The organism is Neobacillus sp. SRL179 (genome assembly GCF_984799095.1).
The window spans coordinates 2,137,520-2,252,862 of the sequence record NZ_OZ481792.1 but is presented as its reverse complement, the minus strand read 5'-3'; the positions used below and the strand labels follow the sequence as shown (position 1 = coordinate 2,252,862).

Genomic DNA, 115,343 nt, shown 5'->3' with positions numbered 1-115,343 from the left:
ACTATTGAATTTTACTTTATTTATCAACAAAATTAACTAAATATTGGGGGATCAAAATGACAACAGAAACAAAAACTGCCGGTATTCAATCCTTACAATTGGGGTTAAACATATTAGAAATCTTAGCAATGGAGAAAGTACCTCTAAAGTTTACGGACATCCAAAACAGAACCTCTATGACAAAAGGGAATTTATATAAGTATTTGTTAACACTAAACCAATCTGGATTAATCCACCGTAACCCACATACAAACATGTATACGCTTGGATATAAATTAGTACAGCTAGGAAATGTTGCTTTAGGCCACTCTTCATTAATTGAAGTGGTTATTCCCTATTTCAAAAAGATTATAGAGAACACGAACCTAACCGTGCTCCTAGCTGTTCCTTCTATAAAAGGGCCGCTCATTACCTATATTTTAAGTGCAGATTATGGAATCAACATCGGTGCACAAATGGGGACACACTTACCGCTCTCCTCCTCTACTGGCATCGTTTTTTCATCTTTTGATAAAGATCCCCATAGGAGAGAATGGGAAAAAGAGGAATTATCCAAGTTCACGGAAAACGAAGTACGTCATTTTCTAATTGAAAAAGAAAATACGAGAAAGATTCTATTTGCGTCAAAAACAGAACCACTTATACAGCATGTCTCTTCTTTTAGTGTTCCTATCTTAAATTTCACCCACGAACTGCTCGGTGCCATTACCATTGTTGGGATTACCGAGACCGTACCAAAATCAGTCGACAATCCGATTGGACAATATGTTCTCAATGTCGCAAAAGAAATTTCAGAATACTACGGGTTTAACAATTAAATCCCTTTCCATATCTTTTCTGAAAACAAATAATATTGACAATCTTTTTAAAACCTATTAAAATTTTTATAAATAGTGAACTAAATTCATAATTAGTGACAATAAGGAGGCCAATCATGAAACTTATTAATTTTACCGTCGCTGGCGATACACGTGCAGGGGCAATCGTTGAAAACCAAGTGATCGACTTAAACTATGCCTGCCAAGCACAGTTAAAGGCAGAAGGAAAATACCGATACGAAGCAATCGCAAAGGCATATGTACCAGAAAATACAGATGAGTTATACCAAGGTGGAAAAGAATCACTGACCCTTGCACAAAATGCAATCGATTTCATCTTAGCGAATCCTGAAAGCTTTCATAAAAAAGTGATTTACAATCTTGCGGAAGTAAAGGTTGAAGCACCTGTTAGACGGCCAGGCAAAATTATTTGTGTGGGTCACAACTACCGCGAACATATTTTAGAAATGGGTCGTGAACTCCCATCGAATCCCGTTATTTTTGCAAAGTTTGCAAATACCATTTTAGGGCCAGAGGACGATATTCCACACTATCCCATTTCTGACCAGCTTGATTATGAAGCAGAATTTACTTTTGTTGTTGGCAAACAAGCTCGCAATGTTTCCGAAGAAAATGCATTGGATTATGTAGCTGGTTATACGATTACTAATGACGTAACCTATCGTGATATTCAACGACGCACACTTCAATGGCTGCAAGGAAAAACAGTAGATGGCAGTGCACCTATGGGACCATACTTAGTCACTTCCGATGAATTACAAAATCCATCTGGTTTAGAAGTTGTTCTTAAAGTAAATGGTGAGGTACGTCAAAAAACAAATACTGCCAATCTAGTATTCTCCGTACAAAAATTAGTATCGTTCTTATCCAATTTAATGACACTCGAGCCAGGTGATGTTGTTTTAACAGGAACCCCTGGGGGCGTAGGAGTTGCGATGAATCCTCCGCAATTCTTAAAAGATGGGGATGTCGTTCGTATTGAAATCGACCAAATTGGGGCACTAGAAAATAAAGTAAAAGCAACAGAAGTGTTAGCGACTGTTTAATGAGGATTTGCAAGGGGTTTAGCAGCATTTGCTGCTCCCCTTTTCTCTATAAAATGGAATCATAAAGGAGAATGTGAGATGGCTGAAGTAAATCCAGAAGTTCAAGAGTTTATGAAAAGCTCCATTGTAACCGATTACACACGAGATATTCAACAATACAACTTGGGACCTCTTTGGGAAGCAATTCCTGCAATTATGCACAAAACGCCAAGTCCTCAAGCACAAGCCTATCTTTGGAGCGATGAATTAATCAAAAAGAAAATGAATGAAGCAGCTCAAATCTTTACACCGGAACGCGGTGGTGAGCGTCGTGCCATCTATTTCCAAAATCCCGGCTTAACGTATCGGGAACCATGGGGATGGGGATCAACTACTCAAACGATTTATGCCGCTATACAAATGTTATTGCCTGGTGAAGCAGCACCCTCCCACCGCCATTCTCAAAGTGCCTTGCGCTTTATTTCTGAAGGTTCAGGTGCTTATACGATCGTGCAGGGTGAGCGTATTTTCATGGAAGAAGGCGACTTTCTAATTACGCCAAAGGGCTTATGGCATGGGCATGCCCATTTAGGTACAGAGCCTATGTATTGGATGGATGCTTTAGATATTCCTACTATTTACGCAATTGGCGGTACCTTCTTTGAACCTTATGAAGATGGATTACAGCAGCCAGATATTCCAGATAACTTTTCAGAGAAACGTTATCGCGGCGGCATGATTCGTCCTGTTGGTGATGATAAATTTACAGTAGCGCCACTTGCTAATTATAAATGGGATCGCACAGTAGAAGGAATTAAAGGCTTGATGGAATTCGATCCAAATCCACATCACGGATATGCAATCGAATACATTAATCCATCTACCGGTAAATCGGCTAATCCGACGCTTGGCACGAGAATGCAGCATTTGCCGCATGGTTTCAAAACAAAGGCATTACGCCATACGCACTCAACGGTTTACCAAGTACACAAAGGCTCAGGACACACCATCATTAATGGCACTCGCTTCGATTGGAAAAAGGGCGATTACTTCGTTGTGCCAAACTGGGCTTGGTATGAACACTCTGCATCAGAGGATACATACCTCTTCTCCGTAAACGATTTACCAATTATGAACCGTTTCGACTTAGAACAAGAACAATTCTTGGAAGAAAATCACGGTCATCAAAAAGTGACGGGTGAATTTAAAGCAGACTTCCGTTAATAGATTGAGAAAACGCTTGGAGTGCAATTCCAAGCGTATTTTTTTGCCTTCATTCATTAAAGATTGAGTGTAAAAAGATAAAAATTCTTAAGAAGTTCGCTTTCATTGATCGATATCCTATTTGCTAAATCTTCCGTTCTCAATACAAATTCTTTAACCCCAATAAATTCTGATTCACTAATCAAATAAAACAGTGTTCCCTTTTTGTATCCTTTAAAATGCCTTTTTAGTTTATATACCTTCATTTAATAACCTCAAATGATAATTTAATATAATTTATATAATCATACTAATAAAATTGTAAATTCTCCATCGCTTAAGAGACGAAATAATATTTTCCTGATTCATCCTCCAATAATTGGATTGTGTTTGAAACTGCGTCAGACACATATATTTAATGTTATTAACAGGATTCTACTATAAAATGCCGAATTACATTAATAACATTAATGGTGTATGAGCACTATCATCTATTTTTGACCATAAAGGGGAATCGTGTATGCAAATTGAACAATTAGAGTTTATTGTTTCAGTTGCTAAAACTCTATCCTTTTCTAAAACGGCTGAAAGACTTTTTGTCTCGCAGTCAGCAATTAGCCAATCCATCAAAAAATTGGAAGAGGAGCTGAATTTCGAAATTTTTAACCGTACCCGGTATGGTGTCATCCCTACAGAAAAAGGGAAGGAAATGATAACTCATGCAGAAGGAGTATTGAAACAATGGGAAGAACTAAAAAAGAAAGTCGTTGACTTAAGTGAATCTGGTGGAAATGAATTAAGGATCGGTTTAATTTCAGGTTTACATTTACCATTCCTTCCTTCCTTAATATCAAAGCTTAAAAAAGAATACCCCCATCAAACCATTAAAATAATTGAAAAAGGTTCTATCGAAATTACTCAATCCATTATCAATAAAGAATTAGATATTGGAGTAATTGCCATCTATGAGAATACAATGAAGAAAAAAGATAAAGTGCATTTTGAACATTTAACAGACATCAAAATGTTTGCTTATGTTAACAAAGATTCAGCCCTATCCTCCCATGATTTTATAACTTACCCCCATTTATTAAATCAAACTTTTATTATGTTTAATGGTGAATTTTTGAATTGGTATTTTAAAAAATTTGTAAATCGAGATGGTATGGTTGAATTGCTGTTTTCATCAAACAATACTGAAACCATACGAGAAGCAGTTCGTGAAGGATTAGCGATTACCATTGATACTCAAATTGATTTAATCAATAATCCATATATTACTAATGGAGAAATATTACCTATTCCATTGGATGACACTATATCGATCGATTGTTATTTAGGTTTTGCAAAGTTAAAAGGGAAAAACTACTCTCCTGTTGTTCGGACATTTATGAAACTATTTAAACACCATTTAAATGAGCTATTAAAACAGGAGCTGACCGAACTTAATCTACAAAGCAAAAGTCGGTTCTTATAACGGAACCGACTTTTAAACTACTTATTCATTACTTATATGATCAAATAATAACTTTTCCCTCTCTTCCCTGGTGATCTTACTATGATGTACATTTTTGAAATAGAACAGTAGAATAGTCATAAAGACAACCCCTAACACTCCTAATTCTGGTATTGTTAAACCACCTAAAGGATTTAATGGGGTATACAAAAACAGGAAAAAAATGAGTGAGACAATAGCAAGCACACCTACAAGCTTGCCATATGCTACATGATAAGGACGAGCTAAATTTGGTTCTCTACTTCTCAAAATCATAAAGGATAGAACCACTAATAACCAGGAACAGATCATCATAAATCCAGATAAATTTACAATTTTAGTAAATATCATTTGACTTGTTCCCAATAAGGCTCCTAGACTGCTAATCATAAACAAAAACAAAATTGCCTTCATAGGTGTTTTATTCTTTGAATGGAGTTCTGAAAAACCCTTAGGAATATATTTGGCTCTTCCAAGTGCAAACAGGACACGACTTCCTGCAAGATAGGCAGCATTCCATGAAGTTAACATCCCAATCAATGATGCAATCGCAACAAAAATTTTAGCTGCCTGAGAACCGTTAAATAAGTGGTCAAGAGACTCCAAAACGACAATGGAGGCTGATTCTCTAATCCCTACATTGGCAGAAAAGGCTGTACCAATAATAATGAGGATATAAAATAAGGCACTTGTCCAGACTGTTATCACAACCAGCTTGCCAATCAGTTTTGGGTTAATATTGGTCTCTTCTGCAGCCTGGGCCACCACGTTAAAACCTGACATAAAGCCAGGAACTAACAATAAAGTTAAGGAAAGACCAGAAATGGAAGTGAAGAATGGCTTGGCATTTGACACTTCACCAAAACTAACTCCAACAATTACGTAAAAAACTGCTGCAAATAATAATACCGCAACTGTTATAGTTTGAAAAACCTTGGAGAATTCAATGCCTTTCATATTTAGGAAAGCGAAGAAAAAGTTAATTAGAACGGAAATGGCAATATAGGAAAGGTACACTGTTTCTCCACCAATGCTATAGATTGCACCTATCTTCGGCACATTGAATCCCAATGCTCCAAGAATGACCGGAAGCATGATGGTTTCAATAATAATTAACGTGAGAAAGCTATACCCGACACACGCACCAGCAATAAAAGCCCAGCGGTCCCCCAATCCTTTAAAGGTATAAACAATATCTCCGCCAGCTCTTGGCATGGAAGAGGCAAGCTCTGCATAAGCGAGTCCGACAAATGAACAAAGTATCCCACCGATCAGGAAGGCAAGCACTCCTCCCAAACTACCGGCAGTGGTTGACCATACTCCTGCATAAATTACCCAGGACCAACCAATAACTGCTCCAACACCAATCGTTAATAAATCCCACTTTGTTAGTGCTTTCTTTAATTGAGTAGTTTGCTTTGATACAACGGTTACATTAGCATCATTTGTTTCTATTTTCATCCCCACAGCTCCTCGATAATAGAATAAATGGTTACTCTTTCACTAGATTTCTTTCATTCATCCGTTATTTTGATGCGATTGGAGATTCTTCACTGATTCCTAATTTAAATAGTTGATTTGCATTCCTCCAGTAAAACTTTTCTCTTACACTCTTTTTTAATGGCCAATTCTCGACCTCCTTAAGATAGTCTTTTATTGGTAAACCAATTGTCAGCCAATCAGCAGCAAATATTATTTGATCCTGAATTAGGCTATTAGCATAATGCATAAACATATCCCAGCCTGTGTTTGGTTCAGCAATATATTTCGGTCTGAAAGCAGAAGTGTCCACATATAAATTTTTATATTTTAAAAGCATGGCCAGCATATCCGGTATCCACGGCCAGCCTCCATGACCGGCAATAATTTTTAAATTTTTAAAATCCATTAAAGGTGCCTCTAAATTTGTGGGATGGTCTATAAATACAGATGTTTCTTTGTAATAGTTGATGGATGAATGAATCCATATTGGGATATCCAGTTCATCACAAAGCGCGTATAGCGGATAATATTTTCGGTCGTCAGCCTTGACTCCATGTTCGTATGGCGGTAAAACCACAGCCTTATAGCCCTGCTCTGTAATCGCTCTGCGCACAACCTTTAAACTTTCGGTCCCTTTATGTGGATTATAGCCGGCAAAACCAATAAACCGATTTGGATACTTTTTCAGAATTTCAGCAACGTAATCATGATCCACAGGCGGCACTGAACCATCCCTGCCGTAATCCATATTGTGAATAGCATGATACCTAACGTTAGATTCATTTAACAATTCTAAAAAGTTTTCCATAGAGTATTGTTCTTTTAATTGTGCATATAACTCACCGAAGACCTCCTCTTGTTGCTGCTTTTCAAGTTTTTCGTAAAAGTCTTGCTTTGACCATCCGACAAGCTGTGCCCAACGCGGACTGAATAATTTCAAGTAGTTTTCGTTTTTTGAGTTAGATTCTGAGTCTTCCATAAAAGCGAACTCTGGTAACGTGTTAGAACAATCAATGATCATTTGCTAGCTCCTCCTTTTTCTGAGACCACTTCTTTCAACTTAGTAATTCTTCTCAAATAGCGGCGTTTTGGTCATCGCTTTTTCTAATGTGCCTGGCTCACACCAAATAATCTCAGGTGTCACTCTTGCCTCAGTATGGAGGGTATTTTTCATTCTTTGTTCAAGATCTTGCAAATATCGGAGGTCAAAGTTATACCCGTATTCAACCTTAACCTTTAATGGTGGGACTACTCTTGGTGGAGCGGTGTCCAGAACAATTCGGATTTCCCCCGTTACCTCCGGAGTAAATTTAGCAATTACCTTTTTAATGGTTGCTGGGTAAACATTTGCTCCTTTGATAATCAACATGTCGTCAGAACGACCAATCACTCTAATTCTTTTTCCTTTAAACCCACATCCCGGACACTCCTTGGTGAAAACTTGAATCACATCACCACTTGCATATCGGATTCTCGGTAACGCTTTTAAACTGATTTCCGTATCAATCACCTCTCCAATTACTCCATCCTTTACTTCGATTGGTTTTTTGGTTTCCGGATCAACTAAGTCAATCGGGAAAAGACCGAAGTCTGGTGCGACACAATGAATGCCATAATATTCATCGGAATCACAGGAAAAGCCTAATTCACCTAAATAATCATAGACCCGACAACCGTAAGCGTTTTCAATTTTCTCCTTTATTTCGGGAATGCCTATACCAAGCTCCCCAACTGTAAATAGTGCTGATAAGCCAAGATCTCCGACACTCTTCCCCATTAATTCAGGGGCTTTATCTATTAAGTACTCAGCTAGCGATGGTGTCATCATAGCTGCAGTTGGTTTTGTCATTTCCGCGTACTTTAGAATCATATTACTTCCAGCTCGAACATCCACATCGATTGGCAATACACCATGGGATCTTATCCCCCACAAAATAGATGAGGTTGCATAAATTCCTAAAGAATGACTAAAAAGCAAGCGATCCCCAGAGTATACTCCTCCATACTCCAGCATATGGGCAATATACCTATTTAAAAATTGTAAATCTTCGTTTGTAAAGGTATAAGTAAATGTTGGATTCCCTGATGTCCCGCTCGTTGTACCGGTGAATTCAATTTCATCTGGAGAACAGCACAGATGGGTTCCAAAAGGATGTCCATAACGATCTCTTGATACTTTTTGATTTTCCCTTTCTATGGCTTTATTCATAAATACTGGCAGTTGGCGAAAATCCTCTATTGTTTTAATTTCCTCTGGAAGTATTCCTATTTCATTAAACTTGTTTCGATAGAATTCAGAATTGCGATAGACATACCTCAATTGCTTTTGTAACAATTTTTCTTGATAACTGTATATCTCCTCTTCCGTCATAGTGTTAAACAGCTGATTTGTATAAGTAACACCTTTTGTCATTTTCTTTGTAATCGTCATTAGGCATCCCCCTCCTGCATATGTGTAATAAATTTTTGAAAATAACTATGTTTTTCAAACTATTCATAATATAAAGTCTATATAAAAAAGGGCTTAATGTGAAATTAACAATAGTAATATGGATATAAGTATTACTTATATTTAAAGGCACTCCCATTGGATGTTTTAAGCAAGCCTAATTTTTGGGCTTCATTTTCAAATAGAAAAGGTTCTGACACTTTTTACTATCTATTAGCTTTTTGTAATCGTTTGTCCTTCCTCGTGCATAAAGATGTACAAAGGGGGGATTTTCATTTTTTATTCAAATAAATTTATTAGACTTATCATTGCCTATGTATTTATTACCGCTGCACTTATGAAATTAATGAATACCGAACTCTCGAATCATTTTCTGGGATTAGGTCTTCCCTATCCTCACATGATGTTAAAGCTTGTCATTTTAATAGAAATAGTTTGCGGAATCTTACTATTAGTTAATAAAGCTGTTAAACATGCAGTCGTACCTTTAATTGGGATTATGCTCGTTGCCCTTCTTATAACAAAAATCCCCTTGTTACACACTGGATTCCTCCGCTTTGCTTTTGCTGCTCGTTTAGACATTGTTATATTAGTCTTGCTTATATATCTGTACAAACGGCATCCCAGCTGAATCTTTACATGTACAAAAAAGTGCCAGGCACTCTCCAGTAATTGGATCGTGCCTGACACTTTTTTCATAATATAAGGCTTAGCTTTGACATGTTCCTCTAATAGATTGCTCTATTTACCACGCAGGAGTAATTGGTGTTTTAATGGTATTATATGTTTCCAAAATTTCAGCTGCATCAAATAATGTATCTTCACGGAATCTTCTTCCCAGTAATTGGACCCCGACTGGTAATCCATTTTCAACCGATGTTGGTACAGAAACTGCAGGGAATCCGAGCATCGGAATGGCCATCATCGACCACTGTGCGGCCATGCATTTCCTCATGCTTTCAACACTTGCGATATCAGCATCCTGTTCAAATGCTTGCTCAGCTGACACAGGCATTAAAAGAATCGGGTACTTAACTAAAATTTTTTGCAGTTCTGCGATAAGTGTTCCTCTCCGTGCGTAGCCATTCATATATTCTGTTAAACCCGGGGTTGGTCCCCACCATTCTTCCGCTACCGCATAGTAATGTTTTGCCGCTGTTTTCATTCCAATATCCCCTACTTCGTCCACTAACGGCATAATTTGACGAAATTCTTCCATACATAACAAATACCAAAGTTTGTATGCTTCCTCAAATAAAGCAATATCTAGTTCTTCTACAATATAACCTGCATCTGCTAATCTTGCAGCGGCCTGATTAAGTGCTTGATCGACTGCATCAACTGGCTTAGCTATATTTATACCTTTTACAAGACCAACCCTGATGGGTCTTTGAAGCGGTTCTCCTATTAATGGCACAGAGGCATGAAGGGCGTCACGAGGATCAAAGGGCACGAAAGCTTGTAGCGCTAACCTTAAATCCTCCACACTCCTCGCCAAATTACCTTGAGTAAGCATGGTCTGTACTGACAATAACTGGTCCTGGTCCACCGGTCCATACCAGCTTGGAATGCGGCCAACTGTTGGACGAAGGCCAAAAATTCCAGTTGCATACGCTGGATAACGGACGGAACCACCGATATCATTACCATGTGCAATAGGCATCATGCCAGATGCGACAGCAGATGCTGCACCTCCACTTGATCCTCCGGGAGTTTTGGTTGGGTCCCAAGGATTTAATGTAAGTCCATGCAAATCATTATTAGTAAACCAACGATATGAAAATGCAGGTGAATTATTCCTGCCAACAAAAATCGCCCCGGCCTTACGTAAGTTGGCTACATGTGGTGCATCTTCGGCTGCAATATTGTCTTTAAATGCGACAACCCCGCTAGTTGTCGCTTTTCCTTTTTCATCACTGTTAATTTTAATTGACATCGGAACACCATGGAGAGGACCAAGTTCTTCCCCAGCTTTAACCGTTTGGTCTGCGCGGTCAGCCGCTAATAAGGCCTCTTCTGCATAAACTTCCACGAGTGCATTTAATTTAGGATTAACTTCTTCAATTCGGTCTAATGAACTTTGGACAATTTCTCGTGATGAAACCTTTCTAGCTTTGATTGCCCTTACCATCTCAGCGGCTGTCCACTGCCATAGTTCACTTTTTTTCTCTTTTTCTAACTCGACATTCGGAAAAACAGTCTTTTCATTCATTATCGTTCCTCCTATAGGTAAAAATCACTATAAATTAGTTGTTCGCTTTAATTATCCAAATATTTTAATTATTGCGAATTAATGTTATTCTATATAATAACTAACTACAAATCTATTACAGGAATTAAGTATTTTTTTATGAAAAGGTACTAAAAATAGTACCTAAAACTATGTAGAGGTGGAATGGAATGTCAGCCTTGCAATTGAATTTATCGAAACTTGATTATGAACGTATTACTAGATTCATTTATCATTTATCAATTAGTTTTAAAAAGGGTTCTGATGAATTGCAGCATTTACTAGCGGAGTATTTTGACTACCATTCATCCATTCTGTGGAAAGTTGACCAAAAAGGGAACTTATCTGATCCACTCAACCACCGTATTAGTGATTATTTAGTAGAGGATTATTTAAACTATTTTCACAGTCATGATTATTTACACCCGAAAAATCATTTACATTTATATCCGAAAGAAATGGCCCTAAGATTAGAGGATGTTATCAAACTAGATCATTACGAAGCATCCGATTATTATAAAGAATTTATGAAGAGACACCAATACTATCATGAAATGGTGGTTGTTTTTAATTCTCGTCATAAATTTAATGGAGTCCTTGGTATTGCAAGGGCTAAGTCACAAGGTGAATTTTCCGAGAAAGATCGACTTATCTTTCAAACGCTTGCGCCAATTATTTCAAACTTATTATATTTAGAAGGAGAGTTGGAAGAACAACGAAAAGAGAAAGACATGTTAGAAGCCTTTGCTGATAAAAATAATACAGGGTTTATTTTACTTGATCGAAATTATCATGTTATCTACATGAACCCGGCTGCCATGCGAATTTATAAAGAAGCCTCTCAGTATAATAATATAGATAACTTTATCCAAGACATTGCCTTTGGACATAGTCATCGTTTTAATAGTTCTCCCCAGTTGCAATTGCAAGGCTATAATATAAAGGTTATTACTCATCAAGAGCTTTTTTTATCTAGAGAAAGCCGTTTTGCTGTGATTATTGAAGAAAATCAGGCTAAAACACCGTTGGTTGAAGATAAATATTTTACTAAATTAACTAAGCGGGAAAATGAGGTTTGTTATTATGTAAAAAAGGGGTGTTCGTATAAGGAGATCTCCGAAAAATTATTTATAAGTGTACATACAGTCAACAAGCATTTAAAAAACATTTATGAAAAAATGGGAGTTAATAGCCGGGCTTCCTTACAAGCAAAATTACTAGATGTCAATGTTGAGCGTACTGAATGATCCCTAGTGCTTCGTTAACTAATAAATGAAATGTAAGCGTCATACAGCAAAAAAGTGTCAGGCACCTTCCACTTGGATAGCCTGACACTTTTCTTGAAAAGATTTGTAATCTTATTTCTTTTTCTGCCGAAATAAATCAACCGATTTATATCCTTGTGATAAGAGATCGACCATTTCTGCTTTTCGTTTTTCTTGTGTGCTCTGTTGTTTAGCTGAAAAGATGTAGCGGGCCCAACCTTTTTGATAACCCGGGGTTAATTCTTTGAAAAATTTTAGTTCTCCTGGATAATCCGTTAAAACCGCTTCGATATCTTTTACATGTTCCTCATAATCGGCTACACACTGACTTGCTGCGGATGACTTTTGAGTCTTCTTTTTCTCCCGCTTTAAACCAACAACTGTAAATACATCATCCATACCGACCATCCGTGAAAATTTTAAATCGCTATTTTCTACATATCCATCTTCGTCCACTTTCAAAGCTGGAAAGATTTCATCTCTATGTACAAAGGTCTCATATCGCTTATTCCCTTTTTTCGGATAAGCAAAAAATAGATAGCCTTTTTCAGGTAATGTTTGATCCTTGATGATGCTGTGAGTATATTTCACCATGTCGTCAATGGTTTCGACAAAGATAAAAATAGCATCATGGCCCCCAGATAATGCCGTCGGATATCCATTAAATATATCATAATCACTTGGCTGATTCAGAACAGCCATATTTTTATACTTGGTAAGATTTAATTTATCGATAATCGTCATCATAAACTCCCTTTAACTGATTGTAATAGTTCCAATGGTATTATTGGTGTCAGGCACCAGCCTTATTAATTTATTATAATATACCATGTTCTTTATACTTACATTAAAAGAAATTTCATGATAATAGAAATCATATAATAAAATACCAGGCACCCTCCAGTAATTGGATTGTGCCTGGCATTTTTTTATATTACAAGTCTGAAATCATACCGCCATCAACCACGAATTGTGCGCCAGTTGAATAACTAGAATCGTCAGAAGCAAGGTAAATAACTAAATTAGATACTTCATAAACCTCTGCTCTTCTTCTTAGTGGAATGTCTTGTTCCAGTTGTTTCAAATATTCAGCCACATCTCCTTGTTCCGCCATTGGAGTTTTAATAATTCCTGGGTGGACGGAGTTTACACGAATATTATATTGGCCAAGTTCAGTAGCGGCCCCTTTTGTCATACCGGTAACAGCATGTTTTGAAGCACTATATGCAATCGCTGTTGGTGCACTGACTAATCCATCAACGGAAGAAATATTTACAATCGATCCAACTCCAGCCTTTTTCATATAAGGAACGACTGTTTTCATGCCTAAAAATACGCCTAATTCATCTACTTCAAATGTTAATCTGAAGTCTTTTTCTGTTAGTTCTTCTAGAGGTTTGAAAATCCCAACACCTGCGTTATTGACTAATACAGTAACTGGTCCAAATTTCTCTTCTGTTTTCTCTACTACTTCTTTCCAATTATCAGCATTTGAAACATCCAGTTTTAATGCGATTGCATTCTCACCAATTTCATTAGCTAATGCCTGAGCTGCTTCAAGGTTGATATCCGTAATGACTACTTTTGCCCCTTCTTCAACAAATTTACGAGCATGCATAGCTCCCATTCCTTGTGCTGCCCCAGTAATGATTGCTACTTTATTTTCTAATTTTCCCATGTTTACCATTCTCCCATCATTATTGATCTGAAGTAGTTTATGTAATTGCCAATATTTCATACTACAAAATACTTCGAATTCGAGAATTTTTAATTACAAGTAAATTTTAATCCTATTTTTACCTTGTGTCAAAAAATCTGTTTTTATGTAAAGGGTCCGTTCTTCCGTTTTCAAAGGACTTATACATAATTACGGTAATTATTATTTCAGAACTTTTTTACTTTCAAATTCTCGGGTATAGTCTTCCAGTACATGGGGTCCTCTAAACCGAGACGCCAAATCCCGATTCCTCGTAATTTATATTTTTCAATAAGTTTTAGCTTAACCCGCAAACTTTTACTATTTTCAAACCAAGCCTCATGGCTATGCTGTTTTTCATCTACATAACTGAAATGAGGTGTTTGGGAGTGAGAGTCCCAGATCACTTTTGCTTTATTTTTTTTCTTCTGGTCCATTAATACTGAATAGGAACTATACGAGGCTATCCCTGCTGTTATATCCCAATCCCAACCATAACCAGCGATACCTAGTAAAACTTTTGATGGTGGTACTCCATGTTTCAAAGCATAATGAATCGTTGCTTCTGTCCAATCGACTGAGGCAGTTGACCCGGGTTTTGTTCTGGGGTTGTGTTCATCATAGGTCATAATCATTAACCCATCTGAAAATCGGCCAAGCTTTTCGTAATCAAACCAGGGTGACCATGGATTAGCACGGGAATCACCTGTGTTTGCCGGAACGGAAACTGTGACTACTTTTCCATCACGATGCAGGGTATCAGACAATTTTTCTATCATCCGACTAAAGGAATCCCGGTCTTTCAAATACAAATTTTCCATATCAATATTAATACCGTCATAGTTAAACTGATTTATTTCATCGCGTAAGTTCTGAATGAAAACATTGCGGTTGTTCTCGTTATCGAGTACATGACTCGCTGTCTGCTTGCCCTTCTCCACGGTTTCGTAAAAGAGATTATGTACTACCATATATACCTTTAGGTGTTTTTTATGAGCACTCTGAATCACCATTCTTTTGTGATCTGCGGTAACGGAATCTATAAGACTGCCTGGATGCTCATCATCAAGCTTATACCAAAACGGTGCAATACTGCTTAAACTGGTGAAATGCTCGTTCACTGTAGGTTGCGATCCTGGAGTTGTTCCTTCCTGCTCTGTGTAGAATCCTAAAACCTCACGAGATGTTTTAGTCTTTTTCGTCGCCTCTTTTCGTTGTACTTGACTACAGGATGATAGTAAGAATAATGCTATGCATAATGAAATGATGGTGGATGACCGATAATGATTTTTCGCCATACTACCCCTTCTTCCAATTTGTATATTTCTTAAGTTGATAAGAAAGGTTGTATTTTATTCATTAATGTACATTTTGCTTTATCTTTGCATCCACTAAAAACAAATCTAAAGAAATTCGCCGAGAAAATGATATAGCCTCCACTTTGTAAAGTGGAGGCTGATTTTATTAATTAGTCATAGAAAAATAACATAACGGTATTAATAGAAACTGCAATCCCCTCAAAATGTTGGTGCACCTAAACTCCCGAGTGTTACCCTTTATAATACAATAAAGCTATTAGAAAAATAATTAATCCTATTAAGAAAATTGGACCAAGACTGGTGCTGTAAACAAAGTAAATTCTAATATGAAGAATGGCATGAACAATAAGAATGATTAGTAAACAAACAAGTAAAAAAATGGTTAACTGTACATTTTTATTCCGATTCAAAGGATTTGCTCCCTTCTAGAAGCTTCACAGGGACATTAATGGACCAGCATACTTTTGTTTTTTATATAAATATTTTATAAGAGCTCGAAATATTCCTTCCTCCTCGACCACCTACGAGAGCCCTACATTACAAAAAAATCCAACCAAGGCAATTTTGGTTGAATTTTCGTTTATGGTAAATGATAGAGTTGGTCAGAATTAATCCGTACTAGTAGAATCCGTTATTGTCTTAGGAGTTTTTCAATTTCTGTTTCAACACGAAAAATCCGCTTGTTTAAGGCAGAGGTTTTATCATCTGTGTACTGAATCATTTTTTCTGTGTAATCACCTAAACTTTGTATCAAATTCTTTTGAAGTTTATCTTGTCCATTTTTTACTTCAATGACGTCTAAATGCAATTTCCGTTGACCTTCTTCTAACTGCTTTTGACCCATTTCTAACTGCTTGTGACTTGTTTCTAACCTTTTTTGACCCACTTCTAAATTTTCAAGACGAGTATTGATTTTTTGTAATTCATTGAGGATTAGTTTAAAGTTCTCTTCCATTTGAACTCCCCCATGTTTATTTCTTCTTAGCTATTTATCATTTACCTTAATACCGAACGTATTTTCTTATTTCAATTATACCAAATGAAGCAATACCTGTCACGTACTATTAAGCTTAAAGATCTGTCCCCCGGTGCGTTAAAGCTATATCATACTGGGGGTCTGACCCCAAAGTCGCAAAGACTCCATTTCATTGCTCCTCTTTCATATGATCAATAAGTCTGCTTAGTAAATCGTTTAACACCAATATTTCTTGATCATTATAAATATGATACGTCTGAGCATTAAAATCATTTCGTAACGATTTCAATTCCTCATAAACACGGATTCCTTCCTCTGTTATTTTCACTCGAGTTCTTCTTTTATCTTCAGAGTCTTGATATAGAGTAACTAGGTTTGATTGCTGCAAGCGATTGATCATACCAGTCATATTTTGCTTCGTTACCAGCATTTCTTCTTTCAATTCGCCAATTGAAATTTCTCCTCTTTCTATAATTGTTCTTAAAATGACCCATTGCTGTATACTATTCAGCCCAACTTCTGCAACTATTTTTCCTCCATATTTGCTTAAAAGATTGGATATCCTAAGGAAATCTAGCGTAATATTTGTTTTTATATCTCCCATACAAACCTCCGCATCCATTAATTAGTGATTATCTTAATGTAATCGATGAAATTAGTCAAGTTGTTGACTAATTTGATAAGATATCATAAACTATTTTAGTCAATAACTTGACTAAAATAGTACACTCTATTATGCATAGAATGAAGGAGAAGAGAAATATGTCTAAAACAACGACCAATCGTAAAATGGTAACTGTTGCAATGCTGGTTGCTATTCTATTAGTGGCCATTGATGTAACGGTTGTCAGTACCGCCATGCCACAGATCGTCAGCGACCTTAGCGGGTTAAAATTAATCAGCTGGGTCTTTGCCATCTATACGCTGACTACTTCTGTCACGACACCCATTTACGGTAAGCTAGCTGACTTATTCGGCCGAAAAAAAGTGTTTATGACCGGGGTTATTTTGTTTGTGGCTGGATCGATGTTGTCAGGTGCTGCTCATACCATGACTCAATTAATTTGGTTCCGTGCTTTTCAAGGTATTGGTGCCGGCGCGGTCATGCCGTTAACCTTTACGATTATTGGTGACCTCTACCCAGGTGAACAACGAGCTAAAATGCAGGGAGTTTTTAGTTCAGTTTGGGGAATTGCCGGTCTCCTTGGCCCATTGGTAGGAGGCTTTTTTGTTGACCAAGTCAGCTGGCGCTGGATCTTCTATATTAATTTGCCGGTCGGTTTAGTGTCGCTTGTGTTAATTACTGTCTTCTTCCACGAAACTGTTGAGCTGAAAAAGGATCGTAAAATTGATTATCTTGGAGCAATTACCTTTACCATTGGAATTTCAACTCTATTATACGCTCTACTAAATGCTGGTCCAGGGCAAAAATATGCGTGGAGTTCTTCAGCCATTTATTTACTGTTTGCTGTTGCGGTCATTTTTATAGTCCTCTTCGGCTATATTGAAACCAAAGTGAAGGAACCGATGCTTCCTCCATCATTATTCAAGATTCCAGTGATCCTTGTATCTAATGTCATTGGTTTTCTAGCAAGTTCTGTCCTAATAGGAGTGAATGTTTATTTGCCTATGTGGATTCAAACCATTCTTGGCCATAGTGCGACAAGCTCAGGTCTTACTCTCATGCCAATGTCCATTGCCTGGCCGTTAGGTGCCACTTTTGCAGGGCGTTATATGTATAAAATCGGCTCTAAATTAACTGCCATTCTTGGTGCTGTGTTGATTGCCCTGGGTGGAACCTGGTTACTCGCTGTGGAGCTTGACTCACCTTATTGGTACTTTGTAGGGATAATGATTGTCATTGGTCTAGGCATGGGTTATGCAACTACGCCAACCACCGTACTTGTTCAATCAGCGGTTGGCTGGCAGATGCGTGGAGCGGCAACCGCATCAAATACCTTTACCAGATCCATTGGTCAAACCGTTGGAGTGGCGATTTTTGGAACGATTTTTAACAACTCACTTATTACGTTTGGAAAAGAACATGCAGCAGGAGAATGGAGTGGAGGAGGCAATATAAGCGATGCCCTAAACTCAGAAACGATTAATAAGCTGCCTGCAAGTATGCTTACGTTCATTCATGAGGGACTTGCTCATGGGATGCACCTGGTTTTTATACTCGTGTTTTTCATCGGACTTGCCAACCTCATCGTTACGTTCTTCCTTCCTTCACACAAGAAAGTGATGGAACATCAAAAGCAGGTTCAACATTAATCTAATGCCGCCATTCTAGGCGGCCTTTTAATTATTGTTTGAAGTATCGAATGAGAAAGTGGAAGTGGTTTGCAAATTTCGTAATACCCAATCCGAATTTTACAGAGGTCCGCTGCTACTTAATCAAAAAGGTCTCCCCTTTTTCATCAAATGCCTGCTTAAAATCAAATGCAAAAGACGTGGGACCATGCTGTATATAGTAGTTGTATCTTTTGAATGCCTCCTCCCATGAGACATCCGTCACCTTTTCTGTCCACCAAACTACATAAGATAGGTGTTTCTCTGGATATGGCTCCATCCATCTGCTTCTATCTCGTAATGCTTGCATATGATGTCCTGAATAGGTAAAACGATGTAAGCTTTGAAGGTTTCTCCATACTGTGAGTGTAAGAATAGGAGAACCCTTTCCCTTAACGGTTTCTTCAGGAAATGGGACTCCTTCAGATGAGAACGCCTCTATTAGTCCTGATCTTGTTGCCTGCCGATATACTTCAGATCCTACTTGAAAAAATTCACGAGAGGCAGGGTGGTCATAGGTGTGGTTTAGTCTTCCAACGGTATAGATTGAAACGAATGCCATAAACATCCCTCCGCACTAGTCTTTTCCTAGATATATTCCAGTGAAAATGGGAAAATTACTATTTTTGCCTGCATGCTCCTTTTGCTCAACAAAAAACAGTACCACCGGCAAGCGGACCCTATGACCAATTTTCGCACTCCATTAGGGCATAAATTCCGGCCAAATCTAATCAACACCGAGAGATGAATTCGGGTGTTATCACTAATACAAAAGGCTAATCGGTAAAATACCAATTAGCCTTTTGACAACGTTAAATCTTTTATATACTTCGAGCAGTATCGATAAATTACGCTCCTGGGTTAATTTCTAATTCAACTTTGATTTTGATGTCTTTCCCTACAAGGACGCCGCCTGTTTCAAGAGCTGCGTTCCAAGTAAGACCAAATTCTTCACGGTTAATTTTTGCTTCTGCTTCAAATCCGTAAACTTCTACTCCCCATGGGTTTGTACCTTTACCATTAAATTCAACATCAAATGTTACTGGTTTTGTTACGTCCTTAATCGTTAGATCACCTGTTACTTTGTATTCATCGCCATCTTTTGTAATACTTGTTGATTTAAATTCAATAGTTGGGTTATTTTCAACATCAAAGAAATCTGCTGATCTTAAGTGGTTATCACGATCTTCACTGCGTGTGTTGATACTTGCCACATCAAATTTGAAAGCAATTGAAGCTGTAGTAAGATCTGCTAAATCCGCTGCTTCTACATCAGCTGTATATGATTCAAATTGCCCTTTTACTTTTGATACCATCATGTGTTTTACTTCAAAACCTACGCTTGAGTGTGATTGGTCAACTGTCCATTTTGTCATTTTAATATTCCCCCATTTTTTGTGATTTTACCTTAAATCGTTCAATTAATTAATTTCGAATTCATTTATCTCAACTTCGAGATAAATTTATCATATTTTCGATTTAGTTGTCAATACTTTTTTTGAATTATAGTTTGATAAAAAATTAGAATGCTTAATAAAAGAAGCAACACTCCCCTTTGAAGTGTTGCTTCCCTTATTTGATAGCCATTTATGGTAAGTTGTTTATTTTTTAGAATATCTGGATAACTTTATAAATACTCCCAAGCCTGCAAAGAAAAAACCTAAACAAAATAAACTAGCTGGACTTCCCCAAACTATTTCACTCATTTATTACCCCTCCGTTATTTGTATATATAGGGATATTTTACCACACGCACCATTTATTTAGAACTTATTGTTGTTGCTATTAAAAAAAGCTAATAATAAATACAATAACTAGAAACAAAACTGAACCTATTTTAATAAAATTTAGACTTAACGAACCAAATGTTCTTTTAAAAGTGTGATTACTTTTTAATCCTTCATAACTAGTAGCTATTTCTGATTCGCTTAAATTTGTAATGATAAACAGCTCAAAAGTGACACGATATTATTCGTATTTAAAGCTAATTCGTGCCTTAAGTTTTCGGCTTAATTAATTATTCTTTATCTTTTTCATTTGAACCCCATGCTACTGCTCCAAATAATGAGGCAAAGATTAAGACAATCCATTTTATTGTTTTTTTCATCTTTTGCACCCCTTTTTGTCATACTTTTTATATGGATTTTTCCATAAAAAGGTTTCACTATTATCTGCTATTCAAACTCATCATTTGCCCTTATTTATAAAAATAGTATCTTACTCCAAACAAACAAGCCGGGGCAAACCCTTCTATTGAATCAATCGATATAGTTTGGTAGCATCATAATTAATGACCTATTAAAACTAAAGGAGTCTTTCATCATGTATACTGTCGTTTTTGATCTAGATGATACCTTATATGACAGGAATCAGCCGCTAGAAAAGGCATTTTTAAAGTTTAATCCTGCAAATGGTCTCTCCTTTGACTCATTCCTTAAGATTTTCACCAAAAATAGTGACCTTGCCTTTGATCAAGTAAAGGATGGAATTTGGACATTAAAAGAGTCCCATATTTTTAGAATACGAGAAACCCTCCGTGAAATGGAGATCAAAATCAGCGATGACCAAGCACAAGTCTTCCAGGCAGCTTATGAAGATTATCAACAAACCATTAAACCATATCCTGAAATGGTAGAGATTTTGGACTACTTGCAGGAAAAAGAGATACAAACATTGATTATCACAAATGGTCCCTCCAAGCACCAGAGAACGAAAATAAAAAATCTAGGTTTAGACCTCTATTTCAAGCCAAATGAAATTATCGTTTCCGAGGAAGAAGGAATGACCAAACCGGACAAAGGATTTTTGAACTTGCTGAAAAGAGATTTCACTTTAACAAAAACAATGCCTGGTTTATTGGCGACAGTTTCGATAATGATATGGTTGGGGCGTTCAATGCTGGCTGGCATTCGATCTGGTTCAACAAAAATAACAAACTTATAAGCCATCACACCCACCCCACCAAAACAGTCATCTCACCACTCAAATTGAAAGAATACTTACTGGATCACGGGGACGGTTTGCTTTGTTAAACATGGGGGTATCCCCCCGCGCAGCGAAATTACAATATTTCAATATACCCTTCCGTTCCATTCACACGAATTCGTTGCCCATCTTTTATCAGTTTGGTAGCATTTTCCACCCCGACAACGGCGGGTAAGCCATATTCACGTGCGATCACTGCTCCATGGGTCATCAAGCCGCCTACTTCAGTGACTAAGCCTTTTATGGATACAAACAATGGTGTCCAGCTTGGATCCGTAAAGGTAGTGACTAGGATATCCCCGTCTTCCAGATTTGCCTCTTCTATTTTTAAAATGACGCGTGCTCTGCCTTCTATCACTCCGGAAGAGACAGGCAGTCCTACAATCGCTTCGACCGGGAGATTTTCTCGCTGGTACTTACCTGTACTAATTTCACCATCCGATGTAATTACTCGCGGAGGAGTCAATTTTTCATATAATTTATAATCGTTTTTTCGCTTATAGATGAACTGGTAATCCAGCTTATTTGTGCGGACGGCCTCGTGGAGTTCTTCAAATGTGAGATAGTATATATCTTCTTTTTCATGAATAACGCCCGCTTGCACAAGTTGCTCGGCTTCTTTCAGTAAAGCCTGCTTATAAACGAAGTAGCGATGAATCATGCCGTATTTTGGATATTCACGATAGCCGATGAAATTCCGGATTAGGTCAATCATTCTCTTTGTTTCTTTGGCCTTTTGTTCACCATCCGGTAATTGCTTCAATCGACTTAATAACTCTTGTTCTTTTTTCAAAGCTTCTTGTTGCCCTTGCTCAAATTTCCGTTTGCTGGCATTCGGCTCAAAGTTTTTGATGTTACCAAGAATCATGGGGACAAGGGTAATAGGTTTTTCACTCCATCTAGTTCTAGTAATATCAATTTCTCCTGCACATCGCATTCCAAATTTATTGAGGAACGCATTGAATGCGTCTCTGGCCTCCTGTCCACCATCAAACTTAACCAGTTCATCCAAAAAGTGATCCTCTTTCACATGTTGTAAATAATCAATTATTTCTGGATAGGGACGAATCACATCTGCAACATCCATTAGTGCAAGCCCCATTTCCGAAGTAATATTGTTTGGTACAGATTGAGAAAGCGTGTCTGCTGCGTTTTTTTCACCTAACCACTCGTTCATTTTTTCATTAACCCAGGTCGAAGCATTCATAGCAGCCATAAATACAGCTGTACTTTGTGGATCAAATAAAATTTTCTTTAATTCCTGAATATCTTCTAGAATAAAATCAAGTAAATTTATTCCTGACTTCGTTTGGATGTTTTCTTTTAACTCTACTATGGAGGTTTGACTACGGTTAATCAATTCAGAAACGATTGATGGATTGTTTTCGTTTTGTGTCAGCATATCTGTATTGCCTCTGTTGCGGCTCGGTGCTTTAGAATCATTAGATACCGGTTTTATAAAATCACCACGTTCAATGATGTTCATAAGTGCTTCTTTCATGAGTGGATCGTGTTGCCCCATAGCATTTAATAACATGTTCCTACTGACTGTTGAAGCCAGTTGAAGTGAGACATCAACAAACAGCCTTCCACCAGCTTTACGCATGGGTGCAGGCGTGGTTAACAGAAAAAAAGACAATCCTAATGGTTTCATTGCGTCCGTCATCATTTGTTGATGACCAACCGATATATAGACATGATTTTCTTGATCATTCGCTTCAGGGATAGGGAAAAGAGTGGTGATTGGGCGACTCTGGACGACATAAAATCTATCATCCACTAAACACCATTCGATATCTTGAGGACATCCAAAATAAGCTTCGATCTGTCTACCGATACGTGCTAGTTGTAAAATTTGTTGGTCAGTAAGTGTTTGTGTCTTTTGCTGATCAGAAGCGATTTCGTGTGTCTCTGTCCCGCCCTCCTTTCGTCCATAGATAGCTAATTTCTTGGTTGATATCATCTTATCGACAATTTTATCATCTTTCACTTTATAACTATCGGCAGAGACTAAGCCTGAGACCAGTGCTTCGCCCAGTCCAAAACTGGCATCGATTGATAACAGCCTTCGGTTAGAAGTAATCGGATCAGCGGTAAATAAAATCCCTGAAGCCTGTGGGAAAACCATCCGTTGTATGATAACGGACAAGTACACTTGGCTATGGTCAAATCCGTTTTTCATACGGTAAATCACGGCACGATCCGTAAATAGGGAAGCCCAACACTTGCTAATATGCTGCAAGATTGCTTCTTTTCCGATGATATTTAAATAGGTATCTTGTTGACCCGCAAAAGAGGCTTGAGGTAAATCCTCAGCCGTCGCACTAGAACGAACTGCATAGGCATGTTCTTCTCCAAACTGGGAGAGATAGTAAACAACTGCTTTCACAACTTCGGAAGGAATTTCTGTTTCCATAATAATTTGTCTAATCTTCCTGCTAATTTTACTTATTTGATCTCGATCCTCTACCTTTAAGGTTGTTAGTTGATTCAATAACGAGTGGAGAGTTTCGTTTTGCTCGAGTGCTTTTTGATAAGCTTCTGTCGTAACACAAAATCCTTCTGGTACTTGTATTCCTTCAATTTTTGTTAATTCCCCTAAATTTAACCCTTTTCCGCCATCGAGCAAAAGCTGTGTTCCTTCCATTTCCTGAAAGCCGATAACCAAAGAACTCATACCACATCACTCCTAACCATTAATGTCTATTGATTTTAGCAGTTGTAACGGAGAATAAACAGTCTATATTAACCATACTCCTCGTGCTATAATTAAAATAGGAAGATATGGGTTTGATAAAGTAAAGTAGAGTCAAACTTTTAAAGCCTATCAAGATAAAAGGTCAGACCCCGAGTGCGGTGAAGCGTTAGCACTTAGTGCTTTGACCTTTTGGGTTTTATTTGGACAACTTTTTCTTATTGCTTCATTATTTCCATAACCGTTCAGAAGTTACTTTATTATTTTCTTTTTTTAAAAGATAAACATCAGGATTACTAAGATTTTTCCAATCATCGAAACCAAAATCTTTGTTAAATTGTTTTAAAAGTAGCGACATTAAATTTCCGTGTGTAACAATAACAGTATTTTCATTATGACTGTTAAAAACAGTTTCAACAACTTCAACTATTCGTTTCATTGCATCTATACTGGACTCTCCGCCTTCAAATTTAAGTTCAAGATCGTCAAATGTAGTTCTTAGTTTTTCATACCAATCAGCAAAATTTTTGGAGCTCAGTACACGTTCTGTTAATCTACTATCCAGCTCTACCTCCATATTTATTCTCTTTGCAAGTGGTTGAGTAGTTTCAATGGCTCGTTTATATGGACTTGAAATAATTCTGTCTATTTTTATATTGGAAAAAAACTCACATAAATCTAACGCTTGTTTAAGACCCCTACCCGTAAGTTGTGCTTCAGCTGACTGGCCTACTGCCTCACAATGCCTAATAACATAAATTTTCTTCATTAAAATCCACCCCACTATTATGTATCTACCGTTTTCATTTCGATAATTAAGGCAGTAATTCCTCTAATAACCGATAAGGAGGAATCATTTTGTTATTATCAAAAGCCCGGGAACTTTATTAATCGGAATAAAATCGTCGAAATTTTAAACGTGAAATTGAACCCATATCCTAATAAAAAGTCTTTAAGAAATAAAAGAAAAAGCCACCTATAAATGGCAGCTGGATTGCTATGTTGCGATATGGTGTCAGGCACCTTATCGAAGTCTATTAAACATACATATGCTTTTATTTCATTTTAATAGGAGTTACAACAGCAAATAGATTCTCAGATGGGTCTTTTACATTGATTTCTATGATTTTATAGCCAGTTCCGCCATCATTATAGTCGTTTTTGGTTGTTGAAATAATATATTTTTGATTTTCCATGTTTCTATCTCCCTTTCCATCAAATAACTCACAGAAGTTACTATATGCAAAAGGATAAGAAATGTGCACTTTTTATAAAAATTTTTTCCTCGTTACTTTTATCGGAATGCTTTTACTTATTGGAATGAAATATATGGTATTTTTAAATCATGATGGGGAAAATAAATTATTCAATCGTTGATGTTTTTTCACAAGGAAAATATACGGGTAATCAACTGGCGGTTTTTAAAAATGCTGGAAGCCTTTCAGATAATGAAATGCAGCTAATAGCCAAGGAAATTAATTTTTCTGAAATATGTAGGAGGAAAAGTAGAAAAAGTGGCCCAAGGTGAATGGTATCTATAAAAACCCTTCTTTAATAACAACAATAGCCCCTATCCACAAAAGGATTGAGGTATTGTTTAGGAATAACCATTGTATTTGAATCATGGACCTACAGTCTTTTTCTAACAGAAAATGATTTCTTCTTGTTGGCCGGCTCTATTATGTTTTGAAATCCGTATAGAATCAAAGCCCTTACAAAATTAATGGCTAAATATTTTATTTTTGATAAGTTTTCTAAGGAAAATATATTAAAGTTATGAACAAACTTCATTCCACCAAAGATAAAAAACATATGAAGAATTGTATTTGAAAAAATGTATAACGGGAATTTGCCAAAAGTCATCTTTAATATCCATAGGCTTGTGACAAAGTATGGACCGAAATTCATAAAATTCATGCTGTTGAAGGGTCCGACACCATTATAAAACTTCCACCAGCCTTTCTTTTCACCATAAAAATCCAAAGCTTTAGTGAATGTACACATAAATATCGCAGTTGGAAGAAATCTTCTAAATGCTTTTTTACCTAGGAATGGTAACGTTAACCAAGGCATTACCAATAAGGCACTCAAAAATAATTTTTGATTTTTCATTAACATCACCTTAAGGATAGTTTGTTTTATTTAACTTATTATTTTCAAGTATGTCCTCTTTATACAAACCCCTTATTTTTGCCAATACCTTATACTTTATTCCATTTTCTTCTATTTTTCGACAGACCTTTATAAAATAAGGTTCCTGTAGGTTCTTATTAACTTTCATTCGCTCTTGGCGGTGCTTCTACCCACCCTTTATCAATTAAGATATTCATGCCGTCATCCACAAATAAGCCAATGTTCATTAGAGTTCTGCCATACACTAAATTTATATCTCTTCTTGCCGTTACCGCCATTGAGTTTCCAAATGACCTTATCTTCATAGAGAACATGTCCACTTTATGGAAAAGCATAATTTTTTCAGAAAAAGGAGGATATGTAGCTGGTTTAACCAAATGGTCAAGGTACGACGGTGAAGGAATATGTTCCAGATGCAGTTTTTCTTTATACTGCTTTACCGCTTTATCCGTCATGTCTAAACCTCGTTTAAACAATGCCTTGATCTTTTGATCTTGAACATTCTGATAAAACCCCAACAATAGTGCCATACTTGTTACGTTATTCTCAATGTTATCCCAAAGATGGATGATTTCCATTGCCTGTAAGGGCCGGACATCTCCAAAAAAACCATTTAAGTAACTTTGTTTATCAATTTTTTCAATTCCAACTGGTGTTGGAATTGCAGGTGGTTCTGCGATGAATTTTTTTTCCATTAAAATATTATTAATTTGTCCTAAATAGACGGTGGTACATTCATTACAATAAATAAAGAACTCCCTTACATCCTCCCGCAATACCAAGGGAACTGCTACTGCGTAAAGACTCATACCTGCTTTAGCAGCATATTTTAAATAGTGAACGTAAAATTCATCTTCATATAAACGGGGAGCACCCAGATTTACATCTTCTTTTGTAAATCCAATTGGGATAGGAAAATGTTCCTTTTTAAAAAATCCTTCTATCCTCTGTATGAAATCCTTTGATAAAGCTAAACCATTTTCCACGAGCGCCTTAATCGTTTCATCCTCGCAATGTTGATGAAAATAACCTAAAATTTGAATGGACATACTGTTTCCCATATAGGTAGCCCAAAGTTTCCCCATTTCAAAAGCACTAAGAGGACGGGACTCATCTAAGATTTTTGGTTTGATATTTAGCTGTTTCAACACATTCAATGGATTTAAATCCTTTTCAGTGGTCATAACTAATCTCCTTTTCCCGCATTTTCGCTTATCTTATGATAACCATTAGGAAAATTTTAATTCAAATCTGACTTTTACATTTAAATGGTATTAGATTGAAGGCTTCTTAGCACCAACAATGTCCTGCTGAACGGTAGTTTTCCAAGTTTAACTTTGAAAAAGCGATGCTACTTTAAGCATCGCCTCAAATTACGTTATTCCCCACAATTTAAAGGAATATCGTACTTGTTTATTCCGTTCATTTACTATTTATCAAATCTTCCCAATCCTCAAATGACAACTTTTCCGCAATATGTTTTAATTCTTTTGGAACCTCAACATAGCACATCATTTCTAAACTATTACCATCTGGGTCATTAAAATATATAGAAGCATTTCCTTGATTTGGTCTAATAAATGGTTCTACTGATGTTCTTCTTCCAAACGGTACTGACTTAACTTTGATCGATTCAAGCCAATTTAAGGACTCTTTTAAATCCTGATATGTGACTCGAAAAGCTATATGCCGTAGAGAAGGATGGTATGGAGTTTGATATTCCTTTCCTTCCCACAATCCCAACCAGCTTTTTCCTTCTTCTATCCAAAAGAATGCAGTCTCTTCATCCCGCCAAGCTAGTTTCAATCCTAATTTGCGGTAAAATTCAATTGAAACTTCTAAATTTTTCACAGGTAAATGTGCCTCATAAAGCCCCCTAATCATTTCTCCCATCTCCTATTTGCAGAAATTAAGTACTTTATAATTTTACTTTAATAGTATTTCTTCTCAAACCAATAAGGTGTGATTATCCTTAGATGTTATTTATGCATTGTAATTAAGGTGTCAAAGTCAACACTAATAATAATTAAATCTAACGCCTTATTTGCATCCTTAATACTGGGTTTCATCCCTACAGGATTAGTGTAAACACTTCTTGGGTACAAAGGCTAAGGGTCAAAAGAAGGATTCCCTTTCCGAAAACTTCCCTTAAAATATTTGGAAGGAGGCTAAGTCTAATGATTAAGCGAATTATCATCCTTGCAGCACTTGTTTCAATTTTAGTCGTATTACTAAGAGTTCAACCACCATCTACTAGTAAGCCAACTAGTTCCAATAGCAAGGATTCGACTACATACAGTACGGTAGAATATGAAATTACTGACATCAAGGGGGATGAATATTACGGTAAAAGTGAAAACGGACATGAGATTATCTTTTCTGCGAAAACCATTCGCTCAGGTGATGAGATTCAGGTACATGATGTCGTGATCTGTTATTTTGAAAAGAATAACCTTGGTAAGGGATTAGTAAAAGTGGAAAAGAAATAAAGCCATGCAAATGGACTAGAATTGCTCTATAAAAATGAAAGGGCCCATCAGATGAAGGAATTTACAGTATGCTATACATGTGATAACGATATTATAACCGAAAAGATTGTTACAACAGATGATGTAAAAAAAGCAGCGGTGGAAAAAGATGTTTATGAAAAAATGAATTGCAATTCTTTTTTTACGGTAGAAACAGACCAGGGACCTCAAACTATTGATACCCTTTTGGTCCGATACATAAAGATTATCGAAGAAAAGGTTCTGATTAGATAATTTTCATTGCATTATGTTACCTATTTCACTTTATATGCAGAATTACCATTCACTAAAGATGCCAGGCATAAATTTGCGCCTGGCATCTTTCATATTATTTCTGTCCAAGTTTACTTGTCAAATACTCTTTAAGTAATACCACACCATATTGGTGAAGGTTTGTACTTGAGGTTCGATTGGTGTGCTGTGAAATAGTTGTAGAAATGGTTTTAGTAAGGGCTTAAGGACAATCTTTCGTACACGCTCGCGTTGTAATTCAGTCCTGATAGCATCGTATAGATCTTGTTGTTCTTCGGTAAATTTATATTGTAACTGAAGTTGATCAGCAAATTCTGTTAATTCCATGCTCGTGACCATTTTTTTATCTACATTGGATCGTAATAAATCAATCGCAGAATAACTTAATAAATTGGTTTGATTCGTCATCATTTGCTGCAGAATTAGTTCCGTATAGGACAAGATAACCTGTACTAACTGATTTAAAGAATACGTACTGTTAGAGGTTCGAATCGTAAATAACATATACTGCAGCATGCCAAAAAACAAAACCGTCCCCTCATACGCATAGTCTCGAACATCCTCTCCAAAGACTTCAATGAATCGATTGGTAATCCAATCCATTTCAATCATTCGATGCTGCATCACTAATTTCTTCAGTTCCATCTCATTTGAGGTTAAAATCGCCTCAAATAATACATGGAGACTTCGTTCTTCATTCAAGCGAATTAGTATGGTTATTTGTTCGATTAGAACATCCGGATCTTTTGTATCTTTGCCAAATTGTATGGCCATCCGCTGCTGGGCGGCATCATATCGAAGTATTTCTAAAATATCGGCAATACAATCATTTTTAGAGGAAAAATAATTGTAAAAAGTCCCTTTAGAAATATTGGCTTTATCAATAATTTCCTGTATCGAAGTTTGTTGTAAACCCTTCTCAACAAATAGCTTTAAGGCAACATCTGCTACTTTCCTTTTTCGACTATTCATGCCTTCCTCCTAACGTTCCTATAATAGTAGTATAATTTTTTCTCTCGATAAAAACAATTTTTTTGAACTTTAGGTTTAAAAGTCTTGTGTTTTTTAAACTAAGGGTATAAAATCAGTGAAGTAAATTAAACAGAACAAAGGGGAATATAGTATGGACACAACACTAAAGCAGAAACCACCATATTTAATGATTGCCATTTTATTTGTTGGTGCTTTTGTTTCATTTTTAAATAACTCGTTATTAAACGTTGCACTACCTTCGATCATGGTTGATTTAGATATCAAGGATTATTCCACAGTGCAATGGCTGGCCACCGGTTATATGCTTGTCAGTGGCGTTTTAATTCCAACGTCCGCCTTTTTATTAACGCGCTTTACGAATCGGACTTTATTCATTTCATCGTTGGTGCTTTTTACAATCGGAACGGCTTTAGCCGCGTTCGCACCAAACTTTGGTGTGTTACTAACTGGCCGGATGGTTCAGGCAGCAGGGTCATCAGCAATGGGACCTTTATTAATGAATGTAATGTTAATTAGTTTCCCTCGTGAAAAACGCGGTGCGGCTATGGGCATTTTTGGATTAGTTATGATTATGGCACCAGCGATTGGACCTACTTTATCTGGGTATATTGTGGAATACCACAACTGGCGCGTCCTTTTTGAAATGATTTTACCGTTAGCAATTATTAGTTTAGTATTGGCAGTTTGGAAGTTTGATAATGTCATGGAACAAAACAAAAATGCAACCTTGGATTATTTATCGGTTGTATTATCTTGTATTGGTTTTGGGGGAATCTTGTATGGCTGCAGTTCCGCGAGCTCAGATGGCTGGACGGATGGTATTGTCTTAACCACCCTAATCGTTGGTGGATTTGCACTCATTTCGTTTATTGTTCGTCAATTAAAATTAGAGCAGCCATTATTAGATTTACATGTTTACAAATACCCAATGTTTGCCCTTAGCTCGGTTATTTCGATTGTAAACGCAGTGGCAATGTTTTCGGGGATGATTTTAACACCAGCGTATGTTCAAAACGTCCGCGGTATTTCTCCGCTGGACTCTGGATTAATGATGCTGCCTGGTGCCATAGTGATGGGGATCATGTCACCGATTACCGGTAAATTATTTGATAAAATTGGTCCGAGGATTCTAGGAATCATTGGACTTCTCGTTACGGCTGGTTCAACACTTATGCTTGCACACCTGCAAGTTGATTCAACTTATGCCTATATTATTACGTCTTACTCTTTACGTATGTTTGGGATGTCTATGGTCATGATGCCGATTATGACCAATGGGTTAAACCAGTTACCAACACGGTTAAATCCGCATGGTACCGCTGTTAACAATACCGCCCAACAGGTAGCCGGTTCCATTGGTACGGCTATACTGGTTACGATTATGAACACTGTTACGAAATCAGAGGCAACAGATTTAATGAGTGGAGTGAATCCAGCTACCTTAACCCAGGCTTCAACCGCTGTGTTAACGCAGAAAGCCTTACTTGCAGGAATTCAATATTCCTTCTACGTCACTTTAGTCATTAATGTGGTCGTTTTACTTTTAGCGTTATTTGTTAAACGAGTGGATACAAGTGCAGAAGCTGTTAATCAATTAGAAAAACAACCGAATACTGCTTCAAAGCCTGTATCGATTTAATAAACTAAAAAGTGCCAGACACCTCCCTTCTTGGGTTGGTGTCTGGCACTTTCTTGTTTCACTCTAGATTGACCTTTCCGGAGTGAACGTGATTTATTAATAAGTCGGACGGCGAACTTGCGTATAAATACAATCGATGCATAGGTCTGGTCATGGCCACGTACAACAATTTAATGTCTAACTCTTCTTCACTGTACGACTCTTCTAAGGTCACAATCAAGACCGCATCAAACTCTAACCCTTTTGAAAGGTAAGAAGGCAAGATGACTACGCTGCCCTTTTTCATGTCTTGTTTTTCCTCTAAAAGTTGAATTGGCAGATTACTATTTTCTAATATTTTTTGAATTCTAATGCACTCTCGATCCGTTCTTCCAATAATTGCAATCGAGTTAAGTTCTTCCTCTTTAAGTAGATTAATGTCATATTCAAGGAGCTCTCTTACCTTTTCTTGCTTGGCAGGCTCGATTTTTGTAAAACGTGGTTTGTCTCCATGCCGGATCACGGGTTGGACCTTTGGCAACTCTTTGTCCATAATCGAGAGAATGTCATTGGCTGCTTCCATAATCTCAATTGTCGTACGATAACTTTTTTGTAGTGTTTGAACATTGGCATTTGGGAAAATTTCGCTTACCAATGGTTTCCAGCTGTTTAGTCCTCTGTAGGAATGAATCCCCTGAGCTAAATCGCCGACAATGGTAAATAAATCGGTTTCAAATCCTTCCTTCATAGCCGCAAATTGAAAATAACTATAATCCTGTGCCTCATCAATGAAAATACTTTTCATTTTATAGGGTTCTTCGATCCCTTCCAGCTTGGCCTTCAGATAAAATAACGGAGCTAAATCTTCCAGTTCGAACGCATTTTTGGCAAAAATCTTTTGGCAATAGTGACTTAACCGCTTGCATTCATTTTCTGAACAGGAATCAGAATATTTCTGTAAAAGTTCTGGCGAGGTCATCAGTTCATGGTATAGGGTAAAAATATCTCTTTTTATAAAAGGCTCCATATACCTTTTCACCGCCACCTTGGCCTCTTGTTCCACCGCGCTCAGTCTTTGTTTTTTTGTATCCATGAGGGAAATAACCTTTTCCCGTCTTATTTCTGCATCCAAACGACTGCTATACAGGACCTTATCCAATGCGTCATCATATTTGGTCGTGATTTTAGTTAGTATCATTGATTTCTTTACTCTTACATCATTCGTTAAGAGGTTTTTAATTTTATCTAATCGTTTATAAATCGGTAAGTACGTAAATTCTTTGAGAAATAATTTCTTGATTTTAGCTCCCCGCATAAGCCGTGATTTTTCAATAATAAAATCCTCTGAAGGGGCTAGACTTAATTCGATGTCGCGAATATACCGATCCATAAGTGCCTTAAATTCCAGTGATCCTTTATAGGCAGTCACCCATTTTAGCCATTTTGTCTTTTCCTGCCCCTTGATGAGGGTCATTAATTTTGTATTGGGAGAGACGAGTTTTATTTTCTTGCCTAAACAACCTTTCATAAAATCCATAAAGGTTGTTTGTTTAATCTTATTTACACCTAAATCGGGCAGGACCGCGGATATATAATCGATAAACAAGCGATTGGGTGCAAGAATCATTAATTTTTCTGGAGGAAAACGGTATCCGGATGAGTAAAGAAAGTAAGAAATGCGATGAAGGGCAATGGTTGTTTTTCCACTTCCTGCCGCACCTTGAACGATAATGGGCTGCTTTAGAGGGGCACGGATCACTTCATTTTGTTCATTTTGAATGGTTGCGACTATTTCACTTAAGCGATTGTCCGCTTTTCCTGCTAACGTTTTCTGCAATAGTTCATCATGTGTGGTTAAATCGATATCCCGGATGTCTTTCAGCATTCCATCCTCAATTTCATACTGTCTCTTCAGGGATAAATAACCGCTTTGCTTTTCCCCATATGCATCGTACGTCACATCCCCAAGCCGGCCATCATAGTAGACATTGGCAATTGGGGAGCGCCAATCAACAATAATCGGAATCTGGTTGACCCGGTCAAACAAGGAGACTTTCCCAATATATAAGACTTCTTCTTCGGTTTCCCCGCTGCTCTTAAAATTGATTCTGGAAAAATACGGCTTCTCGATCACACTTGCTAACCGCTCTAATTCTGTTTCGGCCAATTCTAAATACTGCGCATTTGTCAGCAGGGTCATATAACTCAAACTACTCTCAGAGGTATCTAAATCCGCAAAGGCTTCCTTCAAATTCTCAACAAATTGTTCTTTATTCCCCTTCGAAATATCCAACACGCTATGAATATATTCTTTCGTAAATTCTAGATGTTCCACTTCTGATTGGTAATCTCTATGATCACGAACGGAAGTTTCTTTTTTCGGGCTCAACTCGCTCACCTCTCAATCGGACTTCCTGACAAGTAGACAGGCCTCAACAAAAAGAAACACCTACAATATTTTGCAGATGCTGTCTTTCACAATGAAGCTATATTTTACCATTTGTTTATCATAAACACAATCCATTTACTGTACTACTGCAACGAGTGTATGCTTCAGAAACTAGCCAGTATTATTTTTCGAAATAGTTATTTCCTTTTAAAAGGTCATGAAATTAAAGCTTTTTCACCCTAATTGGACTTACCATTAACACAGCTAATAGTAAGGTAATCCACGCATTGCTATATAAAAAGAATCCCATTCCAGCTAAGGGAAGCCCAGCAGCAGGAATAGGTAACCCTCTAAAATAGCCAATGGTGGGTTTTACGCTAAACCTTGCTAATCTTAATGCCCCCATTATCGGGAAAAGGATAAATGCTAAAGAAGTTAAAATAGACGGTTCAGCGATTGAATGAAACAAAAGGGCAGGAGCAACACCAAAACTAACAATATCAGCTAAGGAATCCAATTCTACGCCCAATTCACTGTTCACTTTTAATTTTCTTGCAATCCTCCCATCAAGAAGATCTAAAATTGCTGAGAAAAAAATAAAAACAGAGGCTATTTCCACAAAGCCACTCATATTAAGGGTAATTGAAAGAACACCACACAATAAATTTCCAATCGTAAATAAATTAGGTATTGTTTTCACAATCTTATTAATCAAAGTACCCACCCCATAGTTAAGGAATCCTCCCTTTTATGTAGCATACCCACCCTTCCACAACTTAGCATGATTAATAACTTGATTTTGCATTTTAATGATTTCTTAATCCTTTGTTAACTGAACATACAGTTTCAATTTGTATACTTTAAATTGCCCAAGTTGTTTGCAGTACCATTTTGAATTTCATAACAGAAAACCATATTTGGGTTATTTTTATAAAAAAATGGGGAGATAACGCAATGAAAAAATTAGTAGAAGCAACCATGCAAAGAGCCATACTTATGATTGTGTGTGTTGTCATCATTTTGGCTTGGGGCGGTATTTCCGCCTACCAGATGCAGCGCGATTATTTGCCAGGAATCAACAATACCACTCTTTCAGTAAGTATGCGAATACCCGGCTATCAAGCAGAGCAGGTAAAACAGCAAGTGACCGATAATCTAGCGAGTGCTGTGAAAGTAGTAGATGGACTAGCTAATGTAGAGAGCACTTCTTATGATGGCGGATTGTTTATGAGTTTGTATTTTCCGATGGATACAGACATGAAACAAGCGGAAGATCAAGTAAACAAAGCATTAGCAAATGCAGATCTTCCTTCAACCATAACTAGCACTCCTTCGGTAACAAGATTAACAACTAGTTCATTCCCAATTTTGACATACAGTCTATCAAGTTCAAAATTAGACGAACAAACTCTGCGTTCCACTGCAACACAGGAAATTGTTAAACAACTAAAATCTGTTCCTGGTGTAGCTGATGTATCCGCAATTGGGGGAGCAAAGGATGGATATGTTTTAACTATCCGCATGAAAGACCTCGTGAAAAACGGACTAACCTTGGATGATGTCAATAAATCGTTTGCTTTAGCCGTCCCATCCATGCCTCAAGGGAATATTGTAAACAACCAATTATCCATACCCGTTTCTTTTGATGGTTTACCATTAACGGAGCAGCAAATGGAAAACGCAACGATTAAGAATAAGGAAGGAAAAGTCATTCCTGTTTCAGCATTTGGTACCATAACGCATTCTTTAAATGATGTAAAAACTGTTTCAAGAACAAATGGAGCACCAAGTGTTACGTTAAATGTAATTAAAACACCGTCAGCAAATATCACTGGTGTCGCTGAACAAGTAAAGGACCGTGTTTCACACCTGCACTTGGATACGGTAAATCCAAAAGACGTTTCGTTCAAAGTATTACTTGACCGAGAAAAAGAATTAAACAGCTCTCTTTTCGGATTAGTTCGAGAAGGTTTACTTGGATGCTTATTCTCGATGATCTGTGTGTTCTTCTTTTTCCGAAATGTAAGGTCTACGCTACTAATTGCTATATCACTACCCATTTCATTGTTAGCGACAACTGCTTTCTTAAAATCAATGGGAATCACGTTAAATATTTTAACGGTTTCAGGTTTGATTGTGGCGATGGGACGTATTGTCGATGATTCTATTGTTATCTTGGACAATATGTATCGAAAACGGGAAGAATCAAAAGATCAACCTTTGCTTTCCATCCTTGCATCCTCTGTAACAGAAATGATTCCTGCGATATTAGGTTCTACATTAACAACGATTGCCGTTTATATTCCCATTGCCTTTGTAGGCGGCGTCATCAGTGCATCATATAGTGGATTTGCTTGGTCAGTTGTCATTGCTTTGATCATATCATTCTTTGTTGCGATGCTTGTCATCCCTGCACTTGCTTTTATGGGATGGAAAGGCGGAAACTTAGGGAAACAAACTGTCAAGCTAGATTCAAAAATGAAACCTTTATTGCAATCTGCTTTTAAACATAAGAAGGCAATGATTATTGTTTCGATCTTAGTCTTCATAGCTGCTGGAGTTTATTCTGCATTTCTCCCAGTAAGTTTATTACCGAGTGGCAAAATCGGACAAATCGCGATTAAAGCAGAATTGCCTAAGGGAAGCACTTTAATTCAAGTAGATTCTGAAGTACAAAAAATCGAAAAAACATTAAAAGAAAATCCAAAAGTCGTTGCCTATTCGGCCAATTTCGGTTCGACCATGACACCACAAAGTGATGACGTATTTGACCAAGGCGGTGGATTTATCACCTATCCGAACGTCGCTAACTTATCTGTTGTGTTGAAAAACGAAAAAAATGCTGATTCTGTTATTAAACAATTACAGAAACAGCTGCCGACAATCTCTAAAAACGTAATTTTTACTGTTACAAGCCAGAACATTTCCGGTGATGATTCACAAATGCGCATCTTGTTTACTGGCTCAGACCAAGCAACATTGGATCAAGCAGCTCAAAAAGCTAGAACGAACTTGTCAAAAATAGCGAACCTAAGTGTAGATGGAAAAGTGGATCTAACCAACGGTTCACCTAAGTACAAAGTTACTTTTGACCAAAAAGCCATTCAAGATAAAGGGGTAAAAGTTGCGGACATTCTAACCGTCATTAATCGGTATATGTCTTCATCTAAGGATGCTACCATTATGGTGGATCATAAAGCTCTTCCTGTGGACCAATTTTTAGATCAAATTGCATCGGGCTCAGACTCTAGTATTACTATAAATGCCACTGCTGATGATGTCTTAGCCTCTCTATCTGCGGAAACATTTAGTGGAAATAATGGTGAAATGGTCCGTTTCGACCAACTAGCAAAAATTAAAAAAGATCAGTCAGCTTCATCGATTAGCGAGCGAGATGGTCAGCCCTTCTCTCTTGTGACTGCACAGATTACATCAAATGATATTAGTAAAGTGTCAAGCCAAGCAGACAAAGCGCTAAGCCGCATGAAGTTTCCTAAAGATGTAACCTACTCATTGGGAGGAATCACTGAACAAGTAAAACAAATGATTTTCGATATGTCTGTTGCCGTTGCCTTTTCTATCCTTTTAGTATTACTGATTACTTCTACTATTTTCAAAGGCTGGAGAGCACCATTATCTGTCCTTTTAAGCATTCCACTTGCTTTAAGTGGTGTGGTAATCGCATTAATCTTATTCCATGGAGAATGGAACCTTGCAGCATTAATCGGTATCTTAATGCTTACAGGTATTGTAGTAACCAATGGGATTGTGTTAATTGACAAGATTGAAAGAAATCGATTAGAAGGAATGCCTGTGAAAGAGGCTGTATTAAATGGTAGTCTTTCAAGAATTCGACCAATTTTGATGACAGCAGCTGCAACAGTGCTTACTTTATTGCCACTGGCATTATCACATAATGCGGATACCGTCATTTCTCAAACTCTCGGTATTGTGGTTATTGGTGGTATGATCACATCAACATTCAATAGCTTTTTTATCATTCCGATCATTTATGAATGGCTGCACAAAAAGTCTGCAACAAAAAACATGAATACAGCTAATGGAATCAGTATTCTTTAATGTAAGCCAAAGAAAACAAGGCACCCTATTTAATAAGGTGCCTTGTTTTTCTTTATATTAAATCGTTTCTTCTCGCCATAGGGCAGCTGTTAACATAGTATTTAATCTACTTCGACGCTGTTGCTAAAGTTGCTTCAGGTGTTGTTACCTTATCATAAAAATTTACGAATTGATCCCGTTCATTGGTATTCCGATAAGCCATTGCGACACGTGGATGTTCATTAAGCACACCAGAGATCATATAAGGAATGATATAGCCCCACTCCCATTTATTTCTCATTTCTACCATGTGCTTTTCTATTATGCCAAGTACTGGCCTTAGCTCATAACTTGTTTTTTGTATATAGCTCACGAGAAGTTCTGTGTTACAGTTACCGGCCGCACGTCCCATGCCATAAACAGATGAATCAAGGAAGGTTACTCCATTCTGATATGCTGTCAATGTATTCGCGAATGCTAACTGCATATTATTATGTGTATGGATTCCAAGTTGTTTGTTAGGCAGCAGCGATTGGAATTTTTTTACTTGATGGGCAATACCCGCTGGATCCAAGCTTCCAAAGGAGTCAACGATATACACAACATCCACAGGGCTTTCTTTCACCATTTCCATTGCTTGAATCAGCTGATGTTCAGGCACACTGGATAAAGCCATGATGTTTAGTGTCGTCTCGTACCCCAAATCATGAAACATTTGGACAAGTTCTAATCCCTTATCCACTTCACGGATATAGCATGCCACGCGAATCATATCCAATACACTTTGTTCACGAGGCAAAATGTCATCTGGATCCACTCGGCCAATATCTACTAAAGCAGATAGCTTCGTGAATTTTTTCTCAGGAATGACTTCTTTTAAGAAGTGATCATCAAGAAATCTCCATGGATTAGGCTCAGTTGCATTAAGAAGCTTAGCGGAATTTTTGTAGCCAATTTCCATATACTCCACTCCGGCTTCACTTAGTCCATTATATAAATCCTGAACAAATTCAACACTGAAATTCCAATTGTTTACTAATCCTCCATCACGGATCGTACAGTCTAAAATTTTGCTGTTATGTACCATTATTGCAACTCCCCTGTTTTTAGTTTGTCATATTATTTGTTATTATGAATGACTATATCAAGAAGTGTCAAACTTTTTTTAAAAAGCTGAACATTCCAAACCCTTTTAGAAATTTTACATTTTACCCAATTTTCATTTTTGTATCAAAAGGTAAAGTCCACGACCATTCCTTTGGCATAAGATAAGGTGTTAGTATGGTGAAGTTTGAATTATCAATATAGGAGAACTCAAATGGAGATTTCATTAATTAGACATGGCAGGTCAAGATTTAACGACAATAAGCCCATCTCCTGTAAACAATTTAAACATTGGGTTGAACAATATGATGCTCATGGCGTTTATGAAGCTACATCCTATCCTGTTGAAACTCTTCAAAAAAATAAGCATGCCTCTGTTGTACTCACCAGTGATTTAAAACGATCTATAGAATCTGCCCTTATTTTAAATCCACAACAGAAAGCAAAAATAAACCCTTTATTTCGTGAAATAGAGTTACCTGCTCCCTCTACAGATTATCCAGGATTAAAATTACATCCCGCCTTCTGGGCTGTCCTATTAAGGAGGTTATGGCTGGGTGGCTATTCGAAGAACTGTGAGTCCTTACAAGAAGCAGAAGCAAGAGCAAGAAGAGCGGCTAAAGAATTAAGGAAGAATGCACGAATACATGGTCCTGTAGTCTTAGTGGGACATGGTTTTTTTAATAGGTTAATAGCAAAGGAACTGATAAAAGCAGGATGGAAAGGAAAGAATACGACCAGTTTAAAACACTGGGATTGTACCACCTATTCTTTTCCTTGATTAATTAATAACAATAAAGGTTGATACCTTCTCTTTTAGGAATCAACCTTTATTGCCTTACTTTTAATCTACAAACACACCCCAACCATCTGAAAACCCACCATGTGGTTTACTTAGGTTATTTAATTCTTTTTGAACTTTTACTAATTCATTATAATTTAATAACATTCTTCTAGAGCAACAACATGCCCACTCATCAGTTTCGTCGTCTTGCTCTAAAAAGCAATTAAAACCTGCTTCTTTAAGTACTTGCGTTAATTTTTGACCTTTGACTTGATCAGGCACGGCCACAAAAAATTCGACTGATTGCTGTTTCTTAAAATCCACACCATCTTTATAGAGACTTCGTAACGCCTCTCCGTCCGCATCATTTGGAAACTTCATTAACTGGACCTCCCTATACTAGTTCATACATAATTGTCTTTAAAGAAGAGTTTTACTGTGTTTTTTCCAGCAAAAGCTTAGACTTTAAATACTCGTATACCCCGTCCTCGTCACAGGTGAATTCTGTCACGTCATCTGTTATTTCTTTAATGCGATCCTGGGCATTTTTCATGGCCACAGAAAATCCTACTAGCTGCAGCATTTGCAAATCATTGTCACTGTCCCCTATTGCCATTGTTTCAGTCTCTGACAAATTAAAGTGTTTTAACATCTGTTGAATGCCTGTTGCTTTGTTAACGTTTGCCACCATCAATTCGACGTTATGTTCAGACGAAATGGAAGTGGTGAAGTTAATTTCTTGTTTTAATTGATCCAGTTCTTCTTTCCAGCGATTGATATGTTCTTTTGACCGAGCAAAGAAATAAAATTTGGAGAATTCATCTCCTGTAATGTGATCTGCCCACGCAATTTCTTCCTTAATGGCCTGCTTACGGGAAAGCCACTCATTGATACCGACACTTTCCGGCTTTGGGTCTCTAATTTCATTCTCTACATATTCACGATCCTCGTTTATGGTGATACGTGGTGCTTCATACGGAAAGAGTTCATAATAAACCTTATTTTCTCTTGCCATTTTAACTACCGTTTTCACCAGTTCAACTGAGAGGGAATGTTTAAATATTACTTGATTCCCTACATAGCCTGCCATTCCATTAGAAGTCACAACCCCATCTACCTTGAAACCTTCTGGAACAACCCTCTCTATTTCTTCCAACGCTCTGCCTGTTGCGATGAAAACGTATATTCCTCGTTCTCTTAATTCGTCAATAATTTCTTTCGTATGTATACTTACTTTGTTTTGATGATTTAGTATGGTGCCGTCCATGTCTAAAAAAATGGCCTTTGGTGTTAACTCCACTAATGTTCACTCCTCATATTAAAAAGATTACATTTAGTTAGTATACACTTTATCCAGGAATTTTTCTCTGTCATACCTTGTGGGCTATTTTTTCAAGTAAGAAACTTGGCCTTGATTTCTGGAATTCCCACGTATTCCTACATCTAGCATCAATAGGGTTCGTACTTTTCTGTTGAGAACTGGCAAATCACTCAAGCAAATTAATAGACGGAGAAATTTCGCTTAATTAGTAAATTAATATTAATAAAAGCTTACATAGAAGGAGAAATTCCGCCTATGGGCTCAAATAATTCGAAAAGGGGAGATTTTCCTTTGCATAATCGGAAAACTTCCCCTTATCTCCCCTAAAACGGGCTCCATACTGCATTTAACCGAAAAATCTCCGCTTATTTTACTTTTGCTGGTAACTCGAGAACGATGCCATTACGACTGTCATTTCGGCACGTATTTTAAGCAAAGCATCTAAAAAAGGGACCCTCTAATTCGCACTTGTAGCGGCCTTTTGGTCACGATTTTCGTGAGTCACCGATTTTTCCAAATTTTATATTTCTCAGGAAGGCAGGCTGCACAAGGTCTGAATCCCGTTTCAATGGCGGTTTGCTCATCTGCGAAGAATACTCTTTCTTTCACATACCCACCTTTAGCAATCGCTCGAAGGGCAGCAGGGCAATCCATTCGTCCATATACCTTTGTCTTTCTGTGACCTCCAAAAATACCAGGGGTTTCACTCACATACATTTTCCTATCAGCGCCCATTAGGTTATATTTTGGGGTGGATTTTATTTCTGCTCTTCCTATCTCCATTCTTAAGCCCCCCTTTATTCTTGTATTAAGTATAGCGATATACTAAGTTGCCAAGTTAACGTAAGCCCGTATACTTTTCATGCTCCTCTTTTACAAGATGAATGAAATTGTCTCTTTCTTCATCCATACTAAGTACCATTTTAAGATTTTTTTCGTTTCTTATAAACTGCTTTACTTTTGTGTTGTTTTGAAGGATATATCCGTACCGCCAATCCTTCTCTAATACGATAAACCAAGCTTCCTCTCTCAATCTTTTCATGTTTTTTTCATACTTTTTGTCGGAGAAATCCGGTATTAACAATTCTAACAGTTCACCAGCGAGATCAAATAGTAAGTCGACGATTAAAATGATCTTTCACTCCTATAAAGAAAAAATTGGGCTTGTTGATAATTCTACTTCTTTCCATTATAGCTTTTTTAATTCAGTCCCTACAGTTAATTTATATCAAATTGATGCTCAGGTCGTGATTCAATTTCTTACTTATCCAATTTCTATTCTTATAAAATCTGAACTTGAAAAAAATTGTGTGAATTATATATTTATTAAATCCCTTATTAGGTGTATGATATTATTTTAGAAAAAGAAAGAGGTTATCAAATGAATTCAACACTTCCATCGACAAATAGGACTAATACAAAAGCGATCGTCATCAATGCCCTATTCATTGCCTTAACCCTTGTAGCAACTGCGTTTATTAACTTAAAGCTTCCCATAATGGGTAACGGAGGTCTCATCCATCTGGGTAACGTGCCTCTTTTTATAGCTGCTATCGTTTACGGCAAAAAAACAGGAGCCATTACCGGTGCTTTTGGTATGGGACTGTTTGATCTTATCTCTGGTTGGGCCTTATGGGCACCGTTTACCTTTATCATCGTAGGTGCTATGGGTTTTGTCGTCGGACTCATAACTGAAAAGGTACCTGGCAAAAGAGCCTTCGTTAACTCACTGGCCATTGTCATTGCCCTTTTAATAAAAGTCGTCGGTTACTATTTTGCTGAAGTTATCCTATATGGAAACTGGATACAGCCATTCGGTTCCATTCCCGGCAACATCATGCAGGTTGTTATAGCAGGTATAATTGTAGTACCAATTGTAGGACGGATAAAGAAAAGAGCTAAATAGATCGCTTGGACGTTACGGCTTATATAGCTTGAGCGGTATATTCATTTTTGATATACCGCTTTTTTATGTATTCAAAGCTTGATTATAGAGTTTAGTAACATTGGCTGCTCAATATATTTTTATAAAGCTTGCTTCAGGTTTCTTTTTCATTTATTAAAATTTCATTAAATCACTCATAAATTTAAATTAATCTTTTCATTGAAACTAGATTTCATGGTAGTATTAGATTTGTGTAATTTGTTTGGTGTACTTGAACATCATTACACAAATGATACGATACTTTCTTTTACCGAGATCCAATCAATCTGTAAGTAATAGTATCTTTTAATAGACAACTAAGAAAAGGAAGAAGGATATTATGAGCGAACATATCATTGCCTTTATTTTAGGCATCGTTGAAGGATTAACAGAATTCTTGCCTGTATCATCAACAGGTCACTTAATTTTAGTAGGGAGCTTGTTAGGATTTACTGGGGAAAAGGCAAATACCTTTGAGGTCATCATCCAACTTGGTTCGATGCTTGCCATTTTAGTATTATATTGGAAAAGGTACCTTTCTCTTTTAAATTTCAGCACGATTGGAAAACCAGTTAAAAGGTTAGACGCCATCCATATCATTTTAGGTGTAATACCTGCTGCAATAGTAGGACTCGTGTTACATGACTTTATAAAAACACAGCTTTTTTCTCCAAAGGTAGTCGTTTTCAGTCTTGTTGCAGGAGCTATTCTCATGATTTTTGCCGAAAAAAAACATGGAACATTTACTACTAACACGGTTGATGAATTAAGTTACAAACAAGCATTCATGATTGGCCTATTTCAATGCTTAGCAGTAATCCCTGGTTTTTCTCGTGCGGGATCAACCATATCTGGTGGTTTACTCGTCAAAGCCAATCATAAAACCGCTGCCGAATTTTCTTTTTTAGTGGCTCTGCCTATTATGGTGGGGGCAACAGGCTTGGATTTTATTAAGAACTTAGATATCCTACATGCCGGTGACATCCCCTTGTTCTCGATCGGGTTCGTCACAGCCTTTGTGGTAGCGATGTTGGTAGCCGTCGGGTTCCTAAAAATTATAGAAAAAATCGGGTTATCCGTTTTTGCCTATTACCGAATCGTTTTAGCAGTTCTATTCTTTCTCTTTATCATTCGTTAAGAAGAAAAGCCAGTCCCCTTTTGCTAGGGGGCTGGCTTTCTTGTTTCCATTTTTCCAACAGCATAGGCTAATTTCTGACAGAACGTTTTACATTTTAAAGATAACTCTACGACTAATTCACTTGCCTCAACTTTTGTTTCATCGAATTCTGCCCTGATTTTGCTTGAGCTATTCTCTATAATGGAAATTGGCTCTTTGTTTATTCGCTATAAGTTTAGCGGGACGCTTTTGGCGGTTGGCACACGTCACATTTACGTTGGTTTTTGTTTTTAAATTTCGTAAACGTATTTTCAAAATTGTTACCACATGCACATTTAAATAGCAACCTTTGAGAAAAACCGTGATATTCCGTTGTCAGCAATTTACTTTCCGAATTGCTCTCAACAAATTCTTTTATTTTACCAATTGTCCAACGTTTATTCATTCTCTAACACCTCCATATTTTATAGCTAGGCGGAGGCTTTTCTTGGCATCCGTTTAATTATGAGAAAAGTGGTAATTATCCTAAGTTCCTCATTATAACATGAGCTGTCACACACTTAAACAATGAAATATGAATTTGCAAAAAACTTGTGTGTTCTCCCAAAAATCAATTGCTTCATCCATATCCCCCCTGCATTCAGTTGAAAAGTAAATTTGATAACCTGTCCATATAAGTCTTATGACTCCAGTTGATTATCTTGGGCATAATACAGTTTATATAGATAAGAGGTGGGATATGATGAGGCTAAGAAATGGGGATTTTTATACAAATGTTTTAACCAATAAGTTATATAGGCTAAATGAAGATAGCGATAGCAATTGGTCCTTGAGTTTGCGTGATGAAGAAGGTTATCATGAAACAGAAAAGATCTCAGGGCGTGATATGATTAGATTGGTAGAATCTGGGTATAAAAAAAGTTAATAATAAAACTACCCATTTCCGTTAGGGTATAAGTAATCAAATCAGCTGTTTGTAGTAGAACATCGGTAAAACTTTAAACAATATAAGATATTTCAAGGAAAAAGTCCACTTTATGTCGAATATAACATTTAAAGGGGATGACCCAATGAATAAAGTTGAGTTATTAAAAAGATTATTAAATAGTAGTCGAGGTAATATGTTTTCCTTAGAAATTCCTACTACAAAAGAAGATGAAAAAAAGATTCAAGAATTGGTTAGAGTTTTAGAAACAGAACAAAAAATCAAATTAAGAGAATATGTTCAGAGAGAATACTCAGTATATGTACATGGAATAATTAAGTATGCATCAGAATAACAGATGCTTATATTTTTTTGGGGATAAGCAACATATCTGTATTCAAAGATAATTAGGAGAATATTTGATTATGTGATACACTTTGTTTACCATTTGATTTACTTGTTAACATGTACCCTACTCATTCGTGAGTGGGGCTCCTTTTGTTTAAGTAGAGAAAATAAAAAACAGACTCTATGAAGAGCCTGCTTTATTTTGTACTTCCTATTAAGCTTTACGAACGTTAGCTGCTTGAGCTCCACGTTGACCTTGCTCAACGTCAAAAGTAACTGTTTGACCTTCGTCTAAAGATTTGAAACCTTCGCCTTGGATTGCTGAGAAATGAACGAATACGTCTTCTCCGCCTTCACGCTCGATGAATCCGAATCCTTTTTCTGCGTTAAACCATTTTACTTTACCTTGTTCCATTTTGTTTCCTCCTGCTGTGTGTTTTGCACACAATGTGTTACTATCCTTGCACTCAGTGATCATCAAGACGAAAAGTTAATCTTATACTATCCTTTACACCGAACAAAAATAATTCTTCTAAAGTTTAACATTTTTCCAAAGTATTTGCAAGAAAACAACAACACAATTAATCTTCCTTTATATTTTTAATTGTTTTAAAATTATTGATATATAAAAAATAACCATTTTGCCCTTCTTATAAGATTAATGATTTACGAGGTGTGAAAAATGATATTAAATAATGAACTGACTGAACTTTTAAAAATTGAGTATCCGATTATACAAGCTCCAATGGCTGGTGGAGTCACCACTTCATTATTAGTAGCTGAAGTATCGAATTCGGGCGGCCTGGGAATGCTTGGAGCAGGCTATCTGTCACCAATTCAAACGCGCGAACAAATTAAAGAAATCAAACAATTAACATCGAACCCCTTTGGAATCAATCTCTTTGTACCCAATGAATTTAATGTTTTGGAGGATGAAGTTAAATCCGTTAACCAACTATTAAACCCTATACGTGAGCAATTGAATATACAAATAAAGGACAGCGCCACAATTCCTACAACTCCTACTGTTATTGAAACATTTATGGAACAAATTAAGGTGGTAATGGAAGAAAGGATCCCTATTTGTTCCTTTACATTTGGCATTCCCGCTGAGAAAGTAATAGCTGAATTAAAACGAGAAAACATTATTTTGGCAGGAACGGCTACAACTGTTAGAGAAGCAGTTGAAAATGAAAAAGCAGGTATGGATCTGGTTGTTGTTCAAGGTAGTGAGGCTGGTGGACATCGTGGAAACTTTATCAATGGCTATCAGGAGAGTTTAGTTGGTTTAATGTCTCTTATCCCGCAGGTTTCGGATCATGTTAGCATTCCTGTTGTTGCTGCTGGAGGAATTATGGATGGCCGAGGATTAGTAGCTTCTATTTGTTTAGGAGCGAAGGGTGTACAAATGGGAACAGCTTTCTTGACATGCATTGAAAGTGGCGCACATAAGGTACATAAAGAAGCAATTCTACATGCAAACGAAGATCAAACGGTTGTAACTCGATCATTTTCTGGTAAATGGGCAAGAGGAATTAAAAATAAATTTATTGTAGAAATGCAAAATCATGAAACACAATTACCTCAATATCCCGTACAAAATACATTAACCCAAGATATTAGAAAAACCTCTGCTGCCCAAAATAATCCAGACTTCATGTCTCTTTGGTCTGGTCAAAGCCCGAGATTGGCTAAAAATCAAACGGCAAAAGAATTAATTAAAACGATTGTGGAAGAAGCTCAAAGTATAAAGTTATAAAGCGTTGATAAAATCGCCTTTATTTCCACTCTATTCATAAATAAATGGCTAAAGTTATTAGGAAGGTCAATCAGATATTTCTGGTTGACCATTTTTTATGATTTTACTTGAACTATACTATTGTATGGTTCTATCAATTTATATTTTTAAACGATCTATCTCTTAATTGAAAAAGTATTCTTCTGTTGGACAAACTGCTCGACATCAGAAAAATTTATGAGATTTGCATCACCTTCAATGGTATGTTTAAGAGCGAAACAAGCAGTTGCAAAATCAATAGCTGCTTGCGGTTCATATTGATTCAGGAGTGAGTAAATCATTCCTGTCGAAAAGGCATCTCCTGTGCCAACTCTGTCCACAATTTCTACATCGATTTCAGTTGATTGATAGAAATCCCTGCCATCGGATAGAAGCGTTATTAATCGATGATGATTGACTGATAACTGATTTCTAAATGTCATCGCGATATATTTCAGATCAAACCGTTCATGCATCATTTTCATAATCCCTTTATAGTCGTCAGGACCAGACTGACCAGGCAGAAGGTGATCTTTCATGTCTTTTCCTTCCTTATCCAATAACTGAAGTGGTTCCACCCCAATACATACATCCACATTCTTCATTAGCTCAGTCATTTTCCGTCTTGCCTCTTCAAATGACCATAACGAACTTCTGTAATTAAGATCGCAGCTTGTTGTTAATCCATGCTGCTTAGCCGCTGCAAGTGCAATTCTCGTTAATTGAAACATCTCTTCATTTAATGCTGGGGTTATGCCGCTAATATGAAACCAATCTGCATCCTCAAAGATCTGGGCAAAATCATATTCAGCTGTTTTGGAACCAGCAAAGGCAGACCCGCTCCGATCATAAATAACTTTCGAAGGTCTGACGGAGTAACCTTTTTCCAAAAAGTAAATTCCAATCCGATCGCCGCCAAAAAGCATGTGTTCGGTTTCAACTCCGTAGCGATTTAAAAACTCCTTCGCACTAATCCCCAGGTCATTATCTGGTAATTTACTAACAAAGGAACTGTTTAATCCTAATTGGGATAATCCAATGGCTACATTCGCTTCCCCGCCGCCATAATGAATATCAAGGGATTGAGCTTGTTTCACCCTTTGATGTCCAGGCGTTGATAAACGAAGCATAATTTCCCCCATTGTTACAACTTTTTTCATAATCGTCGCCATCCTTATGAAAGTTTCTATTTTATTTTTTAAAAGACTAACAAAAGGATGCAGATATGTGGAGCAACATATCTGCATCTCTTCGAAATATTTTAATGGTACTAGATTATTTTTTATAGCCAAGGTTTGGAATGTTATTCCAACGATCACTTAAATAACGAACAACCATTTTGGGTTCTCTTGATCTTGTAAAAATACCTTTTTTATTCCCTTGAACACGCATAATTCCAAATTTTGTTTGAAAATCGGCGAAATTCCATAATTGTTCGCCAACAAAGTTAGGAATTTCATCAAATACTTTGCTGTTCATACGGTAGTAATCTTCCTGATATTCTTCAGAGAATGGCTCACCATATGCACTATGGAAACCAGCTACCGTATCCGCACCATATTCTGTATACATGATTGGTTTATCTGGGTATTTTTCTTGCCATTCCAGAAGTTCTTGTCGTGTCTTTTCCTCCGCTGTTTTTAAATCACCATGTTGTACATACCAGCCATAATAACGATTTAGGGCAATGACATCCACCAAGTCACTACATTTGTCAGTCTTTGGTGTAGCCATCATGATTCCAATATAGGTACATGGACGTTTTTGCGGATCCAATTCGCGTGCCAGATTAAATAACGGCTCAAAATACTCATAAGAACCTGTTGAATAATTCGCCGCTTCGTTGGCAATTGACCACATAACGACACAGGCATGGTTCTTATCGCGATCAATTAATTCACGAATCACTTGCTGATGTGCCTCAGACGTCTGTAATTTTTGCCAAGTATCGTCTTCAAACTCTCCGCCTTTTTCTAAAATCGATACGTCAAAAGTGAATGATAACATTAATCCAACCGCTGGGGTTTCATCAATCACGACAATTCCTTCACGGTCGCATAAGCGCATCATTTCTTCTGAATATGGATAGTGAGAGGTACGGAAGGAGTTCGCACCCATTTTTTTCATTAAATTGATATCGAGTACATTATATGCTTCGTTCAAGCCACGGCCATTTACATACGTGTCTTCATGTTTACCGAAGCCTTTGAAATAGAATGGTTCACCGTTGATTAAGAACTTGCCATTCTTTACTTCAACCTTGCGGACACCAAACGACTCTTCATACACATCAACTCTTTCTCCGCCTTTAAGGCCTTCCACTTTTGCTTTATAAAGATAAGCATTCAATGGCTGCCATAACTGAACATTTTCGAGTGAAATGGTTACATCTGTACCTGACGATTGAGCCACTTGTTTGCCTTCTTCATCTATAATCGTTACTTGAACTTCATCGAAGGTACCTGCTGTTTTTACAGAAATTTGCACATCAGCCTTTTTAGCAGCTAAATCAACATTAGGTACTATAGTAATATCTTCGATGTAATTTTTGGGTGTGGTATAAATTTTGACTGGACGATGCAAGCCTGCAAAGTTAAAGAAGTCAAAGTTTTCATCCACTTTACGAATCATGCGGCCATTCTCATCCTTCTTTTCACTATAGTTACCAACTGGAAGAGTCGTATAATCTAACAGATTACTCAAACGAACTGTTAATCGGTTTGAACCCTCTACTAAAAAGTCATTTATTTCTACTTCAAATGGAGTAAATCCGCCTTTATGATGAGTGATTTCTTTACCATTTAAGAACACCCATGCTTCATGAGTAGCAGAGCCAAAACGTAACACTAATCTTTCATTACGTAATGCCTTCGCCACACTAAATTCTCTTTCGTACCATATATATCCACTGTGCTCGCGAATTTCTTTTGTAACAGACTGGTCATTAAATGAAGCAGGAACAGCCATTACCATATCCGTCGGCAGAGCATGTGACACGTCGATTTGTTCTACTTCTTGATCAATCATAAATTTCCATATTCCACTTAAATCCATAACAACACGGCTATCTGTAGCAATTGGATATAACATTTACTCTTTCCTCCATTCAAGCTGTATGAGTTACCTTTCCATTATTGAACTTTTATCACTAAATGTAAGGGCTTTAAATTGATTATAGCCCTTACATTTAGTAAATAATCGTATTATTTTTTCTTAATTAGTAATTATATTGCTTTTTTATCCATTCTTATATAAATTAAAAAATAGAGAAAGAAAGGAGAATTCTTATGGAAGAAAAAGTACACGTTAATAACTTCATCAAAATAAGTCAGATCATACATTCTATTACAAAGATGGATGTCACATTAAATGACAGGGATGGAAATACCATATTTCAGTCAATCAGCCATTCGATTCCAGTCGTGTTAGAACATCCTAATAATGAAACTGCCCATATAAATGAAATGTTAAATACATACCAGTCAAATTATTACTACCATTATATTAATCCATATGGTCTTGAATATCTGGCTGTAGGTATTTGGAGAGACCTCTCCTTTTATGGCAACATGACATTAGGTCCATTTATTTCAAGTCTATCGGTTCTTGATCTGATCAAAGAAATAATTGTTAAAAATAGTCTCCCAATCAGTGAACGGAAGCAATTGGAACAATTCTATCAATCCCTGCCTGTTTTAAGTGAGTTGGAATCTAACTATATAGGAGAATTGATGGTAAATTTCTGTGGACATGATTATATAAAGTCACATGCAATTTCCTCTGATACCGTAAAACCAGTCATAAACCATGATCAACTAAAAATAACGATTGAGGAAAATAAGCATATTATCGAAGATAGGTACCAATACCAAAATAAACTAATGAATGCCATTACCAAAGGGGACCAAGTAGAGGTCCATAATTTACAAGATTCCATGACAGATGCATTTATTGATTTCTCCGATCGAGTACCTGGAAGTCCGATCAGATCCTCCAAAAATATGGCATTTGTATCAAATACTTTGTACAGAGTTGCTGCAGAAAGAAGTGGGGTCCATCCTGTTTACCTTCACAATATTTCTGAAAGATTTGCGATACTAATTGAAAGGTCAACTACTATTCCAAGTTTGAAAAAGTTAATGGTATTAATGGCAAATGAATATTGTGATCTTGTGAGAACATTTTCTACCGGTCATTATAGCCCGATTGTGAAAAAGGCGGTAGAATTTATTCTAATGAATTTAGGACATCCAATTACGCTTCATTCAATTGCGAAACAAATACACGTTAACCCTTCTCACCTTTCACGGAAATTTAAAGAAGATACTAGGATGAACATAACAGAGTTTATTAATCAAAAAAGAGTTGAAGAAGCAAAGTTATATTTGCAAAGAGGGGATATATCCATTACAGATATTGCCTTTATGGTAGGATTTAATGATTTAAATTACTTCAGCAAAGTATTTAAAAAATGTACCTCTGTAACCCCTTCCCAATACGCTAAAAAGAGAAATTTGTAAGATAACTGTTCTTCAAATCTAGCTTAAAATTAGTTAAATGATTCAAACTCTCTTTGAAGTGTTTCAGTAATAACAGTTGAACCATTGCTCAACACTTCTTAATATTTGAATAGTTAGAATATTCTTTACTAATCGTTCTAAAAATGTTACAATTTTTACCGGGAGGTGAAATAAATATGGCTCGCTCTAAAGAATTTGATGAAGCCAAGGTCTTGCAAAAAGCGATGGTGCTCTTTTGGCGAAATGGATATGAAAAAACGTCGATACAGGATCTAGTCGACCATTTGAACATACACCGCCGAAGTATTTATGATACTTATGGTGATAAACAGACGTTGTTTCTACGAGCATTACAACTCTTCGAAGAAACCACTCAAAAAAGAATGAAACAACAAATTAAACCTCTACCTTCAGTCAAGTTGGCGCTCAGAAGATTATTTGAAATGGCGGTTCTTTCAAATGAAGAAAAACCCCCAGGATGTTTCATTGTAAATACAGCAGTAGAATTATCCCTGCATGACCAAGAAATTGCAGACAGAATTAATAAAAGCTTTTGTAAGACAGAATCATTTATATTCGAACTTCTAGTCCAGGGACAAATGATTGGGGAATTATCCTCCCAACTTGCCCCAGAAAAGTTAGCTCCTTCTATTCATAATTCACTCATTGGGTTACGAGTATTATCGAAAACAACCCATGATCAAGAGAAACTTCAATCCATCATTGATTCAACTTTAGCTGTACTAGACTAATTTTTTAGAATGAATGTTCTAAAATTTTAAATCAAACTTTAAGAAAGTTATTTATTTTTAGAAGGAGGATGAAAAGGATGAAACATTTAGAGGTTTTGAAGAAAATGGCGAAGGGTGAGATCCCAGGCCCCCCTGTTGCACGTTCGTTAGGTTTTCACGTAACAGATGTGGAGGAAGGCAGGGTTGTGATTGAGATGGATGCTACAGAGAGATTACACAATCCGATGGGTACGCTGCATGGAGGAATTTTATGCGACATAGCCGATGCCGCAATGGGCTTTGCATTTGCTTCTACATTAGCTGATGATGAACTTTTTACTACGATGGAAATTAAACTGAACTTCCTTAAACCCATTTTTAAATCCAAACTTCGAGCTGAGGGAAGATTAATTAAAAAAGGCAAATCCGTTGGATTGCTGGAATGTCATGTATACGATGAAAAAGAAAGTCTCGTCGCACATTCTACCAGTTCATGTATGATTTTGAAGGGAAACTCCACTGGAAAAAGAGCAAAAATCGAATAATAGAGCAACGTGAATGCAAGCTTCGTTATTATAAGTAAAGGTGGGATCAAATGCCCTCTATTCAAACGGCTTCTTCCAAAAAGGAAAGCACCGTGCTCTTACAAGAAAAAAAACTCATACTACTATGGAGTTTCACCACTTTGGTTGTGGTAATGAATACAACCATGTTTAATGTTGCACTACCCTTTATTCTTACAGAATTTTCCTTAAGTTCATCGATGGCCTCGTGGCTGGTATCAGGCTATTCCATTATGTTTGCCATTTCAACATTAACATTTGGCCGGCTATCCGATTTTGTTCCCCTCTCAAGACTTTTATTCCTTGGTATTTGTTTATTAGGAATAGCATCGGTCATCGGTTTCTTTTCCACCCATTTTTATCTCTTATTGGGAGCTCGAATTCTTCAAGCCGCTGGAGCAGGAGCCGTTATGGGGTTAAGTATGATTATGGCTGGGCGGTATATCCCTGTATCAAGGCGTGGAAAAGCAATGGCCATTATTGCTTCTGCTGCCTCTTTGGCTTTTGGGTTAGGCCCTGTATTAGGGGGATTGATCACTCAATACTTAGGATGGAATTATCTTTTCGTTATCACTATTCTTTCTGTCCTGTCTATTCCGTTTTTTCTAAATTTATTGCCTCATGAGGTAATTAAAAAAGGCCGTTTCGATATATACGGTGCTATTCTTACAGGATTTAGTGTAACAGGTCTGTTACTTTTTCTATCAACATTTTCGTATGGGATTTTATTAGGAACATTCGCCCTTTTGGCGGTATGGTGGAAGTATCTAAATAAGACGGAAGAACCGTTTATTCCGCCCATCCTCCTCAGAAATAAGCAATACACGAAGCTCCTTTTTATTAATTGTTCCGCATTTTTCATCAACTTTTCAAATCTGTTTTTAATGCCCATTATTCTCACCACATTATTTGAAAAGGAACCAGCCGAGTTAGGATTGATTATATTTCCAGGAGCTTTTATCGCCGTGGTTGCAGGTCAATTTATAGGAAGATTTATAGACCGTTTTGGGAATGCACCCTTAATCATGTTCGGGCAATTAATGCTATTATGTGCCTCCATCCTATTTGCATGGTTCTCTACTGTCCATCCCTATTTCATTCTTTTTATCTATATGTTCGCAAGTGTGGGCTTTACAGCCATTTCATCGAGTATTTCGAACGAGATCACAAGGATATTGCCGATCACACAACTTGGTTCAGGGATAGGAATCGCCCAATTATTGCAATTTTTCGCTGCCGGGTTTGGCGTGACCATTTCTGGATTATTCCTAACCATTCAAGAAGGGTTAACCTTGGAAATGGTGTATCGAAATATATTTATTTGCTTCTCATTTGTTATCATGGTAGCTGGCATCATATACGGCTCATATCTTCATAGAGCTAGGTTAACCCAGCAGATTAATCCCTAATTTGTGGTTATTAAGCACTCTTTTCGAGTGCTATTTTATTTTCAAACAAACTAATTGAATATTAACTACCCCTTTAAAAAGTAATTATTCTCAGGATATACCAAATGTCTTTTTGTAAATAATAAGATTGTTAAAACCTACATTCAAGGAGGACTTTTATGCAACAGGACCATCAAGCTAAAAAGAATTTAGATTCAATAATAAAACCAGAATATGCAGGAACTGATGCCCAAAATGTAAAACAACAAATTCAAAAAGATGTAAGCGAAGGACAAGGTGCCATGACTTCCCGAGAGGCAGGAGCCATGCGGGATTAAAAACCACTCAAAGTGGTTTTTTATTTTTCAATTAAGTAACTTTTTTTGACATGTTAAAACACCACATGTGTCAGGGATTGTTGGGTTTTCTTGCAAAAAAAAACTTGGAAATTATCCAAGTTCGATTACTACTTATTTTTGCTGAAAATCCCCAGAGAATTGCTTTGTAACGGCTTTTACTTCCTCAATCTTATCTGGTTTTAAAAAGTTCATCATTTTAGGAATAAACTGTTCAATATCTTCTTTTGTAAAGGCATCTGCGTCTTGCTTCCGAAAGTTTTCTTCAAGTAATTCTCTTGCTTCCTCAACTTTATCCTCTTTCACTCTTTGTAAAATAAAACTTAAAAACATCTCTTGTCCTTTTTTATCCATTTGCATTTTTAGTACCTCCTAAAAAATATCTGCCCTATCTATGTAGTATACTAAAAAGATGACTTTAAAATCCAGCCATTGGAATACCTGCCAAACTATTTACTCCTTATCCTACTAACAATAACTGAAAGATACCTATGCCTTTACAATTCATCAAGAATGTATTACTATAATAAAGCATTTTAAATCATACTAATCATATAGGATATAGAGGTGAAAGAAATTGTCTCAATCAGTTGTTAGCACGAAACCGTTGAATCATAAATCACATTCAACCACTTTAGTAACAAATCTTAGCCCCATGCAAAAGGGATTGGTAGCTGTCGGAATAGTTATCTCTCTTATTCTATTATTTGCTATTGTGCATTCATCCAATTGGATTCAAGGCAGCCTATTCATTATAGGCTTATTATTAGGGGCAACATTGCTTTACGCACGCTTCGGATTTACGTCTGCTTTTCGGAGACTGGTTTCAGTAGGAAATGTCCAGGGACTCCAGGCACATATGCTGATGTTTGCTGTCTCAACCACATTATTTGCTATTATCCTAAGTACTGGCTTTAGCTTTACCGGTATGGAACCAAAAGGATATGTTTCCCCTGTTGGCATTAGCGTTATACTTGGGGCTTTCCTTTTTGGAATAGGCATGCAGCTTGGAAATGGCTGTGCATCTGGAACCTTATATAATTTGGGCGGCGGCTCATCTTCCATGATCCTCACGCTGATCGCCTTTATTGCGGGTTCAACTCTTGGAGCCTACAACTTGCCATTTTGGAATAGTACGCCTGCCCTCCCGCCTATTTCTTTAGCAGAAACGACTGGTCTGGGTTATTTGGGAGCTTGGCTTATTCAAATGGTTGCCTTTATCGCTATCTATTTGATTACCATTCAAATTGCGAAAAAGAAAAACCCGCCCATGATGAAACCACTACCGACCACGACTGGTTGGAAAAAGGTTTTACGTGGATCATGGCCATTATTTACGGCTGCCATTGTTTTAGCAGTACTAAATGCAGTAGTCCTTACTGTTCGCGGAACTCCATGGGGTATCACTTCTGCCTTTGCTCTATGGGGTGGAAAATTCCTTGATACAGTTGGGGTCAATGTTTCCAGCTGGGGTTATTTTGCCGGACCAAATGGACAGGCACTTAAAAGCACAGTCCTAGCGGATTCAACAAGTGTGTTAAACTTCGGAATCGTATTGGGAGCCTTTATTGCAGCTTCTTTCCAAGGTACTTTTAAGCCGAAAAAAATAAAAGCAGGGGTAGCCGGTGCGGCTATTCTTGGAGGCTTATTAATGGGATATGGTTCTCGTCTTGCATTCGGCTGTAACATTGGAGCCTATTTCGGCGGTATCTCTTCCTTTAGCCTTCACGGATGGGTTTGGGCCATCATGGCTATGCTTGGAACATTCGTTGCCTTGTATATCCGTCCATTATTTGGGTTAAAGGTTCCATCATCAAAAGACACATTCTGTTAAATATAAAAAAGCTTGCAGAGTAGTTTCTGCAAGCCTTTTTTATATTTATTCTGCCAATTTTTAATCCTTATCTTAAAAACCCTTTACTTAATCGAAAAAGGCCTTTCTTATTGTCATACCACTCTAATGCAACCAAAAATAACCTTCTTTCCCATAATTCTGTTTCAAATGATTTTAAATTACTTTCAAATTTCTCCAGTAAGGCAGTAACATATAGCTCAACTAAATTTTCATCACTTAAATTTTTTACATCAATATAACTTTCTTGTTCACAAGCGAGAGTAGCTTCCATTGTACACCCCTAAAATATGTTCTATTTTAGGCAACTCAGCCGTCATAGTTGATCACCTTAGACCTGGAGCTTTGCGTCCCAATCTTTCGAATGGTTTGCCTTTTTCTAATGAATAAATTATTTTATTATTAAAATAATATTACATTTTTTTAAATTAATTGACAACAGGAAACGCTCAAATTTTTACAATAAAATAAATAAATGTTACTTTTTCCTGCCAATGTAAAGCAAGGGACTTGAGATCCCCAAAATATAGGGGTCTGTAGCTTTTCTACTTCAAATCTTCAATTGTATTGATATCCATATACTTTGGAACAACCAGTCCATTTCTCGTTCCATGAAGATTGGGTCCAAGATCAACAATATCGTTTTTATATTGTTGGTAAAATTCTTTATGTGTACTTGGAAGCCAACCAGCCACCATGCCGTCGACACTGCCGTTAGCTACACCGGCAAACATTGGCCCCACCTCAACTTGGCTCAATTTTACCTTATAGCCATTCTGCTCTAGGACCTTTCCAATCACATTCGTACTAGCAATTTCGGTGTCCCAAGCAACATAGACAAGATTCACGCTTTCTCCATTTCCTGCCTGCGCACCTTTTGTCCATAATCCCACTTTATCTCCGTTCGCCTTGATCCACTTTACCGCTGCATCATCTGGATCCGTTCCCTCTTTAATGTCCAGCATTACTTTTTCTATATCCTCAGGTTTCCAAGAAAATTGATCGAGGATGGTGTAGGCCCCCGGTACATCCTGTTCGAGACCTTTTCTTACGATAGTATGAATATCTTCTTCCGTTCCATATGACTTCTTCGGGTCTTTTAAGAATTTCAAATCGTATGTGGAAAACATCCAATGTGGTGCCCACCCGGTAACTATGTTTGGTTTTTTATTCTTATAGGCCTTGTCCAATTCTGCCGCCATGGCAGCGGATGATCCTTCCTGCAGCTTCCACGCCTCCAGCTGATAATCTTTAAAGGCTTTTTTCGTTTGTGACATGATTCCTGCACCTGGCTCAATCCCAATAATTTGATAATCAACTTGGGCTCCCATGCCATTTTTATTCTGATTCTTTGGTGTTTCTTTTGTCATTCCAGTCACAACAGCCGTTACTATAATAAGAAGTCCTACAATGGAAAAGACGATTTTTTTACTCACTATATTTTCATAAGCTGGTTTTCGTAAATTTTGCGATATTCGGTCAAGGATCACTGCGATGAACACAATCGATAATCCTGCTTCAAAACCACGGCCTACATCTATTTGACTAACGGCTCTGTAAACATCCGCCCCTAATCCTGGCGCTCCCACTAGTGAAGCTGTGACCACCATGGATAATGCAAGCATAATACTTTGGTTTACCCCTGCCATAATAGTTGGCATTGCAATTGGCAGTTGCACCTTAAACAGTTTTTGACTGTTATTGGAACCAAAGGCATCAGCTGCCTCTATTAAATCTTTCGGAACCTCCTTAATACCAAGGTTGGTCATTCGAATGATGGGTGCAATCGCGAAAATAAATGAGGCAATTATTCCTGGTACAACCCCAATGCCAAAAAATAAAATGGAAGGAATTAAATAAACAAATGCCGGCATAGTCTGCATAAAGTCCAATATCGGCGTTACGATTCTATGTACCGTTTTTCTTTGGGCACACCAGATTCCAACAGGTATCCCAACAATGATCGTGAGCAAGCCTGATAATAATACTATGGCAATGGTTTGTATACTGGAATCCCAATAGCCAAGGTTATCAATTAACAGTAAACTAATGAGAGTGAATATACCTAATGGCCATCTGCTTGTATAGGTAACCAAAAGGGCTAGGACGATCATCAAGATAATGGATGGTCCTGCGCTTAAAACATCCATCATGACATTTAATAAAGACTCGATGACAGTGGTTAACAAGGAGAAAAAACCGGCAAAAGCATCGGTTACCCAATTAACCAGAACGTCTATCCAATCTCCTAATGGGATTTTGGGCATATTCATATTTATTCACCCTCCAAATCGTTCAAGGAATCTTTAATTCCTGCCAGAGCCCCGATGACAGCACCGCGAATCACTATCCCTTTTAGGCGTTTTTCTTCATCAACCACTGAAATTGGCAGACTAGATGTGGCCATCACGTCCATCAAATCTGCGAGAATGGTATCACCGGAAACGGTTGGTATATCCGTTGACATGACTTCTGCAATGGATTGATTACTATCAATCGCCTGGCGTGCCTCTTCAGCGGTAATCGCACCCAATAATTTACGATTGCGATCAACGACAAAAATACTTGAATATCCCTGCTTCCGCATAATTTCCAATGCTACCCGTGGTCCGCGGTCTACAGCGATTCTTTCAGCTGGTTTCATTACGTGGGTTGCTGTTAAAATTTTGGATAAGTCCACATCTTCCACAAATTTCTCAACAAATTCATTGGCGGGTTTCATTAATATTTGCTCGGGTGATCCCAGCTGAATAATACTTCCATCCCTCATCAGGGCGATTCGATCCCCGATTCGTAAGGCTTCATCTAAATCATGGGTGATAAAAATAATTGTTTTCTTGTACTTTTCTTGAATTTCAAGCAATTCATCCTGCATATCTTTACGAATTAATGGATCAAGTGCGCTGAACGCTTCGTCCATTAAGATCACATCTGTGTTACTGGCAAGTGCCCTTGCCAGCCCTACCCGCTGCTGCATGCCTCCGCTCAATTGTTTAGGGAGCTGATTTTCGTATCCTTTTAATCCAACTATCTCTAACGCACTTAATGCTCTTTCCCTGCGCTTTTCAGCTGGTACTTTCTGTATTTCCAAGCCAAATTCCGTATTTTCCAAGATCGTTTTATGAGGAAATAAGGCAAAGTTCTGAAACACCATACTTATTTTTTTCTGCCTAACTTCCCTTAAGCGTGCGTCATTCATTTTCACTATATCCTCATTTTCAATGAGAATTTCTCCAATGGTTGGCTTAATTAGGCGATTAAACATTCGAATTAATGTGGATTTCCCGCTTCCGGATAAACCCATAATGACAAATATTTCTCCGGGGTAAATTTCAAAAGAAACATTTTTTACGCCAACGGTTTGTCCGGTAGCTTTCAAAATTTCCTTCTTCGTCTTCCCTTGTTTTAATAAATCAATCGCTGCTTTTGGATTCGAACCAAATATCTTCGAAACACCTCGTACCTCAACGTAGGGGTTCATGCTGTCTGTCACCTCTTCTAATAAATAACCGTATCATATACATTTTTTCCGAATTGTTCCGTTCTATGTGACTTTAGGAAAAAAATAAATATAATAAGTATTTAAAAAAGACCAAATCATAAGCGATTTGGTCAGCAACTTAATAGGTTATTTGCTATGATTCCCACAAAAAGGAAAAACTTAGAATAAAAGGCGCAACCTTTGAGTTGCACCCTTTCCTCTTATGAAGCTTTAGATATTTCTATCTCTTTTCCCTCTTGACGCCACTTCTTAAATTCAGCTGTGGCTGTAAAAAGTACATCTGTGGATGAGTTAAGGGCAGTTTCAAATGAATCTTGTAACACACCAATAATAAAGCCTACACCCACAACCTGCATGGCTACATCAGATGGGATTCCAAATAGGCTGCATGCTAGTGGAATTAATAATAATGAACCACCTGCAACACCTGAAGCCCCACAAGCACAAACGGCTGAAAGAACACTAAGAATAATCGCTGTCGGTATGTCCACGTGAATATCTAGGGTATGAACTGCTGCAAGTGTTAAAACAGAAATAGTCACTGCGGCCCCTGCCATATTAATCGTGGCTCCTAATGGGATGGACACGGAATATGTATCTTTATCCAACCCCAGTTTTTCACATAATTTCATATTTACAGGAATATTGGAAGCGGAGCTCCGGGTAAAGAATGCTGTGATCCCACTTTCCTTTAAACACATAAATACAAGTGGGAATGGGTTTTGACGTATATAGGCATACACAATGATTGGATTCACGACAAGAGCCACAAACACCATACAACCGAGTAATACAGCCAATAACTTTCCATAGTTTAGTAAAGACTCCAGACCATTTGTTGTTATCGAATCAAAAACTAAACCCATAATTCCTAATGGGGCAAAGCGGATCACCCACGCAACCATTTTGGAAACGGCATCAGAAAAATTAGAAATTAATGTTTTTGTTGTATCCGCCGCATTTTTTAAAGCCACACCCAGAATTACCGCCCATGCTAAGATCCCGATATAGTTGGCGTTAAAAATGGCTTTAACTGGGTTATCTACAACGTTTAACAGCAGCGTCTTCAGAACCTCAACAACGCCACCCGGAGCAGTTACATCCTCTGCGCCCTTGCCAAGTGTCAGGCTGACAGGAAACACAAAGCTGACAATAACCGCAAAAAATCCAGCGAGAAAGGTTCCTAGCAGATAAAGGACGATAATAGTACTCATATTCGTTTTGTGACCACTTTTGTGCTGAGCAATAGCCGCCATAACCAAGAAGAATACCAAGACGGGTGCAATAGCTTTCAAAGCTCCTACAAATAAAGTACCTAATATTACTACTGGTTTTGCTACTTCTGGAATCGTTACAGCCAGGATGATCCCAATAATTAATCCAACAATAATTTGTTTTACCAGACTAATTTGATTCCATTTTTTCAGAAGACTTTTCATCGTTCGTCCCTCCATTATTTGCACTATTCCATAGCTAATTTGATGTGTTAAATCGGTATCTTCATTTTGAATAGCGAATTTCGCTGGAAGAACATTTCCATTACGCCACATCTTAATATTATAACTATTAAATTTAATAAATAGTATTATAGTGAAAATTTAGATATATTACAATAGTGAATATTTTTATTAAGATAGCTCCTTTAGATAATTATTTTAAAAGAAGGAAAAAGGTGTTTCTTAATAGAATAGGAATAGAGTAATTTGAACAGAGGTGAAACAATGTTAACACATGAAGAATTGGCTGCGATCAAAGCACTTCAGGAGATTTGCGAGGAAGAAGGCGGTTTCCATCTGAAGCTGAATGATGACATGCTTAACAGCAGAGATGGAAATGAGAAAGAAGACTTTTTCCATTATGAAGACGGAGTACTTGTTGGTTTTCTAGGCACCTATGGTTTTGGAAATAAAGTGGAACTCTGTGGGATGGTCCACCCCGATTTCCGAAGAAAAGGGATTTTTTCGAAATTGATGAAATTAGCCCTTGATGAACTAAAAAAACGAGACTTTGATACAATCTTGCTCAATGCCCCAACCGCGTCCCTATCAGCGAAAGAGTTTTTAAAAACCATTCAATGTTCCTTTGCGGTGGCAGAATACCAAATGAAGTGGCAAAAAACGGAATTAGTGGAGGATCCCGTTATTACCATTAGATCCTCTACAACACCTGAAGACTTTGAAGCTGAAGTGAAGTTAGAAGTCGATGGCTTTGAATTTACGGAGGAAGAAGCTCGTGAGTTTAATCTAAAAATCAAAGAAAACAGTATGGACCAATTTTTAATTATTGAAGCAAATGGACAAATTGCCGGCAAAATGCGTGTTGCTGAAGCAAACGGTGAGGCTTGGATTTATGGATTTGTCATTTTTGCCGAACTTAGGGGAAAAGGGATTGGAAGAAAAGCCCTCTCCAAGGTTGTCCAAACGGAGGATCAAAAAGGACTTTCTGTTTTTCTAGAGGTAGAGGCTAAAAATGCACATGCGCTAGGACTCTATGAATCATGTGGATTTAGAAGCTACCACTCGCAGGATTATTATAAGTACCAAATGTAGTTCTTGCTTGAGAAAAACGCAATAAAAGGGACGTCCTCTTGTTTGGATGTCCCTATTTGCTTAGATGCTATTTTTAAAATCATCATAATCTGATTTAACATAATGAAAGACCGCTGCGTTCCCCCCATGGTCGGGGTGAGTAATCTTTAATAATTTTTTATATCTTGTTAAAACCTCTTTCTCATTTGCCGTTTTTGACAGCCCTAACTTTTGTCGATAATCAGCTACCTGAGCTGGCGGCTGGTCTTGAACCGGTTTTGACACCTTTTTACCTTGTTTAGAAAGTTTTTCTTTGACGTATAACAATTCACCACGAAGTTCGATATTTTCTTTCAAAATTTTCTTAGTTTCATTTTGTAATTCACTTTTCTCCAGCTCTAAGCGGAGGATTTCCTTTTGTAATTTGTTTCTTTGCTGAGAAAAAGTTTTAATAGCCGATTTATGTAGTTGCTCTAATTCTTTTATATGGTCATCCTGTACTTTTATTTTTACCTTTAATTCCCGTATTTGTTTGTCCTGATTTGAAGGTGGATTTAGTAAAGGCTTAGGATTTTTCACATTAGCAATGTACTCCGTTAGTTGATTCCCATTTCCCACTTTTTGAATCTTACCTTCATACAGCCAGCGTTGAATAACTTGTATCCCACTACTTGCAGCTACCTCTGCATCATTTAACAGGTTAATAGCTTGATCTGTATTATCTAGTATGTGGTCCGTTTGTTGAAACGCGCCCTTGCCCTGAAATTTTATTTTCCTTTCTCGCAGCCAACGTCTTACCGTTTCAATGCAAATTTCCTCTGAAACTCCTGCGTCCTTTAAAAAGTCAAAAGCTTGGTCTGTGTTCACATTGAACTCCTTTCCTTCACTCAGTTATTAAAATAACCCAATGGGCTTTCCTTAATTTTTCGGTTTCATTCACAGTATTTATCTTATCGGAGTTTATCGTTTATGTGAATGGCTCAAAAAGACTAATCAAACATACCTATTACTTGGTTAATTTTTCTTTTTTGGAACACAATAATAAAAAAACAAGGACAGCCAATATGCATCTAATTCTAGCTTTGGTAAGCATTTTTGCCGTTTGGTTCAGAAGAGATTATAAAGAATGGAAGCTCTATTACTCTACAATGCAATACATTGCAATAGGAAACCTCACATACAACTTTTTATGTGCATCCCACTGGTTATGGCAATTATCACCAGATATAAAGTGGCTCAATCATTCTTTATTGGAAATGTCTTATACCTTTATTACATTCCCATTAACTACTTTAATGTTTTTATCTCATTACCCTGAAAAAAAAGGATCGTGGAAAATCTTTCGACACTACTTATGTTGGATTGGGTTATATGTTGGAATCGAATATATCCTATTATTAAGGGGGAACATTATCTATAAATTTGAGTGGGGTTTATGGTGGTCAGCCTTATTTGATTGTATCATGTTCCCTTTCTTACGACTCCATCATAGAAAACCATTATTAACATTGTTTCTAAGTGTTCCCATGACAATATTTTGGGTCTTGTTCTTCGATATACCCGTTTCTATTCCGATTAATAAAAGATAATCATTAAAAAAGCCGAAAATAAACAAGTAATCTACTTGCCTATTTTCGGCTTTTTCGGTTGAGATAGTTGAGAGTCGCTTTACATATTCCAATCGGACATTAGAATTTCTTTAAGCACGGTTACTTGTTCCATACCAATTTTATCAGCAATCTTCTTTTCAAGTTCCGCCTTTAAGCTCTCGTTTTTTTCGTAACATGCTTCACCTAACTTCGTTAAGGTTAGACCTTTCTCTTTTTTATTATTTTCTACATTGCTAATTTCCACTAATCCTTTTTCCTCAAGTTGTTTAATGAATTTATGTGTGGCTTGACGTGAGATATCCACCTGCTTTGAAACGTATGAAATCGTTGGATTTTTTCTTGAATAAATTCTCTCCAAGATAAACCATTCGGAGTTTGAAATGTAAATATTACTTCTATCATTCCATAATTTTTCCGTAATATTTCGAAGTTGAACATGACGTTCACTTATTAGATCAATTAAGTCTAAGTTTTGCATAACAGAATTCTCCATTCACACTATTCTATTTACACGTACATAATATACAGAACCCGCCCTAAATGTCAACTTGGTTGACATTTTCCTATTCAGAGGAGTAAAATGAAGTTAGTCAACAAAGTTGACAATGTTTACATAAAGGAGTTTTTTACATGTTTAATGTGGGAGATTTAATCATTTACTCTGGGCATGGTATCTGTTCCGTAGATGATATTTGTGAGAAAACATATGCTGGCATTACCAGAAATTATTACGTCTTACATCCGCTTGAAAATAGCCATCAATTGACGATTAATACCCCAGTAGATTCAGAATCAGTAGTCATGTTAAGGCTAATTAACCAGGATGAAGCTGAAGAAATTTTAAATTCATTCCAATTACCTGGTGTCAATTGGATAGAAAAAGTAAACTTACGCTCCCAAGTATATAACGACATTGTCAAGACAGGAAATCGCCAAGAAATTGCTAAAGTAGCACATACTTTAATGCAAAAAAGTCATGAGCTGAAAAGTCATGGAAAAAAACCCTATGAACAAGATAACAAACTACTACTTCGCATTCAAAACATATTGTTTAAAGAGTTGGCCATTTCTATGAATACTAGCTATGAAGAAATATCCGATAAAATTAATGGGATGTTAAAGAGAGTAAAAACTAGTCATTAACACTAATAAAAAGGATTCTAATTAGAGACCAAGTCGCATATAGATTTGGTCTATTCTTATTCTATTAAATTTTTGACCTTTATAATGTAACAAAATGTTTAAAAAGAAAGGTAAAATCGATTTGCCACTAATGGTATAATTTCCTTGATAAAATATTCCAAAATAAGGAATGTGATTAATAATGGGCCATTTTGGATTTTCATATGTCGGTTTAATTTATTTATTGATGTTGTTTATTCCTAACATTTTATGGACTAAAAATAAACCAGCAGGCTATGAACGTATTGTTTCGCATGAAAATAAGTTACTGTTGCTTTTCGAACGGGTTGGACAAGTTTGCGTAACGAGTGCCGCATTGTTATTCAGTGATTTTAATTTTGGTTCGTTTAATTTATGGAGTATTTGGCTCGTTTTTTCCTTTGTCCTAATGATTCTGTATGAGATGAACTGGATTCGATATTTTAAAAATGAACATACCCTAAAGAGCTTCTATGGCAGTTTTTGTGGCTTCCCTGTAGCAAGTGCTAGTTTGCCAGTAATCGCATTTTTATTATTAAGTATTTATGGAAAAGTGTTCTGGCTTGGTGGATCTGTAATTCTGCTCGGTGTTGGACATATTGGAATCCATCTGCAACATTTGAAAGCTATAAAATAATGGTCTACCCATTTAAATGCCAAAACGGTGAGAGGCCTACTCTCACCGTTTACGTTATATTTCCAGCCTAATTATTTCATCACTTGCTTGGACGTTTCCATCCTTAATTGGAACTACATTTAAATATTGATTAGTATTGGTGATGACAACAGGTGTTTTCACATCATAGCCAGCAGCTTTAATCTTGTCTATGTCAAATTGAATGAGTAAGTCCCCTCGCTTAACTGTATCCCATTGTTTTACATTAGAGGTGAAACATTGACCTTTCAGATTAATGGTATCAACCCCAACACAAACCAAAATTTCTGCTCCATCTTTAGAGGTAATTCCGATGGCATGCTCAGTTGGAAATAAAGTGGTCACCGTTCCATCAACTGGTGACACCACTTCACCCTTTGATGGTTCAATCGCAATCCCCTTCCCTACCGTTTCCGTAGAAAAAAGTGGATCGATAATTTGGCTTAGTGGAACAATTTTTCCGCTTAAGGGGCTTGAAATGATTTCTCGTCTTACATGTACTAATCTAAATTCTTTCACTGCATTTGCAGCCACTACATCGTTTTTACCTTCATAACCCAATACATATGTCAAAGCCATCGCTAAAACTAACGCCACCAAAATACCTATTAAATATAATCCAACTGGTGTAAAAATAGGGATTGACAAGAAACTTGGGAGAGCAAATCCTGTCCCTTTTACACCAAGTGCCCCATTAATTGCCCCGCCAATAGCTCCAGCTATTGCTACAAATGCCATCGTTCGTTTATAGCGTACTAATAGGCCGTATGTAATGATTTCGGTTGTACCTGCTAATGCACCAGGAATCAGTCCAGATCCAGCAAGCGTTTTTAAGTCCTTTTCTTTCGTTTTGAAGAAAACCCCAAGTGCCATACCCATTTGAGCAAACGGAGCGGCAGCTACCATCGGGCTAAGCGGATCTAAACCAGACGCTGCTAGATTAGCAAGGAAAATGGGAATGACAGCCCAATGGAGTCCTAAAATTGTCAAGAATGACCATGCTGCCCCCATTACCGCTCCTGTCAGCATACCGCTTCTTGCACTTAAAAATTGAATAAGGACTGCCAATGCCTCACCAACATATGTACCGAAAGGGCCAAATATAAGTACAGTCAACGGAACAATCACGGCTAATGAGATTAGTGGATTGATAAACATTTGCAAGTCTTTATAGATCACTTTTTTCAAAAACTTATTTAATAAAGCATAAATAGAAACAGCAATTAAAATAGGGAAAACGGTTGAAGAATAATTTGCTAATAATACTGGAATACCTAAGAAATTCACGTTTTGTGCTTTGGATGCCACTAATTCTGTATAATGGGGTTCCAAAAGTGCGGCACCAATTGTCCCTCCCACATAGCCATTGGCTCCAAGTTTTGCAGCTAATGTAATACCAAGAAAAACCGGGAAGAAGTAAAAAATTGCATGTCCTGCTGCAGAAAGAATGGCATAGGTTCCGCTTTCTTTAGTTAACCATCCTACTGTTGTTAAAATGGAAAGTAAGGCAGTAATTAAACCTGATCCTGCAAGTACTCCTAATATAGGTGCAAAACTCCCACTGATTGCTCCTAAGATTTTGTTCATGACCGTATCTTTTTTTTCTGCAGAACCATTACTCGCAATAGTTATCGATTCCATTGTTATGTTCTCCTTATTGAGCGTTTTACATTATTGTTGTTATCGAACTAAAATCATGAGGCTTAGCGTTCTATCCAGTTTCTATTATTTCCAATAAAAAAAAAAAACCATTCGTAAATATCATTTACGAATGGTCTCTTTCACTCTTAAAAAGGTCAGATTGGAAGATTCATTTGAAAAGTTCTATGGTGATAATTCTACTATCTACTAACCGTTTCTGTAGTTCTCACAGCAACGGCTGATTTTCCTTTGCCTTCGCTTGGTTTACTCATAAACAATGAACAAATGACTGTAACGACTGAAATCCCTGTAATAAAGTAGAAGGCAAATTTTACTCCAGCAGCTAATACTTCACCCTGTGCAGCATCTGGTGCGCCTGCCGCAAAACTAGTTTGACCAGCTGTTAGAAGCGAAATGGCGATGGCTGTCCCTGCTGCACCTGCTACTTGATTCAAGGTATTCATACCAGCTGAGCCATCTGCATATAACTCACGTGGCAATGCATTAAGAGCATTGGTTTGTGCTGGGATTGTGACCATTGTAATTCCAGCGAAAAAGACCATAAATGCTGCGATGATAAGCCAAGCAGGTGTTGTTGCTGAAATTCCAACTGCAAAAATAATATTCCCAATCAACACGAGGGCAGATCCAATAATGACTAATTTGCGGGGTCCAATTTTATCAAATTGTGATCCAACAATTGGTGACATAATCACATTGACAGCATTACCTGGAAGTAATATTAAACCCGCCACCGCAGCACTAAATAATAAAGCACCCTTTATATATAATGGCAATAGAATGGCCGTCGATAAAATAACTAAAATACTTAAAAACATCATGGCAGTTCCAAGCGTGAACATTGGATACTTAAAAACACGTAAGTTAATCATCGGCTTATCCATTTTCATTTGACGAGTTCCAAATAATACAAGGGCGATTATCCCTATAAGTAAAGGTGCCCATACTCTTGGAGATGATAATGGTGCTTCTGCCATCGTAGCTAAAGCAAAAATTAAGCCGCCAAAACCAAATGTTGATAAAACAATCGATAAAACATCAATTTTAGGTTTCGAAATTTCTGAAACGTTGACAATTTTTGCTGCAGCAATAAGGGTCAAAAACACATAAATAATAGCGCTAAACCAAAAAATATAATGCCAGCCCAAGGTACTAATAATAACCCCTGAAAGAGTTGGTCCTAACGCTGGGCCTAATGTAATAACAAGACCCATAATCCCCATGACAACACCGCGTTTATGAATAGGAAAAATAATTAAAAGAACATTTGTCATGACCGGCATCAAAATACCTGTTCCTATTGCTTGGACAATCCTGCCTGTTTCTAACACAGCAAAACTTGGAGACAACGCCGCTAACACTGCTCCCAACAGCGAAATAACGATACCCCCGATGACTAATTGGCGAGTACTAAACCATTTCATTAATAGTGCTGAAATCGGCACTAAAATGGCTAATGTTAAAAGGTAGCCTGTTGTCAGCCATTGAGCTGTAGCAGCTGTGATCGAAAATTGCTCCATAACGTTTGATAACGCCATATTTAATGCTGTTTCACCAAATAATCCTAAAAAAGCACCAAACATTAAAATAAATGCCATCGTCTTTGGATTTTTTACTTGAATTTGTGTACTCATAATAATCTCCTTAAAATTAATTAGAAAAGTCTTGGTAATACCTGTGAAATTATTTTTAGTGGTTCACTTGTTTGATTTGTTAAACAAAGCATAATTCCACCTTCAATAGAGGCCGTCATCATAAGTGCAATAGCATCCGCAGATTCTGCTGAATACCCATCCGCCCTTAACTTTTTAGAATAAATCTCTTGAATCTTAGCATATAGATCCGAACTAGCATTTCGAATTGGTTCACTCAGAGAGGCCATTTCACTAATGATACTGCTGAATGTGTAGGAAGTAATGGTTCCGCCCGTTTCGAAGTGATCGATTAATATCTCAATCATTGCTTTAACAGCCTCTTGTGTGATTGGATGACGGTCAAAAATTTCTTCAATATCCTTCGTTATTGCCTCTTTCAATGAATGAAGGCAAGCAATTAGCAGCTCTTCTTTTCCATTTGGAAAGTGGTGATATAATGAACCCTTGGAAATTTCACACGTTTTTAAAATTTCATTTAAACCAACACCCATATATCCTTTTTCTTGGAAAAGCTTTGTCGCGATGTCAATTATCAGCGATTTTGTATCCATTCCCGTAGTACACCTCCACCATACCGACCGGTCTGTTTTAAACTATATCAAAATTTTTTTCTCTTAGTCAAGATATTTTTTTCACATATTGTTCATAAATTTAGAGAGGGATTCTACAAAATTGCAGAGATATTCTACAAAGTTTAGGAGGGATTCTACAATTTTACGGAGTTATTCTACAAAGTTTAGGCGGGATTCTACAAATTTACGAGTTATTCTACAAAGCTGGTGCAAACGGCCGTTTTAAGCGCTTTCCAATTGTCCTAACTCCCCTTATCCATCAAGGTTTTCAACATTTCAAGAGTGGAGGTAACATTGATTGCAAAAAAAAAAAGCGTTCTCCACTATAGGATAACGCTTACAGTAATGATCTATTCATTGCATGCAATTTAAAAGAATCATAGATACAATCACGAAAATTATTTTCATCTTCACTTAACGATCATTGTTTCGTGCCATAATAGTTTTTAAAATCAGCGGAGACTTTGTCACTAGAGCCATAAATGTTCTGTATTGCTTCCAAAGTACGGACCTGGCAAATCTCCATTTTGTGTTCACTGCGTTTGTCGATGTACTCAAATTTTGCTAAGTAACGGATCATATCAAAAAAGGCAGGCAGACCTTTGGTTTTAATGAAATAATTTGAGATGAGGAATCCGTCTCGATACATGGAATTGTCAGGGTCTGTGTAATCGATTGATCCTAGTTCATCAAGGGATTTAATAGTATTGGAAATTTTTATTGCTTTTGTAGCCTTTTCAGTCGCTGGTTTGGGGTCATATGAGACATTACCTAACGAATCTCGTCCCACAGTCCCTTCTAAATAGGTCGCAAATCCTTCCTGAAGGTAGATGGTGGCATTATCGTTGGACAAATCCCCTAGCATTTTGTGTGTCAGTTCATGTGCCAAATAGTGAAAAATGTTATTCGATTGGGCAGTGGTAATTTTAAGGGACTCTCCGATCTCATTCCACCCGCCTAAACTAATCCAAGGAACAGTTGCCGATACCTCTCTGTCTGTAGGATAGATTTTGATAGAAATAGGTTCTGGTTTCCAGTTAAACTGCTTTGAATAAAAAGTGATGATATCAGATGCATCCTTCAATGTTTGTTGGGCATCCTTCTCTTGGCCTTTCGTGTAATAAACTTTGAGTATCCCAGAATCTGCAGCAATCGTTTCGAAAGGCAAATCATTCAGAAGCCATTTATCATTAACCTTTACTATTTGGTAGTTCACGATGTTAGTGGTATCTCCCAGCTTGGGATGGCTCATGGTTACACTGAAACTGACCGTTCCATTTTTATCATCCGTTTGTTGAAAATTATAAAGGTTTACTGACAATTGGTATCCTTGTTTTTTCTTAAACTCGGCTTCCTCTATCCATCTATGTTGTTCTTTGTAAAATAAAGGATTTTCCTTGTTCTGATAACTCATAAATAAATCTTGATCATTTTCCTCCACGGACTGCTTGATTTGCTGTAGGTCCCATTCGGGTGTCCCTTTTTTAACGCTTTGTTTCTCATCCTTTTGTTTAGGTGCTTCGCTGGCTGGTGCTTTTTCTGTTTGAGGCGTTCCTTTAGCTTGCTCATTTTCACTTGAGCAGCCAATCAAGAGTCCGCACATAAGTAAAAGAATCCATCCCACATTTGAAAACTTCTTCATCCACTTCTCCCCTTTAACGAGTACTAAAAATATTTTTGTTTTTTCGTACAATTTAAAAAGACGGTGATTGGCAAAAAAAGTTTCAAATTTTCCCAAATTAACCAGCAGTATACTTCGTAAGAAAGGGCTAAACATGAAATTTTTATAAATTTTCCATAAAAAAGGCTAAAACAGGCTGATTCCCCTGGCGAAATCAGCCTGTTTTAGCAGTGTGTTCTAAAGCATGTACTTAAAAAAAGACTTGTCCTATTAAAACCCTTAAAGTGTATTCGTTTCTAACTTAAATCCTTCTACAACGACCTCTTCATCCACCTCAATTAATAGGCAGCGTTTTCCTTGATATGTTATATATTTAACATATTTCAAGTCTTTCGGGTTAATAGTTAAATCGGCCACCTTCGTATTAATTTTGATGGTTTTAGGAACTAAATTGCTGGCTTTTATTTCGTGCCTTTCATCATCAATAATAGCTTTGAAAGCATGTTCCACTTTAGCCGGTTCCACATTTTCAACGCCGCTTACCGTTAAAATTCGTTCAATGGCTTGATGATCCAGTGTCGGAATTTCACTTTCCTCATTTTCTACAGAATCCTGGACAATCTTATCGATTTCCTCATAAACATTAGAAATGACTCGGGTATCCACTTCGTCACCCATCACTTCTTTTAAAATAAAATCAAAGCTGTCCTTCTCTTCTTGGGCGGTAATGATCTCCTCACAATTTAGAACATCCTCAATAAATCGGAAGTCTGGTTGATTCGCTTTCCCTGCACAATAGAGAATATGGTTCACGTCTGCGGCATTGTCATTAAAGGCTGGGAACATAAAGCCTGATAAAGGTGAATCTAAATTAATAATCGGATCAAAGACGTTATACGACTTGAATTCTTTCTCTATGTAATCAAAGGTCAAGGCCTTTTTCGGTTGATCCGTTTTACTGAGGCTGCAAAGAATAAACTGGTTGGAATAAACTTCATCATCCCCGCCCTCTTCGGATTCCGCATCCCGCTTTCGAGCCGCTTTTCGATATTCACCTCGAATAAACGTTACCATTGTATCAAATTCATAAACGGTATTAGCAAACATTTTCGCAACGATTTCAAGCATATATTCTTTCCAATCGTCCGTTGTATCTGCCCTTAGTCCATCATAGAGAATCATCTGGGTGCTGTCTTCAACATCCCGAATGAATTTAAGTTCAAATAATTTCGCATCCAGATTCCCTGTTAAAACCTTTTTAAAGTTGGCCAAAAACATTTCTTGAGCTTCTTGTTCTAGCATTTGAAACGGCTGGCTGACATGATGGTAAATCTCGCCTGATTCTTTCTGAACATACACATTGAAGATTTCTCGAATATTCATAAGATGTTCGTTATTTAATTTAAATTGTTTGCGGATATTAGCAATATCTTTTTTATTCATTTGTCTCATCTCCCATTTCTGATTATACTGTTCAGACATGGAAATAGTAATACTTGATTTTGATAAACTTTTATAAGGGGTATAATTTTTATAAAGATTGTGTTTTTAATTTTTCCAATTCCTCTTCGATTCTTGCTGGATTTAATCGTTCAAACAATGGTTCTACGTTTGATAAATGCTGTTGTTCAACCAGAAAGGGTCTCCATTCTTTTACTGTTATAGATAACATGTTCTTCACGTTACTACTGGAAAAAGGAAGGAACGGGGTTAAAATGTGTGCTAAATTAGCAATTAAGTAGACGCAATTTGCTAAAGTTTGCAGGCAAGACTCTTGATCATCCTTAATCTGCTTCCAAGGTTGCTGCTCATCAAAATATTTGTTCGAGAATCTCACCACCTCAAATACCTTCTCTAGTCCTTGCTTGAAGGAAGAATTTTCAATACAACTACCCACTTCACCGTATAATTGCTGAACTTTATCTTGAATAGCAGGCGTTATGACTTGATCAGGAATCAACCCATCCAATGACTTCTCAATAAATTTCAACGTCCGATTGACGAAATTTCCATACGCCCCCAGTAACTCACTATTATGACTATAAATAAATTCCTTCCAAGAAAAATCGGCATCCCGACTTTCTGGTGCGTTAATGGTTAAAAAGTAGCGAATCGAATCAGGCTCGTATCTTTCCAAGATGTCAGGAACCCATACGGCCCAATTTTTACTTGTGGACAATTTCTTCTTTTCCAATGTCAAATACTCATTTGAAACAATATGTGTGGGTAATGGTTCTTTCCCTAAACCAGCCAAGATCCCTGCCCAAATAATCGAATGGAACGGGATATTATCCTTCCCGTGGACGTAATAGGACGTCGTCGTTCCATGCCAAAAAGATGAGTCATCTTGATTGTTTTCCTGTGCCCATAGCTTGCTAGCTGTGTAATATCCAGAAACTGCTTCTATCCAAACGTAGATTTTTTTCTCTTCATAACCTGCTACTGGAACACTCACTCCAATTGGCAAATCCCTTGAAACTGCGCGATCTTGCAAGCCTTCCCTTAAATATCTTTTGGTCAAAGAAATAGCATTATCGCGCCAAAGGTGTTTGTTTTCAGCTTCTTGTGTATAGTTTTCCAACCTTTCTTGTAATGAACTTAACGAAAAGTAAAAATGCTCTGTTGTTCTAGTTGTGGGTGAATTTCCGCAGATCTTACATTTTCTATCAAGTAAATCAAGTGGTTCTAACACGCTAGAACAGGCATCACATTGATCACCTCGTGCATTTGCACCACAGTGAGGACAAATTCCTTCAACATATCGATCAGGTAAAAATTGCTGATCATATTCACAAAATGTTTGTTCTATTTCCTTTTTAAATATAAGACCCTTTTTAAGTAATTCCAAAAAGATCTCTTGAACGATTTTATGATGGTGGAGGGTATCAGTCCTTGTATAGGTATCGTAAGAGAATCCTAGTTTTGAAAAACATTCGGCAAATTCTTGATGATAACGATCGGCAATTTCTTTAGGTGAAACCCCTTCTTGTCTTGCTCTAATGGTAATAGGTGTTCCATTACAATCACTTCCTGATACATATAAAACTTCTTCACCCTTTAAACGGTAATATCTAGCTAGAATGTCCCCAGGCAGTAAACTCGAAATATGACCTAGATGCAAGGAACCATTCGCATATGCCCAAGCACCACCAATAAAAATACTCATGGTAAAACCTCCAGAATTTAATTTTTTAAAAACAAAAAAACCTCGTCCTCAACTGTAATAGTTAAGGACGAGGTTTGAATTCCACGTGATACCACCTTATTTCACAAATGGTTCACACCATTTGCCTTAGCAAGTACGGAGTAAAATACTACTCTTATACTGTGACATTGGTAACGAGTGCCAAAACTCGTCGTATCCTACTAATACTAAAATGTATGTTCAGTACGAAGCTCAGAGACCATTGTTCAAATAAGTGTTTTTGCTTCTTTTCAGCACCTGAAGCTCTCTGTGGAAAAACAACATCATTTTACTTTTTCTCTTCATTGCCTTTATTTGATAATTAAAAATAGTTTATTCAATAATTCCCGTAAAGTCAATATGAAAATATTTTTTACAAATAAAGCATCTCTAATAGCAGAGACGCCTAATAGTAAAAATTAAACCTTCTTACTCTCTCAATCAAATATTGTACTCCATATAATAAATACGCCTTATAGTGCAAGTATATAAAAAATTGGAAATGATTTAACCGATTAAGACGGATGATTTTTAACCTTTTAAGAACGTCTATAAAAATAAATGCAAAAAGTCCATCAAAAATTGCATTTAGTAATACAAATTTCTTAAAGTTTCCATATGATAGTTTAAGTACCCATAAGGACATAGGCATATAAGGACCGATGCTAAATGGTAGTTCATCCTTTAAAAAGGATTTCCGTTTATCGTAAAACTTCCACCACTTCCGCTTGTGTCCATACAAATGATTTAAAATTTCAAAAAAGACAATAAAAACACCCGCATTCGAAAAGCGTTTTAAATTACGTTTTCCTAGAAATAACAACGATAACCATGGAATAATGATGATAGAAAGATTAAATAGTAAGTGACGTTTTTTCATTATAACAATTACACCTCAACCAACTTTTTCTAGTCTGTTTTTTATAGTATCCAACTATTATCAAAAAATCCCAGTATTTAGTTTCTGCATGCAAAAAAGCGCATCATTTTTGATGTGCTTTTAGGTTTTTTGTTTTTAGGATTTCATTTTCTTCAGTCTAGCAAGCTTACTGTCATTGTAAGTCTATCAACGTTTGATTCATTTCCATGTATGGGGTATACCGCAGCTTTAGGGACTCATTAATTGGCTGCTCAAAGGCAAGTGTCCCCGATATCTTTTCTCCTGCCGCTAACTCCCCAGACCCTAAGGTTGTTTGGATATCAATCATAAGCAAGGGCTGTTCAAACGCTTCGCCTTCCTTGTTAATTATTTCGAAGTAATGCGGAGCGTATCGTACATTCTCTGGCCCTGTATTCTTAATTTCAACAGTTACAATAATAAATTCATTTCCACCTTTTGGTTTTTCTTTTGCATCACCGTTTGATTTTTCTACTTTTGTGACCATTACGGATGAATACGTTAATGGAATTTCTTCCCCAATCTTATAAGTTTTTTTCCTTTCACCTTGTGTTGATTCATCTACCGCTGGCAAATTGGTCGCAACCTCTTTGCTGGGGTTCTCAGGTTTCGTTTCCTTACCGATCTTTGTTTCTACTTTTTCATGAGCAACAAACATCCCAGCTATGAGGATGACCGCTACACCCCATCCCCATGTCCAGCTTTTCTTTCCAAGTAACCTTTTCTTCGTTCCTTTCTCCACCACGTATACTGCCCCATGTTGAATTGGATTCTTACCCACAAGTTCAAAACCACTTCTCACGACATCCTCGGATGAAGACTCATTAGCCGCCTTTTTCTTTCGATTCTTTTTACTCGTAACGAAACCATACATATTTTCTTCTACTTCTTTTTTCATCCCATTTACAATCAAGATAACGACTAGAAATCCCAAAATTGGTCCGAATATGGTCCAGGGTGCTTGGATAAAGTCATTTAAATTTTGCCCAATTAAGCCGGCCCATTCATTGGATAAAGAAGCATCCTTTGGCGGTTCATCATATCCAAATACTCCACCCTTTGTTAGTCCTCCTAAATAAAAACCAAAAATACCGAGATGCATAGTAACCTGCAAGCTGCTTAATAACTGCTGGAAAGTAAATAAGACGCCGTATGAACGAAAATAGGGCATTAAATGTGTTCGAATAATATGTAACTTACTAGCACCCATCAATGACGAACTTTTCACAAAGGATGTTTTCATTAATTCATCGGTAATCTCGGATACAAAGATTGCCACAGAAGGAAAACCTAAAATAACTAAAATTAACAACTGATAAGCAACAACAGAATTACTTGGGTGATCAAAAAAACCCATGGATGGCATCATTAACACAATTCCTAAAAAAACGGATGGTATATACCTGAAAATAATGAAAAAGTCTTTAAAATATTTTTTCATAAAGGGGGTATATAGAGACAAGAAAACGCCCATAATTCCACCGAATAAAACCCTAAGTAAAGATACCACAAGGGCTGTAACGAGGGTGAATTTTGCACCATACAACAATAACAGATGCATATCCTGACCGTTACGATCCGTTCCTAAAAGATGTTCCGAAGATGGTGGAAACGGCGCTCTCCCAATAATATTCCCTTTTTCATCTGAAACAAGAATTTCCTTATTAAAATCAAGTGGCGCGTATAAGGGATATAGGTAACTTGCTAAAAAAAGAAGGAGTAGGATGAGAGCGCCAATTACTGTTTTTCTATACTTTCTCATAAACTACTGCCCTCCTTCCCTTCATAGAACTTATAAGTGAAGAAACTCAACGCTTCGATGATTAATAGCGGAAATGTAAACAGCAAAAGACAGATAACAAGTGCCAAGAATTCCCCACGCCCCATGGTGATCTGAAAGACTTTCGTAAATCCAGGGATGTTAAACATGAACTCTAAAAGATAAAGATTAGATAAAATAATCCAAATGCATGTTCTAAGTTGAATTATTAATAGCGGTATTAAGTTACGGAGCTTATGAACCATTAATATTTTGTACCGACTTATCCCTTTTGCTATGCCAAACTGGACATAATCCTTTAACTCCTCCTCTTCCGACTGTTTAAGTAGAAACTGCATTAGAAACAGCGCTGGTAGAAAGGAAACTGTGACGATGGGCACAAAATAAGGTTTATGCCCAAAATTCCCATATAACTGTAAGAACTTGAGCCCTGTAGTTTGATAGAGGGTTATGACGAAAAACTGAAACATAAAAATTATTAGTAAGTCTGGCACACCTTCAAAAAATTGGAGGACTTTCTTTACAATTCTGCCCATTTTCTTCGGCGCCATTTGGACCATAATGGATGCAATAATTCCGGTCGAAATCACAACCAAAACTGAGATAAATATAATGGTCATAGAATATCGATAACTTTCTAACCAATTTAGCTGGTCAAATACCATTAAAAGGTGTTGCTGATCATTGATCTCGGTTAATTTTTGAAAGCTGTTTTTTACATAGATCCAAAACGAATTTACGTTTAAGGTGAGTGTCTTCCTTATTCCTATCAAGGAGGGGATACCAAAAACAAAAATGATTCCCGATATCATCAGGAAGATTCTAAAGGGAAATTCTACTACCTTTTTCATTTTTCACCTCGATTTTATTTTAGTCTCAAGGGTTAGACCCCCCTAAATAAATTAGACGCTTTTTAATCGATTTTGTTTACAATTTTTTATAAAAAAGAAAAATAATAGTTTCATCATCAAAGAAGGCGAAGGTTTTTTTCCCTTCGCCTTTTTCACTTTAAAAATATTTAATATAATTTTCATAATGGTTAGATACTTGCATGCCCATATACTCATATAAAGCTTTTGCCTTATGATTGTCAGGTGCTGTTTCCAAAGTGACATACCTAGCTTGGCTGATTTCACAAAACTTAAATACTTCCTCCATTAATGCTTTGGCAACGCCTTTTTTTCGATAGGCCGCATCCACGTATAAATCATTAAGTATGTATGCTTTTTGCAAACCGACAGATGAAAAGGTTGGATATAACTGCACAAAACCAGCCCCTTTTTCTCCATCCAAGGCTACAAAAATAGTGGACTCTTCATTTTGAATTCTTGCTTGGATAAAGTCTTTTGCCCCCTCCAAATCACTAGGTTGTTCGTAAAACATCCGATAAGCATTAAATAAAGGAACTATTTTCTCCGATAAACTGATAGTTGCTTTGACTATTTGCATTTTTCAATCTCCTTTTTGATTCAAAGAGGTTCAAAGGGACGGTTCTCTTGATCTAAAATTGCCTTCATTCGAACCCTAAAATACCAATGATGCTCTCAAATTACTTACGCCGTGCTCCAAATAAGCCTTTAAACAAGATAACATGTACACCCAACCTTCTTTTTGTCCTATAAGGATGTTTACTAGTTTTGGGTTATCTTCTTGAAAACCTGATTCGGTTACTTCTATAATACTGTCCTTATCGTCCAACTCATTTAAAGTGATCGTTACAACTGTTCCTTCCCCATTTTCTCCACCCCAGGTAAACACAATTTTCTTATTTTCCTGGATTTCTATTACTTTAATAACTACTTTTGCTTCATATTCATCATACCTACATGTTACAGTTCTGCCTGCTTCCCATCTAGTTGAACTAGAAGTAAACCAAAAGTTTCCGATCTTTACAGGATCGACTATTGCTTCAAACACTTCGTTTGCTGAATTATGTATTTTAAATTTCGTTGTAATTTGGGTAACCATAAAGTACCTACCTTTATATTTCATTAGTTTTTTTAAAAAATCATGACAAAATGGACAATAGTCAGCAAAAGTAAAATTACTTTTGTTATTTATGGGTATTATACTCTTAAGAAAATATTTTTTGATGAAAGAAGGGATTATCATGATTTGGACGATTGTTGGTTTATTGCTATTATTTTGGATCCTTGGGCTAGTCTTCCATATCGCGGGTGGACTTATTCACCTTCTATTAGTAATTGCTGCCGTGGTGGTAATTTTTAAATTTATCTCAGGGAGAACAAGGAATAAAGCTTAAAGAATTAATAGAACAAACCCGATAAAGTGCTAGACACTTCTTTCTATATAGAGGTGATCTAGCACTTTATTTTTTCTCTATTATCTAGAGTTTAATTGGACGGTTATTTTAAAGAGTCTGCGACTGCTGCCACCGCTTCGACTTCAACTAATTGATTTTTATAACCTAAAACAGTTACTCCAGATAAGGTACTTGGAACATCGTGATCACCAAATTCTTTTCTAATTTCCTCCCAAGCTGTAACCAAATCAAACTGATTCGTTGACGCTACGAGAACTCTTGTGTAGACAACACTTTCCAGAGTGGCACCACATTCTTTTAGTGCTTCCTTTAAATTCTCCACACAAAGTTTTGCCTGTAGACGATAGTCACCTATATTAGAAACTCTCCCACTTTGATTAAGAGGACAGGCACCCGCTAGAAAGAGTAGATTCATCCCCGCCGGAACTTTGCTAGCATACGCATAATCAACCTGTGGTAAATTTGCTGAATGAATAAGCGATATTTTATTACGCATTTTGATGTCTTCCTTTCTTTGTGGCCTTTAACGAAGATTCTAGCAGTGTTTCAACTACTAGCCCTTCTAATGATCAGTTAGCTTAATTACTCTTTTCGACATCATAAAACGTAATTCCTACTTATTGATTAAATATTAGGCTGAGAATTTATATTCCTCCCACCACTACCAAACCATATTTATGTATCAATATTATTAAAGCGTAACAAAATAGTAAGAGACCAATAACAGGTATTTTCAGAGGAGACAAATATTTTTATGTACAAAGATATAGCGTTGGAATTGACGGTCGGATTTCTTACCCTTCTTATAGTCTTAAAACTACTGGGAAAAATTCAATTTTCACAGGTAACGCCTTTTGATTTTATAACAGGATTAGTGATGGGCAATTTTGTAGGAGATGCCATATTTGACGGTAAAACAGGATTAAAAGAAATTCTGTTTACAATTTTCTTTTGGGGATTGCTAATATATTGCACCGAATTCTTAACACAGAAGTCCTCTTTTTTTAGATCCTTATTAGAAGGGTCACCCACCATCTTAGTTAATAAGGGCCAGATTCTTTATAAGGCTTTGAGAAAAAATCATATTGATTTAAATCAATTACAACAATTCATGAGAAAGCAGGGTTACTTTTCAATCTATGAGGCTGAATATGTCATTCTCGAACGTGACGGACAAATTAGTGTAGCTCCGAAACATCCATATGGAGCTCCTAAAAACCAAGACTTAAAAATACCGGAAGAACCGGTTACCTTGGCATTTGCGCTGATCATGGATGGGAAATTGATCGAATCAAATCTGAAAGAGGCTGGTTTAAATGAGGAGTGGCTTAAAAAGGAATTATCAAAGAAACACATAAAGGAATACAAAGAAATATTTTATGCAGAATGGGAGGAAAACCGAGGTTTAAACCTAACTAAATACATAGAATAATGGTCCTTCTATCAAGAAAAAAAGAGTTTAAATCCATCAATTTAAACTCTTTTTTATGAGTTTGTGAAATTAATGTATAGTAATAGAATTAACTGGGTTGGCAAGATTAATTAATTTTCCCCAAAAGAAAAAGCTGCCATGGCAGCCTGTGTTGATAGAAGATTATTTATCTTTTTGCAATAAATGATCAACTCTTGTTTTCATTGTAAAAATCACTGTTTTCTTATAGCGTGCCGCAATTAGTAGGATCCGTATTTGTTCGGATCGGGTAAGATTCTTAAAACGGGGCTCTTGTTTCAAGAAGGTTCTTACGATTGACCAACTTGGCGGCATTAAAGGAAAGTCATCTAGCGGTTGTTTGTTTCGAAGACGATGAAACCACGATATTATTCCAGCGGATCCACTCTTATCAACTATACAGGGAGCATAAATATTTTTGGTGTGTTTTTTAAGGGATTCGAAACGATCATGCCCACTCAAAATTATATAACTGTCATCCTTCCGACTCTTTTTAACAACCAAAACATACATGCAGTCCCACATTAATCTCTGCAGTTTTTTAAAATGCTCGGTCATTTTCAGTGATAGGTCAGGTTTGATTTTGTCCAGTGGTATATACTGAATCGTGAATTTCATACTAAGCCCCTCCTGTTTTATAATGGATTACTTCTCAATTACTTGAGTTTTCCAGCAGGTTCGAAGTAAGATTATTTCCTTTGTTAAATTTTTAAATTTAAGTAGTATACATATATATGAAAGTGGCGCATGTCACATACAAAATAAATTAAAATTTTTATTCATCAGACCCGTTTATTTTTAAGCTGCTATTAAGGAAGACGTGTGGGATTCATCCAATCTCTCACGTTTTCCTTAAATACCTCTTTATTCACAAGGATGCGATTCATCCAATACCGATCATTAGATGGAGTTATCGATCTAGGTGCAAGAATGAAAGCACTTTTAAATCCACTCCGCTGAATAACCACAGCTAAGTCATCTCTTCCATTTCCATATGGGTAGGCAAAGTCCTTTACTTGAACTCCTAATTCTTTCTCTATCGTTTTTTTGCTACGTAAAAGGTCCTCCTCAAATGCAGGAAGGTTTTCTTTTATGAAAAATATCGGTTGCTCGCCAACTAATTTATGCATGTCATACGTATGAGAGCCCACTGTTGCCAATCCGCTATCTACCATTTCCTGCAGTTGGTCCCAAGAAGCAAGCTGTAAATTGTCAAAGTTATTACCTACATGTCCAGCTATAACAAATAATGTAAATGGAATATTGTTTTCTTTCAAAATTGGATAGGCATTTTTAAACATGGAAATGTCAATATCATCAAACGAAACCCAAACACATCGTTTGGGAAACTGCCTCGTTTCTTGAGCTTGTCTGATTTCCTCCGGATTTAAAAATACCGCTTTTTGTTTCTTAAGCCATTCAATCTGTTTTCTAAATTCATCTTCATATACGTTATACATGGTTAACTCATCTGTGCCTGTTAGAAATTCAATTGATTTATTAAACAAATTATCTTTCCGGACACGATGGTAGGTTAAACCAAGACAGCCATCCTTATCAAGTTCTTCAGGAAAACTCATGGCTGGTTTAGAAAAATCCGTATTTACATAAAGGTGATAACCACCTATCCCACCCACGATCAATAGTAGACAAATGCCAAAAATAATTTTTTTCAAAAAACCACCTATTTTCGAATATCTTTTATCGGGTTTTTCTCAAAAACTACAACCCTTGATTGATGTAACAATTGAAAATCCTTTTCATCCATAAGTCCAAGACTCAAAATATCCTTTTTTGTGGTTGGAATGGGTTGAGTTCTCCTATTTAAAGAACCAAACCTTTTGAGGTTATAATTCTTCCAGCTCCAGAGAACGATATAAAAAATAAGCCAAATACAAAAGACGATCCACATAAATGACCGAATTTCCTTATTTGTCATTTTAAATGCAGTCTTTATTAGACTGATATATGGAGGATTAACATTAACAAGTGCACTAATAAAAAAAGCAACAACTCCAGCACAATATAACCAAACAAAAATAGAAAAGATCGTAATTATGACTTCCCGATACCAATTTATTTTCGTCTGGATAATTAACTTATTTTTCGATCCCCTCTGTCTGGACTTGACCATGTCGCATAACCCCCTTTTACTCTTGATTTAATCGCTTTAGGAAGAGCAAAAATAACAATAAAAGCATTCAGAATCCAATACATGACAGGATACCAGGCTGCCCATAGGTAGTACTTGGTAATATTGTCATACCTGGAATCCACTTTTATTGAGACAAACAACTGGATTAAACTCATAAAAACAAGAGCAAAAGATGAAAACGTAAGCCAAATAAATAGCTGTTGAATGGTGGACGCGGTAAAAAAATAAAAAAGGGTGACAAATACCCATGATAAGGACCAAAGCAAACTAACCCATTGCTCCAAATAGACTGGCCAAATCCTTCTTTGGCGCCAGTCAAATAGGATCCGCCAATATCTCAGCATCACCTCATGCCCGCCTTGGGCCCAGCGAATTCTTTGTTTCCAGATCCCACTGATGGTTTCGGGAACTAGCATCCAGCACAATGCACGTGGTTCATAGCGAATGTCCCAAAATCGCTGCTGCAGCTTCCATGAAACGGCAATGTCCTCTGTAATCATATCGCGATCCCATAATCCCACATCTACTAGTGCTTTTTTACGAAAGGCCACAACGACACCGGAAACGGTCATAATTTTCCCGAGTATTCTTTGGGTTCGTTTTATAGCGCCGATAATGGATGCATATTCTACAATTTGTATACGCCCAATCAATGTATCACGATTACGAATTCTTGGATTGCCTGTCACTGCCCCCAATCTTTCTCCTTTATGAAGGAAGTGGTAGATAAGATAATGTGCGGCGTATGGATCTAATATTGCATCAGAATCCACGCAAACAATAAACTCACCCTTAGAGGCATGGCAGGCAATATGCAGTGCATTTGCCTTTCCCCTATTTTCTTGACAATCGATGATTTTAAGTTCCTTATGTTGCTGTACAAGTCGCCGAAGGATCTTGAAGGTGTTGTCGTTACTTCCATCATTCACGACAATAATTTCTTTTTTGGGGTATTTAATTTTCGTCATATGTTGAATCGTTTCTTCGATGGTTTCTTCTTCGTTATAGCATGGAATGACAATGCTAATCAGCGGCCACTCCATTTTGTCAAAATCAAGTGCGCTATCTTTTTCACGGTATTTGAAAAATAAACTAGAACCCGTTATCCAAATCAATGACATGATTAATGGGTACCAAAACACAAACTGTGACAAATCATTTATCGTTTTTTCCATTTTTCACCTATTATCTAAAGAAGTTATACCAGTCCACACGAAGAAAATGATAAATTGGTTGAAAACGAAAAGTATTTCCGAAAACCATCCATGTTAAACTATTTTTCCGATTCACTGGTACTTATATGCATTACAAAAAACTTTCAAGGAGTTTCATACTTTTGTGTTGTTATTGTGGGAGGCCTGGGTGATAGATCATGCTATTTTTACGTACTCTCTGGCAATGGAACCCCTTTTCATTTACCGTCACTAGGCTTTTTTCAATCGGTCGGGCAATGGAGCTCTATCACTTCCCCACAAAAGGATTCTACTATAGTACCACTTAAATGATCTTCCTTTATTTATAGAAATAATCATAGGTGTTTTTAGCAAGTAATAAGAAGGTGACGACAATAAATAGGATCCGAACATAGCTGCTGCCACGTTTAATGGCAAATTGGGAGCCGCAAATGGAACCTGCCACTTGTGCAATCCCCATAGGTATACCATAGGCATAATTGACTTGACCTAAATACATAAACATGAGTAGTGCAGCAATATTACTTCCAAAGTTTAGAAACTTGGCATTCCCTGCCGCCTTCAAAAAATCAAAGCCAATCATTAAAAAAGCAAACATTAAAAAAGAGCCAGTCCCAGGACCTAAAAAGCCATCATAGAAGCCAATCGCAAAGATTGCAATTGTAAAAATGAGAAAGTGACGAATTGATAATTTTTTGAAGGTAGAAATACTGCCCCAATCTTTCTTGAATATCGTATAAATCGCAACCGCTGCCAGCATCACAAGCATAAGTGGCTTTAGAAGTTCAGGATTGATTAAATGGACAGTCCAGGCACCTATCATCGAGCCAATAAATGTTAGTGGAAATAACTTATATACAGATTTTACATCTAGCTTGCCTGAGCGATAAAACATAATTGTACTCGTTAATGAACCGATAGAACCGGCAAGTTTATTTGTGGCAACAGATGCAGCTGGCGTCAGACCGGTAAATAATAATGCTGGTAAGGCAATAAGTCCGCCACCGCCTACAACTGAATCAATAAATGCGGCCAAAAAGCCAAAAACAATTAATACCATAAGTAATGATGGATCTAAATGAAATAACATCTTAATCAACCTTTCTCTATGTAACTATTCAATAGTACTCAATGAATTTACTAATGTAAATAGTCACATTATTAAAAAAAGGGGGACTAAATGGAGATTAGGATGTTTAATTTCATTTACGCAATTCATCTTTTATTTTTTGAATAATCGTTTGATAATACGTTCCTGGGTGTGGAACAAAATGGACTCTGCTTACTTCTTTATCAATTAAGGTAGGATTGTTATCCTTATGTATTTCATAACCTACGATTCTAATCGTAGCTTTTTTTCCTGTCCATAGCTCTAGAAAATCATTAAATTTAGCTTTTACAATCCCGGCCACTTCTTCCTTTTGAAGGACAAATTCTTCAAGGGGTTGATTACATTTATAAAGAAATACGTTGGCTATCTCATTATCAATATAATTTCCTTGAATCGAACAATAATCCATGATTCCTAAAGAACGTAACTCTTGAAAAGGAACAGCTATTCCAAGTTCCTCTTTTATCTCTCTCACACCATCTTGGACCGTTTCATGGGCCAATAAATGTCCTGCAACTGTAATGTCTAAAAGATTAGGATGCTCCTTTTTCACTTCACTGCGAAGCTGCAAAATAATATAGTCGATGTTATTTTCATGAGTAACAAACCAACAATGAAAAACTTCATGCCAATATCCCTTTTCATGAACTTCCTTACGCGTTGACACACCTATTTCCTTCCGTTCCAGGTCAAAAATCTTGAGCAGCTCCTGTTCCATAGTACTTACTCCTTCTTCAATCCTATTTTTACTATCATACCTACGATTCGTTGTTAGTTAAAAATGTTATTTTCCACATCTTATCATAACTTTGTATCCTCAAGTAAAAGGAAAAGCGTGAATTCCTATTTGAATCCACGCTTAAAGGTTTCCTTGTCAACTACTGTCTTACTTAAGCAATTTTTTAAGCAGATCTGCTAAAGCTGTACTTGGTTGATTTGTGGGAGCTGGTGCAGATGTAGGATTTGATGTTGGAGAAGAAAATTGCTTTGTTAATGATTGCAATGTTTCCTGCCGCTTTTTCTTCATGCTATCTTTAAATTGTTGTCTTTTGCGTTTTTGGAGATTTTTCTTTAACAGATTTTTCAGAAGCAGTTCATTTTGTTGACGCAGCTGCTCTAACATGTCTTGGTTTAAATCACTCATATGTTTACTCACCTCCTTTAATGACAGATTAACCTGATCTCCATTTGCAACACCATGCCTAGACGCATAACTTATCCAAGGATATGTACAACCAACAATCTTTTTTCCATGGAATAATCTATGGGAAAATCTTTATACCTGCTTGTACTATTTTCCTAAAATAATATCTATTTTCCAAAAGAGCAGAAATAGACCCACTCCATATTTTTTTCATCAAATAGTACACATATTGCACTATTACTCATATCCTATTACTGTACGACATACAGTATAAGAAAACGAGGTGATTGACCATGAGTTCTTTGTTGGATTCATTTGCGACGGAACTAAGGAGAGGAACTCTTACCCTTGCCGTATTAAGCCAATTGCGTACCCCTCAATACGGCTATTCACTTGTACAGCTCCTTGAAGAAGCCGGGGTACCCATAGAACAAAGTACGCTGTATCCCCTCTTGCGCCGATTAGAGAAACAAGAGCTCGTGACAAGCAATTGGGATACAACCGAAAGTAGACCACGAAAGTATTACGTATTAACAAACTTTGGAACCGAGACTTACATGCAGTTAAAAAACGAATGGAAGAAGATGACGCTGGAACTTAAATCATTATTAAAAGGAGATGAGAACCTTGAATCTGATTGAGATTTATGTGTATGAAGTAACAAAAAGGCTCCCTGAAAAAATACGAAAAGATATTGCCATGGAGCTAACATCAACCATTGAGGATATGCTGCCAGAACATTATTCGGAGGAGGATGTGAAGGAGGCTCTTTCAAAACTTGGCAACCCGGCCGTGCTAGCGGATAGTTATCATGGTAAACCCAAGTATTTAATTGGTCCAAAAGTATACGATGTTTATATTCGAACCATGAAAATGGTCATCCCTTGGGCGATTTTCATTACCCTTCTCATTCATACGATCGGAAGTATTGTGACTTTTTCAGGTGAAGAGTCCATCCTTTCAGTCGCTATTCATACTTTTGGGTTTTTGATTGCTAAAGTGATCACTACTCTCATCCAAGTGTTCTTTTGGTTCACGATTGTATTTGTGGCTATCGAGAGGATAGGTTTATCAAAAGTAGAGCAGCCCCTTTCTGTTAAAAAAGAAAACTGGACCCCAGATGATTTGAATAAGGTCGTAATCATCCCGAGAAAAAAAGTAATATCTAAAGGAGAAATTATTTTTAGTTTCCTTTGGACAGTCATTTGGGGTATTATTTATTTCAATGCTGACCACCTAGCTGGCGTGTATCAATCAATCGACGGCCGCGGACTTCAATTTGTGATGCCAGTGTTTCAGCAAGATACCTTATTGTCCTATTGGCCGATTATTGCAGGTATTATGGTTTTGGAAATTGGCTTGGCTATTTATAAATGGACAGCTGCACAATGGAACATGAAGCTTGCCACGGTGAATACCATCATCCGAGTACTAAGTGCCATTACATTTATCTTCATAGCAAGTGATCCCCAATTAATTCATCCATCTTTCATTTCCTATCTATCTAATACTGTAAATGCTGATTCTCCTACTTTAGCAAGTGTCATCCACTGGGTTTGGCGGGCCATCGTGTTGGGTTGTGTTGTGTCCATCATTGTAGAAGTTTTCAATAGTTATCGAAAAGCTAAAATTAGCTCAAGATAGAGAACACTGAGTAAATTAACTAAATTCTACAGAATCTCACGGTCTTACAAGATAAAAAGCCCATTCCTTTATGCTGGAATGGGCTTCCTTGTTAGGCTGTGTTTAACGAACATTCATGGTGTTTGGATGGGAACCTTTACGTCGATTCCGGTTAATTTGATTAATTTGGTTCATTTCCTCTGTCGTTAATTCGAAATCAAACACATCCAAGTTTTCTTTAATTCTGGATGGTGTAACAGATTTTGGGATGACAATCGTATTATTTTGTAAATGCCAGCGTAAGACCGTTTGGGCAGGCGTTTTGCTATGGTCCTTAGCAAGCTTTTGAATGACTTCGTCTTGAAGTACTTCTCCACCCTGATCAAGAGGGCTCCATGCTTCCACAAAAATATTATGTTTAGCACAAAACTCTTTTATTTCGTTTTGAGCAAGGTACGGATGACACTCAATTTGGTTTAACACAGGTACGACTTCACATTCTTTTAAGAGCCGTTCTAAATGTTCAATTTCAAAATTACATACGCCAATCGCTTTAACACGCCCATCGTTATATAGCTTTTCTAATGCTTTATATGTATCAACATATTGATCAAATTCAGGTGTAGGCCAATGAATCAAGTATAAATCTACATACTCAAGACCTAATCTTTGTAAGCTTTCATCAAAGGCACGCAACGTATTTTCATATCCCTGGTCACTATTCCACACCTTTGTCGTAATAAATAACTCTTCACGCGGAACGGAGGATTCTTTAATTGCTTTTCCAACACCTGCTTCATTTTTATAAATCATGGCGGTGTCAATCGAACGATAACCTACTTCAAGTGCTGTCGCAACAGCTGTAGCTGCTTGATCATCGGATACCTGCCATACACCAAAACCAAGTTGCGGCATTTTTAATCCATTATTTAATGTTACATAGTTCATATCCATTTCCTCCTGTTAAATCAGTTTTAATTTATTTTGTTATACTATATTACCTTTTTCATTTCTTCAATAAACCCCTCAACCTTGTCTTCTTTTGTAGCCCAAGATGTCACGAGACGTATTGCCGAGTGATCGGTGTCTACTTTTTCCCAAATAAGGAAGGCGTAATTCTTTTGCAGTTCGGCGATGACAGCATTAGGGAGAATCGGAAAAAGTTGATTCGATGGTGAATGGGTGACAAATTTAATATTGGCGTTACTTAATTCAGTTCTTAGTTTATTTGCCATTTTATTGGCATGCTCCGCCAAATCAAAAAACAAATCATCCTTAAATAATTCTAAAAACTGTATTCCCAACAATCTCCCTTTGGCAAGAAGACCGCCTTTTTGCTTAATATGATAGCGAAAATCATCCTTAAGGGCATCACTACAAAGGACTAAAGCTTCCCCGATGAGTGCGCCATTTTTCGTCCCGCCAATATAAAAAGCATCCAGTAAGACTGGAAGATCGTGAAGTGTCAGGTCATTTTCTTCCGAACATAGTGCTGATCCTAATCTTGCCCCGTCCATAAACAAAAGAAGATGGTTTTCGCGGCAAAAAGCACTTAAGTCCTGTAGTTCTTTCTTTTTATAAATGGACCCTATCTCAGTTGAATTAGATATGTATACAAGCTTCGGTTTTACCATATGCTCATCCGGATGGCCATCAAGGACTGTTTGAACAAGCTCTGGTGTTAGTTTCCCATCTAGGGTTTCGATGGATAAAACCTTATGACCTGTTGCTTCAATCGCACCCGTCTCATGCCCTAATATGTGACCAGAACTTGCTGCCATCGCTGCTTCATGCGGCCTTAGAAAGGCTGAAATGGCCGTTAGATTCGTTTGGGTTCCTCCAGATAAAAGGTGAATATCAACATCTGGCTGCCCCATTTTTTCCTTTAACAACTCAATTGCTAGCAGCGTGTACCGGTCTTCCCCATATCCTTCCTCTTGTACCAAGTTTGATTCCATCAATGCCGACAAAATTCTTGGATGAGCGCCTTCACTGTAGTCATTCTTAAAGCTGTACATGATTGGTCTTCCCCCGTTTGATTATTTAAAAAAGTTTGCCATTTTATCGTATCATATCGTTTGCAATTTTAAAAAATAATCAACTTTATTTAACCCTCTTTTTTTACATAGGATAGGTTACAGAACTCTTTTTTTATTTGGAAACATCTTTCCAGTCAACTCAATTTTTACCTCCATTCCACATCGAATACTCTCGCCGATATGGGTGACCATATATGTGTAAGACTATTTTCTTTTAGGGAGTGACTTACTTGTTGAAAAAAAGTTTAGCACCATTCGTGTTGGCAACCACTTTAATCGGGTTAACTGGCTGTAACGGTAATAATAATAATAATGCAGCTGATCTTAATAGAGGAAATATGGGTGTAGATGTACGAAACAATGCACGTGATAACACCCATTTAAGAAATGTACGGAACAATGTGAACAACGGAGTGAATGTAAATAACGTTTCAAATCGAAACTTACGCGTATCGACTCGTGCCGGTCAAAGTGTTGAAAACCTAAAGGAAGTCGATCTCGCTCATGTCATCATTCGCAATAATGATGCCTATGTCGGAGTTAAATTAAAAAATAATCGAAATAACAAAGGAACTGCCAATCGTGGGGCTGGAACTACTAACAATGGAACAGCTAATATTACCGGTACTGGCATGAATGGGAACTATCCAGGAACAACCGGTCTCAATCCAACAGGCAGAACAGGAACAACCAACTATTTTGACACCACTGGAACTGCTAATAATAATGGAACTATGCGTGGCACCAATGATGGGATGACAGGAACTCGTGATACTGGTTTAAATGGAGGCAATTCAACAAATATTACTGGTACAACTAGTAATGGGACAACTGGAACTACTGGAACTACTGGAAGACCGGGAACTACTGGAACAACCGGAAGAACTGGAACAACCGGAACTACTGGGACAACTGGAACAACTGGCTATAAAAAAGTTTCCTCTTCTCTTGATCAACGAATAGCAGACCAAGTTCGTAAAACTGACAAAAACATACACAATGTTTATGTTTCTTACGATGCTAATTTCTTTAATCAAATGACTAACTATACAACTGATATCCAAAATGGACGAAATAGAGATGGAGTCTGGAACAACTTTACCAATACCGTTAGAAATGTTTTTAGGTAAAAAAATACTTTTTCTCTAATTGACTGAAAAAAACACTGCAATTTCATATTTGAAATTGCAGTGTTTTTTAGTTTACATAATTTAATTATGTAAACTAAAACTTATTCCTTTGTTTGAACTTTTGAATTTTTTGTAAAGTATGGAGCAATTCGATCAATCCGGTTCGTCCAAAGACCACCAGAATAATGGGCTGGCAGTCTTTTTAGATCGTCTACAGAATCAAAGCCTTCGGACCAACTACCATCCCCAGCAACCACAATCACTCTGGTATTTACCTTATCCATTCGATTTAAAAACTTATTGGGCCAGCCCCATAAGTAAGGGGCATATTTCTCTGGAATATGTAATTGAGTGTTCTCACAAGCTTTTGGAATGTAGCCTGTCCAACCAATGCCAATATAGGGAAGCAAACAACTTTTTAATGTAGTCATAGACATTACTCTTAGGTCTGGTAACCGTTCCTTAAAGGGTTCTATCGGTTGATCATCACCATAGACAGTCAAATGACTCAAGCGATTTTCTGGAAGCTTTGAAAGATAGTAAGCCAACATAGTTCCCTCATAAGGATCACTACTTTTTATATGGATTAATAACGATTCATCTTGAAAATGAGCTAAGACCTCGTCCAGAGTAGGCATTAATCCCACTCCTTTACCACGGAAGGGAAACGTTCTTCCGTTATCTGCCGTATATCCATAGCCAATATCAGCCTTTTTTAACTCATCCATGGTAAAATCTTTAGTGGAACCCTTTAAATTTGTTCGGCAATCGAGTGTTCCATCATGAAAAACAGCAAATTGACCATCTTTTGTCGGTTTGATATCTAATTCAACCATATCTGCCCCAGCAGCAAATGCAGCGTCCATGGATGGAAGCGTATTTTCTAAGTATGGATGCTCTGGTTCATAAATGCGCTCTGCTGTACAGGTATCCCACTCAATTCCTTCCATCGTGAATGTTTGTCCCATTCCACGGTGGGCCAGCAAATATGGACTCCTCGCCCTGTCTGTTGTAAATAGAGACGTATTATTCAGAAATATAAATATAGCTAGAAGGAGAATAAATAATCCCAGTCTCTTTAATGCTTTTTTGAATGTCACTTGTTCATCCCCCATTAACTAAATATTCATATGTAAATGTACCATATTAAAACATATTGGATAATGTCTTTTATTGATTAAATTAAAAGCTCATTTGTCCCATAATAAAAAAAAAACGGTCTCTGCTTACGAGAGCCGCACCTGCTTATCTTTGTTCTCTGCGCTTCTTTTGAATTAGATAAAGTCTTCTTTTAATTTCGATTTCAAATTTTTGAAAAAAATTCTCTAACCCTTTGTTAGCTCTGGAATCTAATATAGGCTGACCTGCCAATGCCAATGCACCTGTCATTTCTATATCAGCCCGACAAGTTAATTGGGTTTTTCCTTGTTTCTCTGTTAACGAAAGTTTCGCCTTTCCTATGATTTCTCCGAGATTACCATTCCCCTTTACATGTAATTGAAAGTTGGAAGGCGCTCTTGCTTCATCTAGTTGGATTTCAAGTATAAAGGTATCCTGGATTGGTCCTATAGACGCCTTTATTTCGGCATAATATAGGCCTTTTGCTGTTTCTACAAAGGATGTACATCCGGGGAGAGTATTTCTAAGGACTTTTTCATCCTTTAGATATTTCCAAACCATGTTCCTAGGCATGCCGAAGAGATAATGATAATCGATTTTCACTGTTTCCCCTCCAATTGACAGAACGATTACATCCATTTATCGTATTCAGCGATGAATGAAACGGTTAATAATAAATGCAGCCATTCGCATGTTTGGAGGTCACCACTAATTATGTTACAAATCACCTTTAAAAAAGATGAGGCAGTTCCTAAATAGATGGTAACTGCCTTTACCTTTTTTAATCGAATTATGTTTCTTCGTCATCCACAGGCTTAGTACCATCCAGTTCCTGTGAGAACTCTGTTAGTAACTTTGGTTGTGCTTTCTTAGCATGAACTCTTTGATTAGATATTACCTTCGTTTTGGAGCGTGCCCGAAACCCCATCGCAAAGTAGATTGATGAGAAGGCCACAACCATCACAATCCCTGCAATAAGGCCAGTTCCCTGCCCTGGAATGAACGGCATACTCACCAGAACCACAATCAAGCTGATTAATGCAATATACGATGTATACGGAAAGCCGGGAATTTGGCAAATTCCTTCTGGAGGACAGCCTTCCCTCTTACGAAAGCGGATATGGCTGGCCATAATAATAGCATAGGTAAAAATCAATGCAAATCCGCCCGTACTAATGAGTACTAAATATACTCTAGGAAACAACAGGCCAAAACCTAATCCTAGCAGCATGGCAACACCGGAAAATAAGATTCCCCTGTAGGGTACATCCCTTGTGTCTTTCAACCAGCTCGGGGCATGACCCTCATCCGTTAGCGACCTAATCATTCTGCCAAGACCGAATATAGCTGCCAGCATCGCTGACAATATAGCCGAAATTAATACTAAATTAATCGCAGTCCCAGCCCAGCCGATCCCCCATCGATCAAGGGAAGCGACCATCGGACTAACCGTTTCATTCAGAGCCGCTGTAGGAATGAGTGGAAGCAAAACAGCTGCATAGACGATATACAATCCTACCAGAGAAAACACTGTATACTTAATGGCTTTAGGGATGGTTTCTCGTGGATTGTCTGCTTCCGATGCTGCTAGTCCAATGATTTCAAACCCCGCATAAGCAAACACAACAAGTAACATACTTCCCGCAATCCCTTTTATTCCACCTGGCATGATAGACTCTCGCGCCAGCTCGCCTGTCCCAATGGGAGCCGCTCCTGGGAGTACCCCAAATATTAGCACCAGAGCGGTGATGATAAAGAAAAGAATGGCGAAAATCTTTACTCCAGACAAACCGCTTTCAACCTTACCAAGTTTGTCTGCCCCTAATAAATTTAACAGCGTCACGGCAATGATAATGAAACTTCCAAAAATGGCAATCGATACGTTAGGAAACCACTCTCGGAGCAAGAGAGAAATAGCGGTAGCTTCACTTGACATTGATAAGACTGTTCCTGTCCAATACAACCAGCCGACTACAAAACCAGCACCTGAACCAAGCTCTCTGGCGGCGAAATTACTAAATGACCCCATTGAAGGACTTGCAACGGTCATCTCTGATAAGGCATAAAGGATGATATAAACCAGTATTCCAGCTAAAATATAAGACAATAAAATCGATGGCCCTGCTGCATGAATGGCAACGGACGAACCAAGAAAAAAGGAGCCCCCGATTACACTGCCTAAAGCCATCATGGTAAGCTGCCATGCTGACAGCCCTTTTCTTTTTTTCTCCATTAATCCTTTTCTCCAATACTCGAGATTTTGTCATGTCAGAGTTATTATTTACTCTGATGAAAAAAAGATTCTAAAAGAAATTCGAGGAGACAAAAGAAGAAGCCACTCAATGCCTGAGCGGCTCCTCCCTACTTCTAAGTATGATGTTGAACAGTAAATCTGGCATCCTTGTGTATATGATTGCGTTTTTAATTGGCCATTTCATTTTCTTCGGTGTCTTCCATTTCTTTTTCTAATTCACATAAAGTCATTTCATATAGATGCTTATTTTTGATTTTATACACACCGGATTTAATTAACTCATCAATTATTAGTTTTCTTTTTTCCTGGATAGCTTCCTGAAGTAGTTCGCTCACCATAGAAACCTCCATTCACAGACTTTTACAGGTTATCATAATGATTATTATAAATAGTCCTATCTTAAAATATTGTCGAACTTACAGACGAAAATAAATTGTTAGCGTATTTTAATAAACGCAACAATTTTGTTAGGGACAAAATGCTTTATTACAATATTTAATAGTATGCTTATATTTGACCCTTTTATCAAAGTTTTGCTGGCTTTGTGGATTATTGCTATACTCAACATATTAAAAAGTTCCTAAGAGATTAAGGTGAAGCCATAATGAAAAGATATGCAAATTTAGATAATGTAACCAGTAAAAAATCGATTAAGGACATGCGAAAATGGCAAAAAGAGCGAAGAAAAAAAATCAAAGATTTATCCATTAACATTGAACAGTCCCCGGTTAAAATGGTCAGCAAGATTGCTGAGAACAGAAGCAAAACAGCTTATACATGGATTGGACATTCTACCTTTTTATTACAGGTTAATGGAGTGAATATTTTAACTGACCCAGTTTGGGCCAATCGAATGGGCTTTCAAAAAAGATTAACAGACCCCGGACTTTCTTTACAAGATTTGCCGGAGATTGATTTGGTCGTCATTTCTCATGGCCATTACGATCATTTAGACTTCCCCACTTTGAAAAAATTAAAAGGTAATCCCCATTTTTTTGTACCAATTGGGTTGAAATCCCTTTTTAACAGAAAAGGTTATCAAAGGGTAACTGAAATGAATTGGTGGGAAAGCGTTGAACATAACGGCATAACCCTTCATTTTGTTCCCGCGCAACATTGGACAAGAAGATCGTTATTAGATATGAATACGTCTCATTGGGGCGGCTGGATCTTTCAAACTTCACAAGAAACACTCTATTTCGTTGGGGATACCGGCTACTTCAGCGGATTTAAACAAATAGCGGATCGATTTACTATCGACACCGTGTTTATGCCAATTGGTGCCTATGAGCCAGAATGGTTCATGGCTGTTTCACATATCTCTCCGGAAGACAGCGTGAAGGCATTTATTGAACTTGGTGCAAACTATTTTGTCCCTATGCATTATGGTGCTTATCGTTTAGCGGATGATACGGGTCCCGAGGCCTTAGAGCGTTTATTAAGGGAATGGGAAAAACAGCAACTACCTACGGAGCAGCTGAAGGTGCTTTTACTTGGTGAAACGGTGATGGAACATGGTATGGACAATTGAGGTCACTTTTTGGTCTCTCATGTTTTTTAATAAAAAGCTTATCTATTAGACAGTTTCTTAATTCACGATGAAGTTTTGTCCTTTAGAACTCTTCTATTGGACAATTTTCATTTTCCACACTCATGATTGGTCCAATAGATCCCTTCTATTGGACTGTCTCCTCTTCCCCTCTTTGGGTTTTGTCCTTTAACACTCTTTTTGCTCCAAATATAATATATTCTCCTAATTTAAAGACTTTAAACCTCTGTTATCGAATTGTAATATTCTTATAACACAGTTGATAGAAAGATTTGTTACACTATCTATATATTAAATATTATGAATATTAAGAAAAAAGGAACCAAAAAAAAAGAGAAAGTAGTAGGTGTGACATGTTTAAAAAAATTGTTATCCTGTTAAGTTTGTTAATCTTGCTTCTTGCCGCCGGTGTCAATTTTTCCACACATACCGTTCAAGCTGAATCGATTAGTACTATACATAATTCCAACCAAGTAACCGATACCAGCCATGTAAAGCCCTTAACAGTTGAGCCCGATGTACCAAACCTTAAAGGGTATTCGCTGAGCCTTACAGAACAACTACATCAATTATCTCTTGCAATCCAAGAAAATCGTCAGGCAATCCAGCTGGCCGAGATCAAAGCTAATGAAATGAAATCAGAAGTTGAAACAATAGAACGAGAGATTCATTTTTTAGAAGATAGCATTAATAAGCGGACAAATGTATTAAAAGATCGTGCCCTCGCCTACCAACAAAGTGAAAAACATATTACCTATCTCGAAGTTCTTATTGGTGCGACGAGTTTAAGTGATTTTGTGGAACGAGTAGGCGCCGTCGCTGCCATAGCGGAAGCCGATCGTACACTTATAGAGCAGCAGGAGGACGAGCAAAAGGAACTAACTAAGAAACAGACCGCTTTACAAACCAAATTAACAAACATGGCTGAGGTGAAACGCGAGTTTGATTTAAAGCAAGCCCACCTTATAAAACAGCAAGCTGAAATCAAGCAAATAGAAGAACAACTCAAACAAGAAGAGACTAAAAAAAGTGCACCATTAACCATAAACTCGGTCTCCACTGCTGGGGATGATTACATTCAAACGGTTATAAATGCTGGCAAAAAGTATATAGGTAATTCTGTTTATGCATTTGGCGGCGGCCGCACTACGCAGGATATTGCCCGTGGACGATTTGATTGTTCGGGCTTTGTCCATTGGGCATTCTCGCAAGCTGGCATAGAAATTGGCAGCAATACTTCTTCCATTAAAAATGATGGCAGGCAGATTTCTCCAAGTGAAATGCAGCCGGGAGATCTGGTATTCTTTGATACGTATAAACGAGATGGACATGTCGGTATTTATCTTGGAGATGGAAAGTTTATTGGTTCTCAAAGTTCCACCGGTGTTGCGATTGCCGATATGACACAAGGGTATTGGGAAAATGCATTTAAGGGGCGAGTTGTCCGCATTTAATAGCATTTATCCTTTATCTATTGAAAAAATTAACGCGTTCGAGTAAAAAAGAATTATTTTTCAAAAAAAATAATATTCTCACTATTGTGTTTATTGAAATAATATTCTATAATACTTAGCATTACGAATGAAAGATTAATAGGGGTGTAAAAAATGAAAACTTTAGAACGTGTTAGTCAGTTTGTCGGCAATACCTTTGCCATCTGGGTGCTAATCTTTGCGGTCCTTGCATTTGTTTCCCCACCAACATTTACTTGGATAGCCCCCCATATATCACTTTTATTAGGAATTGTTATGTTTGGTATGGGCTTAACATTATCTGGAGGTGACTTTAAAGAGGTTTTCAAACGTCCTAAGGATGTAGCCATCGGCGTTGTCGGCCAATTTATCATCATGCCAGGAATTGCTTTTTTGCTTGCAAAAGGCTTAAACTTGCCCGCTGAAATTGCTGTTGGGGTTATTTTAGTAGGATGCTGTCCCGGGGGTACTTCTTCAAACGTTATGACCTTCCTTGCAAAAGGAGATGTTGCATTAAGCGTTACGATTACATCGGTTACAACCATTCTTGCACCAATCGTTACACCTGCACTTATTTTATTACTTGCCAGTGAATGGATTCCGGTTGATCCAGGCAGCCTATTCATCTCAATTGTTAAAATCGTCATAATTCCTATTGTCCTTGGACTAGTGGTGAAGAAGTTATTTAATAAACAAGCACAAGCCAGTGTAAAGGTGCTTCCACTTGTATCGATTATTGCGATTGTTGCCATTGTTGCAGCGGTTGTTTCCGCTAACCAAGCAGCCATTGCTAAAACAGGTTTACTTATTTTCGCTGTTGTTGTTCTTCATAACTGTCTTGGTTATATGCTTGGCTATATTTTTGGAAAAATCTTTAAAATGGACCTCTCCAAGAAAAAAGCTGTGGCAATTGAGGTAGGCATGCAAAACTCTGGATTAGGTGCAGCTATTGCAACGGCGCACTTCTCTCCATTGGCAGCTGTACCAAGTGCGATTTTCAGTGTATGGCACAACATTTCCGGGCCAATTCTTGCAACAATTTTTAGAAGAATGAAAGATGACCCAAATACAACTGCTGCTAAGGATAATACTTTATCAGTTTAACAAGCAAGTGGCACTCATTAAGCAATGAGTGCCATTTTCTTATATAGATTCTTTAATCATTTAAATCAACTTTTTTTGATTAACAGGATTGACAAATGAAAATATTGGTAATATGATAAAAGCATCAAAATTATTTGATTAATAAGGAAGGTGAAAACATGAACCAAGAAATCCCCTTACAGGACCTTTCAATGGAAAAGTTCTATGAAAGATATGAGTTAAAGTTCAAAGCGATCGCAGATAAAAAGAGACTACAGATTATGAATATTTTAACTCAAAAAGGTGCGATGTGCGTGTGTGATTTAGCGCCGATCGTTGGGATGACACAATCCAAATTATCCTATCACTTAAAGATCCTCCTTGATGCCAACATCCTTTTTAAAGAAACAAAAGGTACATGGAGTTACTACGAACTAAACCAGGAGGAGCTTAACCATTTATTGTCACACGAACTGTGCTGCGTTTTTAAACCTAGCTGCTAATTTTTTTAAATGATTAATCAATTTTTTTTGATTAATATATCAATATAATTTGATTAACTGGAGGATCAAACATGTATATAGACACTTTAAAAAGTTTTTTATCAATTGCCTTGGAATTAACTATCCTTTTTATCGTCATTTCGTTTATCATCAGTCTGCTTCAGGGATGGATTCCCTATGAAAAAATCGAAAAAAAATTATCTGGTAAAAATCGTTTGGTCGGTGCATTTGTGGCCATTGTCTTTGCGTTTATTACTCCCTTCTGTTCCTGCTCCACGATTCCTGTTGTAGTCAATATGTTAAAAAAGAAAATGCCCTTTGGAATTGTAATGATTTTTCTGTTCGCCTCCCCTGTCTTAGATCCAACGATTCTGACCATTATGGGGGTCATGCTCGGTTGGAAAGTGACTGTTATTTACACGGCATTAACGACGATTTTTTCTATTATTATTGGTTTCAGCCTTGAAAAGTTAGGGTTTGAAAACTCGGTTAAGAATGTGGTTATGACCGGGTATGAACAACAAACAAAGCGGTTTAATCTTAAGCTGGCATGGAAAGAAACACTGGATTTAATGAAAAGTGTTTATCCGTATTTAATCATAGGTGCCGCCATCGGTGCAGTCATTCATGGCTTAGTTCCAACCTCTTGGATATCATCTGTTTTTGGTGCCGATCATTGGTGGCTCATTCCCATTGCAGCAATTATTGGGATTCCATTATATATTCGTCTCTCCAGTATGATTCCAATCTCACAAATTCTAATCGCAAAAGGAATGGCATTGGGCCCTGTCATGGCCATAATTATCAGTTCTGCAGGTGCAAGTCTGCCAGAAGTCATTCTCTTGAAATCCATCTTTAAAAAGCAACTCGTGTTTACGTTTGTTTTATCGGTATTTGCCATGTCGACTATCTCTGGCTTTATTTTTTACTTAATTTAACGGGGGTGAAAAAAATATGTGGAATTTTTTCAACAAAAAGTCTGACTGTTGTAGTATTAAAATTGAAGAAGTACAAGAAGACTGTTGCTCAACCCAAGAGAATTGCTGTACCATTGAGGATCCTCTTGAAAATAGCGAAGCAAAATAAATGTGTTTTGCAGTAGGGGCTTTGTTTTTACATAGTCCCCTTTTTTGTTTCCTACTTTTTCACAAAAGAGGAAGATTAGGCAACCATAATAGTGATAAAATAAAGATATTATTTTATAAAGCTCCAAAAATATGGTAGAAATTAAAGGAGAAAAATCAATGACGCAATCGTTTGATGCATTAGTAGTCAATAAGCAAGATGAGGACTATTCTGTCAAAGTTCAGAAATTAACACTGACTGATTTACAGGCTGGCGAAGTTTTAATTCGTGTTCACTACTCCAGTGTCAATTATAAAGATAGTCTTGCTACGATCCCAAATGGGAACATTGTCAACACCTATCCCTTTGTACCTGGAATTGATTTAGCAGGTGTTGTTGTTTCATCAGATGATGATCGTTACAAAGAAGGTGACGAGGTAATTGCCACAAGCTATGAAATTGGTGTGTCCCATTATGGCGGCTACAGTGAGTTTGCTCGAATTCCTGCAGATTGGATAGTTCCCTTACCAAAAGGGCTCACCTTACAAGAAGCAATGATTATCGGAACAGCTGGATTCACAGCAGCCCTTTCTGTCCAACGCCTTTTAGACAATAATCTAAAGCCTGAAAACGGTAAAGTACTTGTCACAGGGGCTACTGGCGGTGTTGGCAGCTTTGCTGTCTCAATTCTTTCTACGCTAGGTTTTACTGTCGAAGCAAGTACAGGTAAAGAATCCGAACATGACTACTTAAAAAAACTTGGAGCTAATGCGGTTATACCGCGTGAAGAAGTGTATGATGGTGGGAAAATCCGGGCCTTAGGCAAGCAAAAATGGGCTGCTGCGGTGGATCCAGTTGGTGGTGAGCCACTCGCCTCTCTATTAAGTCAAATTCAATATGGCGGTTCGGTTGCTGCAAGTGGATTAACGGCTGGAACAAAACTGCCAACAACAGTCTTCCCGTTCATTCTAAGAGGTATAAATTTGCTAGGAATTGACTCGGTTTACTGTCCCATGGAGACCCGTTTGAACATTTGGAATCACCTTGCCACTGATTTCAAACCAGCTAACCTAGAAGCACTCATTCAACAAGAAGTAACACTAGCACAACTTCCAGACGTCCTCCCTACCTTACTAAAAGGGCAAGCTCGAGGAAGAATAATAGTTAAACTAGTTTAAAATAGTGCCTGACACCATAATGGTGTCAGGCACTATTTTGATTTTATGCGTAGTGAATACCGGCAGGCTTGATATTATTACTGTCATTTGAGCCGCAAGGTGTGACTGCGTATGTCATTCCGCATGTTGGGCAGTTCATAATAACCGTCTCTAATGTAAATGTCTCTCCACATTCGCAATTTATTACATGCGCCACTGCTGGGGCAAAATTTTCTTTTCCTTTACTCTTCACATGATCTACAATGTCTTTTCCATCTTTTAAATTAGTTGAACAACCACAGCTCATTCGATACCCCTCCAAAATTCAATAAATTCCTTTAAATTTAGAATAGCACAGAAACATTTAATGCTACGTGTCTAAAAATAAACACATTGTGACAATCACAATAAAACTAATACAAGCTATAATGGAAACGTGATTGCATATCATTAAGGCTCTGTAATTGTTCATGGTTGATTTTCGTGTAGGTATGAGAATTCATAGGAGGAGAATTTCCGGTTAATGAATATCTTGCAAGCTTAAGAAGAGGATAAAAGCGGAGAAATTCCGATTAACTGCTTTAAATAAGGCAAAATACATGGATTTGGATAAGATAAACGGAAAAACTTCCTTTATTTTTAGTGAAATATGGGTATTTCCGAATTTAAACGGAATTTTTTCGGTTATTTTTTAAATAAGTGAAATCAAGATTCATTTATAACAGAACCATCATTAAAAAAGGATGAAATCATGATGATTTCATCCTTTTTTACCACTAAAAACTGCTGCTAATTTTAGCAAGGTCTTATTTATTCATGAAAATTAGTGCCATCTGTGGTTGCCTTCACAATACCAGCACGGATAACAAAATCACCAAAATGTTCCCCATTATTCCGCTCTTTCGCATAACGAGGAAGAATCACACGCAATTCATTTAGAATTTCGGTTTCCCCAATATTTTCACGATACATTTTGCTTAAACGGCTGCCATCATGGGCTGCACCTAGATACATGTTATATTTACCCACTGCTTTACCGATAAAGCCAATTTCCCCAAGGGCGTGGCGGGCGCAACCATTTGGACAGCCGGTCATACGAATGGTGATATCTTCATCGCGCAAGCCTGCTTCATCTACAATCTCCTCGATTTTTGTGATGAGAGTTGGTAAATAGCGTTCTGCTTCTGCCATCGCTAATCCACAAGTGGGAAGAGCCACACAGGCCATGGAGCTGCGGCGAAGAGCCGAGTAATGCTTGCCATCGGTCAATCCATATTTTTCAATCAATTCATTGATTATCTTCTTCTTCTGGCTTGAAACATTGGCAATAATGACGTTTTGATTACCGGTTAAGTGGAAATCACCAGTATGAACTTTGGCAATTTCGCGTAAACCTGTCTTTAATTGATATTCTGGGTAGTCCGCCACACGGCCGTTTTCAATGAACAGGGTGAAGTTCCATTTCCCTTGAATACCTTTTACCCAGCCGTACCGATCAACGTTATGATCGAACTTAAACGGCTTCGCTTCTTCCAGACTCCAGCCAAGACGGTTTTCAAGTTCAGTCTTAACTGTTTCAAGACCCAATCTGTCGACTGTGTACTTAAAGCGGGCATTTTTACGAACAGAACGATTTCCGTAATCACGTTGGATGGTAATGGTTTTTTCTGCTACTTCATATAGTTGATGCGGTTTCACGAAGCCGATGACTTTTGCCAGTTGCGGATAGGTTGCCGTATCACCGTGAGTCATCCCCATACCGCCGCCGATTGCCACGTTAAAGCCGATTAGTTTGTCATCTTCCACAATCGCAATGAAACCCAAATCCTGTGAAAAGATATCGATGTCATTGGACGGAGGTATGGCGATACCGATTTTGAACTTACGTGGCAAGTAAGTTGGACCATACATTGGTTCCACTTCTTCGAATTCAGGCGTGCCGGCTACTTTTTCCTCATCGAGCCAGACTTCATAATACGCTCTTGTTTTCGGAAGCAAGTCATTACTTAATTTCTTGGACCATTCATACACTTCAGCGTGAAGCTCAGACTGATAGGGGTTTGAAGAACACATCACGTTTCGGTTTACGTCACCACAAGCAGCAATGGTATCCATTAGTGCGGCATTGATTTCCTGAATGGTACTTTTCATATTCCATTTTAAAATGCCGTGCATCTGCCATGTTTCTCGTGTCGTAAGTTTTAACGTCCCATTTCCATATTTGTCAGCAAGCTCATCCATGACCAGCCATTGGTTCGGTGCTGCAACACCACCAGGCAAGCGGACACGCAGCATGAATTGATAGGCTGGCTCCAATTTTTGCTTTTGGCGCTCATTGCGAAGATCCCGGTCGTCTTGCAAGTAACTGCCATGATGTTTCATTAAGCGGTTATCATCCTCTGGAATACCGGCACTGATTCGTTCCTGCATAACTTCCTTCAACGTACCGCGCAGATAGTTGCTTCGAGATTTTATATCCTCTACATCACTTGGTGGTCCATCTGGTGCTTTTAATGTTGGGTTTACCATGTTGAAAAAAACTCCTTTCCATCCAAATCAATATACATCCCGCTGATAGCGTTTTTGTTGTTGTAGATCGGTAAGATAGGCTTCTGCAGCTTCTCGGCTTAGACCGCCTTCTTTTTCAATAATTTCAACGAGAGTCTGATGGACGTCGTGTGCCATGTGTTTCTCATCACCGCAAATATAAACGGCTGCTCCTTCTTGAAGCCACGTGAACAATTCACTGCTGTGTTCCTGTAAGCGGTGCTGTACGTATACTTTTTCCTTGGTGTCCCTTGAAAAAGCAACATCCATTTTCGTTAACGTGCCATTTTTTAACCACTTTTGCCATTCAATCTGATAGAGAAAATCAGTTACGAAATGCTGGTCACCAAAGAATAACCACGATTTTCCAGCTTGATTACCTGCTTCTTCACGTTCCTGCATAAAAGCACGAAACGGTGCAACACCCGTCCCCGGTCCAATCATGATGATCGGTGTTTCGGGATTTTTTGGCAGCTTAAAGTTTTCATTATGCTGAACATAAACATTTAAACGATCTTCTGGGTTTAATCGTTCTGCTGCTAAATTGGAGCAGACACCCTTACGATTGCGGCCATGCGCCTCATAGCGAACCGCTCCAATCGTCAAGTGGACTTCCTCAGGATTGGCAGTATAGCTGCTGGATATTGAATAAAGGCGGCTAGGTATTTTTCGCAAAATTGAAACAAATTCCTGCGCAGAAGCATCCCAAGGTTTAAAGTCACGTACTAAATCTACCAAGTCGCGGCCCTCAAGATACTCTTTCACTTGTTGCTGATGGCCTTCCGCTAACAGTTCATGTAAATTCTCGTTCGCAGAAAGATTTACTGCCTTTTGTAAAAGTGGTTTTGTTAATACCGTAATTTCATAATAGGATAAAAGCGCTTCTTTAAGCGAACGAACATCTCCCTGCTTGACTGTAACCATTTCCTCAGGATTCCAGTTCATCTCTTCTAAAAGCAACTCAACAAGTTCAGGATCATTATCTGGATAGATGCCTAGGCTATCCCCTGGTTCATAAGTAAGGCCCGAACCCTCTAGCGACAATTCAAGGTGCCGTGTTTCTTTATTCGAGCCACGGCCGTTTAAATTAATATTTTCAAGCACTTCTGCTTTAAATGGATTGGTTCTCGAATATTCTGTTTCGACAGTCTGTGGTGCAGGTGATGGTGCTGTGCTTCCACCGCTTGGCACCTCACTAATGCTCCCAAGCACACCCTCAAGCCATTCTGCTGCAGGTTCATCGTAATCCACATCGCAGTCAAAACGCGGGTATAATCGAGTGCCGCCAAGTTCTTCTAAGCGTGAATCGAATTCTTTGCCAGTATGACAGAAAAATTCATACGAACTGTCACCTAAGGCTAACACTGAATAATGAAGATCCTCTAGTTTCGGAGCTCTTTTACTAAAAAGAAATTCGTGGAAGGTAATGGCATTATCAGGCGGTTCGCCTTCCCCATGTGTACTAACAATAATAAGAAGGTTTTTGAGTTTCTTTAAATTATTCGTTTTAAAATCACTCATGGATGTGACGGTTACATGAAAACCGTTTGATTCCAGTGTTTTAGCTGATTTTTTGGCAAGCCCCTGGGCATTACCTGTTTGTGATCCATAGAGAATCGTTATTTCTTTTGAGACTGTTTGTGTTGGCAAAGCGATTTGTCCTGGTGCTGTTCCCAGTCCTGATGTAAATTGGGAACCAGCCAGAAAGCCGCTTAACCAAACTTTTTGTGATTCTGTCAAGGTTGGCAGAATTTTGTTAAGAAGCTCAACCTGCTCCTGTGTAAACGGACTGTTCAATACCTGAAGTTGCAAAAAATAACACCTCACAATGGGATAAAAGTAAATAATATAATGTCTTTACGAAGTGACTTGAGTGTGAATGTCCTCTCTCTACGAATCTAGCATGACATTTTTTTGCGTTTGAGACAACTAAAATTAAATATTAAAATAACATTTTCTCTTTTTTTGCTCAATTTAGTAGTAGTCTCGGTAAAACCGTCAGCACGGTACCAGCATGCAAAAATTTTCGTATTGAGACAGACTCCTAGGTAGCCGCACGCTCTATGACGACATCCTCAATTACCTGATGACTGCTTAACGGCCCTGTATTATAAATAGAACTGCCAGCATTCATCCACTTACGTATTTCTTGGGTGATTTCGGCAGTAAGGAGACCTGAAAATAAAAGATAGGGGATCACAATCACGGAGCCCTCCTGCTCTGGATTTTCCAGTACACGCCGGAAACCTTCTTCCAATCTTGGCGCAGCTGCAGCCAAGTAGCAAACAGTAACGTCTTTCACTCCAAGCCGTTCTCTAATTCCATTAGCAATCATAGCAAAATCCGCTTGAATACCTGGATCACTGCTTCCTCTGCCAACAACCAGAGCTTGATCCTGATGTCCAATCGAACCAACCGAATCTCTAACCAGCTCTGCAATGGCATCAAGAATTTTATCTTGGACACCAAATGGATCCTTTATGGATACTTGAATATCAGGAAATTTTGCTTGCACTTCCGATAACGCACGAGGAATATCTTGTTTAATGTGCCCAGCTGCCAACAGGAACAATGGAACGACAGTGATTTCTGTCGCACCTTTGTCTGCACAACGCCGGAAGCCTTCTTCAATAGAAGGCTCCGACAGTTCTAAAAAGCTTATTTCTTGAACAGGCACTTCCACCCGCTTCATTACTCTCTCAACAAAGGCCCTTGCTTCGCTGGTTCCTTTTTTCGAGCGCGTCCCATGTCCAATGTATAAAATGGCTTTCATTTTAGATGCACCTTTCTGTCTTATCCGTGAACAACTGGCAAGTTTGGAATAATATCTTCAGCAAACCAGTTTATTTTTTCATGAAGACGAACGACCTCGCCAATCACCATCATACTGGGATTGGAAATCGCTTCCTTCTTTACAAGTCCTTCAATGGTCTCAAGCGTCCCGACTACCGTTCGCTGATCGCTTAATGTCCCCCATTGAACGAGGGCAATGGGTGTAGACGGTGACTTTCCATGTTGGACGAGTTTCTCGACTATCGTCGATAAATGGGATACCCCCATATAAACGCAAATTGTATCAACGGCATTTGCCAGATGGTACCATTGATGTTCGGCCGCGGTATCACCTGCTTGATGACCTGTTATAAACGCAAAGCTACGACTAAGGTTCCGGTGTGTGACGGGAATCCCTGCATAGGCGGTTGCAGCGATTCCGGCAGTAATACCGGGAACTATTTCAAATGGAACATCGTGCTTCGCGCATTCCTCGGCCTCTTCACCGCCGCGTCCGAACACAAATGGATCTCCGCCTTTTAAGCGGACGACCTGATACCCTCTTTTAGCGTATTTTACTAAAAAGTGATTGATCGTTTCCTGCTTCATTGTATGATAATGGGGGAGCTTGCCACAATAGACCAACTGAGCCCCTTCTTTTGCATGTTGCAGTAGTTCAGGATTGACGAGCCGATCATATAGGATGACATCAGCTTGCTGCAGGCAGCGCAATCCTTTAACTGTAATCAGATCTGGATCTCCAGGACCCGCACCTACTAAGAAAACCTTGCCAGCCATGACCATTTCATCCTTTCCTAACTAAGTTACTAAATTATGTTGTTCTTTTGCAAGTATTGAAATATTTGTTCAACCGCTTCACCGACAGTAAATTGGTCAGAACGAATCGTGATTTCTGGACGCTCTGGTGCTTCATACGGAGAATCAATTCCTGTAAAATCCTTAATTTCTCCCCGGCGTGCCTTCGCATAAAGCTGTTTCGGATCCCGCAACTCACATTGTTCTAATGGGCAGTCAATGAATACCTCGATAAACTCTCCTTCATTAAACAATTCACGAACTTGGTCCCGGTCGGAGCGGAATGGGGAAATAAATGCGGTTGTAACGACTGCGCCACTATCGACAAATAGTTTCGCCACTTCCCCGATTCTACGAATATTTTCTGTCCGGTCATAATCGGAAAAACCCAGGTCTTTGTTAAGACCATGACGGATATTATCGCCATCCAGGACATATTCATTAATGCCCTGGCGGTACAATTCACTTGAAACAGCATTGGCAATTGTGGATTTACCTGAGCCAGAAAGCCCGGTAAACCATAGTACGCAGCTGCCATGCCCATTTTGCGCGCGTCGGTCTTCTTTCGATACTGTTGTCGAGTGCCATGTAATATTCGTTGCTTTTGCCATTGTGGTTTTTTCCTCCTTAAACCGTTGCGGTTTCTTCTTTCATTCCTTCAATTAATACCTCGACGACTTCTTTACGGCTGAAAGTAGCAGGGGGAAGAACTCCGGCACGAAGCATTTCTCTTACCTTTGTACCTGAAAGAATGACACGGTCTTCTTTGCTGTGTGGGCAAGTTTTGTCAGATGCCATGCCTTCACATTTTGTGCAATAGAAGCTATGTTCAAAGAATAGTGGTTTAATCCCCAGTTCGTCTTCAGAAAAATTGCTGAAAATATGCTGAGCATCATATGTTCCATAGTAATTGCCTACCCCTGCATGGTCGCGGCCGACGATGAAATGGGTACAGCCAAAGTTCTTACGCGCAATCGCGTGGAAAATCGCTTCTCTTGGACCTGCATAACGCATGGCAGCAGGATACACACCAAGCTGAACCCGCTCAGCAGGATAGTAGTTATCGAGTAAAACACGATAGCTCTTTAAACGAACTTCTGCTGAAATATCGTCCGATTTTGTTTCGCCAACCAATGGGTTAACGAATAATCCATCAACTATTTCTAATGCAGCTTTTTGAATGTACTCATGTGCACGATGGATTGGATTTCTTGTCTGAAAGCCAACAATCGTTTTCCAGCCTTTTTCTTCAAACATTGCACGAGTTTCTTTTGGCTCATACCAAACATCAGAGAATACACCTTTTTCTGATTTCTTCACAAGGACGATATCACCGGCTAGATAAACTGGTCCTCTTTCATATAAACGTTTGACGCCCGGGTGAGCAACCTCATCTGTTTTGTAAACTTCAATTGCCTCTTTATCTAGATCAGGCTCATACCATTCAGATACCTTAATTACACCATAAACTTCTTCTTGAAAAACTAGTTTGATTTCTTCTCCCACTTCAAGTGATGCAGCCGTTTCATATGAAACTGGCAGTGTGACGGGAATGGACCAAATGGTGTTATCGGCTAAACGCATATTCGTTACAACAGATTCATAATCAGCCTTCCCCAGGAACCCGGTTAACGGACTAAACAGCCCAACACCAATTAACTCAAGATCACTTAAAGCTATTGTATCAATTTCAAGTTCTTTATGGATTTGTGTTACGTCGTAATTCGGATTAAATGCTTGGATGAGTTTTCCTCCATGAGGTTTTGGTAAAAATGACATTCCAATCAAGTCCTTTCTTATTAAAAAAATGAATTATATATTAGATGTTTACTAGCATGTTTATTTATCTGATTGATTGCCTTTTGCTTCCTGCAGCTGTCCTATTAACTGGCTGAATTTAACAATCTACCTTATTAATCTTTCACAATTTCTTGTTTTACGGTTATCGTTGGCTTCTTCCCCTTCATTAATGACATGACACCAAAGACGGAAATTAGCACTCCGATCATGGCAATGATTGGATAGAAATTATGCTCAATGATCACTTGAATGAGGGTATACGATAAAACCATTGATAACACTGGTGAAACAATCCAAACAGTAAGTAATTGAACGACAATCCCTTTTTTTAAGACGGACTTGCCATGCTGGGCAAAACCCATGCCGATAATAGAAGACGTAGTAATTTGTGTGAGTGGGACTGGAATCCCGAACATGGATGCAATGGTTACAATCGTGGCACCTGTTCCTGAGATTACGCAGCCCTCCTCCAATCTCAAAGTAGTGATCTTTTTTCCATTCGTTTCAAGAACGCGATGACCAAGTAACAAAGCACCGCCTGCTACGCATAATCCGCCCCAGAAAATCCCATTTCCAGTAGAGAGGATTTGTGCGCCAACCAGTGGTCCAACTGCATTCGCGACATTGTTCATCCCGGCTGAGAAGGCCTCAAACAATCCCATGAAAACGACCAATACAGATAATACAGGAACTGCTTTTGGACCCTGCATCCATTTTTTTAGGGTGTTATTTTTCAGTAAGTACGAAACAAGAATAGCGATAATAAAAGCAGCAAAGGGTGTTAGCAGCCAAAATAACATAATCCAGACCAATTTGCCCACGAACACAGATTGGTAAACAATCCCGGCCCCCACGACTGAACCTACTGCCACTTCACTGGTTGAAAGTGGAATACCAAAGATATTAGCCAAAAATAAGGAAAGCGCTGCAGATGTTAAAACAATTAATGCAACTGGGACTGTAAAGGTACTGCTCGGCACAATTCCGCTTCCTAATGTTTTGACCACTTCTCCACCGCCAAGCCATGCACCAAAGAATACAGCAATTGCACATAACAGTAAGGCCAGTTGTTTTTTAACAACACCTGCACCGTAGGCTATCCCCATTGAAGCGGCGGCCCCGCTGGCTCCTATATTTATTGCAAAGAATAAACCTATCGCTATCGCTATAATTGTAAGCAAAGTAGTAACCTCCTCTAACGGGTGTGTAAGCCACACTCCGTCTTACCACTTCCAACCCAACGGCCTGCCCGTGAGTCCCCATCCTCTCCCACAGGTTGTGTACATGGAAAACAGCCAATACTTGGATAGTTGTGGTCATGCAGGGTGTTGTATGGAAGATCTTTTCTCTTGATATAGTCCCATACTTCATCCCATGTCCAATGGATGAGCGGGCAGATTTTGATATTCTGAAATTTATCATCCTTATTTAGGAATTCCGTGTTTGCCCTAGTTGGGGACTGTTCCCGGCGAAGCCCTGAGATCCATGCTTGTTTTGCAGTCAACGTCTCCCTTAGTGGTATGACCTTGCGAATATTACAACACTGGTTCGGATCTCGTTTCCATAATGCGGAGCCATACTCCGCGGCTTGCTCATCGAGACTTAGCTTTGGCAGTTTCCGCTCTATTTTTAACGTTGGGAAACGGGCCTCGATTTTATCAATGACCTCGTATGTTTCCGGGAAATGTAAACCCGTATCTAAAAAAACAATATGGGCATCTGGCTTTACTTGGGCAATCAAATCAATTAAAACAATCGCTTCTGCACCGAAACTAGAAGAATAAACAATTTGCTCGTCTGAATAAGCTTGATACGCCCATTTTAGAACGGAACGTGCTCCTTTGGTTTCATCCTCAATTGAGAATGTATTCGATATTTGCTGCCAATTTTGATAAGTTACTGCTGCCGTCATCGTGTTATGCCCCCTTTTTTCCATTAAAAAAGGCAGTCTTCCACTTAAAAAGTGAAGACCGCCTCTAGTTTTTCTAGTCAGCGATTTTTATTTGGTTGAAGACGAACCTTTTCATTTTTCTCAATTTGGACAATCTTACCGTCCTGAACTACTAATGTAATAGAACCATATTTTAATGACTCCATCATTTTTTCAATATGGGCAAGAAGCTCTTCCTTCTCAACAGTATTCAGATTGATTCGCCTCCCTTCAAAAAGCCAATCCCATCCAAGTAGAGTATAGAATCCTAATATTCGATGAAATTAATCCTACCATACCTATGGGTTTTATGTAAATAAAAAAATATAAAATTTAAAAAATTCTTCCATGCACTTTTTTTCTAGTGCATTTATATTGATTTTCATGAGGCAAAGGAAGGAATTTTTAAGAAAATTACTTAATAAAATTTGAAAAATATCGATGCCAATTTTAATAATTAGCATTTAATGTAATGTGAAGGAGGATGTTGATGATGACAGAAATAAATTTCCATCAAATTGCCCATGAATTACTTAAAAAGGAAGTCGAAATTGTTACTATACAAGGCAGCTTTACCGGACGCCTTCTCGAGGTAGGCAAAGATGTTCTTGTTATAGAAAGCAGAGGGAGAATGCGGGCACGGCTTTTAGCCATAAGGATTGAAACGATTGTCGCAATCTTTCGTGTAGAACAAATGCAAAGAGGACCATTTGGTTTTGGCCCAGGTGAAGTGGAAAATGAACATGAACAGGATGAAAGCAGCAACGAATAGGTAAATAGGAACAAAAGAAAAAGAGTAAGCAGCTCTTTAGCTAGCTTTCTCTTTTTCTTTTAGGAGGTTACCATGGTAAAATAATGGAGTAAATTTTTTTGATCCTTTTTAAAAAATTATATGGAAGTGTTTTTATTGATTCCCTCAACAAAGAAAGTTGACAATAAAGTATTGCGTTTTTTCATAACCTTATTAACAGCCTTTATTGGCGGACTTGTTTTTTCAGCCTTACATACACCGATTCCCTGGCTTTTAGGTCCTATGGCAGCTGTATTAATTGGAGCTAGAAATAGAAAAATAAAGTTTTACTGGCCTGTTTCCATTCGGGATGCAGGATTAATTGTAGTCGGTTATTCTACAGGGTTAGCTTTTACGAAAGAGGCGCTGCTGCAAATTATCGCTAAGCTGCCATCCATGCTGCTTATGACTGTTTTATTGGTGCTTTTTTGCGCTGGCATTGCCGTTGTTGTCTCCAAATTAACCGGTGTGGATTATCCAACCGTATTGACCGGCAGTATTCCTGGCGGGCTTTCACAAATGATTATTTTTGCCGAAGAAATGAAGGGCATCGATATCACTACGGTGACCTTTCTACAAGTGGCCCGATTATTGATGATCATATTCTTGGTACCGTTTCTTCTTTTTGGTCCGCTGTTTAACCATACACCGGTGCAAACGGCATCGGACTTGGTGGGAAAATCCATTCCATCTTCTGGACCTCTCTTACCAACGGTTGTGCTATTTGTCGTGATTTGTGTCGTCAGCGCTTTTCTTGCTAAAAAACTTAAATTTCCGACTCCCTATTTATTAGGTCCTATTTTAGGAACAGCAATTGCTGGTATTGCTGGACTTCAAGGCCCTGCACTTCCCCCTTCCGTTTTGGATATTTCCCAATTCATGATTGGCGGGTACATTGGTTTATTATTAAATCCGGAAAAATTGGAGCATAAAACGAAAATTATTTCCCTAGCACTTCTAAGTGGCTTACTCATGATCATTGGGTCTGTCGGTTTGGGATTATTGTTAATTCATTTTTACCACATCACGCCATCGACCAGTTTACTTAGTTTGGCACCAGGTGGAATGGACCAAATGGCTATTCTGGCTCATGTCGTTCATGCGGATTTATCAATGGTCACAGGGTACCAATTATTCCGGCTCTTTTTTATTTATTTTGCTGTCCCGCCGCTGCTAAGGCTATTTTTTAAAGTGGGGAATCGCAAGATGAGAAAGAGACCTGTTTAAGAAAATTTGTAAATGGAATCTAACGTAACAATAAAAGGCTACCTGTATAGACAGCCCTTATTTAATAATCTTTAACCTTATCCAGTTTAAAAATTTATCATATACCAGAGCAATTCCTACACACAATACCCCACACATAAGGAAAACGTCGAATATGATCTGCCCCCCTGTTGTCGGGGTATTAGAAATAAAATAACTACATATCAATAGCACAGTACCCAAAACAGCTAGATAGGAGGAAAACAACCTTTTTTGACTTTTTAAAAGATAGTACCCTATTAGAATGAGGATATATAAACTGCTCGTCACCATTAGAATTGGAAAAATCGGTTGAAATTTAGCCGCATATACGAAGTAATCCAATTGGTAAATGTCACTTGCTTTACTGACTTTCCCGTTAAATAACTGTGTAAAAGGTGTAGAATAGCTCCATTCCCAAGGATTATCTAAAATGGCACTGCCCTCGTACCATGCCGTCAAAGTAGAAAATAACAGCACTGGTGCCGCTATGCCAAACTGAATAATAAAACGAAACATACGATTACCTCCATCAATCGTCTAAACCAAAGTTTATGGCCTTCATTGTACTTTAGACGATTCCCTTTCATAAAAGGTTTCATCATTCCCAGTTGTTTGTATATGAATACCAAAAAGCAATGCGGCTTCATTCCCCCGCATTGCTTTTTCGTTTCTAATTCTTTCAATTCTATTTAGGATGAAGAATCTCGTCTATTATCCCATACTCTTTTGCTTCCTCGGCGCTCATGAAATAATCTCGATCAGTATCCTTCGCAACCTTTTCAACCGGCTGCCCTGTCCGCTCGGAGATAATTTGATTAAGATGATCTTTTAGTTTTAAAATACGTCGTGCTGATATTTCAATTTCGGTTGCCTGCCCTCTGGCGCCACCCAAGGGCTGATGAATCATAATTTCACTGTTGGGCAAGGCGTAGCGTTTTCCTTTTGTTCCCGCTAAGAGTAACATCGCCCCGAACGAGGCAGCCATTCCGGTGCAAATGGTCCGGATATCAGGTTTAATGTATTGCATGGTGTCATAGATTGCAAACCCAGCTGAAGTGGATCCACCTGGACTATTTATATAAAGAGAAATTTCCTTTTCAGGGTCGTCAGCTGCTAAAAATAATAATTGAGCCACAACACTATTGGCGATTTGATCATTTATTTCATCCCCAATGATAATAATTCGATCCTTTAATAAACGTGAATAGATATCGTAGGAACGTTCACCATGGTTAGATTGTTCAATTACATATGGAATGGTACTCATTTCATCATCCTCCTTGAAGCAAATAATTGGCTATGCCGCCATACAGAGAGTGCTTAAAGGAGATGTAAGATGGTTTTTATTGGTGTTGTTGGCGCTTGACCTAGGCATCTTACCTTTGCTTTCAGGAACAGGGATGGATTGAATCAGGACAGCTGGATCTTGATCCTTCAATGCTTGATAAAAACTATCTGCAAGCTGCTGCCTCTCTTCCTTATTCCAGAAGGGTTCCATAGCAGCGGATTGACTTTCATCTTTTTCCAATCGTTTTTTCGCTCGGTGCAGGCTTGCTTTCACAGCCATTTCTGACGTGTTTAAGATGTCCGCAATCTCTTTAATCTGATATTGAAACGCCTCTTTCAGCATAAAAATAACGGCTTGTTT

At 37.7% G+C, this 115,343-nt stretch carries 117 protein-coding genes, 2 pseudogenes, 1 riboswitch and 1 other annotated feature (1 of these 121 cut by a window edge); of the genes and pseudogenes, 43 read left to right on the top strand and 76 right to left on the bottom strand.

The window, feature by feature from the left end; genetic code table 11:
• The first annotated feature begins 56 nt into the window (after window positions 1-56).
• The 3 genes from AC4E8C_RS11160 (at window position 57) to AC4E8C_RS11150 (ending at window position 3,088) form a co-directional block, all read left to right on the top strand.
• Window positions 57-818, top strand: a complete 762-nt coding sequence (locus AC4E8C_RS11160; protein ID WP_490212173.1) for an IclR family transcriptional regulator — start codon at window positions 57-59, stop codon at window positions 816-818.
• Between the two features lie 116 nt (window positions 819-934).
• Window positions 935-1,885, top strand: coding sequence for a fumarylacetoacetate hydrolase family protein (locus AC4E8C_RS11155; protein WP_490212172.1), 951 nt, complete (start codon window positions 935-937; stop codon window positions 1,883-1,885).
• Window positions 1,886-1,963: 78 nt separating this feature from the next.
• Entirely contained in the window at window positions 1,964-3,088 is a 1,125-nt protein-coding gene (locus AC4E8C_RS11150; RefSeq protein ID WP_490212171.1) for a cupin domain-containing protein, read from the top strand.
• 56 nt (window positions 3,089-3,144) lie between these two features.
• Here AC4E8C_RS11150 and AC4E8C_RS11145 read toward each other — a convergent pair whose 3' ends face one another.
• Window positions 3,145-3,333 carry a hypothetical protein gene (locus tag AC4E8C_RS11145; protein ID WP_490212170.1) on the bottom strand — a complete coding sequence of 63 codons (189 nt, stop codon included), beginning with the start codon at window positions 3,331-3,333 and terminating at the stop codon, window positions 3,145-3,147.
• A 254-nt stretch (window positions 3,334-3,587) separates the two neighbouring features.
• Between AC4E8C_RS11145 and AC4E8C_RS11140 the strand changes: the two genes are divergently transcribed.
• Window positions 3,588-4,544, top strand: a complete 957-nt coding sequence (locus AC4E8C_RS11140) for a LysR family transcriptional regulator (RefSeq protein WP_490212169.1) — start codon at window positions 3,588-3,590, stop codon at window positions 4,542-4,544.
• A 21-nt stretch (window positions 4,545-4,565) separates the two neighbouring features.
• On the opposite strand, the gene AC4E8C_RS11135 is transcribed toward AC4E8C_RS11140, so the two are convergent.
• The 3 genes from AC4E8C_RS11135 to AC4E8C_RS11125 all read right to left on the bottom strand — a co-directional run bounded on the left by AC4E8C_RS11135 (window position 4,566) and on the right by AC4E8C_RS11125 (window position 8,475).
• Window positions 4,566-6,023 carry an APC family permease gene (locus tag AC4E8C_RS11135; protein WP_490212168.1) on the bottom strand — a complete coding sequence of 486 codons (1,458 nt, stop codon included), beginning with the start codon at window positions 6,021-6,023 and terminating at the stop codon, window positions 4,566-4,568.
• 64 nt (window positions 6,024-6,087) lie between these two features.
• The gene (locus AC4E8C_RS11130; RefSeq protein WP_490212167.1) at window positions 6,088-7,065 is read right to left on the bottom strand and encodes an amidohydrolase family protein; all 978 of its coding nucleotides are present in this window, start codon (window positions 7,063-7,065) and stop codon (window positions 6,088-6,090) included.
• Between the two features lie 39 nt (window positions 7,066-7,104).
• Window positions 7,105-8,475 (bottom strand): phenylacetate--CoA ligase family protein, encoded by a 1,371-nt coding sequence (locus tag AC4E8C_RS11125; RefSeq protein ID WP_490212166.1) that lies wholly within the window; start codon window positions 8,473-8,475, stop codon window positions 7,105-7,107.
• A gap of 271 nt (window positions 8,476-8,746) precedes the next feature.
• Here AC4E8C_RS11125 and AC4E8C_RS11120 point away from each other — a divergent pair, with 271 nt between their 5' ends.
• Entirely contained in the window at window positions 8,747-9,124 is a 378-nt protein-coding gene (locus AC4E8C_RS11120; RefSeq protein ID WP_490212165.1) for a DoxX family protein, read from the top strand.
• Window positions 9,125-9,238: 114 nt separating this feature from the next.
• Here the strand turns inward: AC4E8C_RS11120 and AC4E8C_RS11115 are convergent, their stop codons facing one another.
• Window positions 9,239-10,705, bottom strand: a complete 1,467-nt coding sequence (locus AC4E8C_RS11115) for an amidase family protein (RefSeq protein ID WP_490212164.1) — start codon at window positions 10,703-10,705, stop codon at window positions 9,239-9,241.
• A 188-nt stretch (window positions 10,706-10,893) separates the two neighbouring features.
• Between AC4E8C_RS11115 and AC4E8C_RS11110 the strand changes: the two genes are divergently transcribed.
• Window positions 10,894-11,970 carry a helix-turn-helix transcriptional regulator gene (locus AC4E8C_RS11110; RefSeq protein ID WP_490212163.1) on the top strand — a complete coding sequence of 359 codons (1,077 nt, stop codon included), beginning with the start codon at window positions 10,894-10,896 and terminating at the stop codon, window positions 11,968-11,970.
• Between the two features lie 111 nt (window positions 11,971-12,081).
• On the opposite strand, the gene AC4E8C_RS11105 is transcribed toward AC4E8C_RS11110, so the two are convergent.
• The 6 genes from AC4E8C_RS11105 to AC4E8C_RS11080 all read right to left on the bottom strand — a co-directional run bounded on the left by AC4E8C_RS11105 (window position 12,082) and on the right by AC4E8C_RS11080 (window position 16,583).
• Window positions 12,082-12,732 (bottom strand): YdeI/OmpD-associated family protein, encoded by a 651-nt coding sequence (locus AC4E8C_RS11105; RefSeq protein ID WP_490212529.1) that lies wholly within the window; start codon window positions 12,730-12,732, stop codon window positions 12,082-12,084.
• Between the two features lie 190 nt (window positions 12,733-12,922).
• Complete coding sequence (locus AC4E8C_RS11100; RefSeq protein ID WP_490212162.1) at window positions 12,923-13,666, bottom strand: SDR family NAD(P)-dependent oxidoreductase; 744 nt, start codon at window positions 13,664-13,666, stop codon at window positions 12,923-12,925.
• 206 nt (window positions 13,667-13,872) lie between these two features.
• Window positions 13,873-14,982, bottom strand: coding sequence for a glycosyl hydrolase family 18 protein (locus AC4E8C_RS11095; protein ID WP_490212161.1), 1,110 nt, complete (start codon window positions 14,980-14,982; stop codon window positions 13,873-13,875).
• Window positions 14,983-15,233: 251 nt separating this feature from the next.
• Window positions 15,234-15,413, bottom strand: coding sequence for a hypothetical protein (locus tag AC4E8C_RS11090; protein WP_490212160.1), 180 nt, complete (start codon window positions 15,411-15,413; stop codon window positions 15,234-15,236).
• A 221-nt stretch (window positions 15,414-15,634) separates the two neighbouring features.
• Window positions 15,635-15,958 carry a hypothetical protein gene (locus tag AC4E8C_RS11085; protein ID WP_490212159.1) on the bottom strand — a complete coding sequence of 108 codons (324 nt, stop codon included), beginning with the start codon at window positions 15,956-15,958 and terminating at the stop codon, window positions 15,635-15,637.
• Window positions 15,959-16,148: 190 nt separating this feature from the next.
• Complete coding sequence (locus AC4E8C_RS11080; RefSeq protein WP_490212158.1) at window positions 16,149-16,583, bottom strand: MarR family winged helix-turn-helix transcriptional regulator; 435 nt, start codon at window positions 16,581-16,583, stop codon at window positions 16,149-16,151.
• Between the two features lie 158 nt (window positions 16,584-16,741).
• Between AC4E8C_RS11080 and AC4E8C_RS11075 the strand changes: the two genes are divergently transcribed.
• A complete protein-coding gene (locus AC4E8C_RS11075; protein ID WP_490212157.1) occupies window positions 16,742-18,253 on the top strand; it encodes an MDR family MFS transporter in 1,512 nt (503 codons plus the stop codon).
• Between the two features lie 115 nt (window positions 18,254-18,368).
• On the opposite strand, the gene AC4E8C_RS11070 is transcribed toward AC4E8C_RS11075, so the two are convergent.
• Both AC4E8C_RS11070 and AC4E8C_RS11065 read right to left on the bottom strand, forming a co-directional pair.
• Window positions 18,369-18,833 (bottom strand): DUF3291 domain-containing protein, encoded by a 465-nt coding sequence (locus tag AC4E8C_RS11070; protein ID WP_490212156.1) that lies wholly within the window; start codon window positions 18,831-18,833, stop codon window positions 18,369-18,371.
• A gap of 286 nt (window positions 18,834-19,119) precedes the next feature.
• Entirely contained in the window at window positions 19,120-19,647 is a 528-nt protein-coding gene (locus tag AC4E8C_RS11065) for a YceI family protein (RefSeq protein ID WP_490212155.1), read from the bottom strand.
• Between the two features lie 946 nt (window positions 19,648-20,593).
• On the opposite strand from AC4E8C_RS11065, the pseudogene AC4E8C_RS11060 reads away from it, so the two are divergent.
• Together AC4E8C_RS11060 and AC4E8C_RS11055 are read left to right on the top strand one after the other, a co-directional pair.
• Window positions 20,594-21,079, top strand: a pseudogene (locus tag AC4E8C_RS11060) (HAD family hydrolase); the annotation flags it as partial.
• Entirely contained in the window at window positions 21,073-21,303 is a 231-nt protein-coding gene (locus AC4E8C_RS11055) for an HAD family hydrolase (RefSeq protein ID WP_490212528.1), read from the top strand. The pseudogene AC4E8C_RS11060 and the gene AC4E8C_RS11055, both read left to right, overlap by 7 nt.
• 29 nt (window positions 21,304-21,332) lie before the next feature.
• On the opposite strand, the gene ppsA is transcribed toward AC4E8C_RS11055, so the two are convergent.
• The 3 genes from ppsA to AC4E8C_RS11040 all read right to left on the bottom strand — a co-directional run bounded on the left by ppsA (window position 21,333) and on the right by AC4E8C_RS11040 (window position 25,147).
• A complete protein-coding gene (gene ppsA, locus AC4E8C_RS11050) occupies window positions 21,333-23,933 on the bottom strand; it encodes a phosphoenolpyruvate synthase (RefSeq protein ID WP_490212154.1) in 2,601 nt (866 codons plus the stop codon).
• A gap of 247 nt (window positions 23,934-24,180) precedes the next feature.
• Entirely contained in the window at window positions 24,181-24,720 is a 540-nt protein-coding gene (locus AC4E8C_RS11045) for a histidine phosphatase family protein (RefSeq protein WP_490212153.1), read from the bottom strand.
• Between the two features lie 286 nt (window positions 24,721-25,006).
• On the bottom strand, window positions 25,007-25,147 hold the full coding sequence (locus AC4E8C_RS11040) for a hypothetical protein (protein WP_490212152.1): 141 nt from the start codon (window positions 25,145-25,147) through the stop codon (window positions 25,007-25,009).
• Window positions 25,148-25,299: 152 nt separating this feature from the next.
• Between AC4E8C_RS11040 and AC4E8C_RS11035 the strand changes: the two are divergent.
• A pseudogene (locus tag AC4E8C_RS11035) lies at window positions 25,300-25,440 on the top strand (PhzF family phenazine biosynthesis protein); the annotation flags it as partial.
• Window positions 25,441-25,580: 140 nt separating this feature from the next.
• On the opposite strand, the gene AC4E8C_RS11030 reads toward AC4E8C_RS11035, so the two are convergent.
• The 3 genes from AC4E8C_RS11030 to AC4E8C_RS11020 all read right to left on the bottom strand — a co-directional run bounded on the left by AC4E8C_RS11030 (window position 25,581) and on the right by AC4E8C_RS11020 (window position 27,968).
• The gene (locus tag AC4E8C_RS11030; RefSeq protein WP_490212151.1) at window positions 25,581-26,063 is read right to left on the bottom strand and encodes a hypothetical protein; all 483 of its coding nucleotides are present in this window, start codon (window positions 26,061-26,063) and stop codon (window positions 25,581-25,583) included.
• A gap of 158 nt (window positions 26,064-26,221) precedes the next feature.
• Window positions 26,222-27,268, bottom strand: a complete 1,047-nt coding sequence (locus AC4E8C_RS11025; RefSeq protein WP_490212150.1) for a DUF3231 family protein — start codon at window positions 27,266-27,268, stop codon at window positions 26,222-26,224.
• A 238-nt stretch (window positions 27,269-27,506) separates the two neighbouring features.
• Entirely contained in the window at window positions 27,507-27,968 is a 462-nt protein-coding gene (locus tag AC4E8C_RS11020) for a VOC family protein (protein WP_490212149.1), read from the bottom strand.
• A 293-nt stretch (window positions 27,969-28,261) separates the two neighbouring features.
• Between AC4E8C_RS11020 and AC4E8C_RS11015 the strand changes: the two genes are divergently transcribed.
• The gene (locus AC4E8C_RS11015; RefSeq protein WP_490212148.1) at window positions 28,262-28,573 is read left to right on the top strand and encodes a hypothetical protein; all 312 of its coding nucleotides are present in this window, start codon (window positions 28,262-28,264) and stop codon (window positions 28,571-28,573) included.
• A 51-nt stretch (window positions 28,574-28,624) separates the two neighbouring features.
• Window positions 28,625-28,846, top strand: a complete 222-nt coding sequence (locus tag AC4E8C_RS11010; RefSeq protein WP_490212147.1) for a hypothetical protein — start codon at window positions 28,625-28,627, stop codon at window positions 28,844-28,846.
• A gap of 117 nt (window positions 28,847-28,963) precedes the next feature.
• Here AC4E8C_RS11010 and AC4E8C_RS11005 read toward each other — a convergent pair whose 3' ends face one another.
• Window positions 28,964-29,836, bottom strand: coding sequence for a TetR/AcrR family transcriptional regulator (locus AC4E8C_RS11005; protein ID WP_490212146.1), 873 nt, complete (start codon window positions 29,834-29,836; stop codon window positions 28,964-28,966).
• A gap of 151 nt (window positions 29,837-29,987) precedes the next feature.
• On the opposite strand from AC4E8C_RS11005, the gene AC4E8C_RS11000 reads away from it, so the two are divergent.
• Window positions 29,988-31,496: a DHA2 family efflux MFS transporter permease subunit gene (locus AC4E8C_RS11000; protein ID WP_490212145.1), complete on the top strand. Its 1,509-nt coding sequence runs from the start codon at window positions 29,988-29,990 to the stop codon at window positions 31,494-31,496.
• A 58-nt stretch (window positions 31,497-31,554) separates the two neighbouring features.
• Here AC4E8C_RS11000 and helD read toward each other — a convergent pair whose 3' ends face one another.
• Complete coding sequence (gene helD, locus AC4E8C_RS10995) at window positions 31,555-33,864, bottom strand: RNA polymerase recycling motor HelD (RefSeq protein ID WP_490212144.1); 2,310 nt, start codon at window positions 33,862-33,864, stop codon at window positions 31,555-31,557.
• 223 nt (window positions 33,865-34,087) lie between these two features.
• Window positions 34,088-34,579: a CDP-diacylglycerol--serine O-phosphatidyltransferase gene (gene pssA, locus AC4E8C_RS10990; protein WP_490212143.1), complete on the bottom strand. Its 492-nt coding sequence runs from the start codon at window positions 34,577-34,579 to the stop codon at window positions 34,088-34,090.
• 239 nt (window positions 34,580-34,818) lie between these two features.
• Between pssA and AC4E8C_RS10985 the strand changes: the two genes are divergently transcribed.
• Complete coding sequence (locus AC4E8C_RS10985) at window positions 34,819-37,944, top strand: efflux RND transporter permease subunit (RefSeq protein ID WP_490212142.1); 3,126 nt, start codon at window positions 34,819-34,821, stop codon at window positions 37,942-37,944.
• 106 nt (window positions 37,945-38,050) lie between these two features.
• On the opposite strand, the gene AC4E8C_RS10980 is transcribed toward AC4E8C_RS10985, so the two are convergent.
• A complete protein-coding gene (locus AC4E8C_RS10980) occupies window positions 38,051-39,010 on the bottom strand; it encodes an aldolase catalytic domain-containing protein (protein WP_490212141.1) in 960 nt (319 codons plus the stop codon).
• Window positions 39,011-39,241: 231 nt separating this feature from the next.
• On the opposite strand from AC4E8C_RS10980, the gene AC4E8C_RS10975 reads away from it, so the two are divergent.
• Window positions 39,242-39,808, top strand: a complete 567-nt coding sequence (locus AC4E8C_RS10975; protein ID WP_490212140.1) for a phosphoglycerate mutase family protein — start codon at window positions 39,242-39,244, stop codon at window positions 39,806-39,808.
• Window positions 39,809-39,871: 63 nt separating this feature from the next.
• On the opposite strand, the gene AC4E8C_RS10970 is transcribed toward AC4E8C_RS10975, so the two are convergent.
• The 4 genes from AC4E8C_RS10970 to AC4E8C_RS10955 all read right to left on the bottom strand — a co-directional run bounded on the left by AC4E8C_RS10970 (window position 39,872) and on the right by AC4E8C_RS10955 (window position 42,174).
• On the bottom strand, window positions 39,872-40,192 hold the full coding sequence (locus AC4E8C_RS10970; protein ID WP_490212139.1) for a ribonuclease E inhibitor RraB: 321 nt from the start codon (window positions 40,190-40,192) through the stop codon (window positions 39,872-39,874).
• A gap of 52 nt (window positions 40,193-40,244) precedes the next feature.
• Window positions 40,245-41,111 (bottom strand): HAD family hydrolase, encoded by an 867-nt coding sequence (locus tag AC4E8C_RS10965; RefSeq protein WP_490212138.1) that lies wholly within the window; start codon window positions 41,109-41,111, stop codon window positions 40,245-40,247.
• A 522-nt stretch (window positions 41,112-41,633) separates the two neighbouring features.
• Window positions 41,634-41,915, bottom strand: coding sequence for an Ada metal-binding domain-containing protein (locus AC4E8C_RS10960; protein ID WP_490212137.1), 282 nt, complete (start codon window positions 41,913-41,915; stop codon window positions 41,634-41,636).
• Window positions 41,916-41,970: 55 nt separating this feature from the next.
• Window positions 41,971-42,174 carry a hypothetical protein gene (locus tag AC4E8C_RS10955; RefSeq protein ID WP_490212136.1) on the bottom strand — a complete coding sequence of 68 codons (204 nt, stop codon included), beginning with the start codon at window positions 42,172-42,174 and terminating at the stop codon, window positions 41,971-41,973.
• A 339-nt stretch (window positions 42,175-42,513) separates the two neighbouring features.
• On the opposite strand from AC4E8C_RS10955, the gene AC4E8C_RS10950 reads away from it, so the two are divergent.
• Together AC4E8C_RS10950 and bacA are read left to right on the top strand one after the other, a co-directional pair.
• The gene (locus AC4E8C_RS10950) at window positions 42,514-43,038 is read left to right on the top strand and encodes an ECF transporter S component (RefSeq protein WP_490212135.1); all 525 of its coding nucleotides are present in this window, start codon (window positions 42,514-42,516) and stop codon (window positions 43,036-43,038) included.
• 358 nt (window positions 43,039-43,396) lie between these two features.
• On the top strand, window positions 43,397-44,194 hold the full coding sequence (gene bacA, locus AC4E8C_RS10945) for an undecaprenyl-diphosphate phosphatase (RefSeq protein ID WP_490212134.1): 798 nt from the start codon (window positions 43,397-43,399) through the stop codon (window positions 44,192-44,194).
• Window positions 44,195-44,408: 214 nt separating this feature from the next.
• On the opposite strand, the gene AC4E8C_RS10940 is transcribed toward bacA, so the two are convergent.
• Window positions 44,409-44,618, bottom strand: a complete 210-nt coding sequence (locus AC4E8C_RS10940) for a hypothetical protein (protein ID WP_490212133.1) — start codon at window positions 44,616-44,618, stop codon at window positions 44,409-44,411.
• Between the two features lie 294 nt (window positions 44,619-44,912).
• On the opposite strand from AC4E8C_RS10940, the gene AC4E8C_RS10935 reads away from it, so the two are divergent.
• Window positions 44,913-45,098 (top strand): hypothetical protein, encoded by a 186-nt coding sequence (locus AC4E8C_RS10935; protein ID WP_490212132.1) that lies wholly within the window; start codon window positions 44,913-44,915, stop codon window positions 45,096-45,098.
• A 145-nt stretch (window positions 45,099-45,243) separates the two neighbouring features.
• Window positions 45,244-45,453 (top strand): hypothetical protein, encoded by a 210-nt coding sequence (locus tag AC4E8C_RS10930; RefSeq protein ID WP_490212131.1) that lies wholly within the window; start codon window positions 45,244-45,246, stop codon window positions 45,451-45,453.
• Window positions 45,454-45,660: 207 nt separating this feature from the next.
• Here AC4E8C_RS10930 and AC4E8C_RS10925 read toward each other — a convergent pair whose 3' ends face one another.
• Window positions 45,661-45,861 (bottom strand): cold-shock protein, encoded by a 201-nt coding sequence (locus AC4E8C_RS10925; RefSeq protein WP_042463323.1) that lies wholly within the window; start codon window positions 45,859-45,861, stop codon window positions 45,661-45,663.
• A gap of 270 nt (window positions 45,862-46,131) precedes the next feature.
• Between AC4E8C_RS10925 and AC4E8C_RS10920 the strand changes: the two genes are divergently transcribed.
• Window positions 46,132-47,205, top strand: a complete 1,074-nt coding sequence (locus AC4E8C_RS10920) for an NAD(P)H-dependent flavin oxidoreductase (RefSeq protein ID WP_490212527.1) — start codon at window positions 46,132-46,134, stop codon at window positions 47,203-47,205.
• A gap of 155 nt (window positions 47,206-47,360) precedes the next feature.
• On the opposite strand, the gene AC4E8C_RS10915 is transcribed toward AC4E8C_RS10920, so the two are convergent.
• Entirely contained in the window at window positions 47,361-48,383 is a 1,023-nt protein-coding gene (locus AC4E8C_RS10915; protein WP_490212130.1) for a PfkB family carbohydrate kinase, read from the bottom strand.
• Between the two features lie 115 nt (window positions 48,384-48,498).
• The gene (gene uidA / locus AC4E8C_RS10910; RefSeq protein ID WP_490212129.1) at window positions 48,499-50,313 is read right to left on the bottom strand and encodes a beta-glucuronidase; all 1,815 of its coding nucleotides are present in this window, start codon (window positions 50,311-50,313) and stop codon (window positions 48,499-48,501) included.
• Window positions 50,314-50,510: 197 nt separating this feature from the next.
• Between uidA and AC4E8C_RS10905 the strand changes: the two genes are divergently transcribed.
• The 5 genes from AC4E8C_RS10905 (at window position 50,511) to AC4E8C_RS10885 (ending at window position 54,763) form a co-directional block, all read left to right on the top strand.
• The gene (locus tag AC4E8C_RS10905) at window positions 50,511-51,743 is read left to right on the top strand and encodes a helix-turn-helix transcriptional regulator (protein ID WP_490212128.1); all 1,233 of its coding nucleotides are present in this window, start codon (window positions 50,511-50,513) and stop codon (window positions 51,741-51,743) included.
• A gap of 176 nt (window positions 51,744-51,919) precedes the next feature.
• Window positions 51,920-52,495 carry a TetR/AcrR family transcriptional regulator gene (locus AC4E8C_RS10900; RefSeq protein WP_490212127.1) on the top strand — a complete coding sequence of 192 codons (576 nt, stop codon included), beginning with the start codon at window positions 51,920-51,922 and terminating at the stop codon, window positions 52,493-52,495.
• Window positions 52,496-52,572: 77 nt separating this feature from the next.
• On the top strand, window positions 52,573-53,019 hold the full coding sequence (locus tag AC4E8C_RS10895; protein WP_490212126.1) for a PaaI family thioesterase: 447 nt from the start codon (window positions 52,573-52,575) through the stop codon (window positions 53,017-53,019).
• 50 nt (window positions 53,020-53,069) lie between these two features.
• Window positions 53,070-54,446 carry an MFS transporter gene (locus tag AC4E8C_RS10890; protein ID WP_490212125.1) on the top strand — a complete coding sequence of 459 codons (1,377 nt, stop codon included), beginning with the start codon at window positions 53,070-53,072 and terminating at the stop codon, window positions 54,444-54,446.
• A 158-nt stretch (window positions 54,447-54,604) separates the two neighbouring features.
• The gene (locus AC4E8C_RS10885) at window positions 54,605-54,763 is read left to right on the top strand and encodes a hypothetical protein (RefSeq protein WP_490212124.1); all 159 of its coding nucleotides are present in this window, start codon (window positions 54,605-54,607) and stop codon (window positions 54,761-54,763) included.
• Between the two features lie 132 nt (window positions 54,764-54,895).
• Here AC4E8C_RS10885 and AC4E8C_RS10880 read toward each other — a convergent pair whose 3' ends face one another.
• On the bottom strand, window positions 54,896-55,141 hold the full coding sequence (locus tag AC4E8C_RS10880; RefSeq protein ID WP_490212123.1) for a hypothetical protein: 246 nt from the start codon (window positions 55,139-55,141) through the stop codon (window positions 54,896-54,898).
• Between the two features lie 295 nt (window positions 55,142-55,436).
• On the opposite strand from AC4E8C_RS10880, the gene AC4E8C_RS10875 reads away from it, so the two are divergent.
• Window positions 55,437-56,615, top strand: coding sequence for a YeeE/YedE family protein (locus AC4E8C_RS10875; protein WP_490212526.1), 1,179 nt, complete (start codon window positions 55,437-55,439; stop codon window positions 56,613-56,615).
• A gap of 67 nt (window positions 56,616-56,682) precedes the next feature.
• On the opposite strand, the gene AC4E8C_RS10870 is transcribed toward AC4E8C_RS10875, so the two are convergent.
• The 4 genes from AC4E8C_RS10870 to sstT form a co-directional block, all read right to left on the bottom strand.
• Window positions 56,683-56,907, bottom strand: coding sequence for a hypothetical protein (locus AC4E8C_RS10870; protein WP_490212122.1), 225 nt, complete (start codon window positions 56,905-56,907; stop codon window positions 56,683-56,685).
• Between the two features lie 26 nt (window positions 56,908-56,933).
• Window positions 56,934-57,017: riboswitch (cyclic di-GMP riboswitch) on the bottom strand.
• 161 nt (window positions 57,018-57,178) lie between these two features.
• Window positions 57,179-58,906, bottom strand: coding sequence for a glycine betaine ABC transporter substrate-binding protein (locus tag AC4E8C_RS10865; protein WP_490212121.1), 1,728 nt, complete (start codon window positions 58,904-58,906; stop codon window positions 57,179-57,181).
• Between the two features lie 2 nt (window positions 58,907-58,908).
• Window positions 58,909-60,114 (bottom strand): quaternary amine ABC transporter ATP-binding protein, encoded by a 1,206-nt coding sequence (locus AC4E8C_RS10860; RefSeq protein ID WP_490212120.1) that lies wholly within the window; start codon window positions 60,112-60,114, stop codon window positions 58,909-58,911.
• A 221-nt stretch (window positions 60,115-60,335) separates the two neighbouring features.
• Window positions 60,336-61,574, bottom strand: coding sequence for a serine/threonine transporter SstT (gene sstT / locus AC4E8C_RS10855; protein WP_490212119.1), 1,239 nt, complete (start codon window positions 61,572-61,574; stop codon window positions 60,336-60,338).
• Between the two features lie 264 nt (window positions 61,575-61,838).
• Between sstT and AC4E8C_RS10850 the strand changes: the two genes are divergently transcribed.
• A complete protein-coding gene (locus AC4E8C_RS10850; protein ID WP_490212118.1) occupies window positions 61,839-62,684 on the top strand; it encodes a GNAT family N-acetyltransferase in 846 nt (281 codons plus the stop codon).
• 60 nt (window positions 62,685-62,744) lie between these two features.
• Here AC4E8C_RS10850 and AC4E8C_RS10845 read toward each other — a convergent pair whose 3' ends face one another.
• Window positions 62,745-63,530, bottom strand: coding sequence for a hypothetical protein (locus AC4E8C_RS10845; RefSeq protein WP_490212117.1), 786 nt, complete (start codon window positions 63,528-63,530; stop codon window positions 62,745-62,747).
• A 197-nt stretch (window positions 63,531-63,727) separates the two neighbouring features.
• Here AC4E8C_RS10845 and AC4E8C_RS10840 point away from each other — a divergent pair, with 197 nt between their 5' ends.
• Window positions 63,728-64,252 carry a CBO0543 family protein gene (locus AC4E8C_RS10840; RefSeq protein WP_490212116.1) on the top strand — a complete coding sequence of 175 codons (525 nt, stop codon included), beginning with the start codon at window positions 63,728-63,730 and terminating at the stop codon, window positions 64,250-64,252.
• Between the two features lie 79 nt (window positions 64,253-64,331).
• Here AC4E8C_RS10840 and AC4E8C_RS10835 read toward each other — a convergent pair whose 3' ends face one another.
• A complete protein-coding gene (locus AC4E8C_RS10835; RefSeq protein WP_490212115.1) occupies window positions 64,332-64,751 on the bottom strand; it encodes a MarR family winged helix-turn-helix transcriptional regulator in 420 nt (139 codons plus the stop codon).
• A gap of 152 nt (window positions 64,752-64,903) precedes the next feature.
• On the opposite strand from AC4E8C_RS10835, the gene AC4E8C_RS10830 reads away from it, so the two are divergent.
• Together AC4E8C_RS10830 and AC4E8C_RS10825 are read left to right on the top strand one after the other, a co-directional pair.
• On the top strand, window positions 64,904-65,416 hold the full coding sequence (locus AC4E8C_RS10830; RefSeq protein WP_490212114.1) for a CarD family transcriptional regulator: 513 nt from the start codon (window positions 64,904-64,906) through the stop codon (window positions 65,414-65,416).
• 181 nt (window positions 65,417-65,597) lie between these two features.
• Entirely contained in the window at window positions 65,598-66,071 is a 474-nt protein-coding gene (locus tag AC4E8C_RS10825) for a hypothetical protein (protein WP_490212113.1), read from the top strand.
• 54 nt (window positions 66,072-66,125) lie between these two features.
• Here AC4E8C_RS10825 and AC4E8C_RS10820 read toward each other — a convergent pair whose 3' ends face one another.
• The 11 genes from AC4E8C_RS10820 to AC4E8C_RS10770 form a co-directional block, all read right to left on the bottom strand.
• Window positions 66,126-67,730, bottom strand: coding sequence for a glucose PTS transporter subunit IIA (locus tag AC4E8C_RS10820; RefSeq protein ID WP_490212112.1), 1,605 nt, complete (start codon window positions 67,728-67,730; stop codon window positions 66,126-66,128).
• A gap of 200 nt (window positions 67,731-67,930) precedes the next feature.
• A complete protein-coding gene (locus tag AC4E8C_RS10815) occupies window positions 67,931-69,385 on the bottom strand; it encodes a DHA2 family efflux MFS transporter permease subunit (RefSeq protein ID WP_490212111.1) in 1,455 nt (484 codons plus the stop codon).
• A gap of 20 nt (window positions 69,386-69,405) precedes the next feature.
• On the bottom strand, window positions 69,406-69,957 hold the full coding sequence (locus AC4E8C_RS10810; RefSeq protein WP_490212110.1) for a TetR/AcrR family transcriptional regulator: 552 nt from the start codon (window positions 69,955-69,957) through the stop codon (window positions 69,406-69,408).
• Window positions 69,958-70,399: 442 nt separating this feature from the next.
• Entirely contained in the window at window positions 70,400-71,620 is a 1,221-nt protein-coding gene (locus tag AC4E8C_RS10805) for a hypothetical protein (protein WP_490212109.1), read from the bottom strand.
• Window positions 71,621-71,878: 258 nt separating this feature from the next.
• On the bottom strand, window positions 71,879-73,042 hold the full coding sequence (locus AC4E8C_RS10800; RefSeq protein WP_490212108.1) for a DUF4317 domain-containing protein: 1,164 nt from the start codon (window positions 73,040-73,042) through the stop codon (window positions 71,879-71,881).
• 88 nt (window positions 73,043-73,130) lie between these two features.
• On the bottom strand, window positions 73,131-74,765 hold the full coding sequence (gene metG, locus AC4E8C_RS10795; RefSeq protein ID WP_490212107.1) for a methionine--tRNA ligase: 1,635 nt from the start codon (window positions 74,763-74,765) through the stop codon (window positions 73,131-73,133).
• Between the two features lie 60 nt (window positions 74,766-74,825).
• Window positions 74,826-75,098 (bottom strand) — a binding site (T-box leader).
• Window positions 75,099-75,189: 91 nt separating this feature from the next.
• On the bottom strand, window positions 75,190-75,666 hold the full coding sequence (locus AC4E8C_RS10790; RefSeq protein ID WP_490212525.1) for a hypothetical protein: 477 nt from the start codon (window positions 75,664-75,666) through the stop codon (window positions 75,190-75,192).
• Between the two features lie 169 nt (window positions 75,667-75,835).
• The gene (locus tag AC4E8C_RS10785) at window positions 75,836-77,443 is read right to left on the bottom strand and encodes a DUF4352 domain-containing protein (protein ID WP_490212106.1); all 1,608 of its coding nucleotides are present in this window, start codon (window positions 77,441-77,443) and stop codon (window positions 75,836-75,838) included.
• Entirely contained in the window at window positions 77,440-78,312 is an 873-nt protein-coding gene (locus tag AC4E8C_RS10780; RefSeq protein ID WP_490212105.1) for an ABC transporter permease subunit, read from the bottom strand. The genes AC4E8C_RS10785 and AC4E8C_RS10780 overlap by 4 nt, the downstream gene beginning before the upstream one ends.
• Before the next feature lie 157 nt (window positions 78,313-78,469).
• Complete coding sequence (locus AC4E8C_RS10775) at window positions 78,470-78,910, bottom strand: GNAT family N-acetyltransferase (protein WP_490212104.1); 441 nt, start codon at window positions 78,908-78,910, stop codon at window positions 78,470-78,472.
• Window positions 78,911-78,985: 75 nt separating this feature from the next.
• Window positions 78,986-79,429 carry an SRPBCC family protein gene (locus AC4E8C_RS10770; RefSeq protein WP_490212103.1) on the bottom strand — a complete coding sequence of 148 codons (444 nt, stop codon included), beginning with the start codon at window positions 79,427-79,429 and terminating at the stop codon, window positions 78,986-78,988.
• Between the two features lie 142 nt (window positions 79,430-79,571).
• On the opposite strand from AC4E8C_RS10770, the gene AC4E8C_RS10765 reads away from it, so the two are divergent.
• Entirely contained in the window at window positions 79,572-79,724 is a 153-nt protein-coding gene (locus AC4E8C_RS10765; RefSeq protein ID WP_490212102.1) for a lmo0937 family membrane protein, read from the top strand.
• Between the two features lie 103 nt (window positions 79,725-79,827).
• Here AC4E8C_RS10765 and AC4E8C_RS10760 read toward each other — a convergent pair whose 3' ends face one another.
• Window positions 79,828-80,241: a RidA family protein gene (locus tag AC4E8C_RS10760; protein WP_490212101.1), complete on the bottom strand. Its 414-nt coding sequence runs from the start codon at window positions 80,239-80,241 to the stop codon at window positions 79,828-79,830.
• A gap of 258 nt (window positions 80,242-80,499) precedes the next feature.
• Here AC4E8C_RS10760 and AC4E8C_RS10755 point away from each other — a divergent pair, with 258 nt between their 5' ends.
• Window positions 80,500-81,177 (top strand): DUF421 domain-containing protein, encoded by a 678-nt coding sequence (locus AC4E8C_RS10755; RefSeq protein WP_490212100.1) that lies wholly within the window; start codon window positions 80,500-80,502, stop codon window positions 81,175-81,177.
• 162 nt (window positions 81,178-81,339) lie between these two features.
• Here AC4E8C_RS10755 and AC4E8C_RS10750 read toward each other — a convergent pair whose 3' ends face one another.
• The 7 genes from AC4E8C_RS10750 to AC4E8C_RS10720 form a co-directional block, all read right to left on the bottom strand.
• Window positions 81,340-81,813, bottom strand: coding sequence for a hypothetical protein (locus AC4E8C_RS10750; protein ID WP_490212099.1), 474 nt, complete (start codon window positions 81,811-81,813; stop codon window positions 81,340-81,342).
• A gap of 191 nt (window positions 81,814-82,004) precedes the next feature.
• Entirely contained in the window at window positions 82,005-82,871 is an 867-nt protein-coding gene (locus AC4E8C_RS10745) for a polysaccharide deacetylase family protein (RefSeq protein ID WP_490212098.1), read from the bottom strand.
• 8 nt (window positions 82,872-82,879) lie between these two features.
• The gene (gene pgaD, locus AC4E8C_RS10740; protein WP_490212097.1) at window positions 82,880-83,329 is read right to left on the bottom strand and encodes a poly-beta-1,6-N-acetyl-D-glucosamine biosynthesis protein PgaD; all 450 of its coding nucleotides are present in this window, start codon (window positions 83,327-83,329) and stop codon (window positions 82,880-82,882) included.
• Window positions 83,290-84,525: a poly-beta-1,6-N-acetyl-D-glucosamine synthase gene (pgaC, locus tag AC4E8C_RS10735; RefSeq protein WP_490212096.1), complete on the bottom strand. Its 1,236-nt coding sequence runs from the start codon at window positions 84,523-84,525 to the stop codon at window positions 83,290-83,292. The genes pgaD and pgaC overlap by 40 nt, the downstream gene beginning before the upstream one ends.
• Window positions 84,526-84,862: 337 nt before the next feature.
• Window positions 84,863-85,633 (bottom strand): TSUP family transporter, encoded by a 771-nt coding sequence (locus AC4E8C_RS10730; RefSeq protein ID WP_490212095.1) that lies wholly within the window; start codon window positions 85,631-85,633, stop codon window positions 84,863-84,865.
• A 112-nt stretch (window positions 85,634-85,745) separates the two neighbouring features.
• Window positions 85,746-86,372 carry an NUDIX hydrolase gene (locus AC4E8C_RS10725; RefSeq protein ID WP_490212094.1) on the bottom strand — a complete coding sequence of 209 codons (627 nt, stop codon included), beginning with the start codon at window positions 86,370-86,372 and terminating at the stop codon, window positions 85,746-85,748.
• 168 nt (window positions 86,373-86,540) lie between these two features.
• Complete coding sequence (locus tag AC4E8C_RS10720; protein ID WP_490212093.1) at window positions 86,541-86,798, bottom strand: hypothetical protein; 258 nt, start codon at window positions 86,796-86,798, stop codon at window positions 86,541-86,543.
• Window positions 86,799-87,091: 293 nt separating this feature from the next.
• On the opposite strand from AC4E8C_RS10720, the gene AC4E8C_RS10715 reads away from it, so the two are divergent.
• The gene (locus AC4E8C_RS10715) at window positions 87,092-87,439 is read left to right on the top strand and encodes a PadR family transcriptional regulator (RefSeq protein WP_490212092.1); all 348 of its coding nucleotides are present in this window, start codon (window positions 87,092-87,094) and stop codon (window positions 87,437-87,439) included.
• Window positions 87,426-88,442 carry an HAAS signaling domain-containing protein gene (locus AC4E8C_RS10710; RefSeq protein ID WP_490212091.1) on the top strand — a complete coding sequence of 339 codons (1,017 nt, stop codon included), beginning with the start codon at window positions 87,426-87,428 and terminating at the stop codon, window positions 88,440-88,442. The genes AC4E8C_RS10715 and AC4E8C_RS10710 overlap by 14 nt, the downstream gene beginning before the upstream one ends.
• 102 nt (window positions 88,443-88,544) lie before the next feature.
• Here the strand turns inward: AC4E8C_RS10710 and AC4E8C_RS10705 are convergent, their stop codons facing one another.
• Window positions 88,545-89,369, bottom strand: a complete 825-nt coding sequence (locus AC4E8C_RS10705; protein WP_490212090.1) for an aldo/keto reductase — start codon at window positions 89,367-89,369, stop codon at window positions 88,545-88,547.
• Window positions 89,370-89,413: 44 nt separating this feature from the next.
• Entirely contained in the window at window positions 89,414-90,439 is a 1,026-nt protein-coding gene (locus tag AC4E8C_RS10700) for a threonine aldolase family protein (RefSeq protein WP_490212089.1), read from the bottom strand.
• A gap of 251 nt (window positions 90,440-90,690) precedes the next feature.
• Here AC4E8C_RS10700 and AC4E8C_RS10695 point away from each other — a divergent pair, with 251 nt between their 5' ends.
• Window positions 90,691-91,590, top strand: coding sequence for a YhcN/YlaJ family sporulation lipoprotein (locus AC4E8C_RS10695; RefSeq protein WP_490212088.1), 900 nt, complete (start codon window positions 90,691-90,693; stop codon window positions 91,588-91,590).
• Between the two features lie 101 nt (window positions 91,591-91,691).
• On the opposite strand, the gene AC4E8C_RS10690 is transcribed toward AC4E8C_RS10695, so the two are convergent.
• The 4 genes from AC4E8C_RS10690 to AC4E8C_RS10675 form a co-directional block, all read right to left on the bottom strand.
• Window positions 91,692-92,690: a glycerophosphodiester phosphodiesterase family protein gene (locus tag AC4E8C_RS10690; RefSeq protein ID WP_490212087.1), complete on the bottom strand. Its 999-nt coding sequence runs from the start codon at window positions 92,688-92,690 to the stop codon at window positions 91,692-91,694.
• Between the two features lie 145 nt (window positions 92,691-92,835).
• Complete coding sequence (locus tag AC4E8C_RS10685) at window positions 92,836-93,312, bottom strand: SRPBCC domain-containing protein (RefSeq protein WP_490212086.1); 477 nt, start codon at window positions 93,310-93,312, stop codon at window positions 92,836-92,838.
• 187 nt (window positions 93,313-93,499) lie between these two features.
• Window positions 93,500-94,942, bottom strand: a complete 1,443-nt coding sequence (locus tag AC4E8C_RS10680) for an amino acid permease (RefSeq protein ID WP_490212085.1) — start codon at window positions 94,940-94,942, stop codon at window positions 93,500-93,502.
• Between the two features lie 188 nt (window positions 94,943-95,130).
• Window positions 95,131-95,301 (bottom strand): Fur-regulated basic protein FbpA, encoded by a 171-nt coding sequence (locus AC4E8C_RS10675; protein ID WP_490212084.1) that lies wholly within the window; start codon window positions 95,299-95,301, stop codon window positions 95,131-95,133.
• Window positions 95,302-95,567: 266 nt separating this feature from the next.
• Between AC4E8C_RS10675 and AC4E8C_RS10670 the strand changes: the two genes are divergently transcribed.
• The 6 genes from AC4E8C_RS10670 (at window position 95,568) to AC4E8C_RS10645 (ending at window position 101,813) form a co-directional block, all read left to right on the top strand.
• Window positions 95,568-96,494 (top strand): MBL fold metallo-hydrolase, encoded by a 927-nt coding sequence (locus AC4E8C_RS10670; protein WP_490212083.1) that lies wholly within the window; start codon window positions 95,568-95,570, stop codon window positions 96,492-96,494.
• A 371-nt stretch (window positions 96,495-96,865) separates the two neighbouring features.
• Entirely contained in the window at window positions 96,866-97,966 is a 1,101-nt protein-coding gene (locus tag AC4E8C_RS10665; protein ID WP_490212082.1) for a C40 family peptidase, read from the top strand.
• A 153-nt stretch (window positions 97,967-98,119) separates the two neighbouring features.
• On the top strand, window positions 98,120-99,088 hold the full coding sequence (locus tag AC4E8C_RS10660) for a bile acid:sodium symporter family protein (RefSeq protein WP_490212081.1): 969 nt from the start codon (window positions 98,120-98,122) through the stop codon (window positions 99,086-99,088).
• Between the two features lie 158 nt (window positions 99,089-99,246).
• Window positions 99,247-99,570, top strand: coding sequence for an ArsR/SmtB family transcription factor (locus tag AC4E8C_RS10655; protein WP_490212080.1), 324 nt, complete (start codon window positions 99,247-99,249; stop codon window positions 99,568-99,570).
• Between the two features lie 71 nt (window positions 99,571-99,641).
• Entirely contained in the window at window positions 99,642-100,508 is an 867-nt protein-coding gene (locus AC4E8C_RS10650; RefSeq protein ID WP_490212079.1) for a permease, read from the top strand.
• A 306-nt stretch (window positions 100,509-100,814) separates the two neighbouring features.
• On the top strand, window positions 100,815-101,813 hold the full coding sequence (locus tag AC4E8C_RS10645; RefSeq protein WP_490212078.1) for an NADPH:quinone oxidoreductase family protein: 999 nt from the start codon (window positions 100,815-100,817) through the stop codon (window positions 101,811-101,813).
• A gap of 43 nt (window positions 101,814-101,856) precedes the next feature.
• Here the strand turns inward: AC4E8C_RS10645 and AC4E8C_RS10640 are convergent, their stop codons facing one another.
• The 10 genes from AC4E8C_RS10640 to AC4E8C_RS10595 all read right to left on the bottom strand — a co-directional run bounded on the left by AC4E8C_RS10640 (window position 101,857) and on the right by AC4E8C_RS10595 (window position 111,836).
• Complete coding sequence (locus tag AC4E8C_RS10640) at window positions 101,857-102,099, bottom strand: hypothetical protein (protein ID WP_490212077.1); 243 nt, start codon at window positions 102,097-102,099, stop codon at window positions 101,857-101,859.
• Between the two features lie 503 nt (window positions 102,100-102,602).
• Window positions 102,603-104,321 (bottom strand): assimilatory sulfite reductase (NADPH) hemoprotein subunit, encoded by a 1,719-nt coding sequence (gene cysI / locus AC4E8C_RS10635; RefSeq protein WP_490212076.1) that lies wholly within the window; start codon window positions 104,319-104,321, stop codon window positions 102,603-102,605.
• A 27-nt stretch (window positions 104,322-104,348) separates the two neighbouring features.
• Complete coding sequence (locus tag AC4E8C_RS10630; RefSeq protein WP_490212075.1) at window positions 104,349-106,151, bottom strand: assimilatory sulfite reductase (NADPH) flavoprotein subunit; 1,803 nt, start codon at window positions 106,149-106,151, stop codon at window positions 104,349-104,351.
• A 232-nt stretch (window positions 106,152-106,383) separates the two neighbouring features.
• Entirely contained in the window at window positions 106,384-107,112 is a 729-nt protein-coding gene (locus tag AC4E8C_RS10625) for a sirohydrochlorin chelatase (protein WP_490212074.1), read from the bottom strand.
• Window positions 107,113-107,132: 20 nt separating this feature from the next.
• Window positions 107,133-107,909, bottom strand: a complete 777-nt coding sequence (gene cobA, locus AC4E8C_RS10620) for a uroporphyrinogen-III C-methyltransferase (RefSeq protein WP_490212073.1) — start codon at window positions 107,907-107,909, stop codon at window positions 107,133-107,135.
• 29 nt (window positions 107,910-107,938) lie between these two features.
• Window positions 107,939-108,538: an adenylyl-sulfate kinase gene (gene cysC / locus AC4E8C_RS10615; RefSeq protein ID WP_490212072.1), complete on the bottom strand. Its 600-nt coding sequence runs from the start codon at window positions 108,536-108,538 to the stop codon at window positions 107,939-107,941.
• Window positions 108,539-108,554: 16 nt separating this feature from the next.
• Window positions 108,555-109,706 (bottom strand): sulfate adenylyltransferase, encoded by a 1,152-nt coding sequence (gene sat, locus AC4E8C_RS10610; RefSeq protein ID WP_490212071.1) that lies wholly within the window; start codon window positions 109,704-109,706, stop codon window positions 108,555-108,557.
• A gap of 134 nt (window positions 109,707-109,840) precedes the next feature.
• Window positions 109,841-110,908 (bottom strand): sulfate permease, encoded by a 1,068-nt coding sequence (cysP, locus tag AC4E8C_RS10605; RefSeq protein ID WP_490212070.1) that lies wholly within the window; start codon window positions 110,906-110,908, stop codon window positions 109,841-109,843.
• Between the two features lie 14 nt (window positions 110,909-110,922).
• Complete coding sequence (locus AC4E8C_RS10600) at window positions 110,923-111,639, bottom strand: phosphoadenylyl-sulfate reductase (RefSeq protein WP_490212069.1); 717 nt, start codon at window positions 111,637-111,639, stop codon at window positions 110,923-110,925.
• 77 nt (window positions 111,640-111,716) lie between these two features.
• Complete coding sequence (locus tag AC4E8C_RS10595; RefSeq protein ID WP_490212524.1) at window positions 111,717-111,836, bottom strand: YezD family protein; 120 nt, start codon at window positions 111,834-111,836, stop codon at window positions 111,717-111,719.
• Window positions 111,837-112,147: 311 nt separating this feature from the next.
• Between AC4E8C_RS10595 and AC4E8C_RS10590 the strand changes: the two genes are divergently transcribed.
• Window positions 112,148-112,429 carry a hypothetical protein gene (locus AC4E8C_RS10590; protein ID WP_490212068.1) on the top strand — a complete coding sequence of 94 codons (282 nt, stop codon included), beginning with the start codon at window positions 112,148-112,150 and terminating at the stop codon, window positions 112,427-112,429.
• A 135-nt stretch (window positions 112,430-112,564) separates the two neighbouring features.
• Window positions 112,565-113,674 (top strand): AbrB family transcriptional regulator, encoded by a 1,110-nt coding sequence (locus AC4E8C_RS10585; protein WP_490212067.1) that lies wholly within the window; start codon window positions 112,565-112,567, stop codon window positions 113,672-113,674.
• Window positions 113,675-113,731: 57 nt separating this feature from the next.
• Here AC4E8C_RS10585 and AC4E8C_RS10580 read toward each other — a convergent pair whose 3' ends face one another.
• The 3 genes from AC4E8C_RS10580 to AC4E8C_RS10570 form a co-directional block, all read right to left on the bottom strand.
• Entirely contained in the window at window positions 113,732-114,211 is a 480-nt protein-coding gene (locus AC4E8C_RS10580) for a YjdJ family protein (RefSeq protein WP_490212066.1), read from the bottom strand.
• A 169-nt stretch (window positions 114,212-114,380) separates the two neighbouring features.
• A complete protein-coding gene (gene clpP, locus AC4E8C_RS10575; RefSeq protein ID WP_490212065.1) occupies window positions 114,381-114,962 on the bottom strand; it encodes an ATP-dependent Clp endopeptidase proteolytic subunit ClpP in 582 nt (193 codons plus the stop codon).
• Between the two features lie 30 nt (window positions 114,963-114,992).
• Window positions 114,993-115,343 carry the 3' portion of a sigma-70 family RNA polymerase sigma factor gene (locus AC4E8C_RS10570; RefSeq protein WP_490212064.1) on the bottom strand. It continues 348 nt past the right edge of the window, so 351 of the gene's 699 nt are visible here — the last part of the coding sequence; the start codon falls outside the window, past its right edge; the stop codon is at window positions 114,993-114,995.

Coding starts and splice junctions, on each gene's coding strand:
- AC4E8C_RS10895 (WP_490212126.1), top strand. CDS start 52,573: ATGAAACATTTAGAGGTTTTGAAGAAAATGGCGAAGGGTGAGATCCCA.
- AC4E8C_RS10765 (WP_490212102.1), top strand. CDS start 79,572: ATGATTTGGACGATTGTTGGTTTATTGCTATTATTTTGGATCCTTGGG.
- AC4E8C_RS10650 (WP_490212079.1), top strand. CDS start 99,642: ATGTATATAGACACTTTAAAAAGTTTTTTATCAATTGCCTTGGAATTA.
- bacA (WP_490212134.1), top strand. CDS start 43,397: ATGAGCGAACATATCATTGCCTTTATTTTAGGCATCGTTGAAGGATTA.
- AC4E8C_RS10580 (WP_490212066.1), bottom strand. CDS start 114,211: ATGTTTCGTTTTATTATTCAGTTTGGCATAGCGGCACCAGTGCTGTTA.
- AC4E8C_RS11125 (WP_490212166.1), bottom strand. CDS start 8,475: ATGACGATTACAAAGAAAATGACAAAAGGTGTTACTTATACAAATCAG.
- cysC (WP_490212072.1), bottom strand. CDS start 108,538: ATGGCAAAAGCAACGAATATTACATGGCACTCGACAACAGTATCGAAA.
- AC4E8C_RS10975 (WP_490212140.1), top strand. CDS start 39,242: ATGGAGATTTCATTAATTAGACATGGCAGGTCAAGATTTAACGACAAT.
- AC4E8C_RS10590 (WP_490212068.1), top strand. CDS start 112,148: ATGATGACAGAAATAAATTTCCATCAAATTGCCCATGAATTACTTAAA.
- AC4E8C_RS10865 (WP_490212121.1), bottom strand. CDS start 58,906: ATGAATATGCCCAAAATCCCATTAGGAGATTGGATAGACGTTCTGGTT.
- AC4E8C_RS10665 (WP_490212082.1), top strand. CDS start 96,866: ATGTTTAAAAAAATTGTTATCCTGTTAAGTTTGTTAATCTTGCTTCTT.
- AC4E8C_RS11010 (WP_490212147.1), top strand. CDS start 28,625: ATGAAGGAATTTACAGTATGCTATACATGTGATAACGATATTATAACC.
- AC4E8C_RS10725 (WP_490212094.1), bottom strand. CDS start 86,372: ATGGAACAGGAGCTGCTCAAGATTTTTGACCTGGAACGGAAGGAAATA.
- AC4E8C_RS11100 (WP_490212162.1), bottom strand. CDS start 13,666: ATGGGAAAATTAGAAAATAAAGTAGCAATCATTACTGGGGCAGCACAA.
- cysI (WP_490212076.1), bottom strand. CDS start 104,321: ATGGTAAACCCAACATTAAAAGCACCAGATGGACCACCAAGTGATGTA.
- pgaC (WP_490212096.1), bottom strand. CDS start 84,525: ATGGAAAAAACGATAAATGATTTGTCACAGTTTGTGTTTTGGTACCCA.
- AC4E8C_RS11075 (WP_490212157.1), top strand. CDS start 16,742: ATGTCTAAAACAACGACCAATCGTAAAATGGTAACTGTTGCAATGCTG.
- AC4E8C_RS10775 (WP_490212104.1), bottom strand. CDS start 78,910: ATGCAAATAGTCAAAGCAACTATCAGTTTATCGGAGAAAATAGTTCCT.
- metG (WP_490212107.1), bottom strand. CDS start 74,765: ATGAGTATTTTTATTGGTGGTGCTTGGGCATATGCGAATGGTTCCTTG.
- clpP (WP_490212065.1), bottom strand. CDS start 114,962: ATGAGTACCATTCCATATGTAATTGAACAATCTAACCATGGTGAACGT.
- AC4E8C_RS11065 (WP_490212155.1), bottom strand. CDS start 19,647: ATGACAAAATGGACAGTTGACCAATCACACTCAAGCGTAGGTTTTGAA.
- AC4E8C_RS10930 (WP_490212131.1), top strand. CDS start 45,244: ATGAATAAAGTTGAGTTATTAAAAAGATTATTAAATAGTAGTCGAGGT.
- AC4E8C_RS10770 (WP_490212103.1), bottom strand. CDS start 79,429: ATGGTTACCCAAATTACAACGAAATTTAAAATACATAATTCAGCAAAC.
- AC4E8C_RS10700 (WP_490212089.1), bottom strand. CDS start 90,439: ATGTACAGCTTTAAGAATGACTACAGTGAAGGCGCTCATCCAAGAATT.
- AC4E8C_RS10625 (WP_490212074.1), bottom strand. CDS start 107,112: ATGAAAGCCATTTTATACATTGGACATGGGACGCGCTCGAAAAAAGGA.
- AC4E8C_RS11005 (WP_490212146.1), bottom strand. CDS start 29,836: ATGAATAGTCGAAAAAGGAAAGTAGCAGATGTTGCCTTAAAGCTATTT.
- AC4E8C_RS10805 (WP_490212109.1), bottom strand. CDS start 71,620: ATGAAGAAGTTTTCAAATGTGGGATGGATTCTTTTACTTATGTGCGGA.
- AC4E8C_RS10900 (WP_490212127.1), top strand. CDS start 51,920: ATGGCTCGCTCTAAAGAATTTGATGAAGCCAAGGTCTTGCAAAAAGCG.
- AC4E8C_RS10925 (WP_042463323.1), bottom strand. CDS start 45,861: ATGGAACAAGGTAAAGTAAAATGGTTTAACGCAGAAAAAGGATTCGGA.
- AC4E8C_RS10785 (WP_490212106.1), bottom strand. CDS start 77,443: ATGAGAAAGTATAGAAAAACAGTAATTGGCGCTCTCATCCTACTCCTT.
- AC4E8C_RS10970 (WP_490212139.1), bottom strand. CDS start 40,192: ATGAAGTTTCCAAATGATGCGGACGGAGAGGCGTTACGAAGTCTCTAT.
- AC4E8C_RS11045 (WP_490212153.1), bottom strand. CDS start 24,720: ATGAAGAAAATTTATGTTATTAGGCATTGTGAGGCAGTAGGCCAGTCA.
- AC4E8C_RS11095 (WP_490212161.1), bottom strand. CDS start 14,982: ATGGCGAAAAATCATTATCGGTCATCCACCATCATTTCATTATGCATA.
- AC4E8C_RS10955 (WP_490212136.1), bottom strand. CDS start 42,174: ATGAAAAGATTGAGAGAGGAAGCTTGGTTTATCGTATTAGAGAAGGAT.
- AC4E8C_RS11080 (WP_490212158.1), bottom strand. CDS start 16,583: ATGGGAGATATAAAAACAAATATTACGCTAGATTTCCTTAGGATATCC.
- AC4E8C_RS11120 (WP_490212165.1), top strand. CDS start 8,747: ATGTACAAAGGGGGGATTTTCATTTTTTATTCAAATAAATTTATTAGA.
- AC4E8C_RS10820 (WP_490212112.1), bottom strand. CDS start 67,730: ATGGAATCGATAACTATTGCGAGTAATGGTTCTGCAGAAAAAAAAGAT.
- AC4E8C_RS11145 (WP_490212170.1), bottom strand. CDS start 3,333: ATGAAGGTATATAAACTAAAAAGGCATTTTAAAGGATACAAAAAGGGA.
- AC4E8C_RS10825 (WP_490212113.1), top strand. CDS start 65,598: ATGGGCCATTTTGGATTTTCATATGTCGGTTTAATTTATTTATTGATG.
- AC4E8C_RS10880 (WP_490212123.1), bottom strand. CDS start 55,141: ATGCAAATGGATAAAAAAGGACAAGAGATGTTTTTAAGTTTTATTTTA.
- AC4E8C_RS10915 (WP_490212130.1), bottom strand. CDS start 48,383: ATGAAAAAAGTTGTAACAATGGGGGAAATTATGCTTCGTTTATCAACG.
- AC4E8C_RS11085 (WP_490212159.1), bottom strand. CDS start 15,958: ATGGAAGAGAACTTTAAACTAATCCTCAATGAATTACAAAAAATCAAT.
- AC4E8C_RS10780 (WP_490212105.1), bottom strand. CDS start 78,312: ATGAAAAAGGTAGTAGAATTTCCCTTTAGAATCTTCCTGATGATATCG.
- AC4E8C_RS10680 (WP_490212085.1), bottom strand. CDS start 94,942: ATGGAGAAAAAAAGAAAAGGGCTGTCAGCATGGCAGCTTACCATGATG.
- AC4E8C_RS10885 (WP_490212124.1), top strand. CDS start 54,605: ATGCAACAGGACCATCAAGCTAAAAAGAATTTAGATTCAATAATAAAA.
- AC4E8C_RS10750 (WP_490212099.1), bottom strand. CDS start 81,813: ATGAAATTCACGATTCAGTATATACCACTGGACAAAATCAAACCTGAC.
- AC4E8C_RS10800 (WP_490212108.1), bottom strand. CDS start 73,042: ATGAATAAAAAAGATATTGCTAATATCCGCAAACAATTTAAATTAAAT.
- AC4E8C_RS10715 (WP_490212092.1), top strand. CDS start 87,092: ATGAGTTCTTTGTTGGATTCATTTGCGACGGAACTAAGGAGAGGAACT.
- AC4E8C_RS11025 (WP_490212150.1), bottom strand. CDS start 27,268: ATGACCACTGAAAAGGATTTAAATCCATTGAATGTGTTGAAACAGCTA.
- AC4E8C_RS10760 (WP_490212101.1), bottom strand. CDS start 80,241: ATGCGTAATAAAATATCGCTTATTCATTCAGCAAATTTACCACAGGTT.
- AC4E8C_RS10660 (WP_490212081.1), top strand. CDS start 98,120: ATGAAAACTTTAGAACGTGTTAGTCAGTTTGTCGGCAATACCTTTGCC.
- AC4E8C_RS11030 (WP_490212151.1), bottom strand. CDS start 26,063: ATGAAAAATCAAAAATTATTTTTGAGTGCCTTATTGGTAATGCCTTGG.
- AC4E8C_RS11000 (WP_490212145.1), top strand. CDS start 29,988: ATGGACACAACACTAAAGCAGAAACCACCATATTTAATGATTGCCATT.
- AC4E8C_RS11155 (WP_490212172.1), top strand. CDS start 935: ATGAAACTTATTAATTTTACCGTCGCTGGCGATACACGTGCAGGGGCA.
- AC4E8C_RS10940 (WP_490212133.1), bottom strand. CDS start 44,618: ATGAATAAACGTTGGACAATTGGTAAAATAAAAGAATTTGTTGAGAGC.
- AC4E8C_RS10890 (WP_490212125.1), top strand. CDS start 53,070: ATGCCCTCTATTCAAACGGCTTCTTCCAAAAAGGAAAGCACCGTGCTC.
- AC4E8C_RS10655 (WP_490212080.1), top strand. CDS start 99,247: ATGAACCAAGAAATCCCCTTACAGGACCTTTCAATGGAAAAGTTCTAT.
- AC4E8C_RS11160 (WP_490212173.1), top strand. CDS start 57: ATGACAACAGAAACAAAAACTGCCGGTATTCAATCCTTACAATTGGGG.
- cobA (WP_490212073.1), bottom strand. CDS start 107,909: ATGGCTGGCAAGGTTTTCTTAGTAGGTGCGGGTCCTGGAGATCCAGAT.
- AC4E8C_RS11115 (WP_490212164.1), bottom strand. CDS start 10,705: ATGAATGAAAAGACTGTTTTTCCGAATGTCGAGTTAGAAAAAGAGAAA.
- AC4E8C_RS11020 (WP_490212149.1), bottom strand. CDS start 27,968: ATGATTAGGGGGCTTTATGAGGCACATTTACCTGTGAAAAATTTAGAA.
- AC4E8C_RS10730 (WP_490212095.1), bottom strand. CDS start 85,633: ATGTTATTTCATTTAGATCCATCATTACTTATGGTATTAATTGTTTTT.
- AC4E8C_RS10905 (WP_490212128.1), top strand. CDS start 50,511: ATGGAAGAAAAAGTACACGTTAATAACTTCATCAAAATAAGTCAGATC.
- pgaD (WP_490212097.1), bottom strand. CDS start 83,329: ATGGTCAAGTCCAGACAGAGGGGATCGAAAAATAAGTTAATTATCCAG.
- AC4E8C_RS10985 (WP_490212142.1), top strand. CDS start 34,819: ATGAAAAAATTAGTAGAAGCAACCATGCAAAGAGCCATACTTATGATT.
- AC4E8C_RS10870 (WP_490212122.1), bottom strand. CDS start 56,907: ATGGAAGCTACTCTCGCTTGTGAACAAGAAAGTTATATTGATGTAAAA.
- AC4E8C_RS11040 (WP_490212152.1), bottom strand. CDS start 25,147: ATGGAAAATCAAAAATATATTATTTCAACAACCAAAAACGACTATAAT.
- AC4E8C_RS10835 (WP_490212115.1), bottom strand. CDS start 64,751: ATGCAAAACTTAGACTTAATTGATCTAATAAGTGAACGTCATGTTCAA.
- AC4E8C_RS10810 (WP_490212110.1), bottom strand. CDS start 69,957: ATGGATACAAAATCGCTGATAATTGACATCGCGACAAAGCTTTTCCAA.
- AC4E8C_RS10980 (WP_490212141.1), bottom strand. CDS start 39,010: ATGGTACATAACAGCAAAATTTTAGACTGTACGATCCGTGATGGAGGA.
- AC4E8C_RS10675 (WP_490212084.1), bottom strand. CDS start 95,301: ATGGTGAGCGAACTACTTCAGGAAGCTATCCAGGAAAAAAGAAAACTA.
- AC4E8C_RS10720 (WP_490212093.1), bottom strand. CDS start 86,798: ATGAGTGATTTAAACCAAGACATGTTAGAGCAGCTGCGTCAACAAAAT.
- AC4E8C_RS10670 (WP_490212083.1), top strand. CDS start 95,568: ATGAAAAGATATGCAAATTTAGATAATGTAACCAGTAAAAAATCGATT.
- AC4E8C_RS10705 (WP_490212090.1), bottom strand. CDS start 89,369: ATGAACTATGTAACATTAAATAATGGATTAAAAATGCCGCAACTTGGT.
- sat (WP_490212071.1), bottom strand. CDS start 109,706: ATGTCATTTTTACCAAAACCTCATGGAGGAAAACTCATCCAAGCATTT.
- AC4E8C_RS11135 (WP_490212168.1), bottom strand. CDS start 6,023: ATGAAAATAGAAACAAATGATGCTAATGTAACCGTTGTATCAAAGCAA.
- AC4E8C_RS10860 (WP_490212120.1), bottom strand. CDS start 60,114: ATGAACCCCTACGTTGAGGTACGAGGTGTTTCGAAGATATTTGGTTCG.
- sstT (WP_490212119.1), bottom strand. CDS start 61,574: ATGAAAAGTCTTCTGAAAAAATGGAATCAAATTAGTCTGGTAAAACAA.
- AC4E8C_RS11140 (WP_490212169.1), top strand. CDS start 3,588: ATGCAAATTGAACAATTAGAGTTTATTGTTTCAGTTGCTAAAACTCTA.
- AC4E8C_RS10875 (WP_490212526.1), top strand. CDS start 55,437: ATGCAAAAGGGATTGGTAGCTGTCGGAATAGTTATCTCTCTTATTCTA.
- AC4E8C_RS10640 (WP_490212077.1), bottom strand. CDS start 102,099: ATGAGCTGTGGTTGTTCAACTAATTTAAAAGATGGAAAAGACATTGTA.
- AC4E8C_RS11130 (WP_490212167.1), bottom strand. CDS start 7,065: ATGATCATTGATTGTTCTAACACGTTACCAGAGTTCGCTTTTATGGAA.
- AC4E8C_RS10840 (WP_490212116.1), top strand. CDS start 63,728: ATGCATCTAATTCTAGCTTTGGTAAGCATTTTTGCCGTTTGGTTCAGA.
- AC4E8C_RS10960 (WP_490212137.1), bottom strand. CDS start 41,915: ATGGAGATAGGAAGAGCAGAAATAAAATCCACCCCAAAATATAACCTA.
- AC4E8C_RS11105 (WP_490212529.1), bottom strand. CDS start 12,732: ATGACGATTATCGATAAATTAAATCTTACCAAGTATAAAAATATGGCT.
- AC4E8C_RS10755 (WP_490212100.1), top strand. CDS start 80,500: ATGTACAAAGATATAGCGTTGGAATTGACGGTCGGATTTCTTACCCTT.
- AC4E8C_RS11015 (WP_490212148.1), top strand. CDS start 28,262: ATGATTAAGCGAATTATCATCCTTGCAGCACTTGTTTCAATTTTAGTC.
- ppsA (WP_490212154.1), bottom strand. CDS start 23,933: ATGAGTTCTTTGGTTATCGGCTTTCAGGAAATGGAAGGAACACAGCTT.
- AC4E8C_RS10815 (WP_490212111.1), bottom strand. CDS start 69,385: ATGAGTACACAAATTCAAGTAAAAAATCCAAAGACGATGGCATTTATT.
- AC4E8C_RS10645 (WP_490212078.1), top strand. CDS start 100,815: ATGACGCAATCGTTTGATGCATTAGTAGTCAATAAGCAAGATGAGGAC.
- AC4E8C_RS11150 (WP_490212171.1), top strand. CDS start 1,964: ATGGCTGAAGTAAATCCAGAAGTTCAAGAGTTTATGAAAAGCTCCATT.
- AC4E8C_RS11110 (WP_490212163.1), top strand. CDS start 10,894: ATGTCAGCCTTGCAATTGAATTTATCGAAACTTGATTATGAACGTATT.
- AC4E8C_RS11070 (WP_490212156.1), bottom strand. CDS start 18,833: ATGGCATTCGTTTCAATCTATACCGTTGGAAGACTAAACCACACCTAT.
- AC4E8C_RS10830 (WP_490212114.1), top strand. CDS start 64,904: ATGTTTAATGTGGGAGATTTAATCATTTACTCTGGGCATGGTATCTGT.
- uidA (WP_490212129.1), bottom strand. CDS start 50,313: ATGTTATATCCAATTGCTACAGATAGCCGTGTTGTTATGGATTTAAGT.
- AC4E8C_RS10950 (WP_490212135.1), top strand. CDS start 42,514: ATGAATTCAACACTTCCATCGACAAATAGGACTAATACAAAAGCGATC.
- AC4E8C_RS10935 (WP_490212132.1), top strand. CDS start 44,913: ATGATGAGGCTAAGAAATGGGGATTTTTATACAAATGTTTTAACCAAT.
- AC4E8C_RS10600 (WP_490212069.1), bottom strand. CDS start 111,639: ATGACGGCAGCAGTAACTTATCAAAATTGGCAGCAAATATCGAATACA.